Below are 112,026 nucleotides of genomic sequence, written 5' to 3'. Positions count from 1 at the left end.
AGCTACGACCTGAAGGCGGTGATCACCGTGTCGGTGGTGCAGTTCGCGATGATCTTCGTCGACTTCTGGTTCCAGCTGGCGCGCTGGATGGACAGCACCATCTTCGATGCCTTGTACGGGTCCGGCTCGCCCCATTCGAACCTGAACCCGTTGATGGGGTTGAACAATGAGCAGGCTGATTTTCTGTTGGGTATTGTGATGGGGGCGATGTTTATCATTCTGCCGTCGTTTTGGATGTCAGCACTAACATGGGTTGGCGTCCGATCAGGCCAAATTCTCAGAGGTTTGACAGATGGAACTAGCAGCTCTCAACAATTCGGAGGAGCAGGCAAAAACATCCTAGAGAACGCCATGAAGAAATCACTTAGCAGGATCAAGAAAAACTGAATCTAATCAAACTTATGAAATGCTGGATCATTTATATTATCCGGAGAATAAGGATCAGGAAATAGCTGCTCGCCATCCATCCAAACAGCTTTCTCTTCCTCCATTCCTACCTCTGAACTGCTGAGCAATATATCCTTACACAGGATAACTCCAATAACTACGACTACAGCCCAAAACGCCACACATAAAAAAACACCAATTAGAGACAATCGCACCAACCCACCCAGCAAGCTCGCCAACATGGCGGGTACTCCTTTCTTCATCGCCCACCCGATCACTGGCTCCTCCCACCTGCGATAGCGGCGGGAGAGCCAGTCAAATACGCGTTTCAGACGATAGACAAGTCCCTTTTTCCTGGCTTTAGCAACCATGCTTATACCCTCGCGATTGAGATTTGCGGCGCCGTACTGCTTCTCGGCACGACGCTCAAATCAGCTTGGCAGAGGGTCTGTACAAGCACCTGTAGGCTTTTTCCCAAATAAAGACGGATTCGACATCTGGGTCCCGGAAACCCGATTCAACCAACCTAGCGCGGGGTGGCGATGGGCGTGGTGCACCTGATCGAACTGGCACAGTTGAGGATGGACAAGCTCCTGAATGGGCATGCCGTCAGCCGATAGCACTGGCGCTGTAAGTACCACCGGCGCGGTGGGTCAGCGGGCATCTTCCAGCCGACAGTTTCTCCAGTGGCAGAAACGTTGAATCATCCCCTGCATGATCCGTCCAATGACCTACTGCCCTGTATCCCGGGCAGCGAATTCATCCTGATAAAGCGCAGGTCATCCGTCCCCCGGCGCTCAAGAACCCCGGAGAAGTCCCATGCATCGTGTGGTCGACAGCGATACCCAGGAAATAAGAATAGATTTTCTTCAGGACACCCTGTTCGGCGTCAACGCCTTCAATTTCCACTGCACGGCACAGCTTTCACTCTCACCCACCGGCCCCTCATCGACCTTGCAACTCTTGATCGCACCGCCCTGGCCTGAACAGTTCGAAGCGGCTCATTCGCTCACCTTCCGTTGGAACGAGACGCTGTACAGTGGGACGGTCCGCGCCGCTCACCGGCAGCCCGATGGCCGCCTGCTGCTGACCCTCGAGCGGCAACCCTGAGAGGCAGCCGCCCAACTGGCGCAGCAGCAGGAAGCACCGAGGCCACCGGCGTTCAGCCCTTGCTGTGTTCGGGAGAGGACGGTCCCTTGGTCACACCACGTGGGCCGGTTATTCCCCAGGCCACCAGGCCGACCACGGGCAGCAGGAAAATCACCGCCGTCCAGAAGGCCTTGCTGCCAGAGGGTTCGGGGCTTCTCCAGACGCTGTTGATGGCCCACAGGTCCAGTAACAAGAGGATGACCAGAGCCCCGATCCAAAAGTAATAGGTTTGCATGATGGTTCTCCTGGTTGATAAAGCATTAGGTCGGACGCTATCCGGGCAGTTCAGTCAATCTCTCAGCCCTCGGACCAGGGGCGAGGCCAGGTTTCCCCGGGATCGCCGCCCGGTTGATCGGGCACGGGGCATTGTCCGGGGGGGAAAAGGATTTAAGAACTTCAGCCCGCGGGGTGGTCGATTCAAGGAGGTGCCCGTCTCACAGCCAGTGAACAAACACCGCTCAACGAACCGATTGATCAAGGGGAAGTCATGGCTTACCTGGACCTGCTGCAATGGCCCGCCATGGTGGTCACCGTATTGGCCGCCTGGCTGATCGGCTCACTTAAACCCAGACGCCGAATGATCGGCTTCGTCTGTTTCACCCTCAGTAACGTGCTGTGGGCGATATGGGGATGGCACGCCCAGGCCTATGCGTTGATCGTATTGCAGGTCTGTCTGTGCGCAATGAACGTGCGCGGTTTCGGGAAAAACGCACGGGATCGCAAAACCGCCCACTCGCCCAGCCAAGGGCACTGATCTCGAACAGTCCCCGGAACTACCCGGCACGCTGGCGGGTGGGGTCGCGGCTCTGCGCCAGCAGCAGGTCGACCACTGCACGACAACGTGCCTGATCATCCAGGTGCGCGGGTTGGGCCTGGAAGCAGCGCAATTGACGTTCGGCGCTGGTGCCGTCCCGCAACAGGTTGAAGGCCTGGTTGAACAGTTGCTCCTGGCCCAGGGCCTGCGCCGTGGCGCCGAAGGTGTGGTGGGCCGACGCCAACCAGTGGTGCAGATCCATTACCGGCTGTTCGGGGTCCATCAGGTAGTGCCCGTGCACGCCCCAACGGCGAGCCTGAAAACGGTTCTCCTTGAGCAACCAGTGATGGACCAGGGTGTAGCGCTGACCGGGCTCGGCGTGCAGGCAGGCATGGCGCACCATGACGCTGAACAGGCCGGCCAGGGTCAGGACATCCTCGACGCGAGGACAGGCATCGGTCAGGCGCAGCTCAAGCGTCGGATAGCGCAACGACGGCCGGATCCCCCACCAGATCGGCGTGTCGGCACGTAGCGCCCCGGCGCGACGCAGCAGGGCCAGATAGTCGCCGTAGGCCTGGTCATCATTCAGGTATTCGGGAACGCCCATGCGCGGCCACTCATCGCACACCACCTGGCGGTAGCTGAAGTAGCCACTGTCGCGGCCTTGCCAGAACGGTGACGAGGCGCTCAGCGCCAGTAACAACGGCAGCCAGGGCAGTACCTCGTTCATGACGCGGATGCGGTCAATGCCTGGGGGCACTTCAGCATGCACATGCAGGCCGCTGAGCACACTGCGCTGCGCGACCTGGGCGTAATCGCCGAACAACTGCCGGAAATGCTCCTGCCCGGTGGCACGTTGAAGGTGCCACTGGGCCACTGGGTGCGTTCCCGCGCAGAGGAAGCCCAAGCCGTGAGGCGCCAACGCCTGGTCGAGTGCGTAGCGTCGCTGGCGCAGGTACTCGCTGGCCTGAGCGAGATGCTCGAACACGGGCGACGCCACTTCGATCTGGCCCTGGAACATTTCGGCGGCGAACCCCGCGCCCAGCGCCTCACGACAATCGCGCAGCACCTGGGCCGAAGGCTCGGCGACCATCTGCCGGCTGTCCAGATCGGTGATGAAATACTCCTCTTCGACCCCCAGACGCTGTGGCAGGCCGTGATCGAAGGACATGGCGGGCCTCATCGCTCACGGCAGACGGGTGACGGTGAGCACCACCACCGCGATCCGCTCCACCTGCTCATAGCCGGGTTTGTCCAGCTCCTCGCCAAACACATCAGGGTCCAGTTCCCGATAGGTCCAGCCATAGCGCCCATCGACCAGAAGCGTACGGGCGGCCTCGAGAAACGGATCCTGCCCCTGGACTATCGCCACGCCGGTGTACAGGACCAGCGCACCGTTGACGTCCAGCCGTGGCAGGGAAGCCTGGAGGATGCGCAACGACAGGTGCTCGCCCAGTGCCCCGCCGCCATGACGATAGGCTCGTTGCCGGCTGTCGTTCATGTAGGGGGGATTGGCCACGATCAGATCGAAACGCCCCTCGATGCTGTCGAGCAAATCACTGTGGTAAACGCTGAAGTTGCGCACCCCGGCCAGCTCGGCATTCACCGCACTCAAGCGCAGGGCGCGCGGGTTGATGTCGACGGCCAGCACCTGCGCATCATGCCGGGCACGCGCCACCAGCAGGGCCCCGACACCGGTGCCGCAGCCGATGTCCACGGCACGCCGCACCGGTGCAAAACGCTGGTTCAAATAGTCTGTGATCACACCGGCAAACCGATAACTGTCGGGCCCGAAAAACACGGCATCCGGCTCTTCGGTCGGAAACGCGGAATGGGCCAGCAGCAGGTCTCCCAGGCTCGACCATCGAATCGTGCTGCGCAGGCGACCGGCGTCTTCCCGCAAGATCCCGGCCTGCTGCAGTTGGGCAAGCTGCGCCGCCTCCAACAGGCTGGGCTCGAAGGGTCGGGACCAGCCAAATACATCGCGAAGATCCACCGCACAGGGTAGCGGTGATCGGGCCAGCACCCGCTGGTGCGTCAATGGCGTGGGTGTGACGAAACGGTAGCCGTCCGCCTGCAGACGCCGCCCCAGTTGCACCAGCGCCTGGTCGGTCTGGCGCGACAGCGTGTAGTCGCAAGGATTCATGGCCGCTCTCCTGAGCAATCAGCGCAAGCGCTTACGCAGTTCGAGGAAGGTGCGGGCGGCAAAGAGCCCGGCGGGCCGGCTATGGCGAGGGGCGGATAGCCAGGGCAACAGCACCGCGATCTGCTGGTCAGGTGAATACCGGTTCAACACCTGGCGCAAGAGGCAGGTTTCCGGATCGTCTTGAGCATCCTCCGCCGCCCGGCGATGGGCCACTCCCCCCCGGGGAATGCCAACAGGCGTTGAGTCCTGCCACCTTCCCGCAATCCAATCCTTGATCAGTTGCTTCTCATAGCCATTGAACACCCCGAACATCGCCGCGGCGTCACCCTCGATCAGACGCCAGAAGCGACTGTCTCGCGGGTCCTGGTGACGACGGATCCAGCCCCGGTCCTGCAAGGCCTGCAAGAACGCCGGAATACACCCCGGTTGCTCCAGCCACTGGTTGACGGTCTTGCCTTCGAAGCGACAGCGATCGGCATGCAGGTACTGGCCGGCCAGTCGCTTGCGCTCCAGCATCGACACCACTTCCCGCTCCAGATCGAAAGCCCTGATCACGTCCAGCGTGCCCAGTCCCAGGTCATTGAGCTGATAACCGCGGGCCACTCGTTGCCAGTACTGTTTGGCGGCCATGCCGACCGGCTTCAGTTCGCTGACGGCTTGCACGGCCTTGCGCGCATGGCCCGTGCTGGCGTTGTCGATGGTGACGTGCAGCGTAAAGTAGTAGGGGTCGATGCCCCATTCGCTCAGCTCGTAGGCGCAGATCAGCAAATGCAGGGGCAACTGCTCGTAACCCAGGTTGTAACCCAATACCTCCGGCAGGAAGGCATCGGCAGCGTGCCCCAGCGCCAGTTGAATCACACCTTGCCGATAGTGCTCGTCGCCCAGATCCGGATCGTGCTCGCAGTCTTCATCGGCCAGCAGCCGGCGATACAGGGCCACATGATTGAGCGCGGCCTCGCCATCCCCCAACTCCTGCAGATAGGTGGTGATCAGACCGTCATAGCGATAGTCCCTCCAGTGTTTCAACGTTCCGTACAGCCAGGCGCCATCGACCAGCTTGGTCGGTGCCACGGCCTGCAGGAAGTACAGTGCATGCGCCTTGTTGCGCAGATAACGTCGCCCAGCGCCCTGGCGGCGTTCCTGCAGGTAGTGAGCGTACTGCCGGGCGACCTCGGCACAGTGGCCCTCGACCCAGGCCAGCAGCTGATGGAATTGAGTGGGCAGCGGATGGGCAGCCGGTTCCACCTGTTGCAATTGCTGGTGGAGAACGTCACAGGCCAGCTCCACGGGCGGCTCGTCACCCAGGGCCAGCAGTTGCTGGTACAGGTTGCGCAGTGGCGCGCACGGTAGCGGTGCCAAGCTTGCGCTCAGCGCTTTGACTGGCGTCATCGAGTACTCCTTCAAATCAGTGGCTCATGAGGGGAAGAGCCGCTGCGCAAAGGAAAGATTCCATTCCGTTTCATCAATGGCTGATGACCGGTCCTGCTGACGGAAATCCGTCGTTTCGCTTCATCGGCACCGGGCCTGAAAGAATGCTTCGCGACGGTCGAAGTCTGACAAGGCGCAGCGCTCCTGTCCCTGTTCCAAAGACCTCAAGGCGAAGCGGCCAAGCCGACGTCGATGCCGCACCGCCCTCCCCTCTCTATACCCCTATTGCAGAAGCACGCCGCTTGCTTATAAGCATCAAGCGGCAGAAAAACAGCAAACTACCGTTCATCGCCAGAAGAAAATTTAGTTCCAACTTCTCCCACCCACCCCAATCCCAGTTAATGCTCGCCCTGCGGTGAGCGAAACAACTCAACGAACCAGAGGTATCATCATGACCAGTAAAGGCAATTCGAACCCAGGCAACTTCGCCAACGATCGTGAAAAGGCATCCGAGGCCGGCAAGAAAGGCGGTCAGGCGTCGGGCGGCAATTTCGCCAACGATAAGCAGAAGGCCTCTGAAGCGGGTAAAAAAGGTGGCCAGCATAGCCACGGTGGTCAAGGCCGCGGTTGATGTCTGAGTCCTTGCGCAGGGGCTGCGGCCCTTGCGCCTCTTTTTGCAAGCCTTGCACCCTGCTCTCTCAGGCTCGGCATGACGACTCTCGGAGATTGTCCCTTTATTCTGGATAGTCTCTGCTTCGGTATATTCTCTATAAATCGGAAAATCCGGCTGTAATAAAGAAGTCAAACCCAGAGCATTGATGGCCCTAAAAAATGTCGAAATTACCGATCATGGGTGTTTCATATTTAAAGTCTATTCTCCTTTCGGGATGAGTTGAAACTACCAGGCCACTCCTGCTCGATACGGATGTTGCCTTGCACAACCGCTGCCGTTCAAACGCAATCGGATTGAACTCCCTTCAAGCACCCTGCTTCATACCTTAGGCAATGGTTCTCCACCGTTCCACCCGCCAAGGATGATGAGCATGCCCCATGCCGACACCCTCCAGCATGACGTACTGCAAACCCTGCTCAGCCGTTTTCCGGCGTCTGCGCCTGCCGCCCACACCCTGCGCACCTTGCAGGCCCACGGCCTGGATCGATTGCCGTTGCCAGGCCAGGGCAAGACCTTGCAGCGCTGGCAAAAACTGGCCCAAGTGGCCGGGCATGACCTTTCACTGGCCAAACTCTATGAAGGCCATACCGATGCGCTGGCAATCCTGGCTGAATGTGATGCGCAGCATCTGAAGGAGCAGGCTATCTGGGGCGTCTGGGCCGCCGAGCCGCCCTTTGCCAGCACGCGGATTGTCGCCCGTCGCGGCCCGCAGTTGCAGTTGCGCGGGCGCAAGGCCTGGTGCTCGGGTGCCCACCACATCGATCGCGCACTACTGACCGCCTGGGATGAAGAAGGCCGTCAGCAACTGGTCGCCATCCATCTCAATGAGCCCACCCAACACCTGGACGCCAGCACCTGGCACGCGGTGGGCATGGCAGACACCGGCAGCGTTGAGCTCGAGTTTCGCGACACCCCTGCGTACCCGGTGGGTCAACCGGGGCGTTATCTGGAGCGTCCGGGTTTCTGGCATGGCGGGGCAGGTATTGCCGCTTGCTGGTATGGGGCCAGTGAGGCCCTGGCCGAGCATCTGCGCCAGTACTGCTGCACCCGGCGATCCGATCCCCATGCCAACGCCCACCTGGGGGCCGTCGAGGCGTCCCTGTGCGCCGCCAGAGCCACACTGCGCGAATGTGCAGCCTGGATCGACGCGCATCCGCAGGCCGAGGCCAGCGTCCCCGTACGCCGCTTGCGGGCAGTGGTGGAAGAAGCCGCCTCGAACGTGAGCGCTCATGTGGGACGTGCGCTGGGGGCCAGCCCCTACTGTCGTGATCCCCACTTTGCCCGGCTCGCTGCCGACCTTCCGGTGTACCTGCGGCAAAGCCATGCCGAGCGGGACCTGGCAGAGCTGGGCCACCAGGTGGCCGATGCGGCGCCAGGGAGCTGGCAGCTATGAGCACCGCCATGGACTCGAAGGCGATTGAGGGAACCGGCACGCCCCTGGCCGACTGGCAACGCTCGGTGTCCCTGGCGGAGGTGCCGCCCATCAGCCGCAACACGCTCGTTCCCGACGGATGCCGGCTGGTCGTGGTCGCACCGCACCCCGATGACGAGGTGCTGATGTGCGGGGGGCTGCTGGTGGGCCTGGCGCAACAGCCGGCACCGAACCTGTTGTTGATCTCGGTGACGGACGGCGAAGCCAGCCATCGAGGGTCGACGCGCTGGACTGAACACCGGCTTCGGCAGGTGCGCCCCCAGGAGAGCCTGGCCGCCCTGCATGAACTGGGACTCAAGACCACGCAGCTGCAATGGTTGCGCCTCGGGCTGCCGGACAGTGACGTTGCACGCCATGAACCCGAGCTGTGCCACGACCTGTCGCAATGGATCGAACCCGGGGATCGCGTGATCACCACTTGGCGCGAGGATGGTCATGCTGACCATGAAGCGGTTGGGCGGGCCTGCGCCGGGGCAGCCCGACAACGCCAGGCCATGCTGTTCGAAGCCCCCGTGTGGGCGTGGCACTGGGCCCTGCCGAACGATGCCCGCCTGCCGTGGAAACGTGCTCGCAAACTCTCGCTCGACGCCTCGACGCTCTCACTCAAGCGTCGGGCGATCGCCGCTCACCGCAGCCAGACAGTGCCTGATCAGGACACCGCGCCAGTGCTGCAGGCCCATGCCCTCGAAAGGCTTCTGCAACCCTTTGAACTGGTATTCACATGAGTGTGAGCGAGCACTACTTCGCCCAGTTGTTTGCCGCCAGTGACGACCCCTGGCAATTTCGCAGCCGCTGGTACGAGCAACGAAAACGCGACCTGATCCTGTCCTGCCTGCCACGGCAACGCTATGGGCGTGTCTTCGAGCCCGCCTGTGCCAATGGCGAGCTCAGTGCCGCCCTGGCCTGCCGCTGCGACGCACTGCTGTGCCAGGACGGCGACCCGACGGCCGTGCGCCTGGCACGGACACGCCTGGGCGACTTGCCCCACGCGGTGGTCGAACAGGGCCGGCTGCCCACGACCTGGCCGGCGGGACCGTTTGACCTGATCGTACTGGGCGAGATCGGCTATTACCTCAGTGCCTGCGACTGGCGCCAGGTTATCGCCCAGGCCCTCGACAGCCTGGCGCCCGGGGGTGAAGTGCTGGCCTGCCACTGGCTTGCGCCCATCGCGGGGTGCGAACAGGACGGAAGCCAGGTCCATGCCCTGCTCGAACGCCATCTGCCCCTGCATCGGGTCGTGCGCCATGAGGAAGCGCAGTTTCTGTTGGAGCTCTGGAGCCCGGAGCCCTGCGTCGTCAATCTGCAGGAGACCTGCCTATGATCGCCGTGATCGTACCTGCCCATAACGAGGCCCAGCGACTGGGGAAATGCCTCCAGGCCTTGAAACGGGCCGCCCGCCCTGTGGAACGCCTGGGCGAAGCCGTCCAGATCCTTGTCGTCCTGGATCAGTGCAGCGATGCCAGCCACTCCATCGCCGTGGCACATGCCGTTCGCACCCTGAGCATCGACGCACGCAACGTCGGCATGGCCCGCCGGGCCGGCGCCTCCCTGATGCTGGAGAACGGCGCTCGCTGGCTGGCGTGTACCGATGCCGACAGTTGCGTCCCTCCCGACTGGTTGCTCTGCCAACTGGCATTTGGCGCCGATGCCGTGTGCGGCACCGTGCATGTTGAGCACTGGCAGGCTCATCAGGATGCCAGGCTGCGCCAGCGTTATCAGGCGCACTACCAGGCGCGCGAGCATCATCGCCACATCCATGGGGCCAACCTGGGCATTTGTGCCAGGGCCTACCAACGGGCCGGCGGCTTTCAACCCCTGCCACTGCACGAGGATGTACAACTGGTGAACGACCTGCAGCAAAGCGGGGCTCGAATCGTGTGGACCGCCCGCAACAGTGTCTCCACCAGCAGTCGCAGCGACTGTCGCGTGCGCGGCGGATTCGGCGATTTTCTCACTGCGCTGGGCACTTGAGCCCCGCCATGGGCTTCCTCCTGTGGATGAGCGTGCTGGGCGGAATCCTGCTGGTCCTGGCACTGACCTCCTCCGCCTTGCGCTGGATGCCGATCACCACCTCGGCCGCCTGCCTGGTCATGGGGATTGCCATGGGTCCTGCCGGACTCGGCTGGCTGCAACTGGACCTTCATCAGGCGTCGTCCTGGATGGAGCACCTGAGTGAGGTCGCCGTACTGTTTTCCCTGTTCGTGTGCGGACTCAAGCTGCGCCTGCCTCTGAAGGACCCCAGCTGGCGAGTCGCCTTGGGGCTTGCCGGACCGGTGATGTTGCTGAGCATCGCGGCCACCGGCATGGCGCTGCACTATCTGCTCGGACTGCCCTGGGGAGCCGCTGTGCTGGTGGCCTCGATCCTCGCCCCTACCGACCCGGTATTGGCCTCCATGGTTCAGGTGAACGACTCGAGGGATCACGACCGGGTGCGTTTCGGCCTTTCCGGCGAAGCAGGACTCAACGACGGGGTGGCCTTTCCATTCGTCCTGTTGGGGCTGGCGATGCTCCAGGCGCCAGGCAGCACCAGCGATGGCTGGCTGGAGTGGCTATGCAAGGATCTGGTGTGGGCCGTTCCGGCAGGCCTGCTGATCGGCTACGGCATGGGGCGCGGGCTGGGCCGGCTGACGCTGCTGATGCAAACCCGAAACCGGGACAGCACCTCCTCGCCCAACGACTACCTGACGCTGGCGCTGATCGCCCTGGCCTATGTGATTGCAGAGGCATTGCAGGGGTATGGTTTTCTCTCGGTCTTCGCGGCCGCGCTCGGCTTGCGCCGGTCGGAAGTGCTCTCCTCGGACAGTGCCAAAGCGCCCGCCGAGCACCTGGTGCAGCCCGTGGTCGGGCACCAGAACGTCGAGCCGCACCTGGCCCTGCATGGCGATGTCGATGCCCTGGAAGAGGCCCAGGTGGCGGCGGGGGTGATGATGGGGGACATGCTGGCCTTCGGTAACCTGGTGGAAAGGGCCATGGAGGTGTTCCTGGTCACCCTGCTGGGGGTCGTCATCGTGAACTATTGGGACGGGCGGGCAGTGATCATCGGCGCCCTCCTGTTTCTCGTCATCCGGCCGTCGAGCGTCCTGCTGCTGCCTTGGGGCCCACTGCTGCAGACGCCTCAACGGTGGCTGGTGGGCTGGTTCGGTATCCGCGGGATCGGCAGCCTGTATTACCTTTTCTACGCCTTGAATCACGGGCTGGACGCGGACCTGGCCGGGACCTGTGTCGGCCTGACCCTCTCGGTGGTCGCCCTCAGCATCCTGATCCATGGCCTGAGTACCCAGCCCATGCTTGCCCGCTATGAGCGCCTGAGGGCGAAGCAGGATGACACCTGACCCGAACGGGACCGCCTGCCAAACAGGTCCACGCCCTGCCGCTTCATCCTGCAAGTCGAATCAGAAGCTGACGGTCTGCACTATCACCGACCAGCTTCCGAGCAACAGCCAGAAGAGGGCAAAAAGCAGCGGTGAACGCAGGGAGAACAGCAGCGATTTGCGGTACCCCTTGTGCGTCGATTCACTGGCGCAGAATAACGGCGACTCATCATAGGCCAATCCCATCACCGGCTCGCTCTGCAAGAGCTGGCTTTGCTTGAAGTGCCAGTGATCGATGATCTCGTACGCCGCCTTGATGCCAGGCCAGGCGTTCAGGGAACTGAGAATGCCGAGCAAGGCCAGTATCGGCGGCAGGGACAGCGTGAACAGCTTGCCCCACTCAGGATTGACGTTGCTCATACAGGAAGCGAAAGCGATGACCAGAAATGACTGGGCCGTGAGGTAGGCGTCCGTCCGATTGGACAGGATGGTGGTTTCGTACTGGATTTCACGGCGATAGAAATCCAGGCGCTCCTTGGGAGAGCCGAACATCTTGGCATTCTGCTCGGTCAGGTCATCCTCGTTGATCCGAGACGTCAGGATCCGGGGCATCGCAACAGGCTCTCGTGGTCAGTTTCCATTACGCGTTGTCGGGCTGCCCGGAGACAGATCCTCGGCGATACATGACGGCTCTCCTGCAAAACGCTTGAAACTCAAGGACCCGGCTGCCGCGATAATAATTCCATTGTTTTTATCCAGGCCCGACACAAGGCAACCACAGCGCAACTGGCCGCTTCGCCAGTTTTACCGCTCGTCCGTAAAAAAAACATCCGTTCAAACCAATCCGGGCGACGCCTTTTCCATACCCCTGTTACCGATTCAAACGCACTGAAACACACACCGCACTGAATGCAGCGCGCGTGAGGGAGCACCTATGAAAATCAAAAAACCTCATCTGTCTTTCCTGATCAGTGCAATGACGCTACAGGGGTGTAATGCCGTTCTGTTGAACCCCAAAGGCCAAGTCGCCATTGACGAGCGCAACCTCATCTTTCTCGCCACAGCGCTGATGCTGGTTGTCGTCTTGCCGGTGATCGTCATGACCTTCTGGTTCGCCTACCGCTATCGCGCCAGCAACAAGACTGCGCCCTACGCACCGCGCTGGGCCAGCTCACACAGGATCGAGGCGGTCGTCTGGGGAGTGCCGCTGCTCATCATCTTGGTTCTGGGTGTCGTCACCTGGCGGACCACCCACTCGCTGGATCCCTACAAGCCCCTCGAGTCGCAGGTCGCACCGCTGAATGTCCAGGTGGTGGCGACAGACTGGAAATGGCTGTTCATCTATCCCGACCTGGGGATCGCCAGTGTCAATGAGCTGTCCCTGCCGGTAAACACTCCGGTCAGCTTCACCATCACTTCCGACGCGGCGATGACGTCATTTTTCATTCCCGCATTGGGAGGCCAGGTCTACGCCATGGCCGGCATGCAGACCCGGCTCCACCTGATCGCCAACGAAACGGGGCAGTTGCGGGGCATCGCCGCCAATTACAACGGCCCCGGTTTCTCGGACATGCACTTCGATACCTATGCCACGACCGCCAGCGGGTTCGAGGCGTGGGTGGCCAAGGTGAAAACCGCCCCACGATCACTGGATCACGCGCAATACGCAAGGCTCGCCAGACCCACCATCGCCCATCCGGTGACCTACTACTCCCGCGTCGATGAAACGCTGTTCCAGGCCATTGTGGACCAGTACGAGGGGATGAACCCGTCCAACGGAACCAAGGGCAAGGAAACCGGGATGCGTGCCATCGGAATCCATGACCGCAAGCCCCAACCCATGATGTCGAAGGAGCCCTGACATGTTCGGAAAATTGACCTGGGACGCCATCCCCACCGATGAGCCGATCATCATGTACACCCTGGCGGTGGTGGCGCTGATCGGCGTCACCCTGCTCGCCTGGGTGACCCATAAGCGGTACTGGGGCCACCTGTGGCGCGAATGGCTCACGAGCGTGGACCATAAGAAGATCGGCTGCATGTACATCATCGCGGCACTGGTCATGCTGCTGCGCGGTTTCTCCGACGCCATCATGATGCGGACACAGCAGGCCATGGCCGCCGGTGGGGGAGCCGGCTACCTGCCCCCGGAACACTACGATCAGATCTTCACCGCCCATGGCGTGATCATGATCTTCTTCATGGCCATGCCGTTCGTGGTGGGGCTCATGAACGTCGTCGTGCCGCTGCAGATCGGCGCCCGCGATGTCGCCTTCCCTTTCCTCAATGCCTTGAGCTTCTGGCTGTTCGTGGTCGGAGCCGTGCTGGTCAACGTGTCATTGGGGGTCGGCGAGTTCGCCCGCACCGGCTGGGTCGCCTACCCGCCACTTTCAGGGCTCGCCTATAGCCCCGGCGTCGGGGTCGACTACTATATCTGGTCATTGCAGATCTCCGGCATCGGTACGCTGCTCACCGGGGTCAACTTCTTCGTGACCATCCTGAAGATGCGGACCCAGGGCATGACCCTGTTCAAGATGCCGATCTTCACCTGGACGGTGCTGTGTACCTCCATTCTGATCCTGGCCGCCTTTCCCATCCTCACCGCCACACTGTTCATGCTGACCATGGACCGCTACCTGGACATGCACTTCTTTACCAATGAAGCCGGCGGCAACCCGATGATGTACGTCAACCTCATCTGGGCCTGGGGACACCCGGAGGTGTACATCCTGATCCTGCCGGCATTTGGCATCTTTTCGGAAATTGCCGCCACGTTCAGTCGCAAGCGCCTGTTTGGCTATGCCTCGTTGGTATGGGCAACCATCGCCATCACGATCCTGTCGTTCATCGTCTGGCTCCATCACTTCTTCACCATGGGTGCCGGCGGCAACGTCAACGCGTTTTTCGGCATCATGACGATGATCATCGCCGTGCCGACCGGGGTGAAGATCTTCACCTGGCTGTTCACCCTGTACAAAGGCCGGGTCCGCTTCGAAACACCCATGCTCTGGACGCTGGGCTTTATCGTGACGTTCAGCATCGGTGGCATGACCGGTGTGCTGCTCGCTGTGCCGGGGGCGGACTTTCTGCTGCACAACAGCCTGTTTCTGATCGCGCACTTTCACAACGTCATCATTGGCGGTGCGGTGTTCGGCTACATGGCGGGCCTGACCTACTGGTTCCCCAAGGCCTTCGGCTTCCGTCTGAACGACAAGTGGGGAAAGACCGCCTTCTGGTGTTGGCTGATCGGCTTCTACTTCGCCTTCATGCCGTCCTACGTGTTGGGTTTCATGGGCATGACCCGACGCCTGAATCACTTCAACAACCCCGAGTGGCGCCCATGGCTGATGCTGGAGTTGATCGGCGTGGCGATCATTCTCTGTGGAGTGACGTGCCAGGCCGTGCAACTGTGGGTGAGCATTCGCGATCGCGACAAGAATCGGGACAAGACCGGAGACCCCTGGGACGGGCGCACCCTGGAATGGGCAACAGCCTCCCCGCCCCCGGTCTACAACTTCGCTCAACAACCGGTAGTGGATGACCTGGATGCCTATTGGGGAATGAAGGAGCGTGGCATCAGCACCCTCACCCACACCGACTACCGGCAGATCCACATGCCCAGCAACACCTCGGCCGGCCTGCTGATCAGTCTCTTCACCTTCCTATGCGGTTTTGCCCTGGTCTGGCACATCGGGTGGCTGGCAGTGCTGGGACTGGTCGCCGCCGGTGTGGCCCTGATTGTTCGCAGTCATGACGAGCACACCGACCATTTCATACCCGCGCAGGAAGTCGCCGTGATCGAGAAAACCCGGCTTCAGCATCTGACGGAGGCGTCATCATGACTCACACGGTATTGAATCAAGCTATCGCCCATAACCACGAACAGGGCCATGAAGACGCGGGCTCCCTGAAGGTGTTCGGCTTCTGGGTCTACCTGATGACCGACTGCATTCTGTTCGCGACGCTGTTCGCCAGTTACGCCGTCCTGCGCGACAACGTCGCCGGTGGACCTTCGACGGTCGACATCTTCGAGCTGCCTTATGTCCTGGGAGAAACCCTGCTGCTGTTGCTGAGCAGCATGACCTACGGCTACGCGATGCTCGCCCTGAACCGAGGTGCCGCCGGGCAAGTGATTCGTTGGCTTGGGCTGACGTTCCTGCTGGGGTCCGCCTTCGTGGGCATGGAGATCAATGAGTTTCACCATCTGGTTCAGGAAGGGTACGGCCCTGCCCGCAGCGGCTTTCTCAGTGCCTTTTTCACGCTGGTCGCCACCCACGGTCTGCACGTCGCCATCGGCCTGATCTGGATGGCCGTTCTCATGTGCCAGGTCGCCCGTCGGGGGATCACCGGCACCACGGCAATGCGTCTGAGTTGCCTGAGCCTGTTCTGGCATTTTCTCGATGTCATCTGGATCTGCGTGTTCACCGTCGTCTACCTGCTGGGAGTGGCCTGATATGTATACCCAAAGCCCCATCAACAGCTCAGCCGGTTCAAGCCATGGCAGCAGAACGTCCTATCTGATCGGATTTGCTCTGTCCCTGGTGCTGACGATCATCCCTTTCGGCCTGGTCATGTTCCCGACACTCCCTCGCCACTTCACGGCCTGGTTGGTCATCCTGAGCGGTATCGTGCAAGTCTTCATTCACTTGAAGTACTTCCTGCATCTGGATACAGCCGCCGAGCAGCGCTGGAACCTGATTGCGTTCGTTTTTTCGCTGGTCATCATCCTGCTGCTGGTGGGGTTGTCGTTATGGATCATGGAAAGCATCCACATCAAGATGCTGGCACATTGAGTCACGCTCCCGGGCACTTGATCACCCCACTATCGCCCGTTACTTGCCAGCCCTGACAATCGACCTTCAATCATTCTCAACCTGAGGCTGCGCACGAGCAGTCGACGCGCCCCCACAGAGGCTTTATTTAGCGAGACGATTTATCGACTGACCATCGAATAAACTCAAAACAAGTTGAACCTTCAATAAACATCCATCCGTCGCCCCTATAAAAGAATAAAAAAACCTTGAGCGTTTTCTCTCCTCAACATTAAACGGGCCAACGGTTCGTACTTTAACAATCATGAGGTGAGATAAAATGGCTAATACTGAAAACACCAATCCTGGAAACTTTGCCAATGACCGTGAAAAAGCCTCTGAAGCAGGCCGCAAGGGAGGCCAGGTATCGGGAGGCAACTTCGCCAATGATCCGGAACGAGCCGCCGAAGCCGGTCGCAAAGGCGGTGAGCACAGTCACGGCGGGGGCCGGCATGCCAGCGACGCCCAGGACAACGAGTCTAACGGCGGTCGCGGCGGCAACTTTGCCGAAGACCGTGAAAAGGCTTCAGAAGCGGGGAAAAAAGGTGGCCAACATAGCCACTCCGGTGGGCAGAAATCCTGAGTACGTGTAACCCGGACCAGGCCTCAGGGACATCGGGGCCTGGTCCCCCTCTCGCCAACCCCTCTTTCATCCTGATATTGAAGGGCCCATCACCTGAACGGCCGTGATGCCTTGTGCGACCCAGACAGACCGATGCGCTCGAGGAGATTCAGCATGTTTTTACACAATAAGCGCCTTCAATACACCGTACGCGTCGCGCAACCCAACCCGGGCCTTGCCAACCTGCTGCTTGAGCAGTTTGGCGGTGCCAATGGCGAGCTCGCCGCCGCCGCCCGGTACTTCACCCAGGCACTGGCCGAAGAGGATCCAGGCCGCAAGGACCTGCTGATGGACATTGCCACAGAAGAACTGAGCCATCTGGAGATCGTCGGCTCGATTATTGTCATGCTCAACCGGGGCGCCAAGGGCCAGATGGCAGAGGGCGTCCAGGCAGAAGGCGAGCTGTATCGATCCATCAACGGGGCCGGCAATGATTCACACATCACCAGCCTGCTCTACGGGGCCGGAGCCCCACTGGTGAATTCCGCCGGCGTGCCCTGGACGGCGGCCTACGTCGACTCCATGACGGAACCCACCGCCGACCTTCGCTCCAACATTGCTGCCGAAGCCCGCGCCAAGATCGTCTACGAGCGGTTGATGAACGTGGTCGACGACCCCGGTATCAAGGAGGCGCTCGGTTTCCTGATGACCCGGGAAATTGCTCACCAGAAGTCGTTCGAGAAAGCCCTGCACGCCATTCAACCCAACTTCCCCCAAGGCAAGCTGCCGGGTATGCCTGAGTTCGCCAATACCTATTTCAGCATGTCCAAGGGCGAGCCTGACCTGCGCGGTCCATGGAACAATGACGAGGATTTCGAGTACGTCGACAATCCTCAACCGGCGCTCGATGGTGGGGACGGTAGCGCCAGCGTGGACCTGCCCGCTGCCGACGAGGATGTGCTTGAAGCCATGAAAATTCGAACCCAGTCGGACCCGGCAGCCAACCCTCTCACCGGTGCGGATCTGGGGTCTGGACTCACTCGCAGCAAAAACCCCCTGTAAACGTCAAACGAGTGCGGCGACGGTCGCACTCTTCCAGGTGGAGGGCGCGCTGAATAATGGGTTAACCACAACTTGTGTACACCCCCTCATTCAGATACCCCAGGCAAATAACCGCACCCGAAAGAGCAAGAACGCCCTTCCATCCTCGATATCCGATGTTATTCAGCGATTCGCGGCGAACCGACTCAACCCGCCAAGTTCCCGGTTAGTTCCTCCCATCCCCCGCTTGTTTCACGACGATCCAACCACGCCTTATGAAATGACGCCAATCATTTAAAACCTATACAAAACATGTACAAGAAAAAATATCTGTACAACATTAATCCGAACAACAAACCATACACGCGTTTAAATAAAAACCCAGAGGCTAATTGATATCGCGCCATTCAATTCAACCTTCAAATAATTTGAACCTCCTGCCTTGCCCGCCCGACCAACTCAAACAACAAGGAGGGAAAATGAACAATCAACTTTTCATCATCGAATACTTTCTTCACGGCGAGCAGAAGTCTTTCATCATCAGGGCACCCACAATGAATAACGCCGAGGCTTGGCATTGGGCCTGTTGTGATGCGGGCATAGGCCGTATTCCCCGATTCGCCCGAGAGCGCGTCAAACGGATCAGTAAACCGCTCGCCGAACGCTATGGCGTCGAGAACGTGAAATGGTGGCGCTCCGGCGAAGCGCCCTTTGTTCCAAAACCCTATATCCCGCCGCCACCCGACTGACCGCCTGTTGCGACAGATAGCCGGGTTGATTCCCTTCATTTGAAAGACAAGCCAGAAAAAGGAGGACTGCGATGAACCGAGTAGCGAATAACAAAAAGACCACCCAAAACCGTTGGCTCGCGGCAACCGAACGCAGCAACCGCCTGTTCAGGGAGGCGGCCCGGTTGGATGACGAAGCCTACGACCTGCTCAGCGACGGTGTCGTCACCTCGGACACACTGGAGAAATTTCGCCTCGCCAAGGAGCAGGCCGCGGCCAGGTACGCGCAAGCCCGCAAGGCCTGGGAGCAAGCCAAGAATGAGTTTCAGCTAACCCCTGAAGACGCTGGCGACAGCTGCGGCTGATCCGCAGCCGTTGCCGGCCACCGCGTTCGGGCGCCGTCAGCCCAGCGACCCGTCAATGATCCGTGGCGTGAGCCGGTGGCCAGGGTGAAAGCCCCATCACGATGCCCTTTTGGAGAACAGTGAGGTGTTCAATGACCATGACCGTAGGCGATTTTCTGGTGCAACGCTTGTATCAATGGGGTGTTCGACGCCTCTATGGCTATCCGGGCGACGGCATCAACGGTGTCTTCGGTGCCCTCAACCGCAGCCAGGGCAAGATCGAGTTCATTCAGGCCCGGCACGAGGAAATGGCCGCCTTCATGGCCACGGCCCACGCCAAATTCACCGGCGAACCCGGCGTGTGTATCGCCACCTCAGGTCCGGGCGCTGCACACCTGCTGACGGGCCTCTATGATGCGCAGATGGATCATATGCCTGTACTGGCGATCGTTGGACAGCAGGCACGCACGGCGCTGGGCAGCCATTACCAGCAGGAATTGGATCTGGTGTCGATGTTCAAGGACGTCGCGGCCGCCTTCGTCCAGCAGGCCTCAACCCCTTCGCAGGTTCGCCACCTGGTCGACCGGGCACTGCGGATCGCCATCGGTGAGCGACGCGTCACAGCCTTGATTCTGCCCAACGATCTTCAGGACCTCGAATACGAGGAGCCAGGTCGCGCCCATGGCACCGCGCATTCCGGCTCAGGCTACAGTGCCCCGCGGGTGATCCCTCATGCGCAGGACCTGCAACGCGCGGCCGAGGTCCTGAACGCCGGGAACAAGGTGGCGATCCTGGTCGGCGCCGGCGCGTTGCAGGCCACCGAAGAGCTCATCGCCGTGGCCGAGAAGCTCGGAGCCGGCGTCGCCAAGGCGCTACTGGGCAAGGCAGCCCTGCCTGATGACCTGCCCTGGGTCACCGGCTGCATTGGCCTGCTGGGCACCGAGCCCAGCTACAAGCTGATGAACGAGTGCGACACCCTGCTGATGATCGGTTCCGGGTTTCCCTATGCCGAGTTCCTGCCCAGGGAAGGCCAGGCGCGTGCGGTGCAGATCGACCTGCGGCCCGGCATGCTCAGCCTGCGTTACCCGATGGAGGTCAATCTGCAGGGCGATGCCAGCCAGACCTTGCAGGCACTGCTGCCATTGCTTGAGCACAAGACACGCCGCCAGTGGCGCAAGAAGGTCGAAAGCTGGCGCGCCAGTTGGGACAGAACCCTGGAAAAACGCGCCCTGGCCAAGGCCGATCCGATCAATCCGCAACGGGTAGTGTTCGAACTCTCGCCCCGTCTTCCCGACCACGCCATCATCACCAGCGACTCCGGCTCCTGCGCCAACTGGTTTGCCCGCGACCTGCAGATCCGCCAGGGCATGCAGTGCTCGCTGTCCGGCGGCCTGGCCTCGATGGGGGCCGCGGTGCCGTATGCCATTGCCGCCAAGTTCGCCCACCCTCGGCGCACCGTGGTGGCGCTGGTCGGCGACGGCGCCATGCAGATGAACAACATGGCCGAACTGATTACCGTGGCCAAGTATTGGCGGCAGTGGGAAAGCCCCCGCTGGATCTGCGCCATCTTCAACAATGAAGACCTGAACCAGGTGACCTGGGAACAGCGCGTGATGGAAGGCGATCCCAAGTTCGAAGCCTCGCAGGGCATTCCGGACGTGCCCTACCACCTGTTTGCGATCTCCATCGGCCTCAAGGGCATCTTCGTCGAGCGCGAAGAGGACGTCGCCGCGGCCTGGGAGCAGGCCCTGGCCGCCGACTGCCCGGTGGTCATCGAGTTCAAGACCGACCCCAACGTGCCACCGCTGCCGGCGCATATCACGCTCGAACAGGCCAGAAAAATGGCCTCGACCCTGGCCCAGGGCGATCCCGATGAAGCAGGCATCCTCTTGCAGACCGCCAAACAGGTGATGAGCAGCGTACTGCCCAAACGCAAGAGGTGATGGGTCAGGCCTTGATGGTTCGCCGGCAGGCGCTACCCGATCTGGCGGCGCTTCCCTTTGACCGTTCGACTTTCCTGCTGTGTTAACGGCGCAACGCCACAGCTTTTCCAATGCTTTTATTTGCAATCCCTGCGCCCGGTCGAAGTCGGACCTTGTATGGCAGCCGTTCTGCCAGCCGCCACCGCTCATTTTCAATCAGGAGGAACCCATGCAAACCCAAGCTCATCACGCCCCACTCGAAGCCTGCAAACGGTTCGCGCTCGAACAGAACCGGCGACTGTTCGACAGGGCCTATGCCCTTCAGCATGCCGCCTATGAACTGCTGGAGCGCCCCGACCTCGATGCGGAAACCTTCAGCCATTACCAGACGCTGAAGGCCAAGGCGCAGAGTCAGGCCAGAGAAGCCATCGAGCATCTGCAACTGGTGGACCGGGATATCGCTTGAGCCCGATCGAGGCCACCGCCCGAAGGTGACCACCGCGCATGAATCACCGGCCTACGGCATTGCCCATGAGGTCAGACAGGAGGTAGAGCGCCAACTGAAGCCCCCCCTTATTTAAACCGGAGAACTTTCACTCATGAACTCACCACTCCAGAGCAAGCACATACTCATCATCACCTCAAACACCGGTATCGAAAGAGATGAACTGTTAAAACCGCTGCAGACCCTGCGTGAGCTGGGTGCGACGGTCACCCATGGGTCCAGCGAAGGCGGTGCGACCCAGACCTTCCTGCACGATACCGACAAGGACAGGCAGGTCGAATCCGACGCTCGATTGGCGGATCTGAACGGCGGCGGCTTCGATGCGCTGCTGATTCCCGGCGGTACCGTCAACGCCGATACGCTACGCCAGGATGGCGAGGCCCTTCGTCTGATCAACGACTTTGTCCAGGCAGGCAAGGTCGTTGCCGCCATCTGCCACGGGCCCTGGACATTGATTGACGCCGGCGTGATCGCAGGCAAAACGCTCACCTCCTACCCCAGCGTACGGACAGACCTGGTCAATGCCAAGGCTGAATGGATCGATGCCTCGGTCACGCAATGCCAGGCCAATGGCTGGACGCTGATCACCTCACGCAACCCCGGCGACCTGGACGATTTCAACCAGGCCATTGCGCAGGCGCTCGTGGCCGCCTGACGACCTCCCTGGCAGGTCATTCGGCGTCAGGCGATACAGCCGGCAACAGTCAGATGTCCCAGCGGTATCGCATTGGCTCCTACCGGACAACTCAATCCAGGCAACTTCGCATGAGTCGCCACTGAACGACCCATCGCTGAACTGCCCATCCCTGATTCTGATGGAGACGCACGTATGAAAATCTATCCTCGCCCTCCCTTTCCGTCCCAACCCCAATCCACTCCCGGCTCGCAGAAAGCCATGGATCCCTACCCCGATTGCGGGGAGCAAAGCTACCGGGGCTCCGGCCGCCTGCAAGGCAAGATTGCCTTGATTACCGGCGCCGACAGCGGCATCGGCCGCGCCGTGGCGATTGCCTTTGCGCGCGAAGGCGCCGATGTCGCCGTGGCCTACCTGGATGAACATGAAGATGCCCGGGAAACCGCGCGCTGGGTCGAACAGGCCGGTCGCCAGTGCCTGTTATTGCCCGGCGATATAGCGCAGAAAGAGCAATGCAGCGAACTGGTGGCCAAAACCGTCGAGACATTCGGGCGCATCGACGTGCTGGTCAACAATGCCGCCTACCAGATGACCCACGAGACCCTTGAGGACATTGCCGATGAGGAGTGGGTGCGAACCTTCGACATCAACATCACGGCGATCTTCCGCCTCTGCAAGGCGGCCCTGCCCCACATGGCCAGCGGCAGCTCGATCATCAATACCAGCTCGATCAACTCCGATGCGCCCAAGCCGACCCTGCTGCCCTATGCCACCACGAAGGGCGCGATTGCCAACTTCACTGCCGGCTTGGCGCAACTGCTCGGTCCCCAAGGCATTCGTGTCAACAGCGTGGCGCCCGGTCCGATATGGACACCCCTGATCGTGGCCACCATGCCGCCTGAAGAGGTCAGGAACTTCGGTCAACAGACGCCCCTCGGGCGGCCCGGCCAACCCGTGGAAGTCGCGCCGCTCTACGTGCTGCTGGCCTCTGACGAGTCCAGCTATGTCTCGGGGTCACGCTATGGCGTCACCGGCGGCAAACCGATCCTATAGGCTGGAGATACTCAATCGCTCACCCACCACCATTTCGGTGATCCAATCGATCAGAATGGAGGTATAGGCATCCTGCGCGACCTCGGTACTCAAGCTGTGGTCGGCGTCATCAATGATGCGGTGGGTGAGCGAATGGGTCTGTTGAAACGCAGCCCGGTAGCTCATGATCGTGGCATGGGGCACATGCTCATCATGCTCCGACTCGACAATCAGAACGTCTCCCCGAAACGCCGCACACGCTCTCAGGGCGCGGTTTTCAGTCGCCTGGATGTGACTCGCCCGGTACTGCATCAGATCCCTGCGATCGAGTTGGCGTTTGGCCATGTGCCAGTTTTCATCACGATAAATGGCGGGTACCCGCAGGGCCAGCCAGCGCACCTTGCGCAGCTGGCTGAGAATCGTCGCCAGGTAGCCACCATAGCTGGTGCCCACCACAGCGATCGATGAGGTGTCCAGGGCGGGATGCGCCAGCAACCGGTCATACGCGGCCAACAGGTCACGCAGGTTGTCTTCACGCGTGACCTGCGCCTGTCGGCTGTCCTCTGCGCCATGCCCGCGCAGATCGAAGGTCAGACAGATACAGCCCAGGCCGGCGATCCCCCGGGCACGCTTGAGGTCACGCTCCTGGCTCCCTCCCCAACCGTGCACGAACAACACGCCGGGGACCTTGGATCGGGGGCTCAGAAAATTGCCCGCGATGGAGTCTTCCTCGACGTTGATCCACACCGGTTCGCTGTTAGCAATCATGGTCATCGACCTGTGCATACTTGAGAATGAAATCACCCCGGCCATCAGGGCCGCGATACAGCACCCGTGCCGACTCAGGCAGCGGGCATTCGGCATGGGCCTCATGGGTGGAAGCACGAACGGCCTTCACCGCCGGGCGCTCACGAAACACCTGCAACGCTGCCAGTTCGGCCCCCGTCGCGCCGCCCACCCGCCAGGACTGCTCAAGCACGCCGAACTTCGATTCTCCCTCCCTGCCCATGCCCTGCAGCACGTCATAGTTGCGACGCGAAGCAAAGAAGCCCGGAAAGCTCAGCGCGGCGGCAGTGTCATAAACGCGCGCATACTCGATGGCCTTGCGCACTTGCGGCTCCAGGTCCCGCGCCAGCAGATCGACGTAGTCGCCACGTACCAGCAACAGGTCGGAGCCGGCGTACACCGACTCACCGTGCCGGTTCAGTACCTGGTGCTGGTGGCCGTGATAGGTCATCAGCAAACCGTCGATCAGGGTCTGTCCCACGCTGTGGGTCACGGCCTGTTCAAGGTTTTCCTCCAGGACGATGCCCTGGGCACAGGTGGGCTCATCAAGACCACTCAACCACTGCGCCAGATCGGTGCTGTCGTGCAACACCGCCTGGCCGGACCCGCCGCACGCCTGCACCTGCTTGACCCGCAAGGGCCCTGAGCGCAGCGCCTCAATAGCCGCGTGCCGGGCATCGTCCCGATCGAACACCGTCAGGCCCGCCAGCACCACGGCCCGCACCCGTTCCGCGAATTGGGGATTCCACCCCTGCGGCTGCCAGCGCGTTCGGGAAAGCAACGGGTGGGAAATCGCCTTGGTGGCCATGAAAGCGTGTTGCACATAGCCACCCAGCAGGTCCTCCACACCGCTGATGCCCAGTTCGACCCGCTCCTCACCGACCAGGGTGTGGGCAGGAACGAAATACAGCGCCTGCGCCGACTCGCGGTCCTGCGACCTGATGTCGGTGAATGACCAGCCGAGAATCTGTGCCAACCAGCGCGCCAGCGCCAGGTTGGTCTGTTCCTCATGCTCCCCGGCCCCGACACTGCCGTAGGCCACCACACACCGTTGCTTCGCCGTAACGCTCATGGGGAGGGCTCCCTTTGTTGACCCTATAGGGAAGCCGACTGACCCCGCGGATCAATAGTTCGGCCGGATCGATCAACGGAGCGTGGCCGTCGTGACGGCCTGCCGACCCGCAGGGCGCCGGCTATCCGGGGCGCACGGATTCTTCTTGAACTGCACGGCGCAAGGCCCGGTCGCAGCTACAGGGGACAGCTCGAAATCAGCCCCCTCGCGCCCGCGTGGTCCGCTCACAGTGAAGCCGACACGCGCAGGCCAGACCCGGAAGGAAGGAGGAGAACGGTGAACCAGGTCAACCCCGTACCAGGCCCAGCCAGCCTGCCACCGGCTGTCGATGCGATACATCGCCTGACGGTGCTCACCCTCAATGTGCACAAGGGCTTCAACCTGTTCAACCGGCGCTTCATCCTGCCGCAGTTGCGCGAGGCCGTACGCAGCACCGGGGCTGATCTGGTGTTTCTCCAGGAAGTGCATGGCAGCCATCGCCAACACGAGCAGCGCTACCCCGATTGGCCTTCATTGCCTCAGTACGAGTACCTGGCCGACAGCATGTGGCCGCAGTTCGCCTACGGACGCAACGCGGTGTATCCCCATGGGGATCACGGCAATGCCCTGCTCTCCAAATTTCCGATCCTGGCCTATGGCAACCGGGATGTTTCGGTCCAGGGCAACGAGCAGCGCGGGCTGCTCCACTGCACACTGGATGTGCCCGGGCATGCCCGGGTGTTCGCCATTTGCGTGCATCTGGGCCTGCGCGAAGCCCAGCGTCAGAATCAGATCGATCTGTTGTTCGATTACCTGGGGGCATTGCCCCCCGACGCGCCGGTGATCATCGCCGGGGATTTCAACGATTGGCGTCGACGCGCTGACCGCCGGCTCTGCGAGAAGTCCTGGGTCGAAGCCTTCGCCCAGCTTGAAGGTGCGCCGGCACGCAGCTTTCCTGCGCGGTTTCCCTGGCTACGCCTGGACCGGGTCTATGTGCGCAATGCTTCGCCCCTGGGCGCACGCGTGCTGAGCACACGCCCCTGGTCGCACCTGTCGGACCATGCGTCGCTGGTGGTGGAGCTGGCCCTGTGAACGCCCCCTGGCTGGAAGGTAATGACGTCCGGTTGCTGATCAATGGCAACGACTATTACCGCCGTGTCTTCGACAGCATCGGCCAGGCTCGCCAACGCGTGCTGCTTGAAACCTTCATCATCCAGGACGATGCCGTGGGCAAGGCGTTGCAGCAGGTGCTCGTCGAAGCCGCTCGACGGGGCGTGCAGATCGATGTCACGGTCGATGGCTACGGTACCGCCGACCTGCCTCCCGCCTTCATCCAGGCCCTGACCTCAGCGGGGGTGCGCCTGCATGTCTTCGATCCTCAACCGCGATGGATGGGCATGCGTACCAATCTCTTTCGGCGCCTGCACCGCAAGCTTGTCGTGATTGATGGCCAGCGGGCGTTTGTCGGCGGGCTCAACTATGGCGCCGATCACCTGGACGAATCCGGCCCCATGGCCAAACAGGACTATGCGGTGGAGGTGACCGGCCCCGTCGTGGCCCAGGTGCAGGCCTGCTGTCTGCGCCTGCTGGGCCAAGAGCCACCCGAGCAGCGGGCGGCGCCCGACGGCCGTCTGCGCGGACAGGCATGGGCACGGTTGCTTGACCGTGACAACCAGCATCACACCAATACGATCGAGGAGCAGTACCTGGCAGCCCTGCAGGCCGCCCGCTTTCGCGTGCTGATCGCCAACGCCTACTTCTTTCCGGGTTACCGGTTGCTGCGAGAGCTGCGTAACGCCGCCCGGCGGGGTGTGGAGGTGACGCTGATTCTGCAGGGGCAGCCGGACCTGCGTTGGGTGCGTGCCCTCTCCAGGCTGTTGTACAACCACCTGCTACGCGATGGCGTCAGGGTATTGGAATACTGTCGTCGGCCACTGCATGGAAAGGTCGCGCTGGTGGATGATCAATGGGCCACGGTGGGTTCGAGCAACCTCGATCCGTTGAGCCTGGCCTTGAACCTGGAAGCCAATCTCTTCATTCGCGATGACGTGTTCAACAAACACCTGCACGATCACCTTCAACAGCTCATCCGCCACGACTGCAAGCGGATCACCCTCGAGCGCATGGTCCGCGGCTTCTGGTGGAGGGCCCCGCTGATCTTCCTGTGCTTTCACTGCATCCGGCATTTTCCGACGATTGCCGGCTGGCTGCCGGCGCACAAGCAATACCTGCGCCCCCTGGCCCCCCACGCGCAGCCCATCAGTTGCCAGGAAGGAGAGCGCTGATGACGGGCAAGGCCTGGCAGGCCCGAAGCCGGCAGTGGCTGACACTGTGCTTTGTGGCGCTCGTCTGCACGCTGCTTTACTGGATGGCCCGCCACCTGGATTGGCACCAGGTCCTGCGTTCGATTCAAGGCTATGAACCCGGGACACTGCTGCTCGGTCTGGCGATGGCCCTGCTGAGCTACGCACTGGTCAGCGGTTATGACCTGCTCGCCCGCGCCTACACCGGCCACACGCTGCCGGTGCGGCATGTTCTGCCGGTGGCCTTTGTCTGTTATGCCTTCAACCTGAACTTCACCACCTGGATCGGCGGCATCGCCTTGCGTTTACGCCTCTACAAGCGCCTGGGGCTTGAAACAGCCACGGTCACGCAGATCATTACCCTGGGGATCGTCACCAACTGGATAGGTTATGCGGCCCTGGCCGGCGTGGTGTTTTCCCTGCGTCTGGTGACCTTGCCGGACAGCTGGAGCCTGGGGGCGCTCGGTTTGCAGCTCATCGGACTGACGCTGGTCGTCATCGCCGGGGGTTATCTGCTTGCCTGCGGGTGGGCCAGGCAAAGGGCCTGGGCCTGGGGCAGGTACGAGTTCACCTTACCCTCGCTGCGCCTGGCGCTGTTTCAGGTCGGGCTCGGTGCCAGCAACTGGGCGTTGATGGCGGGCCTCATGTTCCTGCTGCTCCCGGCTTCCTTGAGCTATCCTGCGGTCCTGGGGGTTCTGCTGATCAGTTGTGTCGCAGGCGTCATCACGCATATTCCCGCAGGGCTGGGTGTGCTGGAGGCGGTTTTTCTCGCCCTGCTCCACGACCAGCTTGACCAGGGCCCGCTGGTGGCCGCACTGCTGGGTTATCGAACGCTCTACTACCTCATCCCCCTGTTGCTCGCGGGCGCCAGCTACCTGGTACTGGAAAAGCGTGCCAAAGCCATGCGCCAATCGGCCAACGAGAGTCCTGGAGGGTAACGCCTGGAACCCTGGCCGAGCTTTTCCGTACTGTCGTTCAACCGAGGCCTGGGCCCTTGCGCTCGTCATCATTCCATGAGGTGTGCCATGTACGAAGACCGAAAGGAACACGCCTTACAGGCTTGGGAAAAACTGCTGGAAAAACCGGAGAGCCACATGAACGCCAAGGAGCAGCATGAAGAGCTCGTGCGGCTGGCCGATGAGTACTTCGACGAAGGCTTCATCGACGGCGACGAGCGCGCCGCGCTGCTCGGCAGGGCAGCTCGTGCCTACGCGAATGTGGTTGAGGGCGCTGATGACTCCCTCATTGATCCTGCGCAATGACCGAGATTTTTCCATTTCGCTCAAGTATGGCGAACTTGATCTGGTCCACGCGTTCGATGCCCTGGTTTGAACGTGCCGCTTCCATGAGATCCGCTTCGATCAGACGCGCCTGACGCAAGCGCTCATGCAGAATCCTGCCGTGCTCGACGAGAATCGTGGGCTCGCCGTCGATCAGCCGGGATATCGTCGAGAATCGTCGCTTCAACAGCGACAGGCCCACGTCCACCGCAATCAGCGTGACGATGACCACGATGGAGTTGGTCAACGAGAAATCGTCGCCAAGCAGCGCCTGCTGCGTGGCCTCGCCAATAATCATGAGCAATACCAGATCGAACGTGGTCAGCTCCGCCAGCGAGCGTCTTCCAGCGATTTTGAACAGGATCATCAAGGCCACGTACATCGCGGCCGCTCGTAACACGGAGTCCATGGTGCACCTACGGTAGGATGTATTGTGTCAGTTCAACGGGCGAGGAGCCCGCTATCGATACGCGGCTGCTGTAGCCTCCCAGGCCATCGCCTCGCAGCATCAGATAAAGCGTGGCCTGTCCTTGAGCGTCGGTCTGCAGCCAAAACCTGAGCCCCCGTGCGGAGCTGACCGTCCTGATCGGATCGGGTTGCAGGGTTTCAATGCTGAATCCCTCGAAAAGATCCCCGTCCAGCGCCAACTCGACCTGCGAATGGGCCCGGCCACTGGCAACGGCTATCTTCATGGGGTTGGTCGAGCCGTTGCGGTGAACGATCTCGTAGCGCAGCGTTACCCTGCCGTCCTGGCTGTGAAGCTCCCGGGTGCTCAGCGGCCCACGAGAAAAAACCCCGAGCAATGCCATCAACACGATAACGACCAAGCCATACCAACCCCACCGCTCAAATCGCCAGACTTTGAGCTGATAGGCCATGTCTTCGCGTACCGGGTAATCGCGACTTTGCTCGTCCGCGGATTCAGGCTGGTTCACGCAGCTCCTCCCATGCCCTCTCGCCGATCCTGCCTGCGGTGCACGACGGCGCGGTGGTGAACCGCAAGGCGTGCTTATGCAGACAAGCAATGATGTTTGCGGCGGTGGACATACCCCTTTCTCCCCAGGTGTTTTTCGACGGACGCCAAGGCTGTCACTGCCTCACCGACCGCTTGTGGTGGTCAAGACCGGATTGGCCCACCCGGCAGTCCTTGCGGATCGCCAGGTACCCTTCGCGCTCCATCACGACACGTTGCCTGTTCGGTGGAGTCTGCAAAGGGGGAAATTGTTCAGAAAAGCTGAGCGCAGGGGGAGCTGTTGCGGGGTGGCGTCAAAGATGAAGGGGGTGTTGAAGCAGATGCCCGGGGTGTAGACGAACCGACGCTTACGTGTACATCTTTTAGAATTCTGTACAACTTTTCAGGTGGCGGTACCCAGCTATTCGAGTTTTCACCTCGATAGGGCGATGTCAGGGTATTGGCACCTCAGGTGTCTGCGGACTCATCCGTCGCTCGCGCATTGAGCCTGAGCTCCTCCTTGATCTCTGCGACCAGAAGCGCAATGGCCCGAATCGACCTCAGACCTTGAGGGTCAATGCCGGTGACGGTGAGCTGCTCCTGCCGGGTATCTGCGTCCATCAGCTGAATCGTGAGGGTTTTCCCCTGATCGACCGTGCAGATGCACGGGGTTGGCAGAAATGCGGTTTCAATCAGACGACGCAATTCAAGAGTAGAAGGCATCGCAAGGGCGTCCCACTAGATAGGTGATTATTCATTCAGGAAGAAAACAAACCCAATTAATTGGGTGCGCACCGGGATTTATAGCAAGTTACTGAGAAGTTGAGCGTGCGGCCGAAATGTATCCCACGAAAGGGCATCCCGAGTCAATCCAGACTTGCTCACTGACAGATTCGGTTCTCATCGCTGCTCTTTATCAGCAAGCAGAAAGCCAAGCGGTCATTGCCATCACCTTAATATCAACCCCGCCAGCCTACTTATACGAAGCGGCACCCGACTTGTATAAGTTTATCCGAATGCCGCTCGTCGCCATTTTCGAAAAAAAAGAAAACACACCCATCGCCGCCACTCTCTGAATAGTTGCCGGCAGCACGAATTAGGCTGTGTACGAAATTGTTTGAAACGCAGGTTAGGCAAGGCAAAAACCGGCGAGGAACGCCCGGGGTCGCGCCCGACTTGACTGGTTGTCAATGAGCATTCCGAGCCGGTTTTTAACGCCGCATAACCAAGTTTCAAGCGATTTCGTACATAGCCTAGATCGCCAGAAAACATGCAGTCAAACCAAGGATATCGATCATGGGAACGTCAATTGATAAGCAGCACAATAATCGCCAGCGAGGCGTGGAAACACGTCCTGAAGCCAAGACTGGCCCGACCTCGAATTCACCCCCTTGTTACGAACATCAGCGAAGGATCAGACAGTCCGAAGCCATCGTCGGTGCATCTCAGACACCCCCCGTTTGTGAAAGAAACCTATTACACCATCCATAAGGCTGCGCTATTTGATAAAAACCCTGGCACATCAGCATTAAATTCTAAAAATCTCTCTGACAGAGAGGAAATCCAGCATGAGTACTCAAGACAAGCAAGGCCATATGAGTGTGAACGAAACCGCTAAACAGGGTGGTGGAAACAGCCATGGTAGCGGGCGCAACCGTTGACGTGCCTGATACAGGGGAGCTGCGCTCTCCTGTTTACCTCATGGAGCGAAACCATGCCTTTACACATTATCAACTTCACCGGGCCCATCACCGCCTCCACCTGCAGCCAACTGATCGAAAAGGCCTCAGCGGCCGTACAGCAAGACGCATCAGAGCTGGTGCTCAATATCGCGACCATGGGGGGTGAATGTAGCTACGGGTTTACCCTGTACAACTTTCTGTTGTCTCTGCCGATTCCCGTGCATACCCACAATCTGGGTACAGTCGAGTCGATGGGCAACATCATCTTCCTGGCTGGCGAGCGCAGGACCGCCTGCCAATACAGCAAGTTTCTATTTCATCCCTTTCATTGGCATGTTCAGGGTGCCGTAGATCATTCACGCATGTCCGAATATGCCATGAGCCTCGATTACGACCTGCAACTGTATGTGCGTATCGTAGCCGAGCGCACCCACGGCGCTATCGAAAAACTGGAAACCGAAAAATACCTGATCGCCGCACCGAGGATCATCGACCCGCAACAAGCGATCGCCGCCGGTCTGATCCATGCCATCGACTTGCCCATCATCAAGTCGGACTCGGTCAGCAGCTTCATTTATTCCTGACGACTTTGATTTAAACGGGAGAATCACAATGGACGAAGAAACGATTCGGCTCACCGCCTATCGCATCTGGGAGCAGCAAGGCAAACCTGAGGGCCGGGACTTTGTACACTGGCTACAAGCCAGGGATGAGTTGGGAGCGGCTGGCACTGACAAGTTGTCGGGCTCTGTCGAGAGCAGCGTCGCGCCACCTGAACCGGAACACTCAAAAAGCAAGGCACCCTCCTCGTCGACCCCGCGCAAAGTACGCAGCAAAAAGACCGCAACCTGAACCCGCCTATCCGGGCATGGCGCGCTTGTTCAAGAACCTCCACCATCCGTCGGCAAGCTGGAAAAACAATCGAGAAAGCTCAGGTTTTTTAAATCTCAATAGTGAGTCTGGTCACTCCAGGCTGCTCATAAGCACTCCTGTCTTGCCCGTACTCAGTGCGGGCTTTTTTATGGATTTTATCTGGCCAATGCACCCAGACGCCTGAGCCCATGCACCCACACGACAATACGCAAGGGCTGTATAGGGAGGTGGATTTCAGAGGTCTGTGCCGGTGTACGCTTTGCCTGACAACGACGGGATTTTCACCTGCCCTGGGTAGCCCTCTCCCAGGTTCACCATGACCAGCGCGGTCTTGCGCCGGTGTCACTGAGCGTCAAGCACGGCACGTATCTTTCGGGGTAGATCAGCAGGCTGATAAGGCTTGGGAAGCACCTCGAACTCATGCACCTGGATATTGGCCCGCTCGAGCGCGTCTTTCGCGTAGCCTGTGGTGAGCAGGATCCTCGTGTGCGGATACAGGCGGGATATCTCACGCGCCAGTGCCGCGCCGTCCATGTCCCCCGGCATGATCAAATCGCTGAACACCAGGTCGTAGGCCTTGTTCTGGAGCAGGGCCAATGCCTGGGCGGCATCGTGCGCGGTGTCTATCTGATAGCCGTAATCCGACAGAATCACCTGTGCCAGCTCGGCCACCTCGGGCCGGTCCTCCACAATCAGGATGCTTTCACAACCTTGCAGCGACAGAGGCGCTGTCGGCGCCTGCTCGTCGCAGTACTCGCTGTCATCTGCAGGAAAATACAGGCGTATCGTGGTGCCGACACCGGGGTATGAATGGATGCGGGCCGTGCCCCCCGATTGCCTGGCAAAGCCGTACACCATCGACAACCCCAGGCCAGAACCCTTGCCCTCTTCCTTGGTGGTGAAGAACGGCTGCACGACTTTGTCCTGGAGCTCCGCCGCTATCCCCTTGCCATTGTCACTCACCGAAAGGCTGACATAGCGCCCCTCTGCCAACCCCTCCCGTTGAAGCTTGGCGTCGCCTGGAATCCGCACGTTGCAGGTTTTGACGGTCACTGTCGGATCGACGCGGCCCTCCAGCGCCTCCTGGGCGTTCGTCAGCAACTGCAGGACCGCCAGCTCAGCCTGGCCAGGATCAATCAGGCAGTTCCACAGATCGTCGGCCAGATCAACCTGCAGGTGGACGTCATGCAGCGCACGCGCCATGACGCCGGGGCGGCTCAACAAGGTGTTCAGGTTGAACACACGACTCTCCAGCCGTTGCTTGCGCGAGAACGCCAGTAACTGCTGAGTCAGGGTTTGCGCCTTTTCGGCGGCGGCCCTGGCACGATTGGCGCTATTGAAAATACGCTGCGGATCGCTGCCAGGACGCTTTGCGCTCAACTGAATCAATTCCAGATAGCCCACCATCACCTGGAGGAGATTATTGAAATCGTGGGCAATACCGCCGGTGAGCTGCCCCAGTGCCTCGAGGTCCTGGGCCCGACGCCTGCGCAGCGCCACATCGTGACGCTGGCTCACATCCAACTGGGAGGCGAAAAAATACGTCAGTCGGCCACGTTCATCGAAGAGCGGGAAAATAAAGAGCTCGTTCCAGAAAGAGGAGCCGTCCTTGCGGTAATTGATCACCTCCACACACACTTCATGGTGCCGCCCGACCGCCAACTGCACCTGCCGTCGGGTGTCCTTGCAGGTCTGCGGGCCCTGCAGGAACCTGCAATTGCGTCCGATGACCTCGTCGTGCTCATACCCGGTCAGGGTCAGGAATGCCTGATTGGCAAAAATGATCGGATTATCCGGCTGCGCCGGATCGGTCACGATCATCGCGCTGTGGCTGGCGTCCATGGCTGCGAAGAAGCGGTCCTTGCGGTTGGAAGAAAGCGTCGTCAAATGCATGCCATCGACGACGGGCTTTTTCTGTCTTGCCAAGGTTCACCTCCCACTCAACGATGCGTTTTACATGGACCGTGAAAATGCTTCGGAGTGCAGCTTGATTCGTTTCTCGGCCTGTTGCGCCATCGCAGGAGCATGGCGTAGGCCGTCGAGCAGGTTGCCGTGAGGGTCGATCCAGCGCTTTCGAAGCGCTCCCTGATGCCTCTCGACTTGGCCTGCTCACCCCCTCGGAAAAAAATTCTCCCGGTGTCGCTTGACCAGGGAGAACGATCGTTCTACATTGAACTCATGAACCCACCCATGACGGATCGCGTGCTTAATCCGTTCACGGCCGGTTCGAGTCGGAGGGTCTTTCTGGCTGTGGATGATCAACACTGCGGGAGAAGTTTGGGGATCCAGATGATCCCCATCCGCAAGTTTGCGAAAGTGCGCAGGCAGAAACGACTGAATTATACGCTTGGGCTGACCGGGCACTGAATATCGAGCAAACGCTGAGTTTAAGCCGGGCAGTCAATAATATTAATGGAAGGCGCAATCACTATGGCACCCGCGCTGGATGATTATCGCGCAGCCGACCATGCAAGGGAATTTGCATAGTTGTTGTTAGAGGCCTCCTCATAAGGGCCTGAGTTTCAAAAGACGTTACCCATACCGATTTATCCAACCAGACTGGAGGCACTACCATGTCCAATGCCCAAACTCGCCCGCCACTTCCTCCCTTCACTCGCGAATCGGCGATTGAGAAAGTCCGACTCGCCGAAGACGGCTGGAACAGCCGCGATGCCGAAAAGGTCTCGCTCGCCTATACACTGGATACCCAATGGCGTAACCGCGCTGAATTCGCGACCAATCGCGAAGAGGCCAAGGGCTTTCTCACCCGCAAATGGAAGAAAGAGCTGGACTATCGCCTGATCAAGGAACTCTGGGCCTTTACCGATAACCGCATCGCCGTCCGTTACGCCTACGAGTGGCATGATGATTCCGGTAACTGGTTCCGCTCCTACGGTAACGAAAACTGGGAATTTGAAGCGGATGGTCTGATGCGCCGCCGATTCGCCTGCATCAACGACATGCCGATCAAGGAAAGCGAACGCAAGTTCCACTGGCCACTGGGGCGCCGTCCGGATGATCATCCAGGCCTGACAGAACTTGGGCTGTAAGTTGTCCCATCAATCCAGATCCATCTTTATATCTCAAGTTGGTCAACTGGATAGGGCGTGACGAAAACCATTCGTTCAATATGAACGCTCTATAACGCAAGTACGGCTCCAAGCGTGATGACACTGCGCGGCGAAACTTCAGTTTCGAGGAGCCGTACGCCTGCGCCATAGAGTTTTGATACTACTGGCGAGCGCGTTATTTACGACGTCAGCGTTGGGTAACAGCCGCGTCGTCAACGCAAGTAAAGTTGCGCCAATATCGCTTCAACGCGCCTTTCTCCAAGGCCGGCCATTCAATACAAGCCAGATTGACTTGAACATCCCGTTAACCCCCGCCAAGCATCCAGCAGACCTGGCCCTTCTCAAGAAGGATCAGGTCTGCTGATAAGGCCGATCCCTACTCGCTCACAGATACCGCAGCCGCACCCGCCCCAAGCAGGCTCCATGACTGCCGAACTCATCCTGTTCAACGGCAAAACCGCGAAACGCCTGGCGCCACTGCCGTTGCCAGCAAGGAAGGCCACGGGCAACGATGGCCGCTGCGCCTGCACCCCACTGATCCCACATCGATCACACGCCTGCCAGAACCTCATCCAGCATCTGCGGCCAGAAACTGATCCAAGGCTTGTTTATGATTGAGTCGAAGCGTGCCAGAAAAACGAGGAAGTCAACCGCGAGCATGCGGTCGAATGTGGACTTGGCGGAACGGATCGCAACGACCGCGTTGAAACGTCAGGACGCGGAATGAGGAAGGGTTGGCTCACGAGAACCGGGCCCCGCGACTGCGGCCAAGGTCCCCCGCCGCTGGCGCCGCATGATCGGGCGCCAGACAGGCTGACGAGAGGCATGATCAGTGGGTACAGCCAGTCCCCATGACGTGGTACGCGATGGTGTGCCGAATGCCCTTGGAGTCGTCATAAGTCATCTGCACAGGCACTACGCCGCAGACGTCCGGTATTTCGGTACTGGCGACCACGTGGGCGATATCCAGGTCCTGAGCGTCACGATAGGACTCGACGGTAACCTGCGGGGTTTGGGCAGTGAGTTCATCGGCTACTGCAACGGAACAAAGACCACCCAGGAATAAAGCGAATAAATATTTCATGGCAACTCACCTGTATTGAGGGCGAAAAAAGGCCTGGCTTCACGCCGGGGTGGCGCAGCCTGAGATAAGGGGTTGGGGGGTAGCCCGGTCGCCGTCAGACGCCGGGCAGACTCACAGCAGGGTCAGAAAGGCTTGGTCGGCAGATACTTGCCATCCAGGGTGATCACGGCACGGGAACCGCCTTCCGGATCTTCGACCTTCTTGATGTCCAGCTTGAAGTTGATGGCGCTGATGATGCCGTCGCCAAACTTCTCGTGGACCAGAGCCTTGAGGGTGGTGCCGTAGACCTGCAGCATTTCGTAGAAGCGATAGAGGGTGGGGTCGGTCGGTACGCTGTTCTCGAAGCAGCCACGAACCGGGACGGTCTGCAGCAAGGCGATGCCGTCGGCGTCAAGGTCCAGCTTTTCGCCCACGACCTTCGCGGCGTTGGCAGGCAGCGGGTGCTGACCCAGCAGGGCTGCCGTGACGAAGGCTTCGGACAGGCCGGTACCCTCGGTGAGTTGCGCGTAGGACAGGCCTTTGCGGGCCTTGGCCATCACGATGATTTCAGTCAGGGCCTGGCGAAGGCTTTTGGTGGCTTGTGTCTGGATCATGGGGTTATCTCCTCGGTTGATATCGGGTTCAGGCAACTTGCCTGGCTGGTTTGGAAACGGCGTGGACTTGCGGATGGTCGGCGAGGGACACAAAGGTCCCGGTACTGCCATCGAAGGCGTCGATACGCCCGCTCTCGATGTCATAGATCCAGCCGTGCAGGGTCACGCGGCCCTCTTCAAGGGCCAGGCGCACCGACGGGTGAGTCTGGATGTTGGCCAACTGCGCAATCACGTTTTCGCGCACCATGGCCGCGACCTTGGTCGGCTGGTCCGGATGCTGGCGGGCCTCATTCACCACCCGGGCGGAATCGGCATAGCGCAACCAGCCCGCCACAGCGGGCATGTGGTCCAGGCACTTGCAGGTGGCAATGGCGGTCATCGCCCCGCAATCGGAGTGACCGCAGATGACGATGTCGGCGACCTGCAGCGCGGCGACGGCATATTCGACCGAGGCCGACACACCGCCCGGCTCAGGGCCATAGGAAGGCACGATGTTGCCCGCGTTGCGGATCACGAACAGATCGCCTGGTTCGCGCTGGGTGACCAGCTCAGGCACCAGCCGACTGTCAGAGCATGAGATGAACAACGCCCTTGGGCTCTGCTGCGTGGCCAGGTCCTGGAACAGCTTGATCCGCTCGGGAAAGGCGTCCCTCTGGAATTTCAGAAAACCGTCAATGATGTCCTTCATGGCTTCGTCCTCGATGTCGCGGGTTGTTGAAGCCAAGATTAGGGGTGGACTTACATAAGGTAAAAGTCTCATTTATTATGCTGTTGATCAGATTATCTTATGGATAAATCCATGCTTGCCCGACACATCCAGTATTTCCTCGCCGTGGCGGAGCATCACAGCTTCACGCGGGCCGCTGCGGCGTTGCATGTCTCCCAGCCTGCGCTGTCCCAGCAGGTCAAGCTCCTGGAAGAAAGTCTCGGCGCCCAGCTGTTCGATCGCTCTGGACGCACGACCTGTCTGACCGATGCCGGGGAGGTCTATTTACAGTATGCGCGCCGGGCCTCACAGGAACTGCGCGAAGCCAGGCGAGCCATCCATGATGTGAGCGACCTCAGTCGCGGGTCGTTGCGGGTGGCGGTGACACCGACCTTCACGACCTACCTGGTGGGCCCCCTGGTCGAGGCATTCCACTCGCGTTACCCGCAGATCACCCTGAACGTGCAGGAGATCTCCCAGGAGCGCATGGAGGACCTGCTCATCGCTGGAGCGTTGGACGTGGGGATCGCGTTCGATGAAATACACACCCCGGACATCGATTCCCTGCCCTTGCTGATCGAAACCCTCGCCCTGGTGGTGAACCGCACCCACCCCCTGGCGCAGGAAAGTTCCATTGGCCCTCAGGCCCTGAGCGGCGAGTCGCTGGTTCTACTCAGCACGGAATTCGCGACCCGCGAACAGATCGATCGCTACTGCCGCGAGCACGGAATACGCCCTGAAGTGCGGATGGAGGCCAATGCACTCGGTGCAGTGATCGAAATCGTTCGCAGGACCACGCTGTCGACTTTGTTGCCCGCGAACACCGCCTTCGCCCACGGCGACCTGGTGGCGATCGCACTCGAGCCCGAACGCTTGCAGCGCACCGCCGTCCTTATGCAGCGCAAAGGCGCCTACCAGAGCGCCGCGGCTCGGGTTTTCATCGAGCTGGCGAAAGAAGTCTCTGCTCAACTGAACGAATGAGGGTCTAGAAGCCGCTGACCGGCTGGAGACGGCAGCCACGACAGGTCGGTTGAAGTCGAGGGGTCAGTGCCGAAAAGTCATGGTGCATTCAGGCGACCACCGGCCAGGCCTGCACATCTATCTGAAATCCACACTACTAGGGTCTGTATGATAAAGCCTCTTCCGGGCCCTTACCCGAAGTGCTGTATCCGCTCCGATACATGAACCTCGCTCACCAACTAAAACTCATTGGCGTCAATCAAGAACCCGGTTAGCCAGTCCAATTTTCCCACAAGAGGAATTGGCAAAAACCGAAAACCAGAATCCATGATGCTAGACAAAACACGACAGACATGATGGCATACAGGAGCATGTCACGTGATCAGTAGAGGTGAACCTTGGATCGAATAAAGCATGGAAAACGGTTCACCAAGAGAATCTACTACCCACGAATACTGGGTACGATATTGTGTGCGCCCATCATTCTAGAATCCATCATCCACCAACAGAATTTCCTGATCCTGGCGTCATTGCTTTTTATAAATGTTGCAATATGGCCCCATGTAGCCTACAGAATTTCCAACCGCTCAAAAAACCCTTACATGGCAGAAATACGAAATCTGGACGTCGACTCACTGCTGTGCGGCTTATGGATGGGCGCCATCGGATTAAACCCGATCTCTTCAATAAGCCTATCCGCAATGGTGGCAATGAACGCCATCAACACGGGCGGTTTGAAGAGTCTGAAAAAAGGGCTGACCCTGCAAGCATCAGGCATACTCGCGTGGCAGATTCTCGTCGGAATAGACTTACAACAAAGCTCAATTCTGTCGGCTTGGTCAAGCCTGCCACTGTTGACGCTATACCCTATCTCGGTAAGCTTTACCTCATATAAGCTTGCCTCAGAGCTATACAAGATAAAAAACACCCTGAACAGCCTTAGCATAACAGACGAACTAACCGGGCTTTTAAACAGGAGATACCTGGACGAAGAGCTGAAGAACATCGCCAGCTCCAACAACAGAAAAAACAACACGTTTCTCATAGTGCTTGATCTGGACAACTTCAAAGCAGTGAATGACCGTTACGGCCACCCGACTGGCGACTCCATTCTTTGCCTGCTGAGCAAAACACTCAGGTCCTCCTTACGCTCTGCCGACCTTATTGCCAGGTTCGGCGGCGATGAGTTCTGCATAATCATGGAGGGCGTTTCCCTGGAGCAGGCTGCAACGATAATCGAGCGCGCCTGTCAAAATTTCAAAATCAACAGCGCTCATATCGTAGCCCCTTCATTGAGCGTCAGCGTAGGCATAGCCAGTTGGCATGACGAGTTCGAAAGTGCAAAACAGTGGTTCGCCCACGCAGACAGCCTTCTCTATAAAGCCAAGAAAAGCGGGCGCAACCGGATTGTCACGGACAGCCCCCACTGCGCCCCGACGGTCGTTCAATAAAAGCGCCGGAAACAGCAGAACACGAGCCGCCGCCAGCACATCCGCGAACTCACCACGCGCCGCCACTACAGCGGCCACCATGCAGTGCACCTGCTGATCAATGGCGAGCGGCTGGGCAGCGGTTTCGACATCCTCGACTGCGCCACGCGCGCCGTTGGGCGCTGGCGTTGTGGGAGCGGGCATGTCGAACCCGTTCCCACAGATAGTGCTTCACGCCCCAGACCGTTGCAGTAGAATCGCCGCTCATTTTTGCCAGGGCACTTGCCATGACCTCTCACCAGACCCCGCCCAGCGCCCCCCAGGCCAATGAACTGATCCTTGGCCTTGAGGACCGCCCTCGCCTGCTGATCGGCCTGCTCGCCGCGCTGCAACACCTGCTGGCGATCATCGTGCCGATCGTCACCCCCGGCCTGCTGATCTGCCAGGCCCTGGGCGTGTCGGCCCGTGACACCAACCTGATCGTCTCGATGTCACTGGTGATCTCCGGCCTCGCCACCTTCGTCCAGTGCCGTCGTTTCGGGCCGTTCGGCGCCGGCCTGCTGATCGTCCAGGGCACCAGCTTCAACTTCGTCGGCCCACTGATCGCCGGCGGCGCCCTGATGGTCAAGCAAGGCACACCGGTGGAAGCCGTCATGGCGGCAATCTTCGGCGTGGTCATCGCCGGTTCCTTCGTCGAAATGGGCATCTCGCGCATCCTGCCCTTCGTCAAACGCATGATCACCCCGCTGGTGACCGGCATCGTCGTGCTGATGATCGGCCTGACCCTGATCAAGGTCGGCCTGATCAGCATGGGCGGCGGCTTCAGCGCCATGGGCAACGGCACCTTCGCCAACGGCGAGAACCTGCTGCTGTCCGGCGTGGTGCTGGCGATCATCGTCGTGCTCAACCGCATCCCGCTGGTGTGGATGCGCAGTTGCGCCATCGTCATCGCCCTGGCCGTCGGCTACGCCCTGGCCGGCTACCTGGGTCGCCTGAACTTCACCGGCATGCACGAAGCGCCGCTGTTCCAGGTGCCGACGCCGCTGCACTTCGGCCTGGGCTTCTCCTGGTCGCTGTTCATCCCGATGCTGGTGATCTACCTGGTGACCTCGCTGGAAGCCATCGGTGACGTCACCGCCACCAGCAAGGTCTCGCGCCAGCCGGTCGAAGGCCCGCTGTGGATGCAACGGATCAAGGGCGGTGTGCTGGTCAACGGCGCCAACTCGCTGCTGGCCGGGGTGTTCAACACCTTCCCCAGCTCGATCTTCGCCCAGAACAACGGCGTGATTCAGCTCACCGGCATCGCCAGTCGCCACATCGGCCAGTGGATCGCCCTGATGCTGATCCTGCTCGGTCTGTTCCCCTCCGTGGCCGGCGCGATCCAGGCGGTCCCGGAGCCGGTGCTGGGCGGCGCGGCCATGGTCATGTTCGGCGCCGTCGCGGCCTCGGGCATCAACATCCTGGCGAGCATCACCCTCGACCGCCGGGCGCTGCTGATCATCGCCGTGTCCCTGGCCCTGGGCCTGGGGGTGTCGCAGGTGCCGGAGTTCCTCGCGCACATGCCGGCGGCGCTGCGCAACGTGCTCGAATCCGGTGTCGCCACCGGCGGTATTTGCGCCCTGGTACTGAACTGGTTCCTGCCGCCATCGCCGCAACCCGGATGATTGCACGGGGCAACGCAAGGTTGCCCCACGTCCGGCCCGGCAGGCGCTGACGACCGCCCGGGCCCGGATGGACCGGCCCGGCTGTCGGGTCCGCATACCCCCTCTCAGGGCGAAAGCGTCAGCCGGCACTACACTCAGTGAAGACCCGGTAGTGCACAGGACGTCCGCCATGATGCAATGGAGCAGGTACAGAGGTACCGCGCTGATCACCCTGTTCGTCATTCTCGCCAGCCTCCTGGCATTCCTTCTGGTCAAGGCCTTCTCGGGCGAGACCTCCACTTACGTCGAATCCCGCGACCTGATTCGCCAGCTCAAGCAACTGGACGCCCGGCTCGATGCCAGGATTCTCAAGACCCGCATCAGCGACGAATACAACTACAACCTGCTGGCCGGCCCCGCCGCGGAATCGGGCAGGCGCTGGGAACAACTGGTCACGCTGAACAGCGCCCTGGACAGTTCCCCCATCTGGCAGGCCCGCAAGAAAGCCTACCTCGATGCCTCGGGGGAAAAGAGCAAACTGATCGAACAGTTCCAGGCGCACAACACCACGCTGCGCGATGACCTGGAAAGCCTGTCGGCGATCGAGGACGCGATCCAGGCCGACCTGCAGCCGTTGAGCACCAGCCACCCGGTGGAAACCCTCAGCGTGCTGTACAGCGCCTCGAAACTGACCCTGAGCACGATGGAATACGCCCACCACGTGACCAACGGCAGGGCCGAAAAGATCGAGCGCCAGATCCAGTACCTGACCTCGCAGAAAAACACCCTTCCCCCCGCCTTCGCCGCACCCATCGACAAACTGATCGAACAGGTCAACGTGGTGGTCAGCGAGCAGCCCCAGACCAATGACCTGCTGGAACGCATCGGCTTCATTCCGGTGGCGGCGAACCTCGACGCCATCAACGAACTGCTCAATGAAAACCAGCGGCGCGCCGACCTGCAAAACCGCCAGTACCTGGTCTATCTGAGCCTGTGCGCGGCGCTCATGGTGCTGTGGGTGTTCTATCTGATCATCCGCCAGTTGCGCAGCCATGCCCTGATCAACCAGATGAACAGCGCGTTGCAGGCGGCCAACGAACGCCTTGAACAGCGGGTGGAAGAGCGCACCCGTGAACTGCGCGAGGCGCAGAGCGAGCTGATGAGCACGGCCCGGGCAGCGGGCATGGCGGAGATCGCCACCAACGTGCTGCACAACGTCGGCAACGTACTCAACAGTGTGAACATCTCGGCCGACCTGGTGACACGCCGGGTGCGTGGCAGCAAGGCACAGGGGCTCGGCAGGGCCGTGCAACTGATCAACGAACGGGCCGATGACCTGGGCCATTTCTTCAGCCAGGACGAAAAGGGCAAGCTGCTGCCCGCCTACCTCAACCAGTTGGTCACCGCCATTGGCGCCGAACAGACGGAGATCGTCCAGGAGCTGGGACAACTGAGCAAAAGCGTCGACCACATCAAGGAAATCGTCAGCACCCAGCAATCCTACGCCGGTGCACCCAAGCTGCTCGAACCCCTGAATATCGCCGATCTGATCGAGGATGCCCTGCGCATGAACAGCGGTTCGCTGACCCGGCATCACGTCAAGGTCGTCCGGGACTACCAGCCGGTACCGATCTTCCTCGGCGACAAGCACCGGCTGCTGCTGATCCTGATCAACCTGCTCAGCAACGCCAAGCAGGCCGTGTCCGACCTGACGAACCGCGAACGTGAAATCACCGTGAGCGTGCGGGTGGTCGACGGCACGACCTTGCGTATCGGCGTGCAGGACGATGGCGAAGGCATCTCGCCGGAGAACCTGCCGCGCATCTTCACCCACGGTTTCACCACCCGCAAGGACGGCCACGGCTTTGGCCTGCACAGTTGCGCCCTGGCGGCGGTCGAGATGAAGGGGCGCCTGAGTGTGCACAGCGACGGGCCGGGCAAGGGGGCGCTGTTCACCCTGGAAGTGCCCCTGGACGAACCGCCCCGCAGACCTGCCGACGTCAATGCTGCCACCCCCACGAACCCGCAGTAGGCCGGCCCCTCGGCATGCCACCCGCCCAAGGCCGGAAGCACTGCAACACACCGAAAAAAGGCTGATAAATCAAGGCTGTAGACTGGGTGAAAGGTGCCTTTTCTAAATTTAATTTCATCCGCTGCACGCCGCATTTGACTCGGAACTGTCACATGGCCACCGCTTAATTGTTTCAAGAGTTTTCAGCTCTTATTTCAATTTCGTGACCAGGACCCGAACCAATGAACAAGCTGTACAGTCCCGTGATGGGGGCCGCCCTGGCGAGTATCATGATGTCTGCCCACGCCGACTTCATCGATGACAGCCACGCCGACGTGACCCTTCTCAACCGCTACCTGAACCAGCAGGGGCGCGACATCAGCGGCAGCAGTGCCAAGGCCCACAGCATTCGCGACTGGGGCCAGGGTTTCCAGTTCGACTTCAAGTCCGGCTACACCGAAGGCACCATCGGCCTGGGCCTGGACCTGCAGGCCTTCTACGGCCTGAAGCTGGATTCGGGCGGCGACCTCAACGACAGGAGCCACCAGGGCCGCTACCCCGGCAGCATGTTCCCCCTGGATGACGGCAAGTCCGCCGACCAGTTCGGCGTACTCAGCCCGACCTTCAAGGCACGTTTCCTCAAGGACGAGCTGCGCATCGGCACCCTGTACCAGAACAACCCGATGCTGGCCAATACCGACGGCCGCCTGTACCGCCAGACCAACACCGGCGCGCAACTGGTCTCCAGGGACCTGGACAACTTCACCTTCACCGTCGGCGACATCAACCAGACCAAGATCCGCAACGAAACCGGCGACACCGGCATGATCACCGCCGGCGGCACCCAAAAGAGCGACCGCTTCCTCTATGGCGGCGCGGACTACGCGGGCATTCCCGGCACCACCCTGAGCGCCTGGTACTCGAGCCTGCAGGACTACTACCAGCAGGCTTTCCTCGGTGCCAAACGCCATGACGCACTGCCCGTCGGCGCCATCGACAGCGACTTGCGGGCCTACCGCAGCCTCGGCATCGGAGGCAACGGCGACGGTGACAGCGAGTACGCGGCGGCCGGCTACTACGGCAACGGCATCAGCAAGGGCCGGATCAACCAGGCGACCATCAGCCTGATGGAAAGCTACAGCCTGGCCGGCCATACCGTGGGCCTGGGCATTCAGAAAAACAGTGGCGACAGCGACTTCCCGTACCTGGACTCGGGCCTCAACAGCGGCGACAACCGCCAGGGCCCGGGCTCCGGTGCCGACACCCCGGCGCTGACCAACCTGCAATTGAACAAATTCCAGCACGCCGGCGAGCGGACCTGGCTGGCCCAGTACAAGTACGACTTCGCCCAACTGGGCATCGACGGCCTGAAGTTCGCCGCCACCTACGCCCATGGCGACCAGATCCGCACCGCCGCCAACAGCGATGCCAGCGAATGGGAACGCGACCTGGCGCTGACCTATGAAGTGCAGACCGGCCAGTTCAAGGGCCTCGGGGTGAAATGGCAGAACGCCCACGCCGCCCCGGAAATCACCGGCCAGACCCTTCAGGACGAAAACCGCTTCTACGTGAGCTACGTCATTCCGCTGTGGTAATCCACGCCCTGCTCCCGGGCCTCCGATCGTTCCCACGCTCTGCGTGGGAACGATCAGACAACACCACTGCCTCTCACCCGCCTTGCGCCAGCCCAAAACCTGTAGGAGCGTGGCTGGTCGGGGCGCCGAACCGCCGCGAAAGGGCCCTCAAGTCCAACGGCTGATTCAGATACAATCTGTTCCCCCACCCGCCGCACCGAGACCCCAAGCAACGTGGCCAAGCTCAACTTCAGGCACATGGAAATCTTCTGGGCCGTGATGACCACCGGCAGCGCCACCGCCGCCGCCGAACTGCTGCACACCTCGCAACCCACCGTGAGCCGCGAGCTGAGCCGCCTGGAGTCGATCACCCAGTTGGTGCTGTTCAAGCGGGCCAACGCCAAGCTGATTCCCACCGAACAGGCGCTGCGACTGTTCGAGGAGGTCGAGCGCGCCTATTTCGGCATGGAACGGATCGAACGCACCGCCGAAGCCATCCGCCAACACAAGAACGGCCAGATCGCCCTGGTGACCTTGCCGGCGTTCTCCCAGGCCCTACTGCCGATGGTCTGCAAGCGCTTTCTGCGGCAATTCCCGGATGTCGCGCTGACCATCACCCCGCAGGAACAGCCGCTGCTCAATGAATGGTTGTCCTCGCAACGCTACGACCTGGGGCTGATCGAGGACGCCACCCTTGCGCTCGGCACCGAAAGCGACTGCGTGTTCACCTCGGACATGGTCTGCGTACTGCCACCGGATCACCCCTTGGCAGCCAAGTCGGTGCTCGCCCCCGAGGACTTCGAAGGCGAACCGTTCATCTCGTTTGCCGCCAACGACCCCTACCGCAAGAAAATCGATGCGTTGTTCGAGGAGCATGGCGTCAGCCGCCGGCTGCAGGTGGAAACCCATAGCGCGGCTGCGGTGTGCAGCACCGTCGCCCAGGGTGTCGGGGTGTCGACCCTCAACCCGCTGACGGCGCTCTCCTACGTCAACCTGGGGCTGACCATTCGGCGCTTTGCCCTGTCGATCCCCTACTCCATCCGCGTGGTGCGTCCGCTGCATCGTCCCCACTCCGTACTGGTCGATCGGTTCGTCGACGCCTTGCGCGATTGCTGTCGAGATCTCGAAGCCCAGCTCGCCGAGATTCCCTAGCCAGTGCACGGCCCACCGGCCATATCAGAAATGAATGGACACCCCGAAAACTGATATTTTTTATCCGGACACGGCAATGCTAAAAAGGCGCACCCACACCGGTACACCTCCTGACAACACTCGCGAGCCCCGGCGTGGCCTTATCCGACCTGGGAAAACCCAGGGAACATCGCCTTTCAGCCCGAGCTTGCCCCATGACCCTCGAACAGCATGCCGCACACGTCGCCAAAGCCCATGGCACCCCCGTCTGGATCTATGATGCCGCCGTCATTCGCGAGCGTATCCGCACGCTGAAAACCTTCGACACCGTGCGCTTCGCCCAGAAGGCCCTGTCGAACCTGTCGATCCTCAGCCTCATGCGCGAGGAAGGCGTGAAACTCGACGCCGTGTCCCTGGGCGAAATCGAGCGGGCGATCAAGGCCGGCTTCAACCCGCGCAGCAACGTCGATGGCCCCTCGGACCTGGTCTACACCTCGGACGTGTTCGATCGCCCGACCCTGGCGCGTATCGTCGAGCTTGGCGTCGAGGCCAACCTCGGCTCGCTGGACATGATCGAGCAGTTGGGCGAGCTGTCGCCCGGGCACCGCGTGTGGCTGCGGATCAACCCGGGCTTCGGCCATGGCCACAGCCCCAAGACCAACACCGGCGGCCCCAACAGCAAGCACGGCATCTGGCATGAACAACTGGCCGAGGCCCTTGAGCTGCTGAGCCGCTACGACCTGCACCTGGTGGGTGTGCACGTGCACATCGGCTCGGGTGTCGACTACGGTCACCTGGGCCAGGTCTGCGACGCCGTTGCCCAACTGCTGGAGCAGATCGATCGGCCGATCGAGGCACTGTCGGCCGGCGGCGGGCTCTCGGTGCCCTACCGCGAAGATGAGGAACCGATCGATGTGGAGCACTACTTCTCGCTGTGGGACGCGGTGCGCCGTAATGCACAGACCCGCTATGGTCGTCCGGTACGTTTGGAGCTGGAGCCTGGCCGCTTCCTGGTGGCCGAGTCGGGCACGCTGGTCTGCGAAGTGCGTGCGGTCAAGCAACAGGGCGCCAACCCCTTCACGCTGGTCGACGCCGGCTTCAACGAACTGATCCGCCCGACGCTCTACGGCAGCTACCACCGCGTGTCGCTGGTGGCCCAGGCCCCGGAGCGGCCCTCGATCAGCACCCTCATCGCCGGCCCCCTGTGCGAATCCGGTGACGTCTTCACCCTCGCCGGCGACGGCGCCCTGCGCTTCGAAACCATGAGCCGGCCAACCACCGGCGACCTCATCCTGTTCCACAACGCCGGGGCCTATGGCTCGACCATGTCCTCGAACTACAACTCGCGGCCGCTGGTGCCGGAATACCTGCTCGATGGCGAGCACTCCCGCCTGATTCGGCGGCGGCAGACCTTCGATGAACTGCTGGGCCCGGAACTGGCCTGCCTGGGCTGACCCCCAAAAACCTCGCGGCGTCACCTTTTGCAGGGTGACGCCGCGTTGGCGTTACAGGATTCAGTGGGCTTCGCTACACGACGTTCCCGCCCCGCGCTTCCCTCAATCCCCGGCACAACCGTTGCCCCAGGTCTTGTAGTCATATTCCTTGATCTGCCCGTCTGGCGTCTTGTAGGTCATCCTGGCGTTGGAAATCCCGCAGGCATACGGCTTGGAGTCCACGCGGATCACTTCGGCGACATCCTTCCGGTCCAGGGCAAACGCCTGGGCACTGAAAAGAACAGCGGCAACGGCCAAGCCCTTTACATAGATATTCATGGCAACTCTCTCAATAGGAAAAACACAAGCCGACCCGGCGAATCCGGTAGAAGGCGCTGGGTGCAGACTCGCAACCGTTCGTTATCCGAGGATTAAGAAAGTTATGAAAAAGTTTAAATAAACCGTTATGAATCAGTTAAATCAAAGTTAATTATTTAAAACTGCAAGTTGCATTTTATTCCATTAAAAATCATGACAAAAAGTTCATGAAACCTGTCATCATCCGTCTACCCGGAACAGCGGCCTGCTCTGGCTGATCAGCCGCTTGCCGTCCACCGTCCAGTCAGGAGCCCAGCGGATGCTTCCATCAGCCCCTCTTCTTTCCGGCAACCGTTTGCACCTGCGCCGTCTGCGCGGCCGGGTCGGACTGGCCCTGGTGGCCTGCCTGTCCTTTCTCGCCGGCATGACCGACGCCATCGGCTTTCTCGCCACGGGCGACTTCGTCTCGTTCATGAGCGGCAACACCACGCGCCTGGCGGTGGCCGTCAGCGAGGGGGACCTGTCGATGGTGCTGCGCCTGGTCGCGGCGGTGATGGCGTTCATCGCCGGCAACGTGCTGGGCGTGCTGGCCGGACGCGTCGGCGGCAGGCGCTCGCTGCCCTTGCTGCTGTGCGTTTCCACCCTGCTCTGCATCGCCGCGATACTGCCGTTCAACACTCGCGTGCCGGCCTTGCTGACCGCGATCATTGCCATGGGCATGCTCAATGCCGCCGTCGAACAGGTCAACGGCCTGCCGATCGGCCTGACCTACGTTACCGGCGCCCTGTCCCGCTTCGGCCGCGGCCTGGGGCGCCGGCTGCTCGGCGAAAAGCGCGATGGCTGGCGGGTGCAACTGGTGCCCTGGAGCGGCATGCTGGTGGGTGCAGTGTTTGGCGCCATGCTGGAGCGCCAGATGGGCGTGCAGGCGCTGGTGGTCAGTGCGGCGATCGCGGCGGTGCTGGGGCTGATCGCGCTGAGGATTCCACATCAGTGGCAGAAGGATTTCATGCCGCGCTAAGGGCAGTCCGCAGACAATGAACGGCGGGTACGCTACTGGTATGCACTCACGCCTTCCTGTAGGAGCCGGCGGTGCGGCGATCCGACTTGCCCGCGAATAGGCCCGCCAGCACCACAAAAATATCTCGGGCTGCCCCTCTCCTCATTCCACACTCGCCCGTCCCAACATCCCATCTTGTAGCACCCAGGCTACAGCCATTTCCCACATATATTCACCCACGACCCCAGGGATGTTTTCCATTATTTCCAAATATTGAAAAACCTATCCGTTCAGCCAGTTATTAATCCCCTTCGAAAGATATTAAATATCTACTTACAAAAGAGCAGCGTCTCTCTCTTTCAACCAGAAGATTGGCGAACACTCTCCTCCTGCCTGATCTGTCAGGCCAAGAGTGGCCCTGCTTTCTCCTGGTCACCCAACCCCGAGTTCCACCTGGAGTCACCAATGAAAATCGGCCACCTATTCCTATTGTCAGGTGCATCGTTGCTGCCGGCCATCAGCATTGCACAGCCTTCCATTCTTTCTTCGCTGCAGGCCAAAGGCATTCAGGTCACGGTTCTCGATGATGAAAGCCTCAGCAAAATCAAAGGCGCGGCAATGATCACCGGTCACCCCTACCCCAGCGTTACGCAAGGGTTGAAGATCTACAACATCCGGCTGAAGCGCTTTGGCAACGAGCACGATTACCGGTCGTACTACTCGGTAGGCAGCCACTGGAGCCCGCACAAGGAGGTTATCTATACGGAAAATGGCATGAGCTACCACGTTGCCGGTGACCGTTGGCTCGCAGATAAATCAGATGCCCCCGGCGGAGAATGGAACGCCAATAACGCAGTGGAAGTTGACGTTCACTACCAAGCTCTGGACAAAAATGGTTCACCACTCAACTTCGGCTGGAGAAACACCAGCTGGAATCGGCCGATCTCGACTTTCTCCTGGTAGCGTCAACCTTTTGCAACAACACCCTCACCCACTTTAAACGCTACAAGAGAGAAGCCCATGAAGATTAATAACAGCATCCCATCACCCACCTATAATCCAATCACACCAAAAACAACTTCGACGAAAGACCACAGCGCCTTCTCGATAGAAACCGCCGAAAACATCAAGAACGAGACCGACAAAGTCAGCATAAGCGCTGCTGGCGCCGAAATGTCTGATGTGATGGATCCACCTGTGCCAATAGGTGCCGTACCAAAATGGTGGGGGGAATTTGCACTCGAAGTCATATTCCTGCCAGATGGAACGTCAGCATTTAAAAATGAGGCAAGGTTCTCAAGCCTTTCCTCTGGAGAAATGGATGAGTACTTCACCCTGCTGAGACACCACACCGATGAACTGTACAAACGCAACGGCCTGATCGACGACGAATCGACCTACGCCGCCCTCAACTCCCGCTCAACCAACGAAAGGCTCCATCAAGAGTTCCTGGAGAGCCTGAGGAACGACCCGCGAATGGCCGAGTTGACCGGTCGACTCGGCATCGCCCTTTCCTGACTTCATCGCCGCCAGTCATCCAGCCATGCTCCGGGAGCCTGGCTGGAACTCCTTCACCGGGCTTCATCCCCTCACCGATCATCCTCGTGGATCGACGACGGATGCCGGCACAGGCCGTCAACCTCGATATCCATATAGGGGAACAACGGCAGTTGCATCAGCGTGTCATGCAGTGCCTCGACGCTGGGCACGTCGAACACGCTGTAGTTGGCGTAGTGCCCGGCGATACGCCAGAGGTGGCGCCAGGTGCCCTCGCGCTGCAGGCGCTGGGCCAGTGCCTTTTCGTCGGCCTTCAGTTGCGCGGCCCTGGCCGGGTCCATGTCCTGCGGCAGTTTTACGGTCATCTTCACGTGGAACAGCATGGTCGTTTCCTTCTTGTCTTAGCGGCGGGCAAAGCGCGACAGTTGCGTCTCGTCGAGGGTCAGGCCGAGGCCGGGGGTACGCGGTACGTGCAGCTGGAAATCGCGATAGACCGGCGCTTCGCGGACGATTTCCTCGGTCAGCAGCAAGGGTCCGAACAGCTCGGTGCCCCAGGTCAAGTGGCGCAGGGTGAGGAAGGCGTGGGCCGAAGCCAGGGTGCCGACCGAGCCCTCAAGCATGGTCCCACCATACAGGGCGATACCCGCCGCCTCGGCGATCTGCGCGGTGCGTAGCACGGCACGGGGTCCGCCGTTCTTGGCGATCTTCAGGGCGAAGATACTGGCGGCGCCGTCGGCGGCGAGGCTGAAGGCGTCCTCGACGCTTTCGATGGATTCGTCGGCCATGATCGGTGCGGGGCTGCGCTGGTTCAGGCGCACCTGGCCGGAGCGGTTGACCCGGGAGATCGGCTGCTCGATCAGGTCGATGCCGTTGTCGCCCAGCACCTGGCAGCCGCGGATGGCCTGGGACTCGTCCCAATACTGGTTGACGTCGACGCGCACGCTGGCGCAATCGCCCAGGGCCCGCTTGATCGCGATCACATGCCGGAGGTCCTGTTCCAACGGATTGGCGCCGATCTTCAGCTTGAAGATGCGGTGCCGGCGCCGTTCCAGCATCTGCTCGGCTTCACCGATATCCCGGGCGGTGTCGCCGCTGGCCAGGGTCCAGGCCACTTCCAGGCTGTCGCGCACGCGACCACCGAGCAGTTCGCTGACCGGCAGGCCGAGGCGCTTGCCCTGGGCATCGAGCAAGGCACTTTCCAGGCCGGACTTGGCGAAGGTGTTGCCCTTGGCGATCTTGTCCAGCTTGAGCATGGCGGCGTTGATATTGTCCGCGGCCAGGCCGATCAGGGCCGGGGCCAGGTGGCTGTCGATATTGGCCTTGATGCTTTCCGGGCTTTCATAGCTGTAGGACAGGCCGCCGATGGTGGTGGCTTCGCCGATACCCTCGATGCCATCGCTGCAGCGCAGGCGCAGGATCACCAGGGTCTGCTGCTGCATGGTGTGCATCGCCAGCTTGTGGGGGCGGATGGTGGGCAGGTCGACGATGACCGCCTGTACCTGTTCGATCACTGCATTGCTCATTTGCCTGGGCACCTTGTGGCCGACGGCGCCCCTGCGCCGCCGTTGTCGTTCAATGGGTGGGCAAAGGATTGCCTGTTGGCGGCGAGCAATCCAATATCGATTACCTCTGCCACCATACCCAGGAAGTCTGATGGAGCTTCGCCACCTGCGTTACTTCAAGGCGCTCGCCGAAACCCTGAACTTCACCCGCGCCGCCGAACGCCTGCACATGGCCCAGCCGCCGCTGAGCCGGCAGATCGGCCAACTGGAAGAAGAACTCGGCACCCTGCTGCTCGAGCGCGGGCGGCCACTGCGCCTGACCGAGGCCGGACGCTATTTCTATGAACAGACCGGCACCCTGCTCCAGCAACTGGAACAGATCGGCGCCACCACCCGGCGCATCGGCCAGGGGCAGCGACACTGGCTGGGAATCGGCTTTGCGCCCTCGACTCTGTATGGACTGTTGCCAGAGCTGACCCGAGCGCTGCGCAGCGACGCCGAGTTGCAACTGGACCTGGTCGAGATGACCACGCTGCAGCAGGTCGAAGCGCTCAAGGCCGGGCGTATCGATATCGGCTTCGGGCGCATTCGCATCGATGATCCGGCCATCGAGCAGCGGGTGCTGTACGAGGACCCGCTGGTGGCGGTGCTGCCGCGCGGGCATGCGCTGGGTGGCACGACGCCGAGCCTGGCGCAACTGGCCGGGGAGGCCTTCGTGCTGTATCCGGCCACGCCACGCCCCAGCTATGCCGACCATGTCCTGGCGCTGTTCGCCCACCATGGCTTGAGCGTGAAGGTCGGGCAGTGGAGCAATGAACTGCAGACGGCGCTGGGGCTGGTGTCTGCCGGGCTGGGGGTGACCCTGGCCCCGGCGTCGGTGCGCCAGCAGCATCGGGCGGATCTGGAATACACCGGGGTGAGCGATCGGGATGCGGTGAGCCCGATCATCCTCAGTCGACGCAAGGACGAAGCAAATCCGGTGTTGCAGCGTTGCCTGGAATTGATCGAGGCACTGCTCGCGGAACGGGCGCCATAACCTCGTCGTCACCTGCGTTCGATCCCCGCTCGCGCGACGATCAACATCCAGGTTGGTCTGTTCCTTGCTGAGAGAGGGATAAGCCGACGGTGATCGGCACCAAGGATCACACTGCCGCCCGGGCATTATCCGGACACTGCAACGACTATCCGGTTACTGCAGAAGCCGGTGCCCGAAAGCGTGCAGACGTGGTTGCCTGTGTAACGAGAGGTGACAATGATCTCCATCGAAGCAAGCCTTGCGAGCGGTGAGTGCTTCAGTGATTTGCAGCTTTTCACTGAACAGAACCAGTTGTTCCTGCATTACGACCTGGACAGCGTGCGGACCAGTGTCGGGCGCATCTTCAAGCCGCACGAGCTGGTTGCGGTGCACACCAGCGAGGCGGTTGGCGCCTGCATGCACCATGTGACCCGCGGCGGCCTGGCACTGAGCCGGCTGGAGTACGCCACGGAAGTGGATATCGACCCCGGACGCCTGGAGGATTTCTACCTGATCCAGATCCCCATCCAGGGCGGCGCGCTGATCCGCTGCGAGGGGCTGGAATTCGAATCCTCGCCGCTGGTGGCCTCGCTGCTGTCGCCGACCCTGCCGGCGCGGATGCGCTGGCAGGGTCACTCGCCGCAGTTGACCCTGCGCATCGAGCAGGCCGACATGGCCTACCACTGCCGCCAGCACATCCCCCAGGCCAGCCAGCGCCTGCCGCAATTCGATCCGCGCCTGGATTTCTCGCGGCCCGGGGCCGCCTATTTCCTGCAGTTGCTCAACACCCTGGTCCACGCCATCGGCAGCGCGGAGCACCCGCTGCACCAGCCGCTGGTGCTCAAGCAGTTCGAATCGGCGCTGCTCAATTCCCTGCTCTACGGGCAGCCCCACAGCGCCCTGGACAATCTGGAGCGCCCGGCGGAAAAGAACATCTCGCCCTACTTCATCAAGCGCACCGAGGCCTACATCCGCGAGCACCTGCACGAGCCCCTCAGCGTCGAATCGCTGGCCGAGCAGGCCGGGGTCAGCGTGCGCACGCTGTTTGCCGGCTTCCGCAGTTTTCGCAATACCAGCCCGATGGCCTACATGCGCGAGCTGCGCCTGGAGCGGGTGCATGAAGAACTGACGCGCAATGAACAGGCGTCAGTGACGGATGTGGCGTTCAAATGGGGATTTGCCCACCTGGGGCGGTTCGCCCAGGAGTACAAGCGGCGGTATGGGGAGCTGCCTTCGGCGACGCGGCGCTTTCGGGTGTCGTGACCACCCGCTGCCCTGGCGACCGTCTTGAGAGCCCCCCCTGCGAGGGCTCTCAAGACGGTCTGAAAGAGGGGCCTCAGCGCAAGCGCGCCAGGGTGCCGGACGGCGACTCCCCGAACGCCTTGCGGTAATCACTGGCAAACCGCCCCAGGTGCCCGAATCCCCACTCCAGCGCCACACTCGACACACTCGCCGCCGCCCCGCCACTCAACAACGCGCTGCGCACCGCGGTCAGTCGGTAATGCTTGAGATAGGCCATCGGCGTGAGCCCGTGATGACGCCGAAACGCATCGTAGAGTTTCTCCCGCGAGACCCCGGCCACCTGCTCCAGATCGTCCAGGCGCAGCGCCTCGCGGGCATGGTCCTGAAGAAACTGCCGGGCACGCACCAGGTAGTGCGGAATCCGCTCCTGCCCGCCCTGCTCCAGTTCATCGGAGTAGTTGTTCGGCTGCGCCAGCAGCAGCGCGCGGATCAGCAGGCCTTCCATGTCCCGGGCCAGACGCGGCTGGGCGTACAGCGCGCTGAGCTGCGGCCAGTTGTCCAGCAACTGGCGCACGCTCAGCCACCAGGCCGCCACTTCCTCGCGGCCAATATCCATTTGCGCCCGAAAGCGGATCGGCTCGCGCAATGGCCGCTGCAGCATTTCCTCGGCCACCTCCTCCAGCGCCCGCCGATGCACCACCACCTGAAGCTTCTCGCAGTCGCCGCCCAGCTCCAGCGAGTGGGCTTCCAGCGGTGACACCACCAGCCCGCAGCCCGCATCGGAACGCACCTGGTCGCGACCGCTGCGCAAACGCTGCCGCCCGCGCAGCGGCAGGCTGATGCTGTAGGCGTCGAGCGAGCGGATACCGATATTCACCGCCGTGCCGTAGGCGATGCGCCCCAGCACCGTGCCCAGCGCCGGCAGGCGCGTGCCGAGGTGGCTGAAACAGAGCTGTTCGGGGTGCCGGGAACGCAACTGGTGCGGGCCACAGATGGCGCTCATCCATTGCTGCGCCTGGGTCAGTTCGGCGCAGCGGTTATGCAGGGTGGCAATGGCGCGGTGCATGGGCGTCTCCTCGGCTCGGTGGACTGGCTCGATTGTCCGGCGACAACGCCCCGTCCCACTATCCATTTTGTGCAGCTATTTGCCCCGCCGTCATCCGCGCCCTGCAAGGGCGGAAGAAATGGCTGGTCAACGCCCACTAAACGGCTAGAGCGACCTCGCCGCCAGCGCTTCAATCCGGCACAGAACTCCAACAACGAGGACACGCCCGATGAGCGCCCGCACCCCGAGCCAATGGCAAGACTACGTCCAGGGCTGCCTGGACTTTCGCCCCGTCGAGGGCATCTACCGCGTCGCCCGCGATATCTTCACCGAGCCGCAACTGTTCGACCTGGAGATGGAGCTGATTTTCGAGAAGCAGTGGATCTACGCCTGTCACGAAAGCGAAATCGCCAACCCCAACGACTTCATCACCCTGCGCGCCGGGCGCCAGCCGATGATCATCACCCGCGATGGCAACGGCGAGCTGCATGCGCTGATCAACGCCTGCCAGCACCGCGGCGCCACCCTGACCCGCCAGGGCGCGGGCAACCAGTCCACCTTCACCTGTCCGTTCCACGCCTGGTGCTACAAGAGCGACGGCCGCCTGGTGAAGGTCAAGGCCCCCGGCGAATACCCGGAAGGCTTCGACAAGGCCACCCGCGGCCTGCGCAAGGCACGGATCGAGAGCTACAAGGGCTTCGTCTTCATCAGCCTGGACACCCACGCCAGCGACTCGCTGGAGGACTTCCTGGGCGATGCGCGGATCTTCTTCGACATGATGGTGGCCCAGTCGCCCACCGGTGAACTCGAAGTGCTGGCAGGCAAGTCCACCTACACCTACGACGGCAACTGGAAGCTGCAGAACGAGAACGGCCTGGACGGCTACCACGTGTCCACCGTGCACTACAACTACGTGTCCACGGTGCAGCACCGCCAGCAGGTCAACGCGCAAAAGGGCCAGGGTGACAGCACCCTGGACTACAGCAAGCTGGGCGCGGGCGATGCGGAAACCGACGACGGCTGGTTCAGTTTCCACAACGGCCACAGCGTGCTGTTCAGCGATATGCCCAACCCCGCCGTGCGCCCCGGCTATGCCAGCGTCATGCCAAGGCTGGTGGAGGAATACGGGCAGGTCCGCGCCGAGTGGATGATGCACCGCCTGCGCAACCTGAACATCTACCCCAGCCTGTTCTTCATGGACCAGATCAGCTCGCAGTTGCGCATCGTGCGCCCGGTGGCCTGGAACAAGACCGAAGTGATCAGCCAGTGCATCGGGGTCAAGGGCGAGTCCGCGGCCGACCGGCGCAATCGCATCCGCCAGTTCGAGGATTTCTTCAACGTCTCGGGCATGGGCACGCCGGACGACCTGGTGGAGTTCCGCGAACAGCAGCGCGGCTTCCAGGCCCGCCTGGAACGCTGGAGCGATATCTCCCGTGGCCATCACCGCTGGACCGAGGGCGCCACGCCCAACAGCGAAGCCCTGGGTATCCGGCCGGTGCTGACCGGTCGCGAATTCACCCACGAAGGCCTCTACGTCAACCAGCACGGCACCTGGCAGCGCCTGCTGCTCGAAGGCCTGGCCCGTCGCGCCCTGCAACCGAAGGAAGTCCAAGCATGAACCTCTCCCTGCACTACACCATCGAGCAGTTTCTGTTGCGCAAGGCCGAGCTTTGCGATGCCCAGGACTGGGACGCCTACCTGGAGCTGTTCGACCCGGACAGCGTGTTCCACCTGCCGCAGTGGGAAAGCGAGCACCGCTACGTCGAAGACCCCAACCAGGGCCTCTCGTACATCTACTACGAGGACCGTTCCGGCCTCGAAGACCGGGTGTTCCGCCTGCGCACCGGCAAGTCCGCGGCGTCCACGCCGCACCCGCGCACCCTGCACCAGATCAGCAACCTGCGGGTGCGCGAGCTGGAAGACGGGCAGTTCGAGGCCCGCGTCGCCTGGCAGACCCTGTACGCCCGCCAGGGGCGCCAGGGCAGTTTCTTCGGCCACTGCTCCTACCTGCTGCGCCAGGACGGTACGGACTTGCGCATCCGCCGCAAGCACGTGCTGCTGCTCAACGACACCATCGATTCCGTGCTGGACTTCTATCACCTCTGAGGGCTGCCGCCATGACCCATAACGTTGCCCTCAGCTTTGCCGACGGCAAGACCTTCTTCATCGCCGTCAAGCCTGGCGAGCTGCTGCTGGACGCCGCCCTGCGCCAGGGCATCAGCCTGCCGCTGGACTGCCGCGAAGGGGTCTGCGGCACCTGCCAGGGCCGCTGCGAATCCGGGCGCTACGAGCAGGAATACGTCGACGACGAAGCCCTCAGCGCCCGCGACCTGGCCCAGCGCAAGATGCTCGCCTGCCAGACCCGCGTGCAGTCCGACGCCACGTTCTATTTCGACCACGACTCCAGCCACTGCCATGCCGGCGAGCCGCTGCGCTTGCAGAGCACGGTGCTGCGTGTCGAACAGGTTTCGGCCAGCACCGCCATCCTCCACCTGGACGCCAGCGCCCAGGCCGACACCCTGCAGTTCCTGCCAGGCCAGTACGCCCGCCTGCAGGTACCGGGCACCGACCAGTGGCGCGCCTATTCCTTCGCCAACCGGCCGAATGCCGGCAACCAGTTGCAGTTCCTGATCCGCCTGCTGCCGGACGGGGTGATGAGCAACTTCCTGCGCGAACACTGCGTGCCCGGTATGGCGATGCAACTGGAGGCGCCACTGGGCAGCTTCTACCTGCGTCAGGTGGAGCGGCCGCTGGTGATGGTGGCGGGCGGCACCGGCCTGTCGGCCTTCCTCGGCATGCTCGACGAGATCGCCGAGCGCGGCGACTGCTCGTACCCGATCCAACTGTTCTACGGGGTCAACCAGGAAGCCGACCTGTGCGAGACCGCGCGTCTGGAAGCGCTGTGCCAGCGCATTCCCGGCTTCGAGTTCACCCCGGTGGTGAGCCAGCCCGGCACGGACTGGAACGGCCGCCGCGGCTATATCCACGAGCACTTCGACGCCGCGCGCCTGAACGCCGAACCCTTCGACATGTACCTGTGCGGCCCGCCGCCGATGGTGGAGGCGGTGAAAGGCTGGGTCGCCGACCAGGCACCGGGCGAGGTGCAGATCTACGCCGAGAAATTCCTGCAAAGCGCAACGACCCGACGTTAACCCGAACAATCACAACAACAGAGGCAAACATCATGACCGTAGCCATTTCCCAGAACGCCGACGTGCAGCGCTTTTTCGAAGAAGCCGCCGGCTACCGCAACGACAGCGGCAACCCGCGGATCAAGCGCATCATTCTGCGGGTGCTGCAGGACGCCGCGCGGTTGATCGAGGACCTGCAGATCAGCGATGACGAATTCTGGACCGCCGTGGACTACCTCAACCGCCTCGGCGGGAAGAACGAGGCCGGGCTGCTGGTGGCCGGGCTGGGCCTGGAGCACTTCCTCGACCTGCTCGCCGATGCCCGCGACGCCCAGGCCGGCAAGGTCGGTGGCACGCCGCGGACCATCGAAGGGCCGCTGTACGTGGCCGGTGCGCCGATTGCCGAAGGTGAAACGCGCATGGACGACGGCAGCGAGGACGGCCAGGCCACGGTGATGTTCCTCGAGGGCCGGGTGCTGGACCTGAACGGCGCGCCGATCGCCGGGGCCACCGTCGACTTGTGGCATGCCAATACCCAGGGCAACTACTCGTACTTCGACCAGAGCCAGTCGGAGTACAACCTGCGCCGGCGCATCATCACCGACGCCGAGGGCCGCTACCGCGCCCGCAGCATCGTGCCCAGCGGCTATGGCTGCAACCCGCAGGGCCCGACCCAGGAATGCCTGAACCAGTTGGGCCGTCACGGCCAGCGGCCGGCCCATGTGCACTTCTTCATCTCGGCACCGGGTTACCGGCACCTGACCACCCAGATCAACCTCTCGGGTGACCAGTACCTGTGGGATGACTTTGCCTATGCCACCCGGGACGGGCTGGTGGGGGAAGTGACGTTCAGCGAGAACGGCGTGCACGGCGTGAACGGGCGCTGTGCGCAGATGACCTTCGACTTCGCCCTGCAGGCGGCCACCCATGCCGATGACCAGGAGCGCAGCCAGCGGCCTCGGGCGTTGCAGGGGCATTGAGTCGCGGCACCGGTCCTCACAGCAGCGCGGCGGTTCGGCGGCCCGAAACGCCGCGCTCTACACAAGGGCTTCAGCGATCGAAGTAATGCGCCAGGCTCAACAGGCTCTCCGACTGCCGCGTCAACTCCCCGCTCACCCCCTCCACCCTCCTCGCCTGCTCCACGCTGCGCCCGATGGCCTCGACATTGCCCTGCAACTGTTCATCCAGCAGTTGCACCACCTGCTCCTGCTCATGCATGGCCACGGCGATCTGCTGTCCGAGGCTGTCCACACTCTGCAATTGCCCGGCGACCGCGCTCAGGGCGCTGGCCACCGCCTGCACCCGGCCGGCGCCGGCCCGGGCCAGTTCCTCGCACTGCCGGGCGACCTCGCGGTTGCGGCCGTTGGCCTGCTCCAGGCGTTCGAGCAACGGCCGGATGCGTGCCGTGGCCTCCTGGGTCCGCGCCGCCAGTTGCCGCACCTCATCGGCCACCACACTGAAGCCGCGCCCCGCCTCACCCGCACGGGCGGCTTCGATGGCGGCATTGAGCGCCAGCAGATTGGTCTGGCTGGCAATGGCATCGATCAGGCTGGTGAACCCGCCGATGGCTTCCACCTCCTGCGCCACCTCCCGGGCCGCGCGGGCGCTGGTACCGATGGCCTGCTCCAGCGTGCCCAGCGCCTCGCCCGCCTCCCGCGCCTGTCGCTCACCGCCGCTGGCCAGGCTGCTGGCCTCGCTGGTGGACTGGCTGGCGAACTGAACATTGCGCGTCACTTCCTGGATGGTCGCCGCCAGTTCATGCAGCGCCGTGGCCACCTGCTGGTTGGCCTCGCGCTGGCGATCCAATTGCAGCGCCTCCTCGCGGATCATCCCGGCCATGTCCCGGGCCTGTCCGCCCAGCCCGGCCCCGGAGCCAGCGATACGCACCAGCGCCGCCTGCAGGCGCCGCTCTTCGCTACGCAGGCCCCAGGCGACCCGGGCCAGGCTGCTCTCGCCGCCGAGAAAACCGGCCAACCAGGGATCGGCGCAGACTTTGCCGTGATCATCCAGCAGACCGGCAAGGCGTCGTCGCAGCAACCCCTGCGGCAGCAAGCCGCCAGCCGCCGAGGACAACCAGCGCCACCAGGACGCGCCGCCCGGCGCGCCATGCCGGGCGATACGCCGATAACCCCGACGCGCCTGCCCGATGCCCGCCTCGTCCAGGGGCAGGAAGACCGCCCCGTAACCACTGATACCCGTGGCCCCATGCACCGGCTTGATGTACAGCTCCAGCCATAGCTCGCCAGCGTCGCCGCGCCGGTGGCACAACGGCCCCAGCCAGGGCCGGCCGCGGCCGAGGGTCTGGTACAGGTGCTCGACCAGGCGCCGCGGCACCTGCGGATGCAGAAGGTCATCGAGGTACGTCTGCTGCACGGCGGTCGGGGTGAGCCCATGGGCCTCGCAGAAAGCCTCGTTGAAAAACACCAGCCGCCCCTGCAGGTCGGTCCGGCAGATCAATGCATCGAAATCCATGGCACTCCCTCAAACTCAAAAAAAAAGGCCTGCCACTCAGGGCAGGCCAAACGCTGATGAAGACTGACGCCCAGGAGCCGATCAGAAGTGGTGGATATAACGCACCTGCAGCCGCGAGCCGTCGGGGCGGTTTTCCACGTCCTGTTCGAAATAGGCGTTGAACACCAGGTGATCGTCCTTGGAGAAGCTGTACATCGCCCCCGGCCCGATGGCCCAGACCTTTTCCCGGCGCCCGGAGACTTCGTGGCCGTCGACCCGGGTGTCGCTGATCTGCTTGAGCCAGTAGCCGTTGATGCCCAGGCGCAGTTGCGGGGTGACCGCGTAGTCGGTGGCGAAGTTGGCGTGCAGGGCCTGGCCGGCCTGGATATCGCTGGCATCGCCGAAGCCGTAGCCGGGGTCGTGGTTCTTGAAGTTGTACAGGTAGTGGGCACGCACCGAGGCCGTCCAGTTCGGGGTGAACCAGTAGGTCGCCGCCCAGTAGGGGTTGAACGACACCGCGTTGTTGCCGGGGTTGATGTCCTTCTTGTCGCTGTACTCGCCGGTGGGCAGGTTGACCTGCAGTTCGATGCGGTGCACGAACAGCGGACCGTCCTTGCCCATGATCGGGTCGAACTGGATGAACGGGCCGATCAGCCAGTCGCCGACCCCGCCCTGGTCCTTCAGGGCCGCGTTGTCGAGACCATCGTCGACCTTCATTTTGGTCACGATGGGCAACACGGTGTTCAGGCCGAGGCTGGCGTTGCCCAGGCGCAGGTCCGAGAGGTAGCTGACCTGGGTGACCGCGACCTGGTAATCCAGCTCGGTCCTGGGCAAGCCCAGCTTGTCGCCGTTCTTGTCCACCAGGCGGTTGGCGCTGTAGTTCTGGAAGTACTGCTGCAGGTACCAGCCCGGCCCCGCCGGCAGGCCGCCGTCGAGAAAGCTGGTGAGGCCGAGGTTGACCACCGGCAGGTCATAGGCCTGGGCGGCACCACTGCCGAGCGCGAGGGCACAGGCCAGGTTACGGATGTTGTTCATGCAAGGCTCCTTGGCTCTGTAGGAAATGCATCTGCGCTCGCCCAGGCGGCGTTGAAGACATTTCGTACAGACCCGAATGTTGTTGTAAGAGGCAGGAGACTCAACGGCCGAGTTCGGGGTGCGCGACGGCGACCCGGTACTGCCCGGCGTGGAAGACCAGCGGTTCTCCGCCGCTGTGTCGGTAGTGCTCGATTTCACCGAGGAAGATCAGGTGGTCGCCGCCCTCGTACTGGGTCAGGTTGCGACACACCAGGGTGGCGATGGCGCCGTCCAGCAGCGGCACGCCCGCCGTGGCCTCGACATGCTCGATGCCGGCGAACTTGTCCGCCGCCGGCCGCGCAAAGTGCCCGGACAGGCCGTGCTGGTCGCTGCCCAGCACGTTGATGGCGAAGTGGCTGGCGGCGAGGAAGTCGCTCACGCTCGGCGCCGTACGCGCCAGGCTCCAGAGCACCAGCGGCGGGTCCAGGGACACCGAGGAAAACGAGTTGGCGGTCATGCCGACCTTGCGCCCGTCGGCGCCACGGGTGGTGATCACGGTGACCCCGGTAGCGAACTGGCCGAGCAGGTTGCGCAGGGCGCGGGGCTCGCTGCTGTCGGCAGCGATCAGGTCCAGAGGCAGGTGCATTGCGTTCATATCCATCACTCCTCAGGCGGCCACGGGCGAAAGCTTGGCGATGAAGGCCTGGCAGGCCTGGGCATCGAACCACCACGGGGCGAAGCGGCGCGGATCGTCGAAGTTGTTGGCGATGACCGAAGCCAGGGCCTGCGACTGCCCGGCGGCGCCGAGCAACTGCAACAGATGCTCAGGCGGTGGCAGCAGCATGCTGTTGGTCCAGCCGACCACGTGCTGGGCGTAGTCCCAGTAGCGCTCGAAGGTCTGCACCATCCACTGCGGGGTGAACGGCTGGTCACCGTGGGCGAGGATCGCGTCGAGGTAGACCTTGCTGCACTTGGCGGCGTTGTTGGAGCCCTGCCCGGTGATCGGGTCGTTGACCACCAGGGCATCGGCCATGCCGAACACCGGCAGGCCCGAGGGCAGCTCCAGCACCGGCTTGCGCACCATCGGCGTGAAGCGTCCGGCCAGCACGCCGCCGGCATCGGTCAGCTCGACATGACGGCAGCGCTCGGCTTCCCACGGCACATAACGGCGCACGATCTCCAGGCTGCGTTGCAGATGCTGCTCGGGGGTCTGCACGTCCTGCCAGCAGTCCATCGGACCGCCGGGGATGCCTTCGAAAACCATGATTTCGCACGGCCCGCTCAGGGTCAGCGCCGGGAACACGAAGTACTCGCCCACCCCGGGAATCAGGTTGAAGGCCACCCGCGAGTACGGCGACATCGGCGTCATGCCCTTCACATAGGTCAGGGCCAGGGCCCGTTGCGGCTGGTTGAAGCGGGTGCGCTCGGCGTCCTTGGGGAACTGGTTGACGATCTCGCCCTTGCCGGCGGCCAGCAGCACCAGGTCGTGGCTGGCGGCCAGGCGTTCCAGTTCGGCGATGCCGACGTCCTCGATCTGCAGCTCGCCGCCACGGCGGACGAACTCGTCCATCCACGCCGGCATCTTCAGGCGCTGGTCCACCGCCTGGGCGTAACGCTCCAGGCGCGCGCTCCAGTCGATCAGCTTGCTGCCCGGCTGCTGCGGGTTGGGCACGGTCAGGCCGATGCCTTCCACCGCGGGGCACTGTTCTTCCCAGAAGTTCAGGCCCAGGTCGCGTTCGGTCTGCAAGGCGGTGTTGAACATGCACTGGCTGGACATGACCTTGCCGGCGCGGATCTGCTCGGCGGTGCGGTTGGTGGTGATGCTCACCTGGTAGCCCTGGGCAAGCAGCCCGAGGCCCAGTTGCAGGCCGGCTTGTCCGGCCCCGACGATAGCGATGCGACGCATGGAGTGTCTCCTGTTGTTCGAATGTCTTGAAGAAAAAGCCCGCGCACCCGGCGCGAGCAAAACGGCTCTATTCGGCCAGCCGCGCAATGGCGGGCTGGTTGCGCTCCGGTCCCATCACCGAGTAGCCGCCATCCACCGCGTAGTCCGCGCCAGTGACGAAGCTGGCCGCCGGCGAACAGAGGAAGGCCACCACCTGGGCCACTTCGGCCGGATCGCCGAGGCGTCCGAGCAGGTGATAGTCGGCGGCCACCCGGTCGGCCTTGGCACGGTCACCGCCGCTGACTTCGGCGATCACCCGCGACCAGGTCCAGCCCGGCGACACCGAGTTGACCCGGATGCCATCGGCGGCCAGGTCCATGGCCATGCACCGGGTCAGCTGCTGCAAGGCGGCCTTGGACACCGGGTAGAGCCAGCGCCCGGTCTGGGCACAGCCGGCGGAAATCGAGGTGAAATTGATCACCACGCCGCCGTTGGCCTTGAGGTCGGCGTGCACCGTACGCACCAGTTGCACCGCCGACACCAGGTTGATGTCGAGGGCGCGCAGCCACTCACTGCGGTCGGAGGCGATGCCCTGGTCGAGGTAGGTGCAAGCCAGGTTGATCACCAGGTCGATCCGGCCCCAGCGTTGCCGGACCTGCCCCACCGCGTCGCCGAGAGCGGCATCGTCGGTCAGGTCCACTGCCACGAACAGGCCGTTGTCGGCCAGGCCCGCCGCCACCTCGGCGCCCCTGGGATCGATATCCAGCAGCGCCACCCGGGCGCCGGCGGCGACCAGCGCCTCGGCGACGGCGACACCGATCAGGGTCGCGCCGCCACTGATCAGCGCCACCTTGTCCTGCAGGTTCATGGACATGGCTCAACCCTCGATCGGCAGGTCGGCGCTGGCGGCCCAACTGGGCATCAGCGTGTTCGACGGCAGGCTTTCATCGAGCAGCTTGTGCGCGGTCACCGCCCCGGCCACCGGCAGGCCGGTGGGGTCGAGCAGGCCGATCTGCACCAGCACGCTGGCCTGGTCCCAGTAGATATGCTCGTGATAGAGCTTCGGCCCGCGGAACTTGACCACGCCTAGCATCGGAATCTCGACAAAACGCCCGGTGGGGGCCACGCCCGGCAGCAGCCAGTCGATCTCACGGTCGTGGGTGAAGCTCATGATGAACTCGTCGACGATCTGCGAGGCCCCCACGGTGCGCGAGATCGGCGTCAGGCTCATGTCCTGCGGGTTGCCATGCACGAAGTGGTAGCGATAGAAACGCGCCAGCTCGCGGTAGCCGACGCCACCGGTCATGGTCGGGATATGGTTGACGTAAGGCTGGGGCACCATGGTCGCCATGGTCGCGGGCACGTCACGGGTATCGAACTCGTGGCGGATATGTTCTTCCCACAGTGCCGACAGGTTGTAGTCCGGGCCGATGGTACGGCGCAGCGCGGCGATGGTGCGCTCGTGGGCGAGCAGTGCCGAAGGCTTGTGAAAGTGATCGCCGGCAGGACGGGCGAAGGCATGATCGACATTCGGGTAGACATAGGCTTCGGTGCCCGGCGCCTGCTGCAACGCGGCGATGATCGACTCGCGGGCGTCGGCCTGGCAGAACTGATCCCGTTCGGCGAAGTGCAGGACCAGGCGACCACTCAGGCCTTCGAGTTCATTCAGGGCCTGCTCGATGCCCACCCCGTAGTAGCCGACGGCACAGGCCACTTCCGGCAGGCGACAGGCGGCGAGGTAGGCAAGCTTGCCCCCCAGGCAGTAGCCGACCACGCCGAGACCGTCTGCGCTGCAGGCGTCCAGGCCACGCAAATGGCGCAGGCTGGCGGCGATGTCGCGGATGCCGTGGCCTTCGTCAAAGGCCTGGTAAAGGGCGAAGGCGCGTTGGAAATCGGCTTCGTTGTAGCCCAGATCCACCCCGGCCTCCTGGCGCCAGTACAGGTCCGGTACCAGCACCGTGTAGCCTTCCTCGGCCAACTGGTCCGCCACTTCGCGCATGGCGGCGTTGACTCCGAAGATCTCCTGGCAGAGCACCACGCCCGGGCCGCGGCCATCGATGGATGTGGCCAGGTAGGCCTGGAACTGCTCGCCGGAATCCGAGCGGACGTTGACGTAATGTCCCTTCATTGCGATGTCTCCAGTCGTTGACGTGGGGACATCTTCGGGCGGTTGCGTGACTGGGGCTGTCCGCTGGCTGCGTGAAAAGTCCGCTGGCTGCGAAAAGTTTTCGGCGGGTGCCATTCATCACGACGCGGTCGTGTGGGAGTGGGTTTAACCGCGAATGGGCACGTCAGCACACTGCAAGCACTTCAGGTTCGCCCCCTCCTCCTCACTTCCCTTCACCGCGTAAACATCTGTTTTGTAGTCTTTATGCTACGGCCACTCCCTACGTATATTCACACGCAACTTCAGAGCGAACTTCATTATTTCCAAATAATAAAAAACCTATCCGTTCAGCCAGTTATTAAACCCCTCCAGAAGATATTAAATATCCACTTACAAAAGAACAGCACCTTTTCTTCCAATCAGGAAGGCGACGACCACTTCTCCCCAGCCTGAATCTGGCAGACAGACAGTGGCCTCGCCCTCTCTTGGCTCACAAAGCAACATTGAACCTGAAGTCACCCTCTATCGACCTTCTGGTAATTAACCCCTAAGCCAGCCAACTCAAGAGAAAATATAAGACATAAATATCAACGGACTTCCAAGCACACAGACACATAATTCTTCCTCAACAAAGCCGCCCTCTACTCACCCCCTCCAAAATACCGTTTTCCGGACGCCCTGGCTGGCACGGCAAATAAAGAAGATAAAGTCAGCATCAGCGCCGCTAGCTCGACAAAAAACGGCAAAAAACGGGGACGGGAAAAAACGGGGACGAAAAAACGGGGACCAAAAAACGGGGACGAAAAACGGGGACGGATTTATTTCCCGAGCCTCGCTTCGGCCGCTCCGGACAACGTTTCAACAATACTCTCCACCTCGCCCACGAAACGATCTGTTCTTGTCAACGGGCCTCGCTGCGGAGCATTACCGGAGAAAATAAATCCGTCCCCGTTTCTCGGTCCCCGTTTCTCGGCGTTGGCGTGGAGCACATCGGTGGGGCTGTCAGCATCGATCAGCAGACTGGGGATCAGGCAGTCGATAGCTCTGCAAGCAGGGGTACGAACCTGATAGTTCTGCCAGTAGGCAATGACCCGGAAAAAGCCCACACTCGGCACAGCAGTTTCGACCCTGCCTGGAGTCTGGCCAATGCTGACGCTCCCCCGCGGAACCCTACTGTGTCGCTATCACTACGATCCACTGGATCGCCTGATCGACTGCGCTGTATCAAACCAAGCCAATCTCCTGCGTTTCTACTGCGAAAGCCGCCTGGCCAACGAGATCCAGGGCGCTAAACAGACCCGTTTTTTTCAACACGACAACCAGCTACTGGCTCAGCAACAGCGCCAGGATGATGCCCAGGACACCTGGCTACTGGCCACAGACTCGCAACGCTCGGTGCTGAAAACCCTCCGAGGCGCCATCGACCACCCCATCGCCTATACACCCTATGGTCATGGCAAGATAACGAGTGTCCTGGGCAACTTGCTGGGCTTCAAGGGCGAAAGAGCCGATCCGATCACTGGGCACTATCCGCTGGGTAATGGCTATCGTGTCTTCAATCCGGTATTGATGCGTTTCAATAGCCCGGACCGCTGGAGCCCTTTTGGTGCTGGCGGCATAAACAGCTATCTGTATTGCCTGGCTGACCCCGTCAATCGAGTAGATCGCGATGGACACATTTCAACTCCAAGCCCCCGCACGGTGCTTCCTGATCTCTGGCGAATAAAAAGCGCTAACAGCACAACAAAGTTCTACACCTCCAGACTGGGCGTCAATGCCTCCAACGAGAAGACGCTGAAGAAAACGATAATGCGCAACGAGACAGGCAGTGGCTGGACTGAGTTGACAAGTTGGCCCAAAAAAAATGGCGATGCAAGAACCAGAATGGCCGCAGGCAGTTGGCTAAAACCAGAAATCACCGTTACCGACAATAAAAGCATCCGGACAATAAAAAACAACAACCCGACCCTGCTGGAGCTGGCCTTCAATCAAACCCCCGGAAAACTATTGATAAAACCCAACATACACGGAATCCCTTACGACGTCGACGACAGAAACTTCGAAAACTACAAACGTGCGCAAGCAGCAAAACTGCTGTCCAGCTTGCCCAGCGCAGAGGAGCGTGAAGCCCTCTCAGCCCGCATCACTGAGCACATGGAAAAAGGCTTGGTTCTCGGTGTTCGCCCCAAGTCATCAAGAGATAACATCAGAACCGACTGAACAACAGGAACACTTCCAGCAGCACAATCTTTAAACACTATTAAAAACGAAAAACGAAAAACGGAAAAACGGGGACGCGTGAAAAACGGAAAAACGGGGACCGGAAAAACGGGGACAAAAACGGGACAAAAACGGGGACGGATTTATTTTCCTGACTCTCGAGCCGGCCGCCCCGGACCTCGTTTCTCTATCCGTAAGCCAATAATCCTTTCCACCTCGTCCACGAAACGATCCGTCCCGGTCAACTGACTTCTTTGCAAAGCATCGCGGATCAGGCTGATTTCATCAGTTGCAACAGCCTGTCGAACAAATGCCTCGTAACGCTGGCCACGTTCTTTCGCAGTATCACCCAAAGCAGCGAAGCAAGGATCAACATCCAGCAAACAGTCGTTTTCTACACCACTCATCCGAGCTTGATAGCTCGACCATGGGTAATCTACCGGATCAGCGACCATTCGAGCACGCACAGGATTCAGTTCGATATAGCGACAACACGCCAGCAGATAAGCATCCGATTGCACGACACTGGACTTGTATCGGCTTTCCCACAAAGTGCCCGAACGACCCTCCAGCCGATTGCGATAACGTGTCGTCCGTGCTGCCAGCGCCTTCATCAACTGGCCCAACCCTGCAACCGCGTCACCGGGGGCCAGCAAAAGATGAACATGATTGGTCATCAGGCAATAGGCGTAGACTTTCACGCCGAATACTTCCTTGAGTTCCCGCAGATTTTCGAGATAACGGTGATAATCTTCCGCATCCGCAAACACTATCTGACGGTTATGACCGCGTTGGACTACATGGTGCGGGTAGTTTGGTAAAACAATACGTCCCATCCTGGGCATACCTGAAGCCTCCTTCCGTTGAAGCTTTCAGAGTAGCAAACGGTTCAGGAAATAAATCCGTCCCGCTTCTCCCGTCCCGTTTCTCCCTTTTCTCCTTTTTTGTTATTTTCACCTCTTATTTTTTTTACTTTTATCAGAAAACTCAACATCAAACCCGGAAGACTCGCAACTCTCGAAACCATACGCAACTTCCCCATCAGCAGAAAAGACCATGAGCCGCCCATTCACAACATCGGACGTATGAACATAATCGCCAATAGCAACATCTGTCCCCAACTCAACCGCAAGATACTTTGCGAGACCACCTAACGAATCACCATATAATTCAAAATAGCAATAGCACACAACAAGAGTTTTGTAGCCGACTTCACTAACATCCAGTCTAACTCCGACCAGATATTTCTGCTCAGAGGATTTAATCTCCCAAAAATCATCAATCCCTACAAAGTTCCCAACTGGAATACCAAAATAGTTTGAGAACAGGGCAGAGACTCTCTTCATATCAAGCTCTTTCCTGATAGAAATCTCAAAAATTGAAATAGTCATTTTCTGCTATTAAACAAATTTATTAATTTTTGACCCGAACCCTCGCTGAGGCCCGGATTACCAGCTCGCAACATACCTTCATATGCCCTTAGCGCGCCCCCCTGAAGACCTCCATTCCTGACCATATCCACATACAAGCCGAACTCAGCCTGGGTTAATTGCACTAGCCCAGGCCCTGTCCTTGGGAATATGGAAAAACGGAAAAACGGGGACCGGAAAAACGGGGACGGAAAAACGGGGACGGATTTATTTTCCTGACTCTCGAGCCGGCCGCCCCGGACCTCGTTTCTCTATCCGTAAGCCAATAATCCTTTCCACCTCGTCCACGAAACGATCCGTCCCGGTCAACTGACTTCTTTGCAAAGCATCGCGGATCAGACTGATTTCATCAGTTGCAACAGCTTGTCGAACAAATGCCTCGTAACGCTGGCCACGTTCTTTCGCAGTATCACCCAAAGCAGCGAAGCAAGGATCAACATCCAGCAAACAGTCGTTTTCTACACCACTCATCCGAGCCTGATAGCTCGACCATGGGTAATCTACCGGATCAGCGACCATTCGAGCACGCACAGGATTCAGTTCGATGTAGCGACAACACGCCAGCAGATAAGCATCCGATTGCACGACACTGGACTTGTATCGGCTTTCCCACAAGGTGCCCGAACGACCCTCCAGCCGATTGCGATAACGTGTCGTCCGTGCTGCCAGCGCCTTCATCAATTGGCCCAACCCTGCAACTGCTTCACCGGGGGCTAGCAAAAGATGAACATGATTGGTCATCAGGCAATAGGCATAGACCTTCACGCCGAATACTTCCTTGAGTTCCCGCAGATTTTCGAGATAACGGTGATAATCTTCCGCATCCGCAAACACTATCTGACGGTTATGACCGCGTTGTACTACATGGTGCGGGTAGTTTGGTAAAACAATACGTCCCATCCTGGGCATACCTGAAGCCTCCTTCCGTTGAAGCTTTCAGAGTAGCAAACGGTTCAGAAAATAAATCTGTCCCCGTTTCTGCGATCGGAGAAAATAAATCCGTCCCCGTTTTCCCGGAGAAAATAAATCCGTCCCCGTTTTCCCGAGAAAATAAATCCGTCCCCGTTTTCCCAGCATCAAGGCCACCAGCTCCATCGGGCGACGACTGTTGATCACCGTATAGATCGGGTCACGCTTGCTCCGCGGCAGCTTCTTAACACAGCTCTTAGCGGACGCCCGCACGGCCTCATCCGTACCATAAAAACGAAAAACGGGGACCGAAAAACGGAAAAACGGGGACGGATTTATTTCCCGAGCCTCGCTTCAGCCGCTTCGGAATTCGTTTCAACAGTACTCTCCACCTCGCCCACGAAACGATCTGTTCCTGTCAACTGGCCTCGTTGCAGAGCATTATCGGAGAAAATAAATTCGTCCCCGTTTCTGGTTCAGAAAATAGATCCGTCCCCGTTTTCGGTCCCCGTTTTCGGTTTTCGCAGTCCCCGTTTTCGCATCCTTTGAAATTTCTTCCAGCCTAGCAAACAAATAATTTAAATTATCCACGACTATTACTCATAGAAATTATATTCTCAACACCCCGCTCCATTTTCAAACGAGCGGATACGTTGGCTGAGTGAATAAATATTTTAGGAGCAAGAAATCCATTTAGAGCCACAGCCTCCTCAATCCAGACTATGACGTCATATCCTGTCCCACGCATGTCATTCCCGAGATCATGATCGGACCGAAACGGGGACGGATTTATTTTCCCGAGGGGCTGCATCCTTTGTGCTTGGTGTGTGTTCGCAACTATCACCGTAGACCAAGATCAGCCCTTCTTCATTTTTCGCTTTCAGCTCAGGTACTTGGACGTTAAGTAAGTGCCACTCAAATCCGTCACCTTTTTTGTTTTTTTTGCACGTCACCTTTTTTGCAATTTAACGGCTAGAGCCACCCTCAGAATCCATGAATGAGCGATACTTTTTAAACACATCAGTAGCTGCTTCATCACCCTCTACAAGCTTCTCATAAAAGGCAGGATCCTCTGCCCACTCCTTAAACACCAAGGAGCTAGACGAATCTTTAGCCCCTTGAGGAGAATATGAAAGCACCCAACATTTGGAGAGCTCAACATCGGTTAATTCAAAAAAATCCATAGCTACTGGCTTAGGATAATCATCCTCCGCATCCAAAAAAATATAAACCAGAGGCGCATTATCCCAAAAAACAACCCCATAAACAGTATATTCCCTACCCAAGACAAGACCAAATTCACCATCAGGATAACGAATATACTCCTCAAGCCTACTCAAAACACCAGCATCTTTTATTTCGTACAAATTATCTATTCTACAAATAACCTTCATAATCAGTCTGAACCTGGATGTTTATAAGGAGGATCTATAGATGGAACTGATGGATCATTACCCCACGGCTTCACATCATCAACACTATGTTTTTTGAATTTAAAGTCATAAAGCTCACCCGTCTTAGGATCTCGAACATAATGCACAACTGAATCCTGCCCGTTCGATGATTTTATCTTAAGCTCCATCTTATCCATACCCAAATATCTAGAGTCTTTAAGATTCTTTATAATCACCACTCCCTGCCCTTCCTTGGCAGCGCTCAGTGCCATTTCGTCCTGGAGGCTTTTAGGAGCACGACTCCACTTATCAACACCTTCTTCGCTTCCTACATTATTGCTCTCTCCGTCGCTGCCGTTATATATGTTCCCTGATGAAGGAAGGCTATCTACTGGAGAAGTATAGATTTCTCCTCTTGAATCCACAATCTGACTGCCCCCGGCGGTAGGTACCGAGGTTGGCTGGCCCCCTGCAGCATACCCACCACTCGCCGGATTGGAACCTTGCCCTTCCAAAATCGGGTTGACCAGCGCACGGCTTTCATCGTCAAGCAGATGAACAGGGAAAGTTGTCCCGTAGTAAACCTTCACCAGCTCTACAGCTAGCCTAACCTGCAGATCCACCATTACTTTTGAGCTGCGCTCGCTAGCCTCATGAATGATAGAGTTGATCGCCTCGCTCATCCGAGCCTGATTTTCTGGAGTAGCGGCTCCAGCAGCTAACAAGGTTGCCGCCATACCGGCAATCAGCGCACCACCTATGGCTACAGGCACGAAATTCTGCTGTGCAGCACCTTGAGGCTGCTCATACTTCGCAATCAAATTCATGAGAAGCATGGCTTTAGCTGGATCCTGACCAGCCATCTCTGCAATGCCAGTGATTAATCCTTTGGCCTCTCCCTCTAACTGACCAGCTTTTGTACCGCTCAGCAGATAGCGAACACCCTCCTCCCTTCTTGTTTGATCCTTACTGGAGAGATAACGAAGACTACGATTTAGATTAATTACATTATTCGCGACCCGCGAAGCCATATCGAGGTCATCGATATTCTTTGCGAGAAACTCCATGGTACCCAAGAGATCCTTAAGACTCCTGAGTGCCTCCACGCTATTCTCCCCATATAGCGAAACATTCCGTTTCCACTGGTCATAGGTTTTACCGGGATCCAGCACAGCCCCTACTGACGTCCCCGAAGCGTACAGGTCCGTCCGACTTTCTTTATCTTTGGTTACCTCGTATGCCTTCCCGACATCGCGGTTAAGCCCTTGGGTTGAGTCTCCACCCGTTTCGGCGTCCTTACGGACAATGATGTCCCCTGCACCTACGGTTGCCCTGACAATTTGCTCTTTGTCTTTTTCGTAGTTCCAACCACTGACACTCCAGCCGGTCTTCCCTTCCTCGCCTTTACCCGTCTGGCTAGGGTCCTGCGCAGTGCCACCGGAACCGCTCTGGTTATAACTGCCACCGACATTCAGGTAGTAACCATGCTCCTTGTCCTTACCGGCAATATCACTAAACCCCAGTGTTCCAGTGTCCAGCTTCAGGTTTCCGTTATCAGCAGCGATCAACGCCCCATCAATCTGGGTGTGATTTTCAGTGCGGATATCGACTTTTTCCTTTCCGGTAATGCTGGTCTGCTCACCTACCCAATTCGTCTTGCCAGTGGTTGCTCCATATCCCACCGAGCCGCTGACGCCAGCGCCTGGACCAACGGTAACCGTTACATTGATATCGAACTCTTTGCCTTTGACGGTACCGGTATCCACAGCAGACGAGACATTCAGGTCACCACCGACACGACCGACAACCTCATCCCCACGTAAGGTTGCCCCAGAAACGTTAGTGTCTTTTCCACTGTTGAAACTCAGGCGGTCTCCGGCATACAGATACGCCTCCTGCTGTCGCTCACCTTCGCGCTCGAGATTGCCCTTGCCCAAGCTGACACTCGCGTACACGCCAACCCCTTCGGAACCGAAGGTGAAGCCAACCTCCCCACCACCACTGCTTCTGTTGTTTTCGGTGGAATAGCCATTCTGAGTGGACCGAATGTTCAGCTCGTTGCCGGCCTTCAGGTCGATGTCGCGACCGGCCTTGGCCTGGGTACCGATCAGATTCAGGTCATTGCTTGCCTGCAGGTTGACGTCCCGACCGGCCCCCAACTGAGTAACAGTCGAAGTGCCCTGGCTGCTGTCGCCACTGGCTACGCCATGGCTTCCACCGACACCGACTTTAAAACCTCCGCTGGTGCCTCCATGAATACCGCCCCAGCTTAGACTTTCGCGGGTTTCCTGACTGATGCTGCCCTTGGCAGCATCCAGCACCACATCTCGACCTTTGATGTTGATGTCACGCCCGGCATCCAGCTGAGCGCCACGGACCAACGCATCATTACCAGCCGACAAATTCAGGTCATTACCGGCGCTAAGCGTTGAGGACCGATTGGTTTGCTCAACAACTTGCTGACTGTTGCTCTGCTTGCTATTACCGAATTTGGCATCGACCGTGGGGCCGTTGAGGAACTGCCCTACCGAGTCCACGGCCTTAAGCGTGCTCGACCCCTTGCTGACGTTATCCTCTCCCTTCCCAGCCCCGCTGACAGCATCCTTGGTATTGGCGTAGTTGTGATTGAGCGACACACCCAGCCCGTTGCGTTCCTTCTCTCGAATCTGCTCTTTAAGCAGGCTTTCTCGGGCCGCATCGATGTTGATGTTTCGCCCAGCCGTTAGATCAATGTCGTGGGATGCCTTGAGATCTGAGCCAACCTGATTGATGTCTCGCTTGGCATTAATCGCCAGGTCCTGCCCGGCACTGATCTGGCTGCCGGCCGCAGTCTCACGCTCGATACGGTCTTTTTTCGTGGTGCCTTCAGTACCGGCAAAAACACCGATGCCATTACCATTGCTGGAGAAACCTGAACCCGTCTCCTTTTTCTTCTCCCACGTGCGTTCGCTGCTGGTGTTCTGGGCGGCAACCACGTTCACATCACGCCCAGCACCCAAGCTGACGTTACGCCCAGCACTGATACCGCTACCAATAAGGTTGATGTCTCGCTTGGCCTGCAAACTGGCATCGCGATCAGCGTTCACTTGGCTGCCGACGCTGGTGCTGCTCTGCGCTTCACGACCGGCCTTCTTCGCCGACGAGATCGCTATCGAAGTTGGTCTTTCCGTGTAACCAAATTTCTTTTTATATGCCTCGGTACGGCTGTAAGCCGTATCGTTTGCGGAAACAAGGTTGATGTCACCGGTGCTGTTGACCAGTCCGGCGCGTAGCTCGCTGTCGTTAGCGGCGCTAATCTGACTGGCGCGCAAGCGGATATCGTTACCCGCAGCCACCACCACATCATTACCCGCGTCCAGCTCACTACCGACCTGGCTCGCCGTGGTTTTCAGCTGACTCTTACTGCTTTTGGAAAGCCCAAGGAAACCGGACTTGGTTTTCTTGCTGTAGGAACCATGCTCCTCGACCCCCGACAGCACGGTGACATCACCTTGGGCCGCGACCATCAGGTCGTCATGTGCCTTGAGCTTGCTGCCGATGATGGTGACATCACGACCGCCATTGATGTTCATGGCACCATCGGTGCCCTTGCTGGCATTAATGGTCAGGTCCTTGCCGGCTTCCACCACGGAAGCGACGTTGGTGCTGTCGTAGCTCTCCCGCTGCTCGCTCTGACTGCGACCGAATGAGCCTTTGCTTTTCTTGAAAAAGAACGAAGCGCTCTCATCCTTGGCGGACAACACACTGATATCGCGGTTAGCATCCAAGGCAACGTTCTGTGTGCCCTTTACTTGGCTGGCAACCAGCGTCAAATCTTGCCCGGCCTGAATGGAAAGATCGCCCCCGGCCTGAATGACAGAAGATTGCTGACGCACCTGATCAGTACTGCTGGTTAACTTTTTGGTCTGGAGCGCTGCATGACTTTCGTTCGCAGCAGAAGCTATGAAAACGTCACGCTCGGCAGACAGAGCCAGTTGCTGATTGGCGACAATGGAGCTGGCAACCACATTAACGTCTTGCCCAGCCTTAGCGGTGAGGCTACCGCCCACCTGCACCTGGCTAGCATTCTGAACCGTCTGGCTCTGGCTCCAACTGCCTTTCTTCAGAAGACTATTGCTCTGACTGACCTGTTCGGTGGAGATGATGGCAAGATCTCCTCCTGCCTGGAGCTGCGCATCACCTGTGGCCTGCAAGACACTGCCGCTGTTTCGAATATCGCGTCCTGCGGTCACGGCAAGAGCGTTACCCGCCTCGATACGCGCAGCACTGTCCGCAAAATCCTTGCGATGGCTGATCAGGCCGTCATGGCTCTGATGCGTGGTCACCGTCCGCTCGTTGCGCACATCGCCCGTGACGGCCGTCACGCTCACGTCGCGCCCGGCGATAATCCCGCCGGCCTTGTTGCTGAGGTTGTTGTTCGCCAAGGCGTCGAGGCGATTGCCCGCCTCCAGCAGACCGCTGTTCACCAGGTCATTGTTGGCGGTCGCCTTCAGGTTGTTGCTGGCCCGCAGGGTGCCGGCGTTTTCCAGGTCCTTGCCGGCGATCAGGCTCACATCAGCGCCCTGGATCAGCGCGCCATTGTCCGCCAGGCGGTTATTGGCATTGGCCAGGTAAAGCACCGGAACCAGGACCTGCTCACCGTTGATGGTCTGGTTTTCCATCCAGACGATATCGTGGGTCAGCGCCGCGACCTGTTCGGAGGTCAGGGTTACGCCCAGTTGCAGATTCAGCTGCTGCTTGCTGGCGATCGCGTTGTTCATCAGGTACTTGAACATCGCGTCATCGGAGGTCTGCCCATCGATGAAACGCTGCCCGGTACGGGCGGTCACCGCTTGCTGGATCAGTTTCTGCTCGTAGAAACCATCGCCCAGGCGCTTGGCACTGGTGTCCGGGTCGTAGCCCAGGTTGGACAGCAGGTAGTCCGAACTCATGAACTGCTTGAGGTCGGTGAGCACCGGGTTAGTTTCGATCAGGTATTTCTGCGGGCTGGAGCGCCCCGAGGTATCCGGCAGGCCCGGTACATGCGGCGGGTTGGCGGCCTGGGCCGTACTGCCCTGCCCGCTCAGGCGAAACAGACCGTTCTGGCCTGTCGGCAAGCTGAAGCCGGGCAAGGCCACCGGGTTGATCTGCTGCTGGGCCAGGTCGGGCGGGAGCTGCGCGTTGATGTACACCGCCGTCGAAAAACCGTTACCCGTCCCCGTGTCGGCGGCGGTGCGGCCTGCTGCGACATACTCATAAAAAGGCCGGATGACGCTGTTGCTGATCTTGTTATCGGCATCGAGCGTGACATTGCCACCGGCCTGGATGATGGCATCGTAGGACTTGTCACTGATGTTGGTGGTGACTGAAGTCCCCCCCAGGTCGACGGTCGCCCAGCGGAAGAACGCACTCAGGTCCGAACCGTAGGAAGCCGAGGGCGTCGGGTTGTTTCTGGCGTTGAACGTGGCGGCAGCGCCGGCCGCGGCGCCGGTTTCGTTGACGAAACTCCAGTAGCGGCGCGTGGTTTTGATTTCCTGCGGTTGCAAGCCCTTGTTGTTGATCGTGCTGGCGTTGACCTGCACATTGCCGGTCGCGGCAATGAGGCTGCTGGTGTTGTTCAGCGTTTGCGTGTCGATCTGCAGGTCGGCGCCGCTGGTCAGGCTGGCGGCTGCGGTGCTGCGGGTGACATTCAGGCGATCGGTTTCCGCCAGTTCCCACAGGCCGTTGATACGGCCACCACCCCGATCATCGCAGCCGGCCACGGGGATCAGCGTGCAGGAAAGCCGGGTAATGCCCGTGGCACTCTTTTCATGCTCGGTGTATTCCAGCACATCCATGACGTTGTTGACGGTCGTCGCCGCAATCGTCAGCTTGCCGAGGCTCTCGATATCCCCCGAGCGGTTATCCAGCAGATCGGCCTGGGTCCCCGCCCCGTCGCGGGCAATCAACGCCGTCCCCAGGCTGTAGACCTGCGCGTAGCTATTGGTGAAGCGGCTGGCCAGCAACTGCAGGTCGCCGCCGCTGGAGATCAGGCCCTGGTCGTTGACCAGCGCCCCGGTGGTGACCAGCAGGTCCTTGCCGCTGCCCAGGGTGCCGGTGTTGGTCACACCGGCTGCGGTCAGTTTCAGGTTGTTGCTGGAGGTCACGCGCCCGGCGTTGTTGAGCAAGGCATCGAGGTTGATCGTGGTGTCGCCACCGCCGGCGATGCTCGCTGTACTCTGCAGATCGGCCTGCGCCGCGTGGAAGTCCAGGGTACCGAGGCTGCTCAGGCGGCCCTTGCCGCTGTAGTGGCCGCTCAGGTCGATATCCAGGGCACCGTCGGTGCCGAACAGCCCATCGTTGCGCCAGTCGATCCCGCGGCCCTTCAGGCCCGACGTCGACAGCAGTTGGCCGCTGGCGGTCTGGGTCAGGCGGTTGACGTTGACGGTCAGGTGCTCGGCCTGGATCGAGGTGCTGTTGGTCCAGCTGTCGCCGTCCAGCGTCAGGTCGCCGTGGGTGACCAGTCGGCCGCCGACGTCCTCGAGGTTGGCCATGGAGAGGCCGAAGATCCCGGTACCGACGTGCAGCAGGCTACCGCCCTGGTTGCGGAAACTGCCGGCGTCGAGCCCCAGGTCGGTGTTGGCGGTTTCCAGGGTGCCGTTGCTGTTGTCGAGCAGGCCGCCGATGGCGAAGAGGGTCTTGAGGCTACGGCCCAGCGAGCGCAGTTGGCCGTTCTGGTTGTCCAGGCTGGCCGCCGTGGTCGACAGGGTGCTGCCACTTTCGATGATGCCCTGGCGGTTGTTCAGCTTGCCCAGCAGGGAGAAGCTGATTTCGCTGGCGCTGATCTTGCCGCCCTGGTCACCGCTGTTGTCCAGGTCGGTGCCGCTGACCTGCACCAGGTTAGAGGCGTAGAGGCCGCCGTTACGGTTGTCGATATTGCCGCTGCGGGCATCGAGCAGCGCGTCGCCGGCCTGGGCGGCGATGCGGCCACCGTTGTTGTCGATGCCGCCGAAGGCATTGAGGGCCAGGCGCTGCGCCTGGATCGTGCCGCCCTGGCTGTTGTCGTTCAGGCCATTCTTCAAGACGCCAATGATGTGGCTTTCGAAGGCACCCTTGACGCTGGACAGCAAACCACCGCGGCTGTCGAGGTTGGCCGCAGTGATGGTCAGGTCACCGTCCTGGGCGATGACCTTGCCGCTCTGGTTGTCGATATCGCCCGTGGCGGTCAGGCTGACCGCGCCCTTGCCCTGCAGCGAGCCCTTGGCATTGCCCAGGCTGTCGGCATTGAGTTGCAGGTCGGCGTTACGGCTGGCGATCAGGCCATCGGTGCTGTTGTCGACGTGGCCGCTGGCAGTGATCAGCACGGCGTCGGTGGCACCGATGGTGCCCTGCTGGCTGTTGTCCAGGCTGCCGGTGAGCAGGGTCAGCAGGCCCTGGCTGTTGATACCGCCGTGCTGGTTGTCGATCTGCGCACTGCGCTGGACCAGCAATGGGCCGGCGCTGGAGAGCTTGCCGTAGTGATTGGTCAGGGTCCCAAGCAGGTCGAGAGTGACCCCGGCATTGCCGGTGAGGTTGCCGTGACTGTTGTCCAGGTCGGTGCCGGTGAAACTCAGGGCATCATCGGCGCTGATCGTGCCGGCGTTGTTCAGGGCCATCGCCTGCAGGGTCAAGGCAGCCGAGCTGGTGATGGCGCCGCCCAGGGTGTTGTCGAGCAGGCCAGTGACGGTCAGCTTCTGGGCCGCGCCGCTGGAGAGAACGCCCTGGTCGCTGTTGTCGAGGCTGTCGGCGGTGATGGTCAGGGCCTTCTGGCTGACCACCGCACCCGCCTGGCTGTTGAGCAGCGCACCGCTGAGGGTGACTGCGACACCACCGCTGCGGCTGGAGACGGTACCGTTGTTGCGGTTGTCCAGGCCGGTGCCGGTGACGGTCAGGCCCTGCCAGCCGGAGAGGACGCCGTTCTGATTGTTGATCGTGCCGGTGGCGGTGAGGCTCAGGGTATTTTCAGCCATCACCAGGCCGGTGAGGTTGTCCATCGAGCCGAGGGTCAGCGTGCTGCTGGCCTTGCTGGAGACCTCACCGGCATTGTTGTTCAGATGGCCGAGGGTCGCAGTCAGTTGGCCGACGCTGTTGATCAGGCCGCCCTGCCCGTTCAACGCCGTGTCGGCGGTCAGGATCAGGCTGTCCGAACTCAGGACCCGGCCCTGGTTCTGGTTGTCGAGGGTGCCGGCAGTGACCGTGACCTGGCGCTTGCCACTCAGTGTGCCGCCCTGGTTGTTCAGGGTCTGGGTGGCGGTGACCTTCAGGTCGCGGCTGGCGATGACACTCTTGCCGCTGTTGCTGAAGTTCTGCGCGGTGACTTCAACGTCGCCCTCGGTGTTGCGGCTGTTATCGGCATTGACCCCGGCCTCGATGATGCCGTGGTTGGTCAACTGGCCGCCGCTGTTCACGGTGATGCGGTCCTTGGCCACCAGGTTGTTCTGACTGGTCAGGTCGCCCTGAGTTTTCACTTCCAGGGTGGTGCCGGCATAGACCGGCCCCTTCGTTTCCAGACTCTGGGCCTTGACGTTGACCGCACCGGTGGCCGCCGCGTCAACCATGCTCAAGTGGCCGTTGGCATCGAGCTGGATATCGCCACCACTGGCGACCATCTTGCCATCGAGCTTCACCCCGACCCCGGCTTCGGTACCCACCAGCTTGATCACCCCGGCGTACATGCCGCCCAGCGCCGAGGAGTCGATCGCCAGTTGCGGAGCACTCGCCGAATCAGCCGCGCGCGCGGTGGCCTGGAGGGTCTTGGCATCGACGTCGTTGGCGCCGGCAATGATCGCCAGGTTCTTTGCCTGGATCTCGGCATTGAGCTTGGCCGAGCGGGTGATGATCTCGAAGCGGTCGAGATTGTTGGCATTCAGGCCTGCGCCTTCGATAGACACACTGCCCTTGTCCACCTGGTAACGGCTGACCTCGCCGTTTTCGATCACCGGCTTGCCGGTGGTCAGCGTCGCCTGCGGCGTGTTGATGAAGCCACAGCCGTTACAGGTGATGCCATAGGGGTTGGCGACGATCACATGGGCCGACTGCCCCGCCACTTCGGTATAGCCACGCAACTGGCTGGGGCTACCACCGTTGACCTCGTTGAGGATGGTCGACGCGGCACGCCCGTTGAGGTTGCTGTTGCCGAGAATGATCCCACCCAGTTGCGTTGACTGGGTACGGCCGGTGGCGTTGTTGAGGATGACGCCGTTGCTGCCGACGTTGTAGTCCTGGAACTGGTTGTGCGACAGACCGCTGCCGTTCGGGGCGGCGATGTTGACGATGGGCACGCCATTGCCCGCCTGCCCGAGCGTCGTCCCCGGCGCACTGACCACGATGCCGTCCGCCTGGGCCCACAGCGGCTGCCAGAACATGACGTTCGCCAGCAGGAACGCTATCCCGCGCTTGGGCAACCCGAGGAAATGGTCACGTTTTTTCAGGGATGCAGAAGGCTGCCCCGCAAGGAAGGCGAACTGGCGAACGTCCATGTCAAAAATCTCGGCGTTCCACACAAAAAACGGGCCGCCTGATCTCTCTACAAGGAGACAGGCAGCCCGTTTTCTGCACGAATGATATTAATATGATGTCACAATATTAATTTGCCACTATCTTGACGTCAACGATCTCTCTGCTACGCGGGAGAGAACGGATATCAGCAAAATCGCCTCCCCGCCCCACCTCACGGCTCTCCACTCACCGTCTAATGTTGTGGTATCCCGCCCAGGCCAGAGAGGGACCCGCTGATGAAAACCCGAGTCGAACAGGTGGTGCTGCTTGCGGACCTGGTCGGTACCGCCGTGTTCGCCGTTGAAGGTGCGATCAGTGCCATGCGCGCGGGCCTGGATCTGCTGGGGGTGATGGTGATTGTCTTCATCGTGGCCCTGGGTGGCGGCGTCACCCGCGACCTGCTGATCGGCGCCACGCCCCCCAACGCGATACGCGACTGGCGCTATCCGGCCCTGGCGTTTGCCATGGGGCTGCTGGCCTTTGTCTTTCATACCCAGGTGTTCAGCCTGTCGGAGTCGCTGCTGACCCTGCTGGATACCGCAGGCCTGGCCCTGTTCGCCATCGCCGGTGCACAGAAGGCACTGAACTTCGGCATCTCGCCCTTCGTCTCGATGCTGATGGGCACCATCACCGGCGTCGGTGGCGGGGTCATTCGCGATATCGTGCTGGCGCGCATTCCGATGGTGCTGCAGGCCGACCTGTATGCCAGCTCTGCCTTCACCGGCGCCGCCGCGCTGATCATCGCCCGGCGCCTGGGTGTACCGCCGGTGAGCGCCGCACTGCTGGCCGCAGCCGCCTGCATCGCACTGCGCCTGGCTTCGGTGAGCTGGGGATGGCAGTTGCCGAAGATCACGGTTTGAAACAGAAGGTGCGTGCATCCCAGCGACCAAAGCGGGACAACTCCCTTTCCCCTGAGTGAAATTTCCTAGAAAATCCCAAGCGCTTGTTTGCGCCTGATCCCGTGGCTAGGCTTCGGCTCGTCACTGCTCATCAGTGACCGGGTTTAGTCGCCCGCGAAACTAAGGCGCATAGCGTCATCCTTGAGACAGGCATTTTTGCCTGAGCTATATGGTGGCCGTGCGCAGGGCACCCTCGGGTGCGCCGGTTCCCTAGTTTCCGGTCGACTAACCTGCGTACGGCCGCCACCTTATCGTTTAGTCGCGGGCAGTGGCGGCTCCAGCCAAACTAGGGAGTCATGCTGCATGTTCAAGATTACCCCCAATCCCCCGGCCTCATCTCACGCAGAAACCGTCGCCCGCACATCGCCGACCGGGCCTTGTCTCATTACGATCTCGGACCGTTACGCAATAGCCCGCCCGAATCCAGACATCAGGAAGACGCGCTGGTGACCGTCTACTCCATCCTGCAATCGGCAGCGGCCACCGCCTATGAGAACGCGGACAACCAGACCGGCTCGAACCGCAAGGTCGCCATGGGCGTGGTGCATCTGATCGAAATGGCTCAGATGTGGGTGGATTCCGTGCTGGATAAACCGGCAATCGGCACTGACAACTGATAGAGCTGAGGTATTGACAACGGGAAGCCCGGCTTACCGTTGTCACTACCTCAAGCAGTATCTACCGATGATTTTGGCTTTGCTGGGCCTGCATGTACTGACGCAGCAGTTGGTTGATCCGAGTCTGATAGCCCGCACCTTGTCCCTTGAACCACTCGAGCACATCAGCATCCAGACGGATAGTCACCGCCTGCTTTACCGGCACGCGCAGTTCGGCACGACGAAAGAAGTCTTCACCCAACTCCGGCATATCATGGGTGTCGATGTCTTGATCTTCCTGTTTAGCCAGACGCTCCCAATCAGTTTTCGACATAGCGTTTAGCCTCCTGTTTAGTGGCTTTTCGGGCGGACAGGATACGAATCACATCCCCTCGTCGCTCGGTGTATACGACCACGCCCACCAGCGCCTTGATCCAGCCAAGGCCAATCCAGCGCTCCTCGCCATAGCCGTAGCGGTCATCGCGCAGGGCCAACATGGGGTGCTGGAACATGTCCGTGACATCATTGAAGTCGATGCCATGTTTGTGAATGTTCAGTTGGTTCTTGTCTTCGTCCCATTCAAACTGCATAGGACGCCCTGTATTTACGTACGTACATACACAATACGCTCCTGAGTAAAAAATCACAGCACCCATAGTGAGAATCTGACCGACACCTTTACCCCGCTTAATTGTCGGATAGCACTGAGACAAGCGTCCTGGCTACCTAATCTGCTGGTTCAGATGCAGCGGATAAACCTCAATGAGCCAGATGGGAAACAGTGGCAGACATGACCTTCCCATGATCCGAACGGTCAGTCAGGGAGGGTGTCGTCAAGCTTCAGATGGCAAAGGCGATTGCCTGTAGGGATCAGAGGCTAAAGAAAAAGCCCCCCCACTGGCATCCGAAATTCTGTGATCAATCTTTACTGCCTGGCGCACTAGCGCTGACGCTTGCGTCGTTGCCATCTGAGACTCCAGAGGCACTGGGATCAAGGCCGAATGACGCGCTGTGCTCGTCCCAGTCGATGTGATAATTTTTAAAAACAGATAGCCGCTTCACCCAGGAAAAAATCAAAAAGGAAAGGATGAACACTAAAAAACTCACCGAAACCAGCAAGTTCCTCAGCTACGTTCTACGACACGAGCCCCAGTCCATCGGCCTTCAACTGGACAGCGAAGGCTGGGCGGATATCGACGCCCTGATCGCTGGCGCCGCCCAGTCAGGCCGCACTCTGGACCGCAAACTGATCCAGGCGGTGGTCAGCAGCAACGACAAAAAGCGCTTTGCTCTTTGCGAAGACGCACGCCGCATCCGTGCCGTGCAGGGGCACTCCACCGAAACGGTCAGCATCCAGCACATCGAGAAAGTGCCGCCCGAGGTCCTGTACCACGGCACAGCCACCCGCTTCCTGGAGTCGATCCAACAGAAGGGATTGATCCCGGGCTCTCGCCATCATGTGCACCTCTCCCAGGAAGTGAACACCGCCGTCGCGGTCGGACAGCGATACGGCAAGCCTGTGGTACTGGAAATCGATGCGCTGAAAATGCATCAGCAGGGCTTCAAGTTCTTCCAGGCCGACAATGGCGTCTGGTTGACGGACCATGTGCCTACTTCCTTCATCACCCAGCAATAGCCGCTGCTTTCGGACCACGCCGTTCTCCAGCGGCCAACTCGCGCTGCTGGCTTCACACCTCGGCTCAAACAGCGGCCCCTAGCCCTTCAACCGCAACACCATCGCACACCGCAACCCCGCGTCATGGCCTAAGTCCACCTCATGCTGCAACTGCGCCACATGTTCCTCGCCCAGACTCGCCGCCTCGACCTCGACAAACCCCAGCCGCGCATAGAACGGCGCGTTCCAGCGCAAATGCCGGTAGGTGGTCAGGCTCACCGTTGCGAACAGTTCGGCCCGCGCATGGGCGATCGCCGCGGCCATCAGAGCGGTACCCAACCCCAGTTTCTGATGCACAGCATGCACCGACAGCTCGACGATGAAAAACGAGCGATCCATGGTTTCCGCTGCCAGAAAGCCCACCGGCTGATCGTCGGCATCGGTTGCCACCCACAAGGTACGGTGACGACACAGCTGCTCCAGATAATCCGCCGGCAACGGCTCGCCCTCGGCCACCCAGCCCAGTCCGACCTCGCGAAAAATGGACGCGGCGGAACGCTCGACCGCCGCCAGGGCGGGAATATCGTCAGGACGTGCGGGGCGAATGACAGGCATCGGGATCTCGGGCTCGCGAATAAAACGCTCACCATAACAAAACCCCACCCGACTTGACCCCCTACCCACCCGCCCCTGCAATCAACCTCGGCCCATCGTGGTAACCTCAACCCCTCAAACTGTCTGCCGCCAAGGAGGCCCACTTGCCCGACTCCATTCACCTGGACGCCCTGCGCGCTCGCTTCAACGCCGGCGAAACCCTGAAGTACGTGTTCTTCTGGGGCCACCAGCGCAGCAAGGACACCCTCACCGCCAGTTGCTTCAGCCAGTGGTATAACGCCGAATTCACCGTCGACGGGCAACGCTACCTCACCGCCGAGCATTTCATGATGGCCGAGAAGGCCGCACTGTTCGATGATCAGGACATTCGCACCCAGGTGCTGCACGCCCCGACACCCGGCGCGGCCAAGGCCCTGGGTCGCAAGGTACGCGGCTTCGATGATCAGAAATGGCTGCAGCATCGCTACGGGATTGTCGTGAAAGCCAACCAGGCCAAGTTCTCGCAGAACCCGGCGCTGGGCGATTTCCTGCGCGGCACCGGCTCACGCATCCTCGTCGAGGCCAGCCCGGTCGACAGCATCTGGGGCATCGGCCTGGCCCAGGACGACGCACGGGTGAACGACCCCAACACCTGGCAAGGCCTGAACCTGCTGGGCTTTGCACTGATGCAGGTCCGCGACGGACTGAACCCGGCGCAATAGCCCTATCGCTCAGCACTGGCTGCCCGCCGCCAGGGCCGAACGCTCCAGCCCCCGCTGCACGACCCACACCAGCGGCAACGTCAGCAGCAGGATCGCCGCCAGGGTGATCACCGCCACCGGTATGCCGGTGAGATCGCCCAGTCGTCCAGACAGCATCGGCGCCAGCGCCCCCCCGCCGATCGTACCGGTGTAGAACAGGGCGAACGCCTGCTCGCGACGCCCCGCTGGCGAGACATCCGGCACCGCGCCATACAGCACCGAGGAGGTGCCGTTCAGGGCCAGCCCCAGCAGCGGCAACATCAGCATCAGGCCGGCCAACGGCAGGTACACCGCCAGGATGATCAGCAGTGCCGTGGCCGACTCCGTCAGCCAGACCGTCCTCACCATGCCGATGCGCGCCCCCAGGTAACCGCAGAGCAGCTTGCCGAAGGCACCGCCGACGAACAGCAGCGCCAACGCCACGCCGATGCCCGCCGTCCCGGCCCCCTTGCTGGTCAGCAGGAACGGCAGGAAAGTGAGAAACCCCATGCGCACCGCACTGTCCAGCACGCCGGTCGCCAGCAGCGCCCGCAACCCGCTGACGGAGCCGCTACCGACACCGGCCTTGGCCTGTTTCTCCTGAGCAACTGCGCGGTGCTCCCGCCTCGGAATCAGCCACCACAGCAGCGCAGCAGCCGCCAGGCCCAGCAGCCCGACCAGGCTGACACTGGCACGCCAGCTGATCAGTGTCAGCAGCAGACCGACCAGCGCCGGGATCAGCATCTTGCCGATGTCGCCGGCGAAGTTGTATTGCGACAGCGCCTCCTTCACGCCCCCTCCGGCCTCATGGCTGTCGGTGACCATCGAGGACGCCAAGGGGTGCTGGGTACTGGCGCCCAGCCCGCCCAACATCAGCGCCAGCAACAGTACCATCAGCCCACCGGCCTGCCCGGCCAGCAGATAGGCCACTCCCGCCAGCGCCGTCCCGCCGATCAGCAGGCGCTCGCGTCCCCAGCGCAACGCAGCCCGGCTCGCCAGCAACTGCAAGCCGGCCATCACCCCGGAATAGGCGCCGCGCAGCAAACCGACCTGGGCGTAGCTCAAGCCGAACTGCCCTTGCCAGATCGGCAGCAGGACATAGATCACATCCGTCAGGCCATCGTGCACTGCATGGGCGCCGCAAGCCGCCAGCAGCGAGCGGCGGCGCACCGAGGTCGCAGCGCTTGGGGGTTCGTTGAGGACAGCGTCTTCGTTCATGGTTTTCATTATTGGGAACGCCAGGCAGCAGGGTTGAAAACATCAGGCGTGGCTTGGACAAGCCCTGGGTGGGCGCCAGCCGACCAGGGCAAGCAGCAGCGACAGCAGTTGGAAGGCAATGACCAGCGCCACGCAGCCCGGCCAGCCCCACTGGCTCCAGATCAGCGCCGGCACGACGGCGCCGCCACTGCCGCCCAGGTAATAACCGCTCAGGTACCAGCCGACCGCGCCGGCCTTGTTGTGGCGGGCAGTGGCCGTGATGAAGGCATTGGCGGCGGCCTGCGCCAGGAACACACCCGTGGAGCTCAGGGCCAGGCCCAGCACGATCAGCCACAACGACGGCAACAAGGTCAGCAGCGAACCCGCGACCCCGAGCAGCGCCGCCCCCAGCAGCAGCTCGGACTGCGGCCGGGATCGGCTCAGGCGCCCCGCCAGCGGGATCACCACCAGCGCCAGCAGGAACACCATGTAGAGCGTGCCCAACGCCGCGCTGCCCAGTTCGAACGGTGCCTGGCCCAGATACAGGCCGGCATAGGTGAAGGTCGCCACCTGGGAGAACAGCACGCAGAAACCCACGCCATAGGCCGCCAGCAGCGGCCGACTGCGCAACTCGCGCCGGGCCGGCAGGCCATCCACAGCCTGGCGCACCGCCGGCCGCGGCTGGGCCGGCAACAGATAATGGATCGCCACCGCCACCAGCAGGCTGATCGCCGCCAGCAGCTCGAAGCCTTCACGCCAACCGATGTACTCGCTTATCACCCCGCTGACGAAGCGCCCGGCAAACCCGCCCAGCACCGTCCCGGCAACGTACAGGCTGGTGACCTCGGTCACGCTGCCACCGCTCCAGCGCTCGCCGATGTAGGCCACGCTGCTGGCGAACACCAGCGGAATCAGCATGCCCTCGGCGAACCGCCAGGCCAGCAATTCGGCAAAGCTGCCGGCATGGGCGGCCAGCCAGGCCGGCACGCTGGAGAGCAGCGCTGCCGCGACGATCACCGTGCGCCGCTCGAAGCGGACGGTCAGCCGACTGACGAAGGGCGCGGTGAGCGCCACCGCCAGGGTGGTCACCGTGATGCTCCAGCCGGCCTGCCGCGCGCTCACCTGAAAATCCACGGCCAACACCGACAGGATGCTCTGGGTGGCATAGAGGTTGAGAAAGGCCACGCAGCCGCAGAGAAACAGCGCGACACGGGCAGACAATGGACGGGAATGCATGGAGCCTCTCGTTTTCTGGCGTGAGGACTTTATAAGATAGGCGCATCGTCCAAGACCAATACCGAATTCGGACCGATCAATACCCAAGGATCAGGATGCTCGACCTCCGCCGATTGCGTTACTTTCTGACCGTGGCCCAGGAGCTGCACTTCGGCCGCGCGGCGCAACGCCTGCACCTGGCCCAGCCACCGCTGACCCGGCAGATCTCGGCGCTGGAAGCCGAGCTGGGCTTTCGCCTGTTCGACCGCACCAGCCGCTCGGTGACCCTCACCGCCCAGGGCCGGCATTTCCTGCCCTATGCCCGCGCCGCGCTGGAGCAGGTCGACCTGGCCGAAGTGATCGCCGGCAAGCTGGCCAAGGGCCTGGCCGGCCAGTTGAGCATCGGCTACGCCAGCTCCATCGCCCTCTCGGACCTCTTCAGCCAGGCGATCCAGGTGTTTGCCCAGCGTTTTCCAGAGGTGCAACTGGCCCTGGTGGAAGAGCCTTCCGGCGCCCACTGGTCGCAGATCGTCGATGGGCGCCTGGACATCGGCATGAGCCGCAAGGCCCTGCCCGCCGGGCAGCGCGCGGTACAGTCATTGTCCCTGGGCGATGAACCGCTGGTGGCCGCCCTGCCCAGCGACAACCCGCTGGCAAGCATGAACACGGTGACGCTGGAACAACTGGGCGCCCACCCGCTCATTCTGTTTCCGGCCGACTACGGGTCGGGGCTCAACGAAACCATCGAGCAGCTCTACCAGCGACACGGCGTACCATTGCAACGCGGCCCGGCCGGGCGTCAGATCACCTCGATCATCGCCCTGGTCGCCGCCGGCCGGGGTGTGGCCCTGGTGCCCGCCTGTGCCCAGGCCCTGGCGAAAAAGGGCGTGACCTACCGGCCGCTGTCCGATCCCCAGGCCTGCGCCCCACTGCTGGTACTGACCCGCACCCAGGAGCGCGGCCTGCTGGTGGAAGCATTCATGGGCGTCATCGACGAGTTGAGGCCGGTAGGCAAGTAGCGCACGGCGCGCAGGAAAGCTTTAACGCTACGGCGCGAAACCGTATTCGCATTGACGGTCCTGGCGCGGAGATTCATAGGTCTTTACCTGACGCACCGTTACGCGATAATAGCGCTTAGCTATCATCCTCCAGATTCTCCCCCTCGTAAGAATGCCCCGGCTAACAAGGAGTTGGCGTCTTCGGTTTCAGTTTCACAGTGGGAAGACATTGCCGCCAGCACGATGCTACTTAGAGTCAGGAAGCCCACGACATGCTACAGGCCTTCAGCCGCGGAAAGTCGCACCTTTACAGACGCTATCTCGGTCACCGGGAAGCTGATGAAGCCCGGGTGTGCGAAGAGGACGAGATCACCGCATTGATCATGGGGCCACTGGATTACCTGCCCGCTGCCACCACCAGCCGGTTCTGGCGGGCCATGGTCGAGCAGGATGGCCGGAGCACCGCCCATGGATTTCCCGAGGGCCCCGCCCAGCACGTCGAAATGCACTTCTGGCCACGGCGGGCAATAGAACCGGACCTTCTGGTCGAGCTGCACTGGCCCGGCGGAACACGGCGCCTGCTGCTGATCGAATTCAAGTGGAACGCCGCCCTGAGCGGCAGCGATCAGTTGCATCGCCAGTGGGATGAGTTCCTCACACCGGGGGAGCGCGAAGATGCCTGGCACCTGTTCATTGCCCCGGAAATCAGCGCCGGCCTCAATGCGCTGGCCGAAGGCGATATCTGGGACGGTCGCCTGTTGCTGCGCACCTGGGCCGATGTCCTGGAGGTGCTCAGGCACCTGCGCGACCCCGATGTCCCTGGCCTGCAGAAATGGAAAAAACAGGTCAGGTCTTTCCTGGTAAAACTGGGGATCAATCGTTTCCGGGGTTTCAGGCACCTTACCCCACCCCGAACCGTCGATGATCCGGTCATTTTCTACAGCCCCATGAACGGCTTCACAAAGCTGGTGGCGCCACCCACCTTTCCCGAGGCGGATTCGCCCGCCTTTATCTGGAGTACCACACCATGAACACCTCAGCCGATATTGGCAAGTCGATCAGGGACAGCTTCCACTTCGTGTCCAGGGTCGGCGCCGAATGCGATCACCTGGCCAAACTGATCCGGGAAGAGTTCAGTCGGCTGCTGTTGACCGCGGAAATCGCGAAACGCTACCGGGTGGCAGGCAAATGGATCGACAAATCCATCAATGACGCACATGGCTGGGTCTGCCTGGAGATGGGCTCTTCACTCCCCTTGATCATCAGGCCCAAGCAAAAAATTGGCGGCTATCTGTTCGTCCAGATCAGCCTGGCCGGACATGGCACCGATGCCAAAGATCCACAAGGCCCCTTGCTGCACGTTGGCTGGTGGCATGAACCCATTGACTTTGACGAGTACCATATGGGCTTCCCACTCGTAGCCAGCCCCTGCCTCACACTTGAGGAACAGCGTTTGTTCAAGTGGACCTACTCGGCCTCCGAGACCGAATGGTGCTACAGCCTGCGCCTGACAGACATCAACAGTCCGGCAGACGTACAGACCCACATCATCAGGCCGATGAAAGCTCTGCTGCTCGGCAAAGCACCGGCGGACGCACTGTCAGGGACAGCAGCGGTGCGTTATGAATCGGTGAATGACAACACGGGGTACTACCGGATACTGGCTGAGTCGTAACGCCCCTCGCCTTATACCCGCCTTGAGGAAGGCACGCGCCCTACTCGTACACCGTCACACAATTACGCCCCGCCTTCTTCGACTGATACAACGCCTGGTCCGCCCAGGCGATCAGGTCGGCGTGGGTGACCGAGGGGCGGCTGAGGTCGGCCACGCCCAGGCTGATGGTGAAACGGATGGTCACGCCCTCGTGCACCACTTGCTGCGCCTCGATCGCCTTGCGCAGGCGCTCGGCAAAGAACCGTGCACTGGCCTTGTCGGTGTCCGAGAGCACCACACCGAACTCCTCGCCGCCATAACGCCCGGCCACGTCGCTGTCGCGCACATGCTCGCGCACCACCTCGGCCACCCGCTCGATCACCTTGTCGCCCGCCTGGTGCCCGTAGGTGTCGTTGACCCGCTTGAAGTGGTCGATATCGAACATCACCAGGCTGGTCGGGTTGCCATGGCGCTGGTTGCGCGCATAGGCCACCTTCAGGCTCTCCTCCCAATGCCCGCGGTTGTACAGCCCGGTCAGCCGGTCGGTGCTGGAGAGCTTCTGCAGTTGCGCGTTGACCGCCTGCAACTGGTTGCGGTTGGTGGCCACGTCGGTCACGTCGTAGATCACCAGGCAGATATGGTGGATCGCACTGTCGGTCGAGCGCAGCGCCAGCAAGGTGGTGTTCTGGTACATGAAATCTTCCTGGCCGGTGATCGGCTGGTAGTTCTTGAACCGTACCAGGTAGGGGCGCTGCTCCCAGATGGTGAAGCCCGGCGTGCCGAGGGTCGCGACACTTTCCACCTTGCGACTGAACCACTCGCGGTCGACCTCGGGAAACAGCTCGAAGAACGAGCGGTTGTGCGCCTCGCCCGGCTGCACCCCGGAGCGGTTCTCCATGAAGGTGTTCCACACCTGCACGCGGTAGTCGCGGTCGAGCACCACCACGCCCACATCGATGCTCTGGACGATCGCCAGCAACCAGTGAAACTCGTTCAGATCGATGTGGTCGCTCATGGCTCAGCTCATCAGGTAGGCGAGTTTATGGGTCAGGCGCTCGATCGAGTCCTCGGTGAACAGCAACAGCAGGTCGAAGTGGATATCGTGACCTTCCAGGCTGTAGCTGATCTCCACCGCCAGGGTCTTCTTCCAGCGCTGGCTGTTGATCCGGATCAGGTCCTCGATGGCCGCGTGCTGCCCGAGAATCTGCGGGTGGCCCTGGGAGAACACCACGTCGATCTGCTCGGCGATGCTGCTCAGGCAGGCGCCGATCAGCACGCTGGACAGGTCCAGGAGCATTTCCAGGTCCGAATACTCCGGACCCTGGCGCTTCATCAACTGGGCCATGTCGGCGATTTCCGAATCATGGAACATCAGCAGCGCCTCACCGGCGATACCGCCACCGATAAAGCCCTGGCAGATGGCGGTGAGCCGCTGGCAACTGCCGGCATCCGCCAGGGCCATGTGCAGCTCGCCGACTTCGAGGATGTTGACGTTCGGCACCGGCAACTGCACGAACACCCCGAGCACCTTGGCAATCAGCGCGGCCGCGCGGCCAATGGCGACGTTGACCGTCTCGCGGAAGGCATCGCGAAAGCTGATCTGCGCGTCCGACGTCGGGCGCAGCGGCGCCTCGTCCGGTGCATCGAGCAGACCCAGTTCGCCCAGGATGCGCTGCAACTCCTGCTGGTCGAACGGTTTTTTCAGGAACGCCAGCGCACCCAGGGCGCGGACGCGGCGCACCGCCTCTTCCTGGACGTCGCCGGAGATCACGATGACCTGGGCCTGGAGCCCTTCGGCACGGATAGCCGCCAGTACCTGGTAGCCGTCCATTTCCGGCATGGTCAGGTCGAGCAGCACCACCTGCCCCAACCCCTGGCGAATCGCCTCCAACCCTTGGCGTCCGTCACTGGCCTGCGTGATCGAGACCGGCCAGTTCGCTGGCAGAGCGCGCAATATCTGCTTGCGCGCCATGCTGGAGTCATCACACACAAGTAGGGGAATCACTGACACAGACCGGCGCTCACGTGTTGGGCATCAGGGAAAACATTAGTGGCATGATGCCATAAAATTGACATAAAACGCTGATCGCCGAGGAATTATTGAGAACCACGTCGAATAATCCGCCAGGGTATCGCCGATACGCAACTCAGGGAATGCCCTAGATCAAGGATACTCCTGCCGGCTCCGGGCAGAGGGCCGACGACGCGGATTACACTCTTTGACATTTTTTCGACAAACCACTCACAGACCGGCAAGGCACTCAAGCCTAGGATAGGTGGCCCATTCGCCAGTTCGCCGGGTGCTCCATGTTCCGCTCGCTCTGCACGCTCCTCCTGATCGGCTTCCTGCTGGGCAGCACGGGGTGCAACGGCCAGCCGCCGGTGCCGCCGCCCACCCTGGAAAAGGGCGACTACAGCGGCATCATCCGCTATCTGCAGGAGCGGATTCCCGAGGAGATGGCCGAGCAGAACGTCCCCGGCCTGTCGATTGCCCTGGTCGCCGGCCAGGAGGTGATCTGGGCCCGTGGCTTCGGCTATGCCGACAAGGCCGGCGGTGTCAGGGTCACCAACCACACGGCGTTTCGCGCCGATGCCCTTTCCAAGCTGCTGACCGCCAGCGCCACCCTGCAACTGGTCGAGCAGCAGCGGCTGAAGCTGGACGCACCGCTGCAGGACACCCTCCCGGAGTTCCATGTCCGCTCGCGTTTTCATGAGCGCCAGCAGGAGGCGGACCAGGCCGTCACCCTGCGTCGCCTGCTCAGCCATCAGGCCGGCCTGCCCGGCGAATACCTGCGCGACCTGCGTACACCGTCGGCGCTCGACCAACTGCCGCAACGGGTTTCCGGCCTGTGGTTGAGCAATCCACCGGGCCGGCAGGTGGCCTATTCCAACCTGGGCTACGCACTGGTCGGCGCCGCCATCGAACGCAGCAGCGGCGAAACCTTCGAGAACCAGTTGCAGAAAACCCTGCTGCAACCGCTGGGCATGACCCAGTCGAGCTTCATCGGCGACAGCGAGCTGCTGCCCTTCCGGGCCCAGGGCTACCGCAACGGCTCGCCCCAACCCGACAGCACGATTCGCGACCTGTCCGCCGGCGGCCTGTGGACCAGCCCGCAGGACCTGAGCCACTACGTGCAGATGCTCTTCGCCGAGGGCACCTACAAGGGGCGGCGGATCATGGCGGCGCAGTCGGTGCGGGAGATGTTCCGCCAGCAGAACCGCGGTAACGCCCTGGATTTCGATTGCCCGATGGGCCTGGGCTGGTTCCTCGCGCCGTGCGGTGACGAGATGATCAGCCCGGGGGTGCGGACCTTCCAGCACAGCGGCTTCAGCGGCGACTTCGTCTCGCAGATCAGCCTGCTGCCGGACCCACAGTTGGCGGTGATCATCATGGCCAACTCCGACACCAGCGCCGACCTGGTCGCCTCGCTGACCACCCGTTCGCTGCGCATGATGCTCCAGGCCAGCGCCGGGCAGGCCGCCTGCACCGAGGCGTGCGAGGACGAGCCGCTGGCCGCCGGCGAGAGCCGCCGCCAGGTGCCCAGCGCCATCGACCGGCAGCGTCTGGCGGGGTTCTACGCCACCTATGCCGGCGTGCTGCGCATTCGCGACGAGAACCAGCGCCTCTACGCCGAGCTGGGCGGCGAACGCTTCGAGCTGCTGCGTGATGAACAGGGCTGGCTGCGCGCCGAACAGAAGCGCCTGGGCTTCTGGCCGGTGGACCTGGGCGAGTTGGGCCGGCTGCAACTGGACCTGACCACGGTGCAGGGCCGGCAGATCCTGCTGGCCCGCAGCCATGGGCAGTTGATTCCACTGGGGGAACGGATCGACCCGGTGCCACTGCCCAAGGGCTGGCTGAAGACCGTCGGGGACTACCAGGTGATCAACTCCGACGAGCCGCAGACGGCCCTGAGCGGCGTGAGCATCCGCATCGAGGAGGGTTTCCTGCTGATTCGTGGACGGATCGAGGAAGAGGAACTGACGGAGTTCATCCTGCTGCCGGTCGACAATGCCCACGCGGTGGTCGCCGGCAGCGGGCTCGGCCTGGGTGACACCATCAGCCGCCAGGTGCTGGGCATCACGGCCCTGGGCTATCGCTTCAAGCGCGCCAGCAAGGCGCCACCCACCCTGGTCTTCTAGCCCAGGGGGCGGCGATCGCCCCCAGGTCTGGCGGTGCTATGAAGCGGCCTCGGCATGGGCCCAGGTCATGCGGAACGACGCCCCACCCCACTGCGAATCGCGGACCTCGACCTGCCCGCCATGCCACTGGGAAACCCGCCGCACCAGCGCCAGCCCCAGGCCGAAGCCGCCGGTGCGACGGTCGCGGCTGGCATCCAGGCGCAGGAACGGTTCGAAGATCTTCAGGCGCCCCTCCGGCGGCACCCCGGGACCGTCGTCACAGACCACCACCTGGTAATCGTCGCCCTGGCGCGTCAGCGACACCTGCACCCGCCCCTGCGCATAACGGATCGCATTGCGCAGCAGGTTGATCACCGCCCGGGCCATGAACCGCGGTTCGATGCAAACGGTTTCGACCTCGCAGGCCGCAATCGTCAGTTGCACACCCGCGGCCTCCGCCTCCAGGGCCACGCTGCCCACCACGCTGTCGAGCCAGCTCTGGGCCTGGATGATCTGCCGCCGGCTCTCCCCCGCGCCGTGTTCCAGGCTGGCGTAGGTCAGCAGTTCCGAGACCATGTCTTCCAGCTCGCCAAGGTCGGCATACATGTCGCCGATCAGTTCGCCGCTGAACTGCGGATCGACATGCTGGCGCAACTGGTCCAGCTCGAACGACAATCGCGCGATCGGCGTGCGCAACTCATGGGACACCGCATTGGTCAACTCGCGCTGATTGGCGATCAAGCCCTCGATACGCGCCGCCATCTGGTTGAAGTGCTCGGCCAACTCGTAGATGTTCGACCGTCGCGGCAGATGCAGCCGGGCGCCCAGATCGTTGTTGCCGAAGCGCTGCGCGGCCAGGCGCAGCCGCTCCAGGTCACGCCAGTGCGGCCGGACCCAGAAGAACAGCGTGATCCCCACCATCAGCCCGAGCAGGATGTAGGCCGCGATGGTGTACGGCACCGTCAGGCTGGGCTCGGGCGGCAGCTTGATCATCAACAGTTGCGAACCGTCGTCGATCCGCGAGATGAACTCGGTGAACTCGTCGCGCACCACCAACTGGTTGGACGCCAGCAACGCCTGCTCCCGCGGGCTGAGATCGAGCGTATCGGTGTCCACCAGGCTCAGGGTCAAACCATAGTGCGGCTTCCACTCCAGCAGTTGCCGCTCCCGGCCGGCCCGATCCAACGGGCGCAGGTCCTTGACCAGTGCATAGGCCTGGCCACGCACCGACTCGCGGTTGAGCGCTTCGGTCGGGCCGTCGAGCAACTCGGTGAACATGTAGTCGACCGCGTAGATGGCCGCGCCGAAGCCCAGGGCCAACAGGAAGTAAAGACGCAGGAACAGGCGCAGCATCTACAGCTCCCAGCCAAACGGATTGAACAGGTAGCCCTTGCCCCAGATGGTCTTGATGCACACCGGTTCGCGGGGGTTGTCATGCAACTTGCTGCGCAGCTTGCTGACATAAACGTCGACGCTGCGGTTCAGGCCGTCGAAGGCGATCCCGCGCAGGCGGTTGAGGATGTCATCACGCGACAGCGTCTCGCCGGCGGCATTGGCCAGCAGCCAGAGCAGTTCGAACTCCATGGTGGTCAGTTCGATCACCTCGTCGGCCAGGCGCACCTCACGACAACTGCGGTCGATGCTCAGGCGGCCGAACTCCAGCGTACCGCGCGCCAGCGGGTCCGGCACCTGGCGCCGCAGCAGCGCACGCAGCCGGGCCAGCAGCACCGGCGGCTTGATCGGCTTGACCACATAGTCGTCGGCGCCCGACTCCAGGCCGAGGATGTGATCGAGGTCATCCTCCCGGGCCGTCAGGATCACGATCGGCGTATCGGCGATCGCGCGGATATCGCGACAGACCTGCAGGCCGCTCTGCCCCGGCAACATCAGGTCGAGCACGACGATCCGCGGCCGCCATTCCTGGAAAGCCGCCAACGCCACATCGCCGCGATGCACCGTGCGCACCTCGAAACCATGCTGTGACAAAAATTGCGCGACCAACGCGGCCAGCTTGAGGTCGTCTTCAACAAGCAAGACTTTGCTCAATGTCGAACTTTCCATAAGTGACAATCTGTAGATATATAAAGTGCGCGCATTATAAGCGCGCCATTGTGAATAAATTCCAGTTCCGCAACAAATAAATCGCTCAGCCAAAGTACCGCTATACAAACTTTTACAATCTGCAAACTTTTTAACAATTAGTCGGCTGATTCAATTAACGCCCCTCTCTGCAAAGCCTCGGCGAGACTTGCATCGGCGAGAAAAAATTGTTCAAATCCGCCCTCCTTCAATCCGGCAAGCCCTGTTGTCGTGTCGCCCAGGCGTTGATTCGCGCGGCGTCCGGCCCGGTGGCGCCAACTCGACCCGTCGTCGCCGGCCCTTGCGCACGCGCCGACTCCCCGTCTCCCGACCCCGATTGAATGACCATGACTATTCGACAAAGAGTCCCTCGCGACAACCTTGCCCTGAGCGAACTGTGGTTACGCTCGGTGCGCGCCACCCACACTTTCCTCGAAGAAGCCGATATACAGGCCCTGTATCCACAAGTGCGCGACCTTTACTTGCCGGCGGTGCAAGTCTGGGTCGAAGAAAACCCCGACCGCAGCCCGGCCGGATTTATCGGCATCGACGGTGAAAAGGTCGAAATGCTGTTCATCGAACCGGACCAGCGTGGCCAGGGTATCGGCACCCGGCTGCTCGATTTCGTGCGCCAGCGTGGCGGCCCGTTGAGCGTCGACGTCAACGAGCAGAACCCCGCGGCCCATGGTTTCTATCGGCACTATGGCTTTCGCGATATCGGCCGCTCGCAGACCGATGGCCAGGGGCGCCCCTTCCCCCTGATCCACATGGCCCTCGAGCCGCAATCGAAGCCCTGAAGCCCCTGACCGTTCTCCCGCTGCGCGGGGGAGCGGTCATCAGGCCGGTTGCGCACGCACCGAAAAGCGTTCGCGATAGGCCTGCGGCGTGACCCCCACGGCCCGCAGGAAACTGCGGCGCAGGGTCTCCTCGCTGCCGAATCCGCAACGGGCGGCAATCCGCTTGATCGGCGTGGCGGTATCGCTGAGCAGCCGGCGGGCACTTTCCACCCGGATATTCTCCACCGCCCGGGCCGGCGTCTGGCCGGTTTCCTGGCGATAATGACGGACGAAACTGCGCTCGCTCATCCCGGCCTGCTGGGCCAGGATCGGGATCGACAGGTCCAGTGCCAGGTGCTCGGCGATCCACGCATGCAGGTCGCCGAAGCGGCTGGTGCTCTTTTGCAGCGACAGCGTGGCGCTGAACTGTGACTGCCCGCCCGGACGCTTGAGAAACACCACCAGGTGCCGGGCAACCTCCAGGGCCATCGGCCGGCCAAGGTCCTGCTCCACCAGTGCCAGGGACAGATCGATGCCGGCGGTCACCCCCGCCGAGGTCCAGACCGGCCCGTCATTGATGAAAATCGGATTGGGCTCGACCTGCAACTGCGGATAACGCTCGGCCAGTTGCTCGCAGCGGGTCCAGTGGGTCGCCACCCGCCGGCCATCCAGCCAGCCGCTGGCCGCCAGCAGAAACGCCCCGGTGCACACCGACGCGACCCGCCGCGCACACGCCGCCTGCTGGCGCACCCACGCCACCAGTTCCACGTCCTCGGCCGCCGCATAGGTGCCCCAGCCACCGGCAATGATCAGGCTGTCACAGGGGGTTCCCGCCGCGGGCAGCGGCTCGGCGAGCATGGCCAGGCCGGCCGAACTCATCACCGGCCCGCCCTCGGCGGCGATCACCCGGGGCGCATAGGGAGGCGGCAGGCCCTGGGAACGGGCCAGGTCGTTGGCCGAGGCGAATACCTGCAGCGGCCCGGTGACATCGAGCAACTGCACGTTGGGAAAAGCCAGTATGTCGATGCTGCGGGGCGTATTCATGGCGATTGGCGTAAAACGTGGGTGGTATGGCGTATTCGCCAGATCCTACGAAACTACAGTGAAGCCGTCTACAGACACCGCCCCGTCTTCTCAAAGGAGCTTCGCCATGACCCTGCACATCGGTTTCCTGCTGTTCCCCAACGTCCAGCAACTGGACCTGACCGGCCCCTATGATGTTCTCGCGTCGTTGCCAGGGGCCAGGCTGCACCTGATCTGGAAGGACCTGGAACCGGTGAAGTCGAGCACCGGCCTGGTGTTGACCCCGACCACCCGCTTCGACGATTGCCCGCCACTGGATGTGATCTGCGTGCCCGGTGGCGCGGGGGTCGGAGCATTGATGGAAGATCTCGAAACCCTGGGCTTCCTCGGGGAACAGGCGGCGCAGGCACGCTATGTCACCTCGGTCTGCACCGGCTCGCTGGTGCTGGGCGCCGCCGGCCTGCTGCGTGGCCGCAAGGCCACCACCCACTGGGCCTATCACGACCTGTTGGCCACCCTCGGGGCGATCCCCGTGCAGGACCGCGTGGTGCGCGACGGCAACCTGCTGACCGGCGGCGGCATCACCGCCGGGATCGACTTTGCCCTGACCCTGGCCAGCGAGCTGTTCGGCGCCGACGAGGCCCAACTGATCCAGTTGCAGCTTGAGTACGCCCCCGCGCCACCGTTCAACGCCGGCAGCCCGGACACCGCGCCCCAGGCCATACTCGACGTGGCCCGCGAGCGGGTGGTGGAATCGCGTCGCCTGCGCAGTGAAATCACCGCCCGCGCCGCCAAGCGCCTGGGCCTGAACTGATCCTGTACTCCCATGGGAGCCGGCTTGCTGGCTCCTACCAGGGGGCTGCGCAACCGGGGCCCGAGTGTTGACAGGAAAAATGCCAAGGCGCATTGTCTGACAACCTGACTTTTGAGCCCGCGCCGATGTTTGAACTCCAACGCCCCGATTCCCTGGTCGAACGGGTCGTCGCCGCCATTCGCAACGAAATCGACACCGGTCGCCTGGCGGCCGAGGCGCGCCTGCCCACCGAGCAGCAACTGGCCGACCAACTCAATGTCAGCCGTTCCGTGGTCCGCGAAGCCATTGCCCAGCTCAAGGCCGACGGTGTGCTGGTCGCCCGTCGCGGGCTCGGCTCCTATATTTCCAGCACGCCGGCCGGCACGGTCTTCCGCTTTCCCAGGAGCGAGGGTCGCGACACCGACCTGGCGCAGATGTTCGAGATGCGCCTGTGGATCGAGACCCAGGCCGCCTCCATCGCCGCCCAGCGCCGCGATGCCGCCGACCTGCAGCGCATGCAGGAGGCCCTGCGGGAGATGCACGAAAAGCGCAGCGACTTCACGGCCGCCGCCAATGCCGACGTGGCCTTTCACCGGGCCATTGCCCAGGCCAGCAAGAATGACTACTTCGTCGCCTTTCACGATTTCCTGCGTGGCCAGTTGGCCGAGGCCCGCCGCACCGCCTGGGAAAACTCGGCAACGCATTCGGTGGGTGGCCCGGCGGATGCCGGCCGCGAGCACCAGGCCCTGTTCCAGGCTATCGCCGATGGCGACCGTCAGGCTGCCGCGGCGTGTGCCGAAGCGCACCTGCGCGCGGCAGCCCGACGCCTGCAACTGGAGCTGCCGGCCATGAATTGACCCGCAGCCCGCGTCCGAACCGTGTTTGCGCAAGGCTTGAGGGCCCTTCGCAGGCAAGCCACGGGCCTACCGGGGCGTGTCGGGCGCAGTGGTGAGTGAGCACGAAGGGAAGGTTGCCCATGACATTCTTCAGGCACCTTAGTCTGACAACCTGATAACAAGACACCGCAAAGACAGGGATAATCGAACCATGCTCTACGACTTCTGCATCATCGGCGGCGGTATCGTCGGTCTGGCCACCGCCATGGAACTGCTCAAGCGCCAACCCGGCGCCAGCCTGGTGATCCTGGAAAAGGAGGCCAGCCTCGCCCGCCACCAGACCGGGCACAACAGCGGCGTCATCCATGCCGGGATCTACTACGCGCCGGGCAGCCTCAAGGCCGACCTGTGCAAGCGCGGTGCCCAGGCCACCAAGGACTTCTGTCGCGAGCACGGCATTGCCTACGAGGTCTGCGGCAAGATGCTGGTGGCTTCCACCCCGCTGGAGATGCAGCGGATGAACGCACTGTACGAACGCTCGCAGCTCAATGGCCTGAAGGTCGAGCGCCTGGATGCCGAGGAACTGCGGCGCCGCGAGCCGAACATCGTCGGTCTCGGTGCGCTGTTTCTCGATGCGACGGGGATCGTCGATTACCGCCAGGTCTGCGAAGCGATGGCCCGGGTGATCACCGGCAGCGGCGGCGAAATCCGCCTGCAGCAGACCGTCACCGCGATCCGGGAAAACACCGACAGCGTCACCGTCAGCACCGAAGACGGTGTCTGGCAGGCACGCCGGCTGGTGGCCTGCGCCGGCTTGCAGTCCGATCGCCTGGCCACCCTGGCCGGGGTGCCCATCGACCACCAGATCATCCCGTTTCGCGGCGAGTACTTCCGTCTGCCGGCGTCGAAGAACGACATCGTCAACCACCTGATCTACCCGATCCCCGACCCCGAGCTGCCATTCCTCGGCGTGCACCTGACCCGCATGATCGACGGCAGCGTCACCGTCGGCCCGAACGCGGTGCTGGGGCTGGGCCGGGAGAACTACCGCAAGTTCTCGGTCAACTGGCGGGATGTCGCGCAGTACGCCCGCTTCCCCGGCTTCTGGAAAACCATTCGGCAGAACCTGCGCTCCGGCACCCAGGAGTTGAAGAACTCGCTGAGCAGGCGCGGCTATCTGGAACTGTGCCGCAAGTACTGCCCGTCGCTGGTGGTCGAGGACCTGCTGCCCTACGAGGCCGGCATCCGTGCCCAGGCGGTCATGCGCGACGGCAGCCTGGTGCATGACTTCCTGTTCGCCGAAACCGCGCGCATGGTCCACGTCTGCAACGCGCCCTCGCCGGCCGCGACCTCGGCGATGCCGATCGGCGAGATGATCGCCAAGCGGATTCTCGGGCCGCGTTGACCCTACTCGTCCAGCGGCATGTCCAGCAGTGCCGAACCCAGGCTCTTGCCATGGGCATCCAGCGCCAGGGAGCGGGTCACGCCACCGCGCAGGATGCCCGGCAGCACGAAGTTCAGCGCCTGCACACCGGGCAGTTCGTAGCGCCGCACCGGCGCGGCGGCCGGGTCGCGCAGCTCGGCGAACCAGGCCGCCACCCGCTCCGCGGTCAGCCACGCGCACAGCCGCGGATAGTCTTCGGCGCGATAGGCGATCACCGAGATGTTCGAGGTGTCGCCCTTGTCGCCAGTACGCGAATGGGCCAGGGACCGCAGCTTCAAGGTACTCATTGCAGATCCTCCAGATGAACCCGGGCAACCAGGCTTTCGCGCGGCAGCAGCAACGACGCCACCGCCACCACCTGCCGTACGCTCTTGCTGGCACCACCGCCGCCGGAGGGGCCATTGGTGTACAGGGTTTCCACTTCATTGCCGACGCGCACCGCATCGGCCCGCCGGGCGCAACGGGCGGCCACCCGCAGGCGGACTTCCCAGGGCTCGGCCGCCGCGCGCTCGCCCAGGCGCTCGCCATGCAGCGAATCGACACCCATCAGTTCGGCCCGCACCTCCTCCATTTCAACGCCGATGATCCGCAGGCGCTCCAGCACCACCTCCCGCGCCAGCCGGGCACGGGCCAGTGCCCCGGGGCCGCCGTAGGACATCTGCCCCTCGCCGATCCAGCCGTCCAGGTAACCGACCGAGACCTTCAGCGACTGCGGCCGCGGCAGCCCGCTGGCGCCCTGTACCTGCACCCGGTCCGGGCCCTGCCCGGCAAAGCTCACCCGGGAAAAATCGGCGGTGACATCCGGGGTCAGGTAGGCCGCCGGGTCATGCACCTCGTAGATCAGCTGTTCGGCGCAGGTGGCACGATCCACCCGCCCGCCGCTGCCGGCGACCTTGGTGATGATCGCCCCGCCCTGCTCGTCGACCTCGGCCAACGGGAAGCCCAGGTAGGCCAGGCCCGGTACGTCCTTGATGCCGGGGTCGGCGAAGTAGCCGCCGGTGATCTGCCCGGCGCATTCGAGCAGGTGGCCGATCAGCGTGCCGCGCCCCAGGCGCGGCCAATCGTCCGCCGCCCAGCCGAACTCGAACAGTTGCGGGGCAAGGAACAGCGACGGGTCGGCGACCCGGCCGGTGATCACCACATCGGCATCCGCCGCCAGGGCCTGGACGATGCCCTCGGCGCCCAGGTAGGCATTGGCCGAAATCAGCCGCTCACCCAGTTGCGCCAGCCGCAGGCCATTGTCCAACTGCCGCTCGGGCTCGGCCTGCAGGGCCGCCAGCACGTCATCGCCGGTCACCGCCGCCACCTTCAGCGCCGGCAGGCCCAGCTCGACGGCGATCCGCCGCACCTCCCGGGCCGCGGCCAGCGGGTTGGCCGCGCCCATGTTGGTGATGATCCGCAGCCGCCGCGCATTGCCGGCCACATAGGGCAGCACCCGCTGCATGCGCTCGCGCAGCAACGGATCGTAGCCCGCCGCAGGGTCGCTCAGGCGGGCCTGCTGGGCCAGCGCGATGGTGCGCTCGGCCAGGCATTCGAACACCAGGTAATCCAGCTCGCCCTTGGCCGCCAGTTCCACGGCCGGCTCGATACGGTCGCCGGAGTAACCGGCACCGGAGCCGATACGCAAGGTTTTCATCGCAAAGCCCTTCATTTCAAAAGACGCCCAGAAGCAACGCCGTCAGGGTCATCAGCACCGAGGCGGCAAACAGGAATGGAATGGTGAAACGCTGGTGGTCGGCCAGTTCGATCTTGCACAGGCCCACCAGCAGGAAAGTCGCCGGGGTCAGCGGGCTGACCGGGAACCCGGTGGTGTGCACCCCGAGCAGCGAGGACTGGGCCACCTGCAGCGGTTCGACCCCCAGGGCCTTGCCGACCTCGGCGATCACCGGCATCACGCCGAAGTAGAACGAGTCCGGGTCGAACAGCAGGCTCAGCGGCATCGACAACAGCCCGACCACCGTCGGGATCAGCTTGCCGTGCCCGGCGGGAATCTGCGCCACCGCCACTTCGGCCATGGCCTTGAGCATGCCGGTGCCCTGCATGATGCCGGTGAACACCCCGGCCGCCAGGAGAATGCTGGCCATGGTCAACGCGGTCCTGGCGTGGGCATCGATGCGCTCGCGCTGGGCGTCGACGTTCGGGTAGTTCAGGCACAGGGCAACCACGGTGCCGAGCATGAACATCACCACCGGGTCGACCCAGCCGGCGATCATCACCACCATCACCAGCACGGTCAGCAGCAGGTTGGCCCAGAACAGCCGCGGACGCCGCAGGCGCTCCTCCTCGGCGCTGATCACCCGGGTCGGCACGCTGTCCACCGCCGCCCCGCCCCCCAGACCGAGGCGACGCTCTTCACGCCGGCCCAGCCACCAGGCGCTGGCGAACACAAAGAGCAGGCCGACGATCTGCACCGGGATCAGCGGCTGGAACAGCTGCGCCACCGGCACGTGCAAGGCCGCCGAAGAGCGCAGCACCGGCCCGGTCCACGGCAGGAAGTTGACCCCGGCGGCCATCGCCGCGACGCAGGCCAGGATGCGCCGGTCGATGCCCAGGCGGGTATACAGCGGCAGCATCGCCGGCACCGTGACCAGAAAGGTCACCGCCCCCGAACCGTCCAGGTGCACCAGCAGCGCCAGCAGGGCGGTGCCGACGACGATCCGGCTCGGCCGGGTGCCGACGGTACGCAGAATGCGATCGATGATCGGGTCGAGCATGCCGGCATCGGTCATCACGCCGAAGAACAGGATGGCGAAGACGAACATGCCGACCACCGGGGCGACGTTCTTGATACCGGTAATGATGAAGCCGCTGGTCTGCAGACCGAAGCCGCCGAGCAAGGCGGCAATGATCGGCAGGGCGATCAGGGCAACCAGGGGAGAGAGGCGCTTGCTCATGACAGCCGCAAGCAGACAGAGAATGGTGATGACACCCAGCGTGGCAAGCATGGGAAGACTCCAGTGAGCCGCTTCTTCAGAGAGCGGGCGGTTATTGTTTTCCCCGGAGTATTGAAAGGCGGTTAAGCTTTGTAAATTGGAATGTTCACCGCCTTGTATTCGGAAAAACAGAATGAAGAATTCCATCCAGCATATTCGCGCCTTCCTCACCGTCGTGCGCGCCGGCAGCTTCACCCGGGCGGCGGATGAACTGCACCTGTCGCCGTCGGCGCTGACCGTGCAAGTGCAGCAGTTGGAAGACTGGCTCGGCGTCGCGCTGCTCGAGCGCAGCCCGCGTCAGGTCAGCCTGACCAGCGCCGGCCAGCAGGCCCGCGGGCCGATGGAGAAGCTGCTGCTGGACCTGGACAACATCGTCAACGGCTCCCGCGGCCTGGCCAGCCTGCAGCGCGGCGTGGTGACCATCGCCGCCCTGCCGTCGATCTGCTCCGGCGCCCTGCCGCCGGTGCTGCGAGCCTTTCGCGAAGCCTATCCGGGCGTCGAAGTGCGCCTGCGCGACGTGGTCGCCCAGCGCATCGATGCCCTGGTGCGCGACAACGAGGTCGATTTCGGCCTCGGCGTGCGGGCGCGGCTCAGTCATGGCCTGGACTTCGAGGTGGTGATGGTCGACCGGCTCTGCCTGTTCGTGCCCGAGCAGCATCCGCTGGCGCGCAGGAAACGGGTACGGCTGGCAGACCTCAGCGGCCAGCCGATGATCCTCACCGGGCGCGACAGCAGCGTGCGCGAGCGGGTCGAGCAATTGTTCGACGAGCAGCGCCTGACCCTGGTCCCGGGGCTGGAGGCCAACTACATGTCCACGGTGCTGGCATTGGTGCGCCAGGGGCTGGGCATGACCCTGTTGCCGGAGTCGGCGGACGACCGCCTCAGCGGCCTGATCCGCCTGCCGGTGGAACACGCCGGCGTCAGCCGCGAGATCGGCCTGATCACCCGCGCCGGGCAGACCCTGGGGCCGGCGGCGGCCCGCTTCAGCGCGCTGGTGCGCGAACGCTTCGCCCTCGGCTCAGAACCGAGTGACGTTGTCGCCGAAGGTCCGGATCAGTTCCAGTAGCATCTTCACCCGCAGCGGCAGGTTGCCGGCCGGGTACACCGCATGCATCTGCGGGTTCTCGCCGCCGCTGGAGGTCAGTCGATACTCGGGAAACACCCGCACCAGCCGCCCCTGCTCGACCTCCGGCTCCGCCAGCCAGTCGGCCAGGCGGGCAATCCCCACCCCGGCCAACGCGGCCTGAAACACCGCGGCGCCCGAACTGAAGCGAAATTTCGGATGCACTCGGTAGCTGATGGCCTGCTGCTCATTGCGAAAATTCCACTCCTTAAGAATCCGCGGGGCGGTGTGCAGAATCAGCGAATGACGGTCCAATGCCTCGATCGAGTCGGGCGTGCCGCACCGCTCCAGGTAGGCGGGGCTGGCATACAGGTAGCGGGCATAGCTCCATAGCGGAAAACCGATCAGGTCGCTGGATTGCGGAAAGGCACCGCGGATCGAGAAGTCCAGCTTGCTCCTGGCCGGGTCGATGGTTTCGTCGGTGAAGATCACGTCGATGTTCACCTGCGGATAACGCTCGCAGTACTGGGCGATCAGCCTGGGCATGACCCCGTGACCGAGAAACTCCGGCGCCGAAAAGCGGATCCAGCCGTTGGCCAGGCCGCTGATACCGGCCAGGTCTTCGTCGGCCTCACGTTGCAGATCCAGCATTTTGTAGGCGTGGGGCAACAGCCGCTCGCCGGCCTCGGTCAGGCTCACCGCATTGGCCGAGCGATTGAACAGCTTGACCCCGGCGCTCTCTTCGAGGGCCTGAACGGCACGGGTCACAGAGCTTGGCGAACGCCCCAGAGTCCGCGCCGCGGCGATGAAGCTGCGCTTGCGCGCCACCGTCGCGAAGGCTTCGAGCTCACCCAACAGATCCAGTGCCATCACTCACCTCGTTGCACTTTTCGCAACGTGGTATTGCAACACAAAAAGGTCCCTTCCGTTAGCCTTCGCGCTTAACCCACAGGGACGTAGGAATAGAGGAGCAAAGGACGTGTCAAAACTGAATGAGGCTGTCAGGCATTCGGCTAGCCGAATCAGCGAGCAAAGCCCGCACTGGCTGGTTCGAAATGCCCCGGCGCCCACTCTGCAGGCCCTGCCCGAAATCCATCTATCATTCACCGAGCAACGACAATTGCAGGCAGCGCTCACTCCCCTGGCCATCCGCGACAGCGCCTCGGGCATCGACCGGATGCCGGTGCTGCAACGTCTGCTGGAAAACGTCCTGAGTGCCGAAAAACACCAGGTGCTGCGCGACTTCCCCCAGTCGGATGCGGGGGCGCTGATCGTCCGCGGCCTGCCGGTCGACCCGCAGTTGCCGGCCACACCCTACGACGACGAACCCGGCATCGAAGAGCTGCCGGTGCTGGCCGGTGCGATCCTGTCCGTGCTGGCGGCGTTGGGCACCCGCCCCGTGGGCTATGCCGGGGAGAGCGACAACACGGTGTTCCGCCACGTCTCGCCCAAGCAGGAGTGCGAGACCGAAGCCAGCTCCTTCGGCTCGCGCCTGGGCCTGGGCATGCACGTCGACAACCCGCACCTGCCGCTGACCTGCGAACCGCTCGACGGCCTCTCGGCCTGCCCCGAGTACCTGACCCTGACCGGCCTGCGTTGCGAACTGGACGTGCCCACGCGCATCGTCGCCATCCGCGACGTGCTGGACATCCTGCCGGACTTCGTCGAACAGGAACTGCAGCGGCCAAACTTCAGCGTTCGCCGGCCGGACTCGTTCGGCCAGGAGGGCAACGTGCTGGAAAACGTTCCGCTGCTCTACCAGCCGCCAGCCGGCGGCCTGCATTGCCGCTACAACAAGGCGGCGGTCAGCGCGACCACCGCCAACGCCGACTTTGCCATGCAACTGTTCTCGGCCACCGCCAACCACCCCGATGTCATCCGGCACATCCTGCTGCAGCCCGGCGACATGCTGATTTTCAAGAACCAGCAGACCCTGCACGCCCGGGATGGCTTCACCCCGCGCTACGACGGCCGCGACCGCTGGATGATCCGGGTGTTCGGGGTCGACGATCCGGCGCGCGTGGTACCGCTGGACCCGAACCAACCCTTTATCGTCAGAGCCTGATTTCATGTTTGATATCGTCATCCTTTGCTGCTTCGCCTTCGCCGCCGGCCTCATCGACGCGGCGGTCGGCGGCGGCGGACTGATCCAGATCCCCGCGCTGTTCAACGTGCTGCCCTCCGCCCCACCAGCCGCCCTGCTGGGCACCAACAAGGTCGCGGCCGCCTGCGGCACGACCTTCGCGGCGCGCTCGTTCGTGCGCAAGGTGGTGATCGACTGGAGCCTGGTGATCCCGGCGGCCGGGGCGGCATTCGTCATGTCGTTCTTCGGCGCGGCCACCGTCTCGGCGGTGCCGCAGTCGGTGGTACGCCCGGCGGTGCTGGTGATGATCGTGGTGATGGCGCTCTACACCTTCTGGAAAAAGGACTTCGGCGCCCTGCACAAGCCGATGCGGATCGGCACCCGGGAAAAACTGCTGGCGGTGCTGATCGGCGGTGCCATCGGTTTCTACGACGGCCTGTTCGGCCCCGGTACCGGCAGCTTCCTGATCTTCCTGTTCATCCGCTGCTTCGCCTTCGACTTCCTGCACGCCTCGGCCTCGGCCAAACTGGTGAACATCGCCACCAACGTCGCCGCGCTGGTGTTCTTCATCCCCACCGGCAACGTCCTGTACCTGGTGGCGCTGCCGATGGCGCTGTTCAACATCCTCGGCGCCCTGACCGGCACCTGGCTCGCGGTGCGCCGGGGCGTGCCGTTCGTGCGCGCGCTGTTCCTGGTCTTGCTGGTGATTCTGATCAGCAAGCTTTCGTACGACCTGATCAAGCCCTTCTGAGGAAAAGCCCATGCCTGCCGTTTTCGATCGACTGGTCAGCCTGCTGGACAGCCACGGCGCCCGCTACCGCGTCATGCAGCACGATGCCGAAGGGCAGTCGATGCGGGTCTCGCAAATCCGTGGCACCGAACCGGGCCAAGGGGCCAAGGCCATGCTCTGCGCCCTCAAGGGCCAGGGCGAACGCTATGCCCTGGCCATCCTGCCGGGCGACCACCGGCTCGACATGAAAAAGCTCGGTGCCGCCCTGGGGGGCAAGAAGGCCGAACTGGTGAAGGCCGAGACCGCCATGGCCCTGACCGGCTGCCGGATCGGCGCGATTCCGCCGTTCGTGTTCGACGAGCGGATCGAACTGATCGTCGACCCGAGCCTGACCCGGCGCTACGCCGAGATCGCCTTCAATGCCGGGCGCCTGGACACCTCGATGATTCTCGCCAGCGATGACTACCTGGCGATCACCCGGCCGCAACTGGTCGATATCAGCCAGGCCTAGGGCCGGGCGATTGGTACGGGTGTTTTCCCTGCAAATGGCCCTTGCCAAGGCGTGGCGGGCTGACTGTAATGCGCAGGGAACCACCGCCTGAGCCCTCGCCGTGAAAAACCTCCTGCTGACCCGTAGCCTGGAAGGCCAGCGCCTGCTGCTGCGCCCGTTGCAAGCCGATGACGCCGACGCCCTGGTACGGGCCGCGCAAGACGGCGAGTTGTGGAACCTGCCCTTCACCGTGGTGCCGTCGCAGGCCACCGTCGCGGCGTACATCGGCACGGCCCTCGCCGGCCGCGAAGCCGGCACGGTGATGCCCTTCGCCATCGTGCTCAAGGACACCGGTGAAGTCATCGGCTCCACCCGGTTCTGGAAGATCGACCGCCACTACCGCAAGCTGGAAATCGGCAGCACCTGGATCTCGACGCGCTGGCAGAAGAGCTTCGTCAACACCGAGGCCAAGTACCTGATGCTGCGCCATGCCTTCGAGGACCTGGCGTGCGTGCGGGTGCAGTTCACCACCGACGAAATCAACGCCCGCTCGCGCGCGGCGATCCTGCGCCTGGGCGCCCAGCAGGAAGGCATCGTGCGCAACGAGCGGATCATGCCGGACGGGCGCAAGCGCAACTCCGTGCGTTTCAGCATCATCGACGAGGAATGGCCGCAGGTGCGCGATCGGTTGCAGGCACGCCTGCTGCGCGACTAAGGGAGCCAATCACCTCCGGCCCGGTCTGATGAACACCGAGGCACACCCGAACAGCAGGCACCCGCATGAAAAAATCTTTAGGGGCATTGGCCGCCCTCCCCCTGTTTATCGCCACGGCCCAGGCCGCCAGCTTCGACTGCGGGCGGGCCAAGCAACCCACTGAAATCGCCATCTGCAGCGACCGCCAACTGAACGACCTCGACGTCGAGATGGCCACCACCTACCGCCTGCTGCGTGGCCTGTTCGCCATGGGAAACCGTGGCGCGATGCAGGATGAACAGGTGGCCTGGCTGCAGGAACGCAACGCCTGCGGCAGCGACAACGCGTGTCTCCAGCGCCAGTACGAGAAACGCCTGACGCAGTTGAAAGCGCGTTATGACCGCATCGAAAAACCGCTCTGAAGCCTTGCCGGACGTGGCTTTGAGGTAAAACATCTTTCACTGTGCCAGACAGCCTGCCTGTTTATAGTGAACCCGCTCCTTTGATGAACCTCCCATTGAGCCCGCCCGCATGCGGGCTTTTTTTTCAGCGGTGCTGCCACTTCCGGCAACGTACCGCCAAGGCGAAACCAATCCGCCAGCGCAACGCTCAAACGCTCAACTCCCAGCCAGAGAGCGCCCCCCTTGAAAGCACCCCGCGACGCCCTGTCCTGGTCATGGACCCGCGTGGTGCAACGGGTGGGCAGTCACGAACAGGGGTATCTGGAGCATTGCCGGCGCTATGCGCTGGGAACGGACAAATGACCCGGCGTCGCGTCAGGGCGCCGCCGGGGCATTGAATCAGGAGAGGAAACCCTGCTGGACGGCGACGATCAGGAAGATCCCGAGGGCCGCGCGGTAGATCACGAACGGCCAGGTGGAGAAACGCTCGAGGAAACGCATCAGGCCCCAGATCGCCACGAAGGCCGAGACGCTGGCGACCACGATGCCGAACAGCAGGTGGCCCCAGGCCTCGGTCGGAATCTGCGCGTGGTGCAGCACCCACAGCTCCTTCAAGCCGGCCAGGGCGATTGCCGGCAAGCCGAGCAGGAACGAGAAGCGCGCCGCCTCTTCGCGCTTGAAGTTGAGAAACAGCGCCGCCGTCAGGGTCGAGCCGGAGCGCGAAACGCCCGGGATCAGCGCGCCGATCTGGGCGATGCCGACGATCAGCGCATCACGCAGGCGCATTTCACCGACCACCCGCTGGTGCCGACAGGTGAACTCCGACACCGCCAGCAGCAGCGCCATCACCAGGCAGGAAACGCCGATCACGGTCAGGCCACGCAGGGGCGAATCGCAGGCGTTGAGCGTGGAAGACAGGGCCAGGCCGGCGATACCGATCGGAAGGGTCGCCAGGATGATCGCCACCGCCAGCTTGAACCACTGGCTGTCGAAGTCGCCCTGGCGAACCGCCGTGACACTGCCGCCCACCACGTCGCGCACATCGCGCCAGAAATAGCTGACCACCGCCGCCAGCGCCGCCAGTTGCATGGCCGCCGAGAACGCCGAGCCCGGGTCCTGCCAGCCGAGCACCGCCGGAACGACACGCATGTGGGCAGTGGAGGAAATCGGCAGCAGTTCGGTGATGCCCTGGATGATGCCGAGAATGCCGATCTGTAGGTAGTTCAGGGAAGCGAAGCCGATATCGAGGCCGGCGGAGCAGACGTTAGACAAGATGAGTTCCTGAAAAGGGCGAGGGGTTCACGGTCTTCGCACAGGCGCGCAGCAGCGCCTTGAAGCGCAGACACAGTGCGGCGAATGATGGGCCGGTTCTCGCCGAATTTCCAGTTAAAACAAAAGCAAAAAGGCAAGCAGTAAACTAATTCTATTTATGTCAAAGCCGACCCCAGGCGCTCCGCACCCTGGGGCCGGGACGTCCGGTCAGACCGCCGCCTCCTGCGTCGAATGGGCGACAGCGCCGTAGTAGCGCCAGCAGCAATGGTCCCGGTGCCCCGGCAGAATCACACAGCCGCTGAGGCTCAGCAGCAGGACCGCGGCAACGAGCAGCGAGAGACGACGAGACATGGTGGTATTCCTCAGGGTGCGGTGGATAGAGCCGCTGCACGGACGACGCCACAGCGCCTGCCGATGGTCAACGGTTACCGGTTGAACGCGGGCACCTGGAGAAATCCGTCGCACCCCTCGTACGATTTCATCAACGCCGTGGCCACCCTGGGTAATACTTCTTCCCGACACGGCGGAAAAGCCCGCGAAAAATTTTCGGTTTTGCCGCGACGGATTTTTTCGGCGTCCTGCGTTCAACCCATCAGCAGCGTTCACTTTCGTCCGCCGCATGAAGGAGTTGTCATGAGACCTGCACGACCTCTGGCCACATTTCGCCTTGCCCTGCTCATTCCCCTGGCATTCGCGGCCCTGACCAGCACCCCGACCTTCGCCCAGCCCGAGATCATCATTCGCGAGGCACCGCCGCCCATGCGCGTG

The 112,026-nt window shown here is 61.8% G+C and carries 112 protein-coding genes and 1 pseudogene (2 of these 113 running past the window's edge); 66 read left to right on the top strand and 47 right to left on the bottom strand.

What is annotated here, in order from left to right; translation table 11 throughout:
- Positions 1–387 carry the end of a conjugal transfer protein TraG N-terminal domain-containing protein gene (locus ACMGT0_RS12595; protein ID WP_416772837.1) on the top strand. 1,143 nt of this gene lie to the left of the window's left edge, so 387 of the gene's 1,530 nt are visible here — the last part of the coding sequence; the start codon falls outside the window, past its left edge; it ends in the stop codon at positions 385–387.
- A 2-nt stretch (positions 388–389) separates the two neighbouring features.
- Here the strand turns inward: ACMGT0_RS12595 and ACMGT0_RS12590 are convergent, their stop codons facing one another.
- Positions 390–758, bottom strand: coding sequence for a DUF3742 family protein (locus tag ACMGT0_RS12590; protein ID WP_416772835.1), 369 nt, complete (start codon positions 756–758; stop codon positions 390–392).
- Positions 759–1,206: 448 nt separating this feature from the next.
- On the opposite strand from ACMGT0_RS12590, the gene ACMGT0_RS12585 reads away from it, so the two are divergent.
- Complete coding sequence (locus ACMGT0_RS12585) at positions 1,207–1,497, top strand: hypothetical protein (RefSeq protein WP_054056889.1); 291 nt, start codon at positions 1,207–1,209, stop codon at positions 1,495–1,497.
- A 52-nt stretch (positions 1,498–1,549) separates the two neighbouring features.
- Here ACMGT0_RS12585 and ACMGT0_RS12580 read toward each other — a convergent pair whose 3' ends face one another.
- Complete coding sequence (locus tag ACMGT0_RS12580; protein WP_416772833.1) at positions 1,550–1,771, bottom strand: PLD nuclease N-terminal domain-containing protein; 222 nt, start codon at positions 1,769–1,771, stop codon at positions 1,550–1,552.
- A 252-nt stretch (positions 1,772–2,023) separates the two neighbouring features.
- Here ACMGT0_RS12580 and ACMGT0_RS12575 point away from each other — a divergent pair, with 252 nt between their 5' ends.
- On the top strand, positions 2,024–2,290 hold the full coding sequence (locus tag ACMGT0_RS12575) for a hypothetical protein (protein ID WP_054056891.1): 267 nt from the start codon (positions 2,024–2,026) through the stop codon (positions 2,288–2,290).
- 19 nt (positions 2,291–2,309) lie between these two features.
- Here the strand turns inward: ACMGT0_RS12575 and ACMGT0_RS12570 are convergent, their stop codons facing one another.
- The 3 genes from ACMGT0_RS12570 to ACMGT0_RS12560 are packed head-to-tail and all read right to left on the bottom strand — an operon-like array spanning position 2,310 to position 5,825.
- Entirely contained in the window at positions 2,310–3,461 is a 1,152-nt protein-coding gene (locus ACMGT0_RS12570; RefSeq protein ID WP_416772832.1) for a carboxylate-amine ligase, read from the bottom strand.
- 15 nt (positions 3,462–3,476) lie between these two features.
- On the bottom strand, positions 3,477–4,436 hold the full coding sequence (locus ACMGT0_RS12565) for a methyltransferase (protein WP_416772830.1): 960 nt from the start codon (positions 4,434–4,436) through the stop codon (positions 3,477–3,479).
- An 18-nt stretch (positions 4,437–4,454) separates the two neighbouring features.
- Positions 4,455–5,825 (bottom strand): iron-containing redox enzyme family protein, encoded by a 1,371-nt coding sequence (locus ACMGT0_RS12560; RefSeq protein WP_416772828.1) that lies wholly within the window; start codon positions 5,823–5,825, stop codon positions 4,455–4,457.
- A 430-nt stretch (positions 5,826–6,255) separates the two neighbouring features.
- Between ACMGT0_RS12560 and ACMGT0_RS12555 the strand changes: the two genes are divergently transcribed.
- The 6 genes from ACMGT0_RS12555 (at position 6,256) to ACMGT0_RS12530 (ending at position 11,241) form a co-directional block, all read left to right on the top strand.
- Entirely contained in the window at positions 6,256–6,435 is a 180-nt protein-coding gene (locus ACMGT0_RS12555; RefSeq protein ID WP_054056895.1) for a general stress protein, read from the top strand.
- 406 nt (positions 6,436–6,841) lie between these two features.
- Positions 6,842–7,870, top strand: coding sequence for an acyl-CoA dehydrogenase family protein (locus ACMGT0_RS12550; protein ID WP_416772825.1), 1,029 nt, complete (start codon positions 6,842–6,844; stop codon positions 7,868–7,870).
- Between the two features lie 8 nt (positions 7,871–7,878).
- Positions 7,879–8,634 (top strand): PIG-L deacetylase family protein, encoded by a 756-nt coding sequence (locus tag ACMGT0_RS12545; protein WP_054056930.1) that lies wholly within the window; start codon positions 7,879–7,881, stop codon positions 8,632–8,634.
- Positions 8,631–9,230, top strand: a complete 600-nt coding sequence (locus tag ACMGT0_RS12540) for a class I SAM-dependent methyltransferase (RefSeq protein WP_054056897.1) — start codon at positions 8,631–8,633, stop codon at positions 9,228–9,230. Before ACMGT0_RS12545 ends, ACMGT0_RS12540 begins: the two co-directional genes overlap by 4 nt.
- Positions 9,227–9,880 carry a glycosyltransferase gene (locus ACMGT0_RS12535; RefSeq protein WP_054056898.1) on the top strand — a complete coding sequence of 218 codons (654 nt, stop codon included), beginning with the start codon at positions 9,227–9,229 and terminating at the stop codon, positions 9,878–9,880. Before ACMGT0_RS12540 ends, ACMGT0_RS12535 begins: the two co-directional genes overlap by 4 nt.
- 8 nt (positions 9,881–9,888) lie before the next feature.
- Positions 9,889–11,241: a cation:proton antiporter gene (locus tag ACMGT0_RS12530; protein ID WP_054056899.1), complete on the top strand. Its 1,353-nt coding sequence runs from the start codon at positions 9,889–9,891 to the stop codon at positions 11,239–11,241.
- Positions 11,242–11,301: 60 nt separating this feature from the next.
- Here ACMGT0_RS12530 and ACMGT0_RS12525 read toward each other — a convergent pair whose 3' ends face one another.
- On the bottom strand, positions 11,302–11,832 hold the full coding sequence (locus ACMGT0_RS12525; RefSeq protein ID WP_054056900.1) for a hypothetical protein: 531 nt from the start codon (positions 11,830–11,832) through the stop codon (positions 11,302–11,304).
- Positions 11,833–12,154: 322 nt separating this feature from the next.
- On the opposite strand from ACMGT0_RS12525, the gene cyoA reads away from it, so the two are divergent.
- The 12 genes from cyoA to ACMGT0_RS12465 all read left to right on the top strand — a co-directional run bounded on the left by cyoA (position 12,155) and on the right by ACMGT0_RS12465 (position 22,820).
- Complete coding sequence (cyoA, locus tag ACMGT0_RS12520; RefSeq protein ID WP_416772823.1) at positions 12,155–13,081, top strand: ubiquinol oxidase subunit II; 927 nt, start codon at positions 12,155–12,157, stop codon at positions 13,079–13,081.
- Position 13,082: 1 nt separating this feature from the next.
- Positions 13,083–15,062 carry a cytochrome o ubiquinol oxidase subunit I gene (gene cyoB / locus ACMGT0_RS12515; RefSeq protein WP_416772821.1) on the top strand — a complete coding sequence of 660 codons (1,980 nt, stop codon included), beginning with the start codon at positions 13,083–13,085 and terminating at the stop codon, positions 15,060–15,062.
- Positions 15,059–15,673, top strand: coding sequence for a cytochrome o ubiquinol oxidase subunit III (cyoC, locus tag ACMGT0_RS12510; protein WP_416772820.1), 615 nt, complete (start codon positions 15,059–15,061; stop codon positions 15,671–15,673). The genes cyoB and cyoC overlap by 4 nt, the downstream gene beginning before the upstream one ends.
- Position 15,674: 1 nt before the next feature.
- Positions 15,675–16,013, top strand: a complete 339-nt coding sequence (gene cyoD, locus ACMGT0_RS12505) for a cytochrome o ubiquinol oxidase subunit IV (RefSeq protein WP_054056904.1) — start codon at positions 15,675–15,677, stop codon at positions 16,011–16,013.
- A 298-nt stretch (positions 16,014–16,311) separates the two neighbouring features.
- On the top strand, positions 16,312–16,614 hold the full coding sequence (locus ACMGT0_RS12500; protein WP_081005884.1) for a general stress protein: 303 nt from the start codon (positions 16,312–16,314) through the stop codon (positions 16,612–16,614).
- Positions 16,615–16,767: 153 nt separating this feature from the next.
- On the top strand, positions 16,768–17,655 hold the full coding sequence (locus ACMGT0_RS12495; RefSeq protein WP_416772818.1) for a manganese catalase family protein: 888 nt from the start codon (positions 16,768–16,770) through the stop codon (positions 17,653–17,655).
- A gap of 458 nt (positions 17,656–18,113) precedes the next feature.
- Complete coding sequence (locus ACMGT0_RS12490) at positions 18,114–18,383, top strand: DUF6555 family protein (RefSeq protein WP_054056907.1); 270 nt, start codon at positions 18,114–18,116, stop codon at positions 18,381–18,383.
- A 71-nt stretch (positions 18,384–18,454) separates the two neighbouring features.
- Entirely contained in the window at positions 18,455–18,727 is a 273-nt protein-coding gene (locus tag ACMGT0_RS12485) for a hypothetical protein (RefSeq protein ID WP_054056908.1), read from the top strand.
- 131 nt (positions 18,728–18,858) lie between these two features.
- Positions 18,859–20,649, top strand: a complete 1,791-nt coding sequence (locus ACMGT0_RS12480) for a thiamine pyrophosphate-requiring protein (protein ID WP_416772816.1) — start codon at positions 18,859–18,861, stop codon at positions 20,647–20,649.
- 208 nt (positions 20,650–20,857) lie between these two features.
- Positions 20,858–21,094 (top strand): hypothetical protein, encoded by a 237-nt coding sequence (locus ACMGT0_RS12475; protein ID WP_054056910.1) that lies wholly within the window; start codon positions 20,858–20,860, stop codon positions 21,092–21,094.
- 133 nt (positions 21,095–21,227) lie between these two features.
- Positions 21,228–21,788 carry a type 1 glutamine amidotransferase domain-containing protein gene (locus ACMGT0_RS12470; protein ID WP_054056911.1) on the top strand — a complete coding sequence of 187 codons (561 nt, stop codon included), beginning with the start codon at positions 21,228–21,230 and terminating at the stop codon, positions 21,786–21,788.
- 174 nt (positions 21,789–21,962) lie between these two features.
- Entirely contained in the window at positions 21,963–22,820 is an 858-nt protein-coding gene (locus ACMGT0_RS12465; protein WP_416772814.1) for an SDR family oxidoreductase, read from the top strand.
- Here the strand turns inward: ACMGT0_RS12465 and ACMGT0_RS12460 are convergent.
- Positions 22,815–23,567 (bottom strand): alpha/beta hydrolase family protein, encoded by a 753-nt coding sequence (locus tag ACMGT0_RS12460; RefSeq protein ID WP_054056931.1) that lies wholly within the window; start codon positions 23,565–23,567, stop codon positions 22,815–22,817. The genes ACMGT0_RS12465 and ACMGT0_RS12460 overlap by 6 nt on opposite strands.
- Positions 23,557–24,657 carry a DUF3182 family protein gene (locus ACMGT0_RS12455; protein WP_416772812.1) on the bottom strand — a complete coding sequence of 367 codons (1,101 nt, stop codon included), beginning with the start codon at positions 24,655–24,657 and terminating at the stop codon, positions 23,557–23,559. The genes ACMGT0_RS12460 and ACMGT0_RS12455 overlap by 11 nt, the downstream gene beginning before the upstream one ends.
- Before the next feature lie 276 nt (positions 24,658–24,933).
- Here ACMGT0_RS12455 and ACMGT0_RS12450 point away from each other — a divergent pair, with 276 nt between their 5' ends.
- From ACMGT0_RS12450 to ACMGT0_RS12435, 4 genes are all read left to right on the top strand, one after another.
- Positions 24,934–25,728, top strand: a complete 795-nt coding sequence (locus ACMGT0_RS12450; protein WP_054056914.1) for an endonuclease/exonuclease/phosphatase family protein — start codon at positions 24,934–24,936, stop codon at positions 25,726–25,728.
- On the top strand, positions 25,725–26,921 hold the full coding sequence (gene clsB / locus ACMGT0_RS12445) for a cardiolipin synthase ClsB (RefSeq protein WP_054056915.1): 1,197 nt from the start codon (positions 25,725–25,727) through the stop codon (positions 26,919–26,921). The genes ACMGT0_RS12450 and clsB overlap by 4 nt, the downstream gene beginning before the upstream one ends.
- Entirely contained in the window at positions 26,921–27,877 is a 957-nt protein-coding gene (locus tag ACMGT0_RS12440; RefSeq protein ID WP_416772810.1) for a lysylphosphatidylglycerol synthase domain-containing protein, read from the top strand. Before clsB ends, ACMGT0_RS12440 begins: the two co-directional genes overlap by 1 nt.
- Before the next feature lie 87 nt (positions 27,878–27,964).
- Complete coding sequence (locus ACMGT0_RS12435; protein ID WP_416772808.1) at positions 27,965–28,201, top strand: hypothetical protein; 237 nt, start codon at positions 27,965–27,967, stop codon at positions 28,199–28,201.
- On the opposite strand, the gene ACMGT0_RS12430 is transcribed toward ACMGT0_RS12435, so the two are convergent.
- The 3 genes from ACMGT0_RS12430 to ACMGT0_RS12420 all read right to left on the bottom strand — a co-directional run bounded on the left by ACMGT0_RS12430 (position 28,182) and on the right by ACMGT0_RS12420 (position 29,894).
- Positions 28,182–28,628, bottom strand: a complete 447-nt coding sequence (locus tag ACMGT0_RS12430) for a DUF421 domain-containing protein (protein WP_054056918.1) — start codon at positions 28,626–28,628, stop codon at positions 28,182–28,184. The genes ACMGT0_RS12435 and ACMGT0_RS12430 overlap by 20 nt on opposite strands.
- A 7-nt stretch (positions 28,629–28,635) precedes the next feature.
- Positions 28,636–29,154, bottom strand: a complete 519-nt coding sequence (locus ACMGT0_RS12425; RefSeq protein ID WP_239687905.1) for a hypothetical protein — start codon at positions 29,152–29,154, stop codon at positions 28,636–28,638.
- 485 nt (positions 29,155–29,639) lie between these two features.
- Positions 29,640–29,894 (bottom strand): DUF1652 domain-containing protein, encoded by a 255-nt coding sequence (locus tag ACMGT0_RS12420; protein ID WP_054056919.1) that lies wholly within the window; start codon positions 29,892–29,894, stop codon positions 29,640–29,642.
- A 991-nt stretch (positions 29,895–30,885) separates the two neighbouring features.
- Here ACMGT0_RS12420 and ACMGT0_RS12415 point away from each other — a divergent pair.
- Both ACMGT0_RS12415 and ACMGT0_RS12410 read left to right on the top strand, forming a co-directional pair.
- Entirely contained in the window at positions 30,886–31,437 is a 552-nt protein-coding gene (locus ACMGT0_RS12415; protein ID WP_054062763.1) for an ATP-dependent Clp protease proteolytic subunit, read from the top strand.
- Between the two features lie 28 nt (positions 31,438–31,465).
- Positions 31,466–31,705, top strand: coding sequence for a DUF2934 domain-containing protein (locus ACMGT0_RS12410; RefSeq protein ID WP_081005885.1), 240 nt, complete (start codon positions 31,466–31,468; stop codon positions 31,703–31,705).
- Positions 31,706–32,068: 363 nt separating this feature from the next.
- Here the strand turns inward: ACMGT0_RS12410 and ACMGT0_RS12405 are convergent, their stop codons facing one another.
- Positions 32,069–33,652: a histidine kinase famiy protein gene (locus tag ACMGT0_RS12405; protein ID WP_081005886.1), complete on the bottom strand. Its 1,584-nt coding sequence runs from the start codon at positions 33,650–33,652 to the stop codon at positions 32,069–32,071.
- Positions 33,653–34,299: 647 nt separating this feature from the next.
- Between ACMGT0_RS12405 and ACMGT0_RS12400 the strand changes: the two genes are divergently transcribed.
- Both ACMGT0_RS12400 and ACMGT0_RS12395 read left to right on the top strand, forming a co-directional pair.
- Entirely contained in the window at positions 34,300–34,776 is a 477-nt protein-coding gene (locus tag ACMGT0_RS12400) for a DUF1348 family protein (RefSeq protein WP_054056923.1), read from the top strand.
- A 444-nt stretch (positions 34,777–35,220) separates the two neighbouring features.
- Positions 35,221–35,415, top strand: coding sequence for a hypothetical protein (locus ACMGT0_RS12395; protein WP_416772804.1), 195 nt, complete (start codon positions 35,221–35,223; stop codon positions 35,413–35,415).
- Positions 35,416–35,626: 211 nt separating this feature from the next.
- Here the strand turns inward: ACMGT0_RS12395 and ACMGT0_RS12390 are convergent, their stop codons facing one another.
- The 3 genes from ACMGT0_RS12390 to ACMGT0_RS12380 all read right to left on the bottom strand — a co-directional run bounded on the left by ACMGT0_RS12390 (position 35,627) and on the right by ACMGT0_RS12380 (position 37,162).
- Positions 35,627–35,881 (bottom strand): DUF2790 domain-containing protein, encoded by a 255-nt coding sequence (locus ACMGT0_RS12390; RefSeq protein WP_054056924.1) that lies wholly within the window; start codon positions 35,879–35,881, stop codon positions 35,627–35,629.
- 122 nt (positions 35,882–36,003) lie between these two features.
- Positions 36,004–36,474: a cyanase gene (gene cynS, locus ACMGT0_RS12385; RefSeq protein ID WP_054056925.1), complete on the bottom strand. Its 471-nt coding sequence runs from the start codon at positions 36,472–36,474 to the stop codon at positions 36,004–36,006.
- Positions 36,475–36,502: 28 nt separating this feature from the next.
- A complete protein-coding gene (locus ACMGT0_RS12380; protein ID WP_054056926.1) occupies positions 36,503–37,162 on the bottom strand; it encodes a carbonic anhydrase in 660 nt (219 codons plus the stop codon).
- A 111-nt stretch (positions 37,163–37,273) separates the two neighbouring features.
- Between ACMGT0_RS12380 and cynR the strand changes: the two genes are divergently transcribed.
- The 8 genes and pseudogenes from cynR to lysA all read left to right on the top strand — a co-directional run bounded on the left by cynR (position 37,274) and on the right by lysA (position 47,383).
- A complete protein-coding gene (gene cynR, locus ACMGT0_RS12375; protein ID WP_054062765.1) occupies positions 37,274–38,161 on the top strand; it encodes a transcriptional regulator CynR in 888 nt (295 codons plus the stop codon).
- 377 nt (positions 38,162–38,538) lie between these two features.
- Complete coding sequence (locus ACMGT0_RS12370; protein WP_054062766.1) at positions 38,539–39,591, top strand: diguanylate cyclase; 1,053 nt, start codon at positions 38,539–38,541, stop codon at positions 39,589–39,591.
- 18 nt (positions 39,592–39,609) lie between these two features.
- Positions 39,610–39,726, top strand: a pseudogene (locus ACMGT0_RS12365) (DNA alkylation repair protein); the annotation flags it as partial.
- A 131-nt stretch (positions 39,727–39,857) separates the two neighbouring features.
- Positions 39,858–41,234 carry a nucleobase:cation symporter-2 family protein gene (locus ACMGT0_RS12360; protein ID WP_416772801.1) on the top strand — a complete coding sequence of 459 codons (1,377 nt, stop codon included), beginning with the start codon at positions 39,858–39,860 and terminating at the stop codon, positions 41,232–41,234.
- A gap of 169 nt (positions 41,235–41,403) precedes the next feature.
- Entirely contained in the window at positions 41,404–43,245 is a 1,842-nt protein-coding gene (locus ACMGT0_RS12355) for a DAHL domain-containing protein (protein WP_054061092.1), read from the top strand.
- A gap of 221 nt (positions 43,246–43,466) precedes the next feature.
- Positions 43,467–44,819, top strand: coding sequence for an OprD family outer membrane porin (locus tag ACMGT0_RS12350; protein ID WP_416772798.1), 1,353 nt, complete (start codon positions 43,467–43,469; stop codon positions 44,817–44,819).
- A gap of 213 nt (positions 44,820–45,032) precedes the next feature.
- On the top strand, positions 45,033–45,950 hold the full coding sequence (locus tag ACMGT0_RS12345; protein ID WP_054061094.1) for a LysR family transcriptional regulator: 918 nt from the start codon (positions 45,033–45,035) through the stop codon (positions 45,948–45,950).
- Positions 45,951–46,144: 194 nt separating this feature from the next.
- Positions 46,145–47,383: a diaminopimelate decarboxylase gene (gene lysA, locus ACMGT0_RS12340; RefSeq protein ID WP_416772796.1), complete on the top strand. Its 1,239-nt coding sequence runs from the start codon at positions 46,145–46,147 to the stop codon at positions 47,381–47,383.
- A 102-nt stretch (positions 47,384–47,485) separates the two neighbouring features.
- Here lysA and ACMGT0_RS12335 read toward each other — a convergent pair whose 3' ends face one another.
- Positions 47,486–47,701 carry a DUF2790 domain-containing protein gene (locus ACMGT0_RS12335; protein ID WP_054061096.1) on the bottom strand — a complete coding sequence of 72 codons (216 nt, stop codon included), beginning with the start codon at positions 47,699–47,701 and terminating at the stop codon, positions 47,486–47,488.
- Positions 47,702–47,999: 298 nt separating this feature from the next.
- Between ACMGT0_RS12335 and ACMGT0_RS12330 the strand changes: the two genes are divergently transcribed.
- The 3 genes from ACMGT0_RS12330 (at position 48,000) to ACMGT0_RS12320 (ending at position 50,195) form a co-directional block, all read left to right on the top strand.
- Positions 48,000–48,698 (top strand): YoaK family protein, encoded by a 699-nt coding sequence (locus tag ACMGT0_RS12330; RefSeq protein ID WP_054062770.1) that lies wholly within the window; start codon positions 48,000–48,002, stop codon positions 48,696–48,698.
- A 444-nt stretch (positions 48,699–49,142) separates the two neighbouring features.
- Complete coding sequence (locus tag ACMGT0_RS12325) at positions 49,143–49,640, top strand: hypothetical protein (protein ID WP_416772793.1); 498 nt, start codon at positions 49,143–49,145, stop codon at positions 49,638–49,640.
- Positions 49,641–49,697: 57 nt separating this feature from the next.
- Positions 49,698–50,195: a hypothetical protein gene (locus ACMGT0_RS12320; RefSeq protein ID WP_416772792.1), complete on the top strand. Its 498-nt coding sequence runs from the start codon at positions 49,698–49,700 to the stop codon at positions 50,193–50,195.
- A 71-nt stretch (positions 50,196–50,266) separates the two neighbouring features.
- On the opposite strand, the gene catC is transcribed toward ACMGT0_RS12320, so the two are convergent.
- Positions 50,267–50,557 carry a muconolactone Delta-isomerase gene (gene catC, locus ACMGT0_RS12315; protein ID WP_054059448.1) on the bottom strand — a complete coding sequence of 97 codons (291 nt, stop codon included), beginning with the start codon at positions 50,555–50,557 and terminating at the stop codon, positions 50,267–50,269.
- Between the two features lie 18 nt (positions 50,558–50,575).
- The gene (locus ACMGT0_RS12310) at positions 50,576–51,697 is read right to left on the bottom strand and encodes a muconate cycloisomerase family protein (protein WP_416772789.1); all 1,122 of its coding nucleotides are present in this window, start codon (positions 51,695–51,697) and stop codon (positions 50,576–50,578) included.
- 130 nt (positions 51,698–51,827) lie between these two features.
- Here ACMGT0_RS12310 and ACMGT0_RS12305 point away from each other — a divergent pair, with 130 nt between their 5' ends.
- Both ACMGT0_RS12305 and ACMGT0_RS12300 read left to right on the top strand, forming a co-directional pair.
- Positions 51,828–52,712, top strand: coding sequence for a LysR family transcriptional regulator (locus ACMGT0_RS12305; protein WP_054059446.1), 885 nt, complete (start codon positions 51,828–51,830; stop codon positions 52,710–52,712).
- Between the two features lie 216 nt (positions 52,713–52,928).
- Positions 52,929–53,954 carry an AraC family transcriptional regulator gene (locus tag ACMGT0_RS12300; RefSeq protein ID WP_054059445.1) on the top strand — a complete coding sequence of 342 codons (1,026 nt, stop codon included), beginning with the start codon at positions 52,929–52,931 and terminating at the stop codon, positions 53,952–53,954.
- 73 nt (positions 53,955–54,027) lie between these two features.
- Here the strand turns inward: ACMGT0_RS12300 and ACMGT0_RS12295 are convergent, their stop codons facing one another.
- Positions 54,028–54,999 carry an AraC family transcriptional regulator gene (locus tag ACMGT0_RS12295; protein ID WP_054059444.1) on the bottom strand — a complete coding sequence of 324 codons (972 nt, stop codon included), beginning with the start codon at positions 54,997–54,999 and terminating at the stop codon, positions 54,028–54,030.
- Positions 55,000–55,207: 208 nt separating this feature from the next.
- Between ACMGT0_RS12295 and antA the strand changes: the two genes are divergently transcribed.
- From antA to catA, 4 genes are read left to right on the top strand one after another with little or no spacing between them, the layout of a single operon-like run.
- Entirely contained in the window at positions 55,208–56,596 is a 1,389-nt protein-coding gene (antA, locus tag ACMGT0_RS12290; RefSeq protein ID WP_054059443.1) for an anthranilate 1,2-dioxygenase large subunit, read from the top strand.
- Positions 56,593–57,084 (top strand): anthranilate 1,2-dioxygenase small subunit, encoded by a 492-nt coding sequence (antB, locus tag ACMGT0_RS12285; protein ID WP_273823372.1) that lies wholly within the window; start codon positions 56,593–56,595, stop codon positions 57,082–57,084. The genes antA and antB overlap by 4 nt, the downstream gene beginning before the upstream one ends.
- A gap of 11 nt (positions 57,085–57,095) precedes the next feature.
- Positions 57,096–58,130, top strand: coding sequence for an anthranilate 1,2-dioxygenase electron transfer component AntC (gene antC / locus ACMGT0_RS12280; RefSeq protein WP_054062773.1), 1,035 nt, complete (start codon positions 57,096–57,098; stop codon positions 58,128–58,130).
- A gap of 32 nt (positions 58,131–58,162) precedes the next feature.
- Complete coding sequence (catA, locus tag ACMGT0_RS12275) at positions 58,163–59,089, top strand: catechol 1,2-dioxygenase (protein ID WP_416772788.1); 927 nt, start codon at positions 58,163–58,165, stop codon at positions 59,087–59,089.
- Between the two features lie 70 nt (positions 59,090–59,159).
- Here catA and ACMGT0_RS12270 read toward each other — a convergent pair whose 3' ends face one another.
- The 6 genes from ACMGT0_RS12270 to ACMGT0_RS12245 form a co-directional block, all read right to left on the bottom strand.
- Positions 59,160–60,581 carry a methyl-accepting chemotaxis protein gene (locus ACMGT0_RS12270; RefSeq protein ID WP_416772786.1) on the bottom strand — a complete coding sequence of 474 codons (1,422 nt, stop codon included), beginning with the start codon at positions 60,579–60,581 and terminating at the stop codon, positions 59,160–59,162.
- A gap of 81 nt (positions 60,582–60,662) precedes the next feature.
- Positions 60,663–61,595 carry a SphA family protein gene (locus ACMGT0_RS12265; RefSeq protein ID WP_416772784.1) on the bottom strand — a complete coding sequence of 311 codons (933 nt, stop codon included), beginning with the start codon at positions 61,593–61,595 and terminating at the stop codon, positions 60,663–60,665.
- A gap of 100 nt (positions 61,596–61,695) precedes the next feature.
- Positions 61,696–62,229: a flavin reductase family protein gene (locus tag ACMGT0_RS12260; protein WP_273823369.1), complete on the bottom strand. Its 534-nt coding sequence runs from the start codon at positions 62,227–62,229 to the stop codon at positions 61,696–61,698.
- Positions 62,230–62,241: 12 nt separating this feature from the next.
- Positions 62,242–63,480, bottom strand: a complete 1,239-nt coding sequence (locus tag ACMGT0_RS12255; protein WP_416772782.1) for a styrene monooxygenase/indole monooxygenase family protein — start codon at positions 63,478–63,480, stop codon at positions 62,242–62,244.
- 67 nt (positions 63,481–63,547) lie between these two features.
- Positions 63,548–64,333: an SDR family oxidoreductase gene (locus ACMGT0_RS12250; RefSeq protein WP_416772780.1), complete on the bottom strand. Its 786-nt coding sequence runs from the start codon at positions 64,331–64,333 to the stop codon at positions 63,548–63,550.
- Between the two features lie 3 nt (positions 64,334–64,336).
- Positions 64,337–65,587 carry a dienelactone hydrolase family protein gene (locus tag ACMGT0_RS12245; RefSeq protein WP_054056399.1) on the bottom strand — a complete coding sequence of 417 codons (1,251 nt, stop codon included), beginning with the start codon at positions 65,585–65,587 and terminating at the stop codon, positions 64,337–64,339.
- Between the two features lie 1,125 nt (positions 65,588–66,712).
- Here ACMGT0_RS12245 and ACMGT0_RS12240 point away from each other — a divergent pair.
- Complete coding sequence (locus tag ACMGT0_RS12240; RefSeq protein WP_416772778.1) at positions 66,713–67,786, top strand: RHS repeat-associated core domain-containing protein; 1,074 nt, start codon at positions 66,713–66,715, stop codon at positions 67,784–67,786.
- A 143-nt stretch (positions 67,787–67,929) separates the two neighbouring features.
- Here the strand turns inward: ACMGT0_RS12240 and ACMGT0_RS12235 are convergent, their stop codons facing one another.
- From ACMGT0_RS12235 to ACMGT0_RS12210, 6 genes are all read right to left on the bottom strand, one after another.
- A complete protein-coding gene (locus ACMGT0_RS12235; protein ID WP_273823364.1) occupies positions 67,930–68,631 on the bottom strand; it encodes a transposase in 702 nt (233 codons plus the stop codon).
- A 108-nt stretch (positions 68,632–68,739) separates the two neighbouring features.
- A complete protein-coding gene (locus tag ACMGT0_RS12230; RefSeq protein ID WP_416772776.1) occupies positions 68,740–69,132 on the bottom strand; it encodes a hypothetical protein in 393 nt (130 codons plus the stop codon).
- 291 nt (positions 69,133–69,423) lie between these two features.
- Positions 69,424–70,125 carry a transposase gene (locus tag ACMGT0_RS12225; protein ID WP_081005853.1) on the bottom strand — a complete coding sequence of 234 codons (702 nt, stop codon included), beginning with the start codon at positions 70,123–70,125 and terminating at the stop codon, positions 69,424–69,426.
- A 583-nt stretch (positions 70,126–70,708) separates the two neighbouring features.
- On the bottom strand, positions 70,709–70,936 hold the full coding sequence (locus tag ACMGT0_RS12220; RefSeq protein ID WP_416772773.1) for a cyclic-phosphate processing receiver domain-containing protein: 228 nt from the start codon (positions 70,934–70,936) through the stop codon (positions 70,709–70,711).
- 154 nt (positions 70,937–71,090) lie between these two features.
- Positions 71,091–71,519 (bottom strand): hypothetical protein, encoded by a 429-nt coding sequence (locus ACMGT0_RS12215; protein ID WP_416772771.1) that lies wholly within the window; start codon positions 71,517–71,519, stop codon positions 71,091–71,093.
- A gap of 2 nt (positions 71,520–71,521) precedes the next feature.
- On the bottom strand, positions 71,522–80,995 hold the full coding sequence (locus ACMGT0_RS12210) for a hemagglutinin repeat-containing protein (RefSeq protein ID WP_416772770.1): 9,474 nt from the start codon (positions 80,993–80,995) through the stop codon (positions 71,522–71,524).
- A gap of 255 nt (positions 80,996–81,250) precedes the next feature.
- On the opposite strand from ACMGT0_RS12210, the gene ACMGT0_RS12205 reads away from it, so the two are divergent.
- Together ACMGT0_RS12205 and ACMGT0_RS12200 are read left to right on the top strand one after the other, a co-directional pair.
- The gene (locus ACMGT0_RS12205) at positions 81,251–81,874 is read left to right on the top strand and encodes a trimeric intracellular cation channel family protein (RefSeq protein ID WP_416772768.1); all 624 of its coding nucleotides are present in this window, start codon (positions 81,251–81,253) and stop codon (positions 81,872–81,874) included.
- A gap of 335 nt (positions 81,875–82,209) precedes the next feature.
- The gene (locus ACMGT0_RS12200; RefSeq protein ID WP_416772766.1) at positions 82,210–82,530 is read left to right on the top strand and encodes a DUF6124 family protein; all 321 of its coding nucleotides are present in this window, start codon (positions 82,210–82,212) and stop codon (positions 82,528–82,530) included.
- A gap of 61 nt (positions 82,531–82,591) precedes the next feature.
- Here the strand turns inward: ACMGT0_RS12200 and ACMGT0_RS12195 are convergent, their stop codons facing one another.
- Positions 82,592–82,843, bottom strand: a complete 252-nt coding sequence (locus ACMGT0_RS12195; RefSeq protein WP_273823396.1) for a BrnA antitoxin family protein — start codon at positions 82,841–82,843, stop codon at positions 82,592–82,594.
- Positions 82,830–83,099, bottom strand: a complete 270-nt coding sequence (locus ACMGT0_RS12190; protein ID WP_416772765.1) for a BrnT family toxin — start codon at positions 83,097–83,099, stop codon at positions 82,830–82,832. Before ACMGT0_RS12190 ends, ACMGT0_RS12195 begins: the two co-directional genes overlap by 14 nt.
- Before the next feature lie 497 nt (positions 83,100–83,596).
- On the opposite strand from ACMGT0_RS12190, the gene ACMGT0_RS12185 reads away from it, so the two are divergent.
- A complete protein-coding gene (locus ACMGT0_RS12185) occupies positions 83,597–84,145 on the top strand; it encodes an RNA 2'-phosphotransferase (RefSeq protein WP_416772764.1) in 549 nt (182 codons plus the stop codon).
- A 78-nt stretch (positions 84,146–84,223) separates the two neighbouring features.
- Here ACMGT0_RS12185 and ACMGT0_RS12180 read toward each other — a convergent pair whose 3' ends face one another.
- Positions 84,224–84,739, bottom strand: coding sequence for a GNAT family N-acetyltransferase (locus ACMGT0_RS12180; RefSeq protein ID WP_416772762.1), 516 nt, complete (start codon positions 84,737–84,739; stop codon positions 84,224–84,226).
- A 143-nt stretch (positions 84,740–84,882) separates the two neighbouring features.
- Here ACMGT0_RS12180 and ACMGT0_RS12175 point away from each other — a divergent pair, with 143 nt between their 5' ends.
- A complete protein-coding gene (locus ACMGT0_RS12175; protein ID WP_054056407.1) occupies positions 84,883–85,440 on the top strand; it encodes an NADAR family protein in 558 nt (185 codons plus the stop codon).
- Between the two features lie 9 nt (positions 85,441–85,449).
- Here ACMGT0_RS12175 and ACMGT0_RS12170 read toward each other — a convergent pair whose 3' ends face one another.
- Positions 85,450–86,676, bottom strand: coding sequence for an MFS transporter (locus ACMGT0_RS12170; protein WP_416772759.1), 1,227 nt, complete (start codon positions 86,674–86,676; stop codon positions 85,450–85,452).
- A 42-nt stretch (positions 86,677–86,718) separates the two neighbouring features.
- Positions 86,719–87,891, bottom strand: coding sequence for an MFS transporter (locus ACMGT0_RS12165; RefSeq protein WP_416772757.1), 1,173 nt, complete (start codon positions 87,889–87,891; stop codon positions 86,719–86,721).
- A gap of 95 nt (positions 87,892–87,986) precedes the next feature.
- Here ACMGT0_RS12165 and ACMGT0_RS12160 point away from each other — a divergent pair, with 95 nt between their 5' ends.
- The 3 genes from ACMGT0_RS12160 to ACMGT0_RS12150 all read left to right on the top strand — a co-directional run bounded on the left by ACMGT0_RS12160 (position 87,987) and on the right by ACMGT0_RS12150 (position 90,543).
- Positions 87,987–88,889 (top strand): LysR family transcriptional regulator, encoded by a 903-nt coding sequence (locus ACMGT0_RS12160; RefSeq protein WP_054064219.1) that lies wholly within the window; start codon positions 87,987–87,989, stop codon positions 88,887–88,889.
- Between the two features lie 251 nt (positions 88,890–89,140).
- The gene (locus ACMGT0_RS12155) at positions 89,141–89,899 is read left to right on the top strand and encodes a hypothetical protein (RefSeq protein WP_416772755.1); all 759 of its coding nucleotides are present in this window, start codon (positions 89,141–89,143) and stop codon (positions 89,897–89,899) included.
- Positions 89,896–90,543 (top strand): hypothetical protein, encoded by a 648-nt coding sequence (locus ACMGT0_RS12150; RefSeq protein ID WP_416772753.1) that lies wholly within the window; start codon positions 89,896–89,898, stop codon positions 90,541–90,543. Before ACMGT0_RS12155 ends, ACMGT0_RS12150 begins: the two co-directional genes overlap by 4 nt.
- A gap of 40 nt (positions 90,544–90,583) precedes the next feature.
- Here ACMGT0_RS12150 and ACMGT0_RS12145 read toward each other — a convergent pair whose 3' ends face one another.
- Together ACMGT0_RS12145 and ACMGT0_RS12140 are read right to left on the bottom strand one after the other, a co-directional pair.
- A complete protein-coding gene (locus ACMGT0_RS12145; RefSeq protein ID WP_054060015.1) occupies positions 90,584–91,537 on the bottom strand; it encodes a diguanylate cyclase in 954 nt (317 codons plus the stop codon).
- A gap of 3 nt (positions 91,538–91,540) precedes the next feature.
- Positions 91,541–92,533 carry a response regulator gene (locus ACMGT0_RS12140; protein ID WP_081006050.1) on the bottom strand — a complete coding sequence of 331 codons (993 nt, stop codon included), beginning with the start codon at positions 92,531–92,533 and terminating at the stop codon, positions 91,541–91,543.
- Positions 92,534–92,829: 296 nt separating this feature from the next.
- Here ACMGT0_RS12140 and ACMGT0_RS12135 point away from each other — a divergent pair, with 296 nt between their 5' ends.
- Positions 92,830–94,662, top strand: a complete 1,833-nt coding sequence (locus tag ACMGT0_RS12135; RefSeq protein ID WP_054064217.1) for a serine hydrolase domain-containing protein — start codon at positions 92,830–92,832, stop codon at positions 94,660–94,662.
- Positions 94,663–94,698: 36 nt separating this feature from the next.
- On the opposite strand, the gene ACMGT0_RS12130 is transcribed toward ACMGT0_RS12135, so the two are convergent.
- A complete protein-coding gene (locus ACMGT0_RS12130; RefSeq protein ID WP_054060012.1) occupies positions 94,699–95,994 on the bottom strand; it encodes an ATP-binding protein in 1,296 nt (431 codons plus the stop codon).
- Positions 95,995–96,702, bottom strand: a complete 708-nt coding sequence (locus ACMGT0_RS12125) for a response regulator (RefSeq protein WP_054060011.1) — start codon at positions 96,700–96,702, stop codon at positions 95,995–95,997.
- Between the two features lie 365 nt (positions 96,703–97,067).
- On the opposite strand from ACMGT0_RS12125, the gene ACMGT0_RS12120 reads away from it, so the two are divergent.
- Positions 97,068–97,517: a GNAT family N-acetyltransferase gene (locus ACMGT0_RS12120; protein WP_416772748.1), complete on the top strand. Its 450-nt coding sequence runs from the start codon at positions 97,068–97,070 to the stop codon at positions 97,515–97,517.
- A gap of 39 nt (positions 97,518–97,556) precedes the next feature.
- On the opposite strand, the gene ACMGT0_RS12115 is transcribed toward ACMGT0_RS12120, so the two are convergent.
- Positions 97,557–98,540, bottom strand: a complete 984-nt coding sequence (locus tag ACMGT0_RS12115; RefSeq protein ID WP_054064215.1) for a GlxA family transcriptional regulator — start codon at positions 98,538–98,540, stop codon at positions 97,557–97,559.
- Between the two features lie 106 nt (positions 98,541–98,646).
- On the opposite strand from ACMGT0_RS12115, the gene inhA reads away from it, so the two are divergent.
- The 3 genes from inhA to lhgO all read left to right on the top strand — a co-directional run bounded on the left by inhA (position 98,647) and on the right by lhgO (position 101,553).
- Positions 98,647–99,333, top strand: coding sequence for an isonitrile hydratase (gene inhA / locus ACMGT0_RS12110; protein WP_416772746.1), 687 nt, complete (start codon positions 98,647–98,649; stop codon positions 99,331–99,333).
- A gap of 125 nt (positions 99,334–99,458) precedes the next feature.
- Positions 99,459–100,169: a FadR/GntR family transcriptional regulator gene (locus ACMGT0_RS12105; protein ID WP_416772744.1), complete on the top strand. Its 711-nt coding sequence runs from the start codon at positions 99,459–99,461 to the stop codon at positions 100,167–100,169.
- A 190-nt stretch (positions 100,170–100,359) separates the two neighbouring features.
- Positions 100,360–101,553, top strand: coding sequence for an L-2-hydroxyglutarate oxidase (gene lhgO, locus ACMGT0_RS12100; protein WP_416772742.1), 1,194 nt, complete (start codon positions 100,360–100,362; stop codon positions 101,551–101,553).
- A 2-nt stretch (positions 101,554–101,555) separates the two neighbouring features.
- On the opposite strand, the gene ACMGT0_RS12095 is transcribed toward lhgO, so the two are convergent.
- Genes ACMGT0_RS12095 through ACMGT0_RS12085 form a run of 3 tightly spaced genes read right to left on the bottom strand, consistent with a single transcriptional unit; the run spans position 101,556 to position 104,537 of the window.
- On the bottom strand, positions 101,556–101,870 hold the full coding sequence (locus ACMGT0_RS12095) for a hypothetical protein (RefSeq protein ID WP_193394233.1): 315 nt from the start codon (positions 101,868–101,870) through the stop codon (positions 101,556–101,558).
- 5 nt (positions 101,871–101,875) lie between these two features.
- Positions 101,876–103,228, bottom strand: a complete 1,353-nt coding sequence (locus tag ACMGT0_RS12090; protein ID WP_054064211.1) for an acyclic terpene utilization AtuA family protein — start codon at positions 103,226–103,228, stop codon at positions 101,876–101,878.
- A gap of 16 nt (positions 103,229–103,244) precedes the next feature.
- Positions 103,245–104,537 carry a CitMHS family transporter gene (locus tag ACMGT0_RS12085; protein WP_416772740.1) on the bottom strand — a complete coding sequence of 431 codons (1,293 nt, stop codon included), beginning with the start codon at positions 104,535–104,537 and terminating at the stop codon, positions 103,245–103,247.
- Positions 104,538–104,658: 121 nt separating this feature from the next.
- On the opposite strand from ACMGT0_RS12085, the gene ACMGT0_RS12080 reads away from it, so the two are divergent.
- Positions 104,659–105,591 (top strand): LysR family transcriptional regulator, encoded by a 933-nt coding sequence (locus ACMGT0_RS12080; RefSeq protein ID WP_054064210.1) that lies wholly within the window; start codon positions 104,659–104,661, stop codon positions 105,589–105,591.
- On the opposite strand, the gene ACMGT0_RS12075 is transcribed toward ACMGT0_RS12080, so the two are convergent.
- On the bottom strand, positions 105,544–106,458 hold the full coding sequence (locus ACMGT0_RS12075; RefSeq protein ID WP_054064209.1) for a LysR family transcriptional regulator: 915 nt from the start codon (positions 106,456–106,458) through the stop codon (positions 105,544–105,546). The two genes, ACMGT0_RS12080 and ACMGT0_RS12075, sit on opposite strands and share 48 nt — an antisense overlap.
- Before the next feature lie 109 nt (positions 106,459–106,567).
- Here ACMGT0_RS12075 and ACMGT0_RS12070 point away from each other — a divergent pair, with 109 nt between their 5' ends.
- From ACMGT0_RS12070 to ACMGT0_RS12050, 5 genes are all read left to right on the top strand, one after another.
- Complete coding sequence (locus ACMGT0_RS12070; protein ID WP_239688004.1) at positions 106,568–107,653, top strand: TauD/TfdA family dioxygenase; 1,086 nt, start codon at positions 106,568–106,570, stop codon at positions 107,651–107,653.
- A gap of 4 nt (positions 107,654–107,657) precedes the next feature.
- Positions 107,658–108,422 (top strand): sulfite exporter TauE/SafE family protein, encoded by a 765-nt coding sequence (locus ACMGT0_RS12065; RefSeq protein WP_054059104.1) that lies wholly within the window; start codon positions 107,658–107,660, stop codon positions 108,420–108,422.
- Positions 108,423–108,432: 10 nt separating this feature from the next.
- On the top strand, positions 108,433–108,912 hold the full coding sequence (locus tag ACMGT0_RS12060) for a YbaK/prolyl-tRNA synthetase associated domain-containing protein (RefSeq protein WP_054059103.1): 480 nt from the start codon (positions 108,433–108,435) through the stop codon (positions 108,910–108,912).
- A gap of 115 nt (positions 108,913–109,027) precedes the next feature.
- The gene (locus ACMGT0_RS12055; protein WP_054059106.1) at positions 109,028–109,606 is read left to right on the top strand and encodes a GNAT family N-acetyltransferase; all 579 of its coding nucleotides are present in this window, start codon (positions 109,028–109,030) and stop codon (positions 109,604–109,606) included.
- 65 nt (positions 109,607–109,671) lie between these two features.
- The gene (locus ACMGT0_RS12050) at positions 109,672–110,007 is read left to right on the top strand and encodes a lysozyme inhibitor LprI family protein (protein WP_054059102.1); all 336 of its coding nucleotides are present in this window, start codon (positions 109,672–109,674) and stop codon (positions 110,005–110,007) included.
- 378 nt (positions 110,008–110,385) lie between these two features.
- Here the strand turns inward: ACMGT0_RS12050 and ACMGT0_RS12045 are convergent, their stop codons facing one another.
- Positions 110,386–111,258 (bottom strand): undecaprenyl-diphosphate phosphatase, encoded by an 873-nt coding sequence (locus ACMGT0_RS12045; protein WP_054059101.1) that lies wholly within the window; start codon positions 111,256–111,258, stop codon positions 110,386–110,388.
- 207 nt (positions 111,259–111,465) lie between these two features.
- Positions 111,466–111,609: a hypothetical protein gene (locus ACMGT0_RS12040; protein WP_192842729.1), complete on the bottom strand. Its 144-nt coding sequence runs from the start codon at positions 111,607–111,609 to the stop codon at positions 111,466–111,468.
- 282 nt (positions 111,610–111,891) lie between these two features.
- On the opposite strand from ACMGT0_RS12040, the gene ACMGT0_RS12035 reads away from it, so the two are divergent.
- Positions 111,892–112,026: the 5' portion of a YXWGXW repeat-containing protein gene (locus ACMGT0_RS12035; protein WP_054064207.1), read on the top strand. The gene runs 186 nt beyond the window's last position; only the first 135 of its 321 coding nucleotides appear in the window; the start codon lies at positions 111,892–111,894; its stop codon lies off the right edge, out of view.

Origin of the sequence: Pseudomonas sp. RHF3.3-3 (assembly GCF_048069595.1) — a bacterium.
Classification (GTDB): Bacteria; Pseudomonadota; Gammaproteobacteria; order Pseudomonadales; family Pseudomonadaceae; genus Aquipseudomonas; species Aquipseudomonas fuscovaginae_B.
The sequence above is the reverse complement of the archived record's forward strand: the minus strand, read 5'-3'. Positions and strand labels throughout refer to the sequence as shown.

Coding starts and splice junctions, on each gene's coding strand:
- ACMGT0_RS12590 (WP_416772835.1), bottom strand. CDS start 758: ATGGTTGCTAAAGCCAGGAAAAAGGGACTTGTCTATCGTCTGAAACGC.
- ACMGT0_RS12585 (WP_054056889.1), top strand. CDS start 1,207: ATGCATCGTGTGGTCGACAGCGATACCCAGGAAATAAGAATAGATTTT.
- ACMGT0_RS12580 (WP_416772833.1), bottom strand. CDS start 1,771: ATGCAAACCTATTACTTTTGGATCGGGGCTCTGGTCATCCTCTTGTTA.
- ACMGT0_RS12575 (WP_054056891.1), top strand. CDS start 2,024: ATGGCTTACCTGGACCTGCTGCAATGGCCCGCCATGGTGGTCACCGTA.
- ACMGT0_RS12570 (WP_416772832.1), bottom strand. CDS start 3,461: ATGTCCTTCGATCACGGCCTGCCACAGCGTCTGGGGGTCGAAGAGGAG.
- ACMGT0_RS12565 (WP_416772830.1), bottom strand. CDS start 4,436: ATGAATCCTTGCGACTACACGCTGTCGCGCCAGACCGACCAGGCGCTG.
- ACMGT0_RS12560 (WP_416772828.1), bottom strand. CDS start 5,825: ATGACGCCAGTCAAAGCGCTGAGCGCAAGCTTGGCACCGCTACCGTGC.
- ACMGT0_RS12555 (WP_054056895.1), top strand. CDS start 6,256: ATGACCAGTAAAGGCAATTCGAACCCAGGCAACTTCGCCAACGATCGT.
- ACMGT0_RS12550 (WP_416772825.1), top strand. CDS start 6,842: ATGAGCATGCCCCATGCCGACACCCTCCAGCATGACGTACTGCAAACC.
- ACMGT0_RS12545 (WP_054056930.1), top strand. CDS start 7,879: ATGGACTCGAAGGCGATTGAGGGAACCGGCACGCCCCTGGCCGACTGG.
- ACMGT0_RS12540 (WP_054056897.1), top strand. CDS start 8,631: ATGAGTGTGAGCGAGCACTACTTCGCCCAGTTGTTTGCCGCCAGTGAC.
- ACMGT0_RS12535 (WP_054056898.1), top strand. CDS start 9,227: ATGATCGCCGTGATCGTACCTGCCCATAACGAGGCCCAGCGACTGGGG.
- ACMGT0_RS12530 (WP_054056899.1), top strand. CDS start 9,889: ATGGGCTTCCTCCTGTGGATGAGCGTGCTGGGCGGAATCCTGCTGGTC.
- ACMGT0_RS12525 (WP_054056900.1), bottom strand. CDS start 11,832: ATGCCCCGGATCCTGACGTCTCGGATCAACGAGGATGACCTGACCGAG.
- cyoA (WP_416772823.1), top strand. CDS start 12,155: ATGAAAATCAAAAAACCTCATCTGTCTTTCCTGATCAGTGCAATGACG.
- cyoB (WP_416772821.1), top strand. CDS start 13,083: ATGTTCGGAAAATTGACCTGGGACGCCATCCCCACCGATGAGCCGATC.
- cyoC (WP_416772820.1), top strand. CDS start 15,059: ATGACTCACACGGTATTGAATCAAGCTATCGCCCATAACCACGAACAG.
- cyoD (WP_054056904.1), top strand. CDS start 15,675: ATGTATACCCAAAGCCCCATCAACAGCTCAGCCGGTTCAAGCCATGGC.
- ACMGT0_RS12500 (WP_081005884.1), top strand. CDS start 16,312: ATGGCTAATACTGAAAACACCAATCCTGGAAACTTTGCCAATGACCGT.
- ACMGT0_RS12495 (WP_416772818.1), top strand. CDS start 16,768: ATGTTTTTACACAATAAGCGCCTTCAATACACCGTACGCGTCGCGCAA.
- ACMGT0_RS12490 (WP_054056907.1), top strand. CDS start 18,114: ATGAACAATCAACTTTTCATCATCGAATACTTTCTTCACGGCGAGCAG.
- ACMGT0_RS12485 (WP_054056908.1), top strand. CDS start 18,455: ATGAACCGAGTAGCGAATAACAAAAAGACCACCCAAAACCGTTGGCTC.
- ACMGT0_RS12480 (WP_416772816.1), top strand. CDS start 18,859: ATGACCATGACCGTAGGCGATTTTCTGGTGCAACGCTTGTATCAATGG.
- ACMGT0_RS12475 (WP_054056910.1), top strand. CDS start 20,858: ATGCAAACCCAAGCTCATCACGCCCCACTCGAAGCCTGCAAACGGTTC.
- ACMGT0_RS12470 (WP_054056911.1), top strand. CDS start 21,228: ATGAACTCACCACTCCAGAGCAAGCACATACTCATCATCACCTCAAAC.
- ACMGT0_RS12465 (WP_416772814.1), top strand. CDS start 21,963: ATGAAAATCTATCCTCGCCCTCCCTTTCCGTCCCAACCCCAATCCACT.
- ACMGT0_RS12460 (WP_054056931.1), bottom strand. CDS start 23,567: ATGATTGCTAACAGCGAACCGGTGTGGATCAACGTCGAGGAAGACTCC.
- ACMGT0_RS12455 (WP_416772812.1), bottom strand. CDS start 24,657: ATGAGCGTTACGGCGAAGCAACGGTGTGTGGTGGCCTACGGCAGTGTC.
- ACMGT0_RS12440 (WP_416772810.1), top strand. CDS start 26,921: ATGACGGGCAAGGCCTGGCAGGCCCGAAGCCGGCAGTGGCTGACACTG.
- ACMGT0_RS12435 (WP_416772808.1), top strand. CDS start 27,965: ATGTACGAAGACCGAAAGGAACACGCCTTACAGGCTTGGGAAAAACTG.
- ACMGT0_RS12430 (WP_054056918.1), bottom strand. CDS start 28,628: ATGGACTCCGTGTTACGAGCGGCCGCGATGTACGTGGCCTTGATGATC.
- ACMGT0_RS12420 (WP_054056919.1), bottom strand. CDS start 29,894: ATGCCTTCTACTCTTGAATTGCGTCGTCTGATTGAAACCGCATTTCTG.
- ACMGT0_RS12415 (WP_054062763.1), top strand. CDS start 30,886: ATGCCTTTACACATTATCAACTTCACCGGGCCCATCACCGCCTCCACC.
- ACMGT0_RS12410 (WP_081005885.1), top strand. CDS start 31,466: ATGGACGAAGAAACGATTCGGCTCACCGCCTATCGCATCTGGGAGCAG.
- ACMGT0_RS12400 (WP_054056923.1), top strand. CDS start 34,300: ATGTCCAATGCCCAAACTCGCCCGCCACTTCCTCCCTTCACTCGCGAA.
- ACMGT0_RS12395 (WP_416772804.1), top strand. CDS start 35,221: ATGACTGCCGAACTCATCCTGTTCAACGGCAAAACCGCGAAACGCCTG.
- ACMGT0_RS12390 (WP_054056924.1), bottom strand. CDS start 35,881: ATGAAATATTTATTCGCTTTATTCCTGGGTGGTCTTTGTTCCGTTGCA.
- cynS (WP_054056925.1), bottom strand. CDS start 36,474: ATGATCCAGACACAAGCCACCAAAAGCCTTCGCCAGGCCCTGACTGAA.
- ACMGT0_RS12380 (WP_054056926.1), bottom strand. CDS start 37,162: ATGAAGGACATCATTGACGGTTTTCTGAAATTCCAGAGGGACGCCTTT.
- cynR (WP_054062765.1), top strand. CDS start 37,274: ATGCTTGCCCGACACATCCAGTATTTCCTCGCCGTGGCGGAGCATCAC.
- ACMGT0_RS12360 (WP_416772801.1), top strand. CDS start 39,858: ATGACCTCTCACCAGACCCCGCCCAGCGCCCCCCAGGCCAATGAACTG.
- ACMGT0_RS12355 (WP_054061092.1), top strand. CDS start 41,404: ATGATGCAATGGAGCAGGTACAGAGGTACCGCGCTGATCACCCTGTTC.
- ACMGT0_RS12350 (WP_416772798.1), top strand. CDS start 43,467: ATGAACAAGCTGTACAGTCCCGTGATGGGGGCCGCCCTGGCGAGTATC.
- lysA (WP_416772796.1), top strand. CDS start 46,145: ATGACCCTCGAACAGCATGCCGCACACGTCGCCAAAGCCCATGGCACC.
- ACMGT0_RS12335 (WP_054061096.1), bottom strand. CDS start 47,701: ATGAATATCTATGTAAAGGGCTTGGCCGTTGCCGCTGTTCTTTTCAGT.
- ACMGT0_RS12330 (WP_054062770.1), top strand. CDS start 48,000: ATGCTTCCATCAGCCCCTCTTCTTTCCGGCAACCGTTTGCACCTGCGC.
- ACMGT0_RS12325 (WP_416772793.1), top strand. CDS start 49,143: ATGAAAATCGGCCACCTATTCCTATTGTCAGGTGCATCGTTGCTGCCG.
- ACMGT0_RS12320 (WP_416772792.1), top strand. CDS start 49,698: ATGAAGATTAATAACAGCATCCCATCACCCACCTATAATCCAATCACA.
- catC (WP_054059448.1), bottom strand. CDS start 50,557: ATGCTGTTCCACGTGAAGATGACCGTAAAACTGCCGCAGGACATGGAC.
- ACMGT0_RS12310 (WP_416772789.1), bottom strand. CDS start 51,697: ATGAGCAATGCAGTGATCGAACAGGTACAGGCGGTCATCGTCGACCTG.
- ACMGT0_RS12305 (WP_054059446.1), top strand. CDS start 51,828: ATGGAGCTTCGCCACCTGCGTTACTTCAAGGCGCTCGCCGAAACCCTG.
- ACMGT0_RS12300 (WP_054059445.1), top strand. CDS start 52,929: ATGATCTCCATCGAAGCAAGCCTTGCGAGCGGTGAGTGCTTCAGTGAT.
- ACMGT0_RS12295 (WP_054059444.1), bottom strand. CDS start 54,999: ATGCACCGCGCCATTGCCACCCTGCATAACCGCTGCGCCGAACTGACC.
- antA (WP_054059443.1), top strand. CDS start 55,208: ATGAGCGCCCGCACCCCGAGCCAATGGCAAGACTACGTCCAGGGCTGC.
- antB (WP_273823372.1), top strand. CDS start 56,593: ATGAACCTCTCCCTGCACTACACCATCGAGCAGTTTCTGTTGCGCAAG.
- antC (WP_054062773.1), top strand. CDS start 57,096: ATGACCCATAACGTTGCCCTCAGCTTTGCCGACGGCAAGACCTTCTTC.
- catA (WP_416772788.1), top strand. CDS start 58,163: ATGACCGTAGCCATTTCCCAGAACGCCGACGTGCAGCGCTTTTTCGAA.
- ACMGT0_RS12270 (WP_416772786.1), bottom strand. CDS start 60,581: ATGGATTTCGATGCATTGATCTGCCGGACCGACCTGCAGGGGCGGCTG.
- ACMGT0_RS12265 (WP_416772784.1), bottom strand. CDS start 61,595: ATGAACAACATCCGTAACCTGGCCTGTGCCCTCGCGCTCGGCAGTGGT.
- ACMGT0_RS12260 (WP_273823369.1), bottom strand. CDS start 62,229: ATGAACGCAATGCACCTGCCTCTGGACCTGATCGCTGCCGACAGCAGC.
- ACMGT0_RS12255 (WP_416772782.1), bottom strand. CDS start 63,480: ATGCGTCGCATCGCTATCGTCGGGGCCGGACAAGCCGGCCTGCAACTG.
- ACMGT0_RS12250 (WP_416772780.1), bottom strand. CDS start 64,333: ATGTCCATGAACCTGCAGGACAAGGTGGCGCTGATCAGTGGCGGCGCG.
- ACMGT0_RS12245 (WP_054056399.1), bottom strand. CDS start 65,587: ATGAAGGGACATTACGTCAACGTCCGCTCGGATTCCGGCGAGCAGTTC.
- ACMGT0_RS12240 (WP_416772778.1), top strand. CDS start 66,713: ATGCTGACGCTCCCCCGCGGAACCCTACTGTGTCGCTATCACTACGAT.
- ACMGT0_RS12235 (WP_273823364.1), bottom strand. CDS start 68,631: ATGCCCAGGATGGGACGTATTGTTTTACCAAACTACCCGCACCATGTA.
- ACMGT0_RS12230 (WP_416772776.1), bottom strand. CDS start 69,132: ATGAAGAGAGTCTCTGCCCTGTTCTCAAACTATTTTGGTATTCCAGTT.
- ACMGT0_RS12225 (WP_081005853.1), bottom strand. CDS start 70,125: ATGCCCAGGATGGGACGTATTGTTTTACCAAACTACCCGCACCATGTA.
- ACMGT0_RS12220 (WP_416772773.1), bottom strand. CDS start 70,936: ATGCAGCCCCTCGGGAAAATAAATCCGTCCCCGTTTCGGTCCGATCAT.
- ACMGT0_RS12215 (WP_416772771.1), bottom strand. CDS start 71,519: ATGAAGGTTATTTGTAGAATAGATAATTTGTACGAAATAAAAGATGCT.
- ACMGT0_RS12210 (WP_416772770.1), bottom strand. CDS start 80,995: ATGGACGTTCGCCAGTTCGCCTTCCTTGCGGGGCAGCCTTCTGCATCC.
- ACMGT0_RS12205 (WP_416772768.1), top strand. CDS start 81,251: ATGAAAACCCGAGTCGAACAGGTGGTGCTGCTTGCGGACCTGGTCGGT.
- ACMGT0_RS12200 (WP_416772766.1), top strand. CDS start 82,210: ATGCTGCATGTTCAAGATTACCCCCAATCCCCCGGCCTCATCTCACGC.
- ACMGT0_RS12195 (WP_273823396.1), bottom strand. CDS start 82,843: ATGTCGAAAACTGATTGGGAGCGTCTGGCTAAACAGGAAGATCAAGAC.
- ACMGT0_RS12190 (WP_416772765.1), bottom strand. CDS start 83,099: ATGCAGTTTGAATGGGACGAAGACAAGAACCAACTGAACATTCACAAA.
- ACMGT0_RS12185 (WP_416772764.1), top strand. CDS start 83,597: ATGAACACTAAAAAACTCACCGAAACCAGCAAGTTCCTCAGCTACGTT.
- ACMGT0_RS12180 (WP_416772762.1), bottom strand. CDS start 84,739: ATGCCTGTCATTCGCCCCGCACGTCCTGACGATATTCCCGCCCTGGCG.
- ACMGT0_RS12170 (WP_416772759.1), bottom strand. CDS start 86,676: ATGAACGAAGACGCTGTCCTCAACGAACCCCCAAGCGCTGCGACCTCG.
- ACMGT0_RS12165 (WP_416772757.1), bottom strand. CDS start 87,891: ATGCATTCCCGTCCATTGTCTGCCCGTGTCGCGCTGTTTCTCTGCGGC.
- ACMGT0_RS12160 (WP_054064219.1), top strand. CDS start 87,987: ATGCTCGACCTCCGCCGATTGCGTTACTTTCTGACCGTGGCCCAGGAG.
- ACMGT0_RS12155 (WP_416772755.1), top strand. CDS start 89,141: ATGCTACAGGCCTTCAGCCGCGGAAAGTCGCACCTTTACAGACGCTAT.
- ACMGT0_RS12150 (WP_416772753.1), top strand. CDS start 89,896: ATGAACACCTCAGCCGATATTGGCAAGTCGATCAGGGACAGCTTCCAC.
- ACMGT0_RS12145 (WP_054060015.1), bottom strand. CDS start 91,537: ATGAGCGACCACATCGATCTGAACGAGTTTCACTGGTTGCTGGCGATC.
- ACMGT0_RS12135 (WP_054064217.1), top strand. CDS start 92,830: ATGTTCCGCTCGCTCTGCACGCTCCTCCTGATCGGCTTCCTGCTGGGC.
- ACMGT0_RS12130 (WP_054060012.1), bottom strand. CDS start 95,994: ATGCTGCGCCTGTTCCTGCGTCTTTACTTCCTGTTGGCCCTGGGCTTC.
- ACMGT0_RS12125 (WP_054060011.1), bottom strand. CDS start 96,702: ATGGAAAGTTCGACATTGAGCAAAGTCTTGCTTGTTGAAGACGACCTC.
- ACMGT0_RS12120 (WP_416772748.1), top strand. CDS start 97,068: ATGACTATTCGACAAAGAGTCCCTCGCGACAACCTTGCCCTGAGCGAA.
- ACMGT0_RS12115 (WP_054064215.1), bottom strand. CDS start 98,540: ATGAATACGCCCCGCAGCATCGACATACTGGCTTTTCCCAACGTGCAG.
- inhA (WP_416772746.1), top strand. CDS start 98,647: ATGACCCTGCACATCGGTTTCCTGCTGTTCCCCAACGTCCAGCAACTG.
- ACMGT0_RS12105 (WP_416772744.1), top strand. CDS start 99,459: ATGTTTGAACTCCAACGCCCCGATTCCCTGGTCGAACGGGTCGTCGCC.
- lhgO (WP_416772742.1), top strand. CDS start 100,360: ATGCTCTACGACTTCTGCATCATCGGCGGCGGTATCGTCGGTCTGGCC.
- ACMGT0_RS12090 (WP_054064211.1), bottom strand. CDS start 103,228: ATGAAAACCTTGCGTATCGGCTCCGGTGCCGGTTACTCCGGCGACCGT.
- ACMGT0_RS12085 (WP_416772740.1), bottom strand. CDS start 104,537: ATGCTTGCCACGCTGGGTGTCATCACCATTCTCTGTCTGCTTGCGGCT.
- ACMGT0_RS12080 (WP_054064210.1), top strand. CDS start 104,659: ATGAAGAATTCCATCCAGCATATTCGCGCCTTCCTCACCGTCGTGCGC.
- ACMGT0_RS12075 (WP_054064209.1), bottom strand. CDS start 106,458: ATGGCACTGGATCTGTTGGGTGAGCTCGAAGCCTTCGCGACGGTGGCG.
- ACMGT0_RS12065 (WP_054059104.1), top strand. CDS start 107,658: ATGTTTGATATCGTCATCCTTTGCTGCTTCGCCTTCGCCGCCGGCCTC.
- ACMGT0_RS12060 (WP_054059103.1), top strand. CDS start 108,433: ATGCCTGCCGTTTTCGATCGACTGGTCAGCCTGCTGGACAGCCACGGC.
- ACMGT0_RS12050 (WP_054059102.1), top strand. CDS start 109,672: ATGAAAAAATCTTTAGGGGCATTGGCCGCCCTCCCCCTGTTTATCGCC.
- ACMGT0_RS12040 (WP_192842729.1), bottom strand. CDS start 111,609: ATGTCTCGTCGTCTCTCGCTGCTCGTTGCCGCGGTCCTGCTGCTGAGC.